Source organism: Pseudophaeobacter flagellatus, assembly GCF_021228235.1.
Taxonomy (GTDB): domain Bacteria; phylum Pseudomonadota; class Alphaproteobacteria; order Rhodobacterales; family Rhodobacteraceae; genus Pseudophaeobacter; species Pseudophaeobacter flagellatus.
In genome coordinates, this window is sequence record NZ_JAJQRG010000004.1 from 167,162 (window position 1) to 276,981 (window position 109,820).

Annotated in this window: 115 protein-coding genes, 1 other RNA gene and 1 riboswitch (1 of these 117 cut by a window edge); of the genes, 69 read left to right on the forward strand and 47 right to left on the reverse strand. The window is 60.4% G+C overall.

The features are described from left to right. A protein-coding gene (locus LRK71_RS09710; RefSeq protein WP_232402951.1) for a ribonuclease T2 family protein crosses the window boundary here: on the reverse strand, positions 1–115 show its beginning. Its footprint begins 533 nt before the window's first position; only the first 115 of its 648 coding nucleotides appear in the window; its start codon is at positions 113–115; its stop codon lies off the left edge, out of view. Positions 116–262: 147 nt separating this feature from the next. On the opposite strand from LRK71_RS09710, the gene LRK71_RS09715 reads away from it, so the two are divergent. Next, on the forward strand, positions 263–1,030 hold the full coding sequence (locus tag LRK71_RS09715) for a DUF1013 domain-containing protein (protein ID WP_232402953.1): 768 nt from the start codon (positions 263–265) through the stop codon (positions 1,028–1,030). A 112-nt stretch (positions 1,031–1,142) separates the two neighbouring features. Here the strand turns inward: LRK71_RS09715 and recR are convergent, their stop codons facing one another. Next, positions 1,143–1,742 carry a recombination mediator RecR gene (gene recR, locus LRK71_RS09720; protein WP_232402954.1) on the reverse strand — a complete coding sequence of 200 codons (600 nt, stop codon included), beginning with the start codon at positions 1,740–1,742 and terminating at the stop codon, positions 1,143–1,145. A gap of 322 nt (positions 1,743–2,064) precedes the next feature. Between recR and LRK71_RS09725 the strand changes: the two genes are divergently transcribed. Continuing rightward, entirely contained in the window at positions 2,065–2,271 is a 207-nt protein-coding gene (locus LRK71_RS09725) for a cold-shock protein (RefSeq protein ID WP_009809887.1), read from the forward strand. A gap of 157 nt (positions 2,272–2,428) precedes the next feature. On the opposite strand, the gene LRK71_RS09730 is transcribed toward LRK71_RS09725, so the two are convergent. Together LRK71_RS09730 and LRK71_RS09735 are read right to left on the reverse strand one after the other, a co-directional pair. Then, complete coding sequence (locus tag LRK71_RS09730; RefSeq protein ID WP_232402955.1) at positions 2,429–2,773, reverse strand: YbaB/EbfC family nucleoid-associated protein; 345 nt, start codon at positions 2,771–2,773, stop codon at positions 2,429–2,431. A 110-nt stretch (positions 2,774–2,883) separates the two neighbouring features. Next, positions 2,884–4,692, reverse strand: a complete 1,809-nt coding sequence (locus LRK71_RS09735) for a DNA polymerase III subunit gamma/tau (protein WP_232402956.1) — start codon at positions 4,690–4,692, stop codon at positions 2,884–2,886. 157 nt (positions 4,693–4,849) lie between these two features. On the opposite strand from LRK71_RS09735, the gene LRK71_RS09740 reads away from it, so the two are divergent. Beyond that, complete coding sequence (locus tag LRK71_RS09740; protein WP_232402957.1) at positions 4,850–5,368, forward strand: protein-tyrosine phosphatase family protein; 519 nt, start codon at positions 4,850–4,852, stop codon at positions 5,366–5,368. Here LRK71_RS09740 and LRK71_RS09745 read toward each other — a convergent pair. The 3 genes from LRK71_RS09745 to nudC all read right to left on the reverse strand — a co-directional run bounded on the left by LRK71_RS09745 (position 5,365) and on the right by nudC (position 7,814). Then, positions 5,365–5,814, reverse strand: coding sequence for a hypothetical protein (locus LRK71_RS09745; protein ID WP_232402958.1), 450 nt, complete (start codon positions 5,812–5,814; stop codon positions 5,365–5,367). The genes LRK71_RS09740 and LRK71_RS09745 overlap by 4 nt on opposite strands. Positions 5,815–5,920: 106 nt before the next feature. After that, positions 5,921–6,149: riboswitch (cobalamin riboswitch) on the reverse strand. A gap of 142 nt (positions 6,150–6,291) precedes the next feature. Next, complete coding sequence (locus LRK71_RS09750; RefSeq protein ID WP_232402959.1) at positions 6,292–6,759, reverse strand: SRPBCC family protein; 468 nt, start codon at positions 6,757–6,759, stop codon at positions 6,292–6,294. Positions 6,760–6,827: 68 nt separating this feature from the next. Continuing rightward, positions 6,828–7,814, reverse strand: coding sequence for an NAD(+) diphosphatase (gene nudC, locus LRK71_RS09755; protein ID WP_232402960.1), 987 nt, complete (start codon positions 7,812–7,814; stop codon positions 6,828–6,830). A gap of 343 nt (positions 7,815–8,157) precedes the next feature. Between nudC and LRK71_RS09760 the strand changes: the two genes are divergently transcribed. Next, positions 8,158–10,029 (forward strand): 5'-nucleotidase C-terminal domain-containing protein, encoded by a 1,872-nt coding sequence (locus tag LRK71_RS09760; protein ID WP_490363246.1) that lies wholly within the window; start codon positions 8,158–8,160, stop codon positions 10,027–10,029. Between the two features lie 46 nt (positions 10,030–10,075). Next, an RNA gene (gene ffs / locus LRK71_RS09765) (signal recognition particle sRNA small type) lies at positions 10,076–10,174 on the forward strand. Between the two features lie 74 nt (positions 10,175–10,248). Here ffs and LRK71_RS09770 read toward each other — a convergent pair. After that, the gene (locus tag LRK71_RS09770) at positions 10,249–11,250 is read right to left on the reverse strand and encodes an AraC family transcriptional regulator (protein WP_232402964.1); all 1,002 of its coding nucleotides are present in this window, start codon (positions 11,248–11,250) and stop codon (positions 10,249–10,251) included. Between LRK71_RS09770 and LRK71_RS09775 the strand changes: the two genes are divergently transcribed. After that, a complete protein-coding gene (locus LRK71_RS09775) occupies positions 11,186–11,542 on the forward strand; it encodes a cupin domain-containing protein (RefSeq protein WP_232402966.1) in 357 nt (118 codons plus the stop codon). The two genes, LRK71_RS09770 and LRK71_RS09775, sit on opposite strands and share 65 nt — an antisense overlap. Positions 11,543–11,794: 252 nt before the next feature. Next, positions 11,795–12,457, forward strand: a complete 663-nt coding sequence (locus tag LRK71_RS09780) for a peptidoglycan-binding domain-containing protein (RefSeq protein ID WP_232402969.1) — start codon at positions 11,795–11,797, stop codon at positions 12,455–12,457. Between the two features lie 31 nt (positions 12,458–12,488). Here the strand turns inward: LRK71_RS09780 and trhA are convergent, their stop codons facing one another. After that, positions 12,489–13,211, reverse strand: a complete 723-nt coding sequence (gene trhA, locus LRK71_RS09785) for a PAQR family membrane homeostasis protein TrhA (RefSeq protein ID WP_332460257.1) — start codon at positions 13,209–13,211, stop codon at positions 12,489–12,491. Between the two features lie 208 nt (positions 13,212–13,419). After that, positions 13,420–14,253: a prephenate dehydratase gene (locus LRK71_RS09790; protein ID WP_232402971.1), complete on the reverse strand. Its 834-nt coding sequence runs from the start codon at positions 14,251–14,253 to the stop codon at positions 13,420–13,422. A gap of 120 nt (positions 14,254–14,373) precedes the next feature. Here LRK71_RS09790 and LRK71_RS09795 point away from each other — a divergent pair, with 120 nt between their 5' ends. The 5 genes from LRK71_RS09795 (at position 14,374) to LRK71_RS09815 (ending at position 21,027) form a co-directional block, all read left to right on the forward strand. Then, positions 14,374–14,877, forward strand: a complete 504-nt coding sequence (locus LRK71_RS09795; RefSeq protein ID WP_232402973.1) for a c-type cytochrome — start codon at positions 14,374–14,376, stop codon at positions 14,875–14,877. 263 nt (positions 14,878–15,140) lie between these two features. Continuing rightward, positions 15,141–17,102 carry an extracellular solute-binding protein gene (locus LRK71_RS09800; RefSeq protein ID WP_232402976.1) on the forward strand — a complete coding sequence of 654 codons (1,962 nt, stop codon included), beginning with the start codon at positions 15,141–15,143 and terminating at the stop codon, positions 17,100–17,102. A 9-nt stretch (positions 17,103–17,111) separates the two neighbouring features. Continuing rightward, complete coding sequence (locus LRK71_RS09805) at positions 17,112–18,200, forward strand: microcin C ABC transporter permease YejB (protein ID WP_232402978.1); 1,089 nt, start codon at positions 17,112–17,114, stop codon at positions 18,198–18,200. A 3-nt stretch (positions 18,201–18,203) separates the two neighbouring features. Next, entirely contained in the window at positions 18,204–19,310 is a 1,107-nt protein-coding gene (locus tag LRK71_RS09810; protein WP_232402981.1) for an ABC transporter permease, read from the forward strand. Positions 19,311–19,440: 130 nt separating this feature from the next. Further along, positions 19,441–21,027 carry an ABC transporter ATP-binding protein gene (locus LRK71_RS09815; RefSeq protein WP_232402983.1) on the forward strand — a complete coding sequence of 529 codons (1,587 nt, stop codon included), beginning with the start codon at positions 19,441–19,443 and terminating at the stop codon, positions 21,025–21,027. A 136-nt stretch (positions 21,028–21,163) separates the two neighbouring features. Here the strand turns inward: LRK71_RS09815 and LRK71_RS09820 are convergent, their stop codons facing one another. Next, positions 21,164–22,519: a radical SAM protein gene (locus LRK71_RS09820; protein WP_232402985.1), complete on the reverse strand. Its 1,356-nt coding sequence runs from the start codon at positions 22,517–22,519 to the stop codon at positions 21,164–21,166. A gap of 60 nt (positions 22,520–22,579) precedes the next feature. Here LRK71_RS09820 and fnrL point away from each other — a divergent pair, with 60 nt between their 5' ends. Next, entirely contained in the window at positions 22,580–23,320 is a 741-nt protein-coding gene (fnrL, locus tag LRK71_RS09825; protein WP_232402987.1) for a transcriptional regulator FnrL, read from the forward strand. Between the two features lie 66 nt (positions 23,321–23,386). On the opposite strand, the gene LRK71_RS09830 is transcribed toward fnrL, so the two are convergent. After that, on the reverse strand, positions 23,387–24,262 hold the full coding sequence (locus LRK71_RS09830; protein WP_232402989.1) for a LysR family transcriptional regulator: 876 nt from the start codon (positions 24,260–24,262) through the stop codon (positions 23,387–23,389). 124 nt (positions 24,263–24,386) lie between these two features. Between LRK71_RS09830 and glyA the strand changes: the two genes are divergently transcribed. Next, complete coding sequence (gene glyA, locus LRK71_RS09835; protein ID WP_232402991.1) at positions 24,387–25,721, forward strand: serine hydroxymethyltransferase; 1,335 nt, start codon at positions 24,387–24,389, stop codon at positions 25,719–25,721. An 86-nt stretch (positions 25,722–25,807) separates the two neighbouring features. Here glyA and LRK71_RS09840 read toward each other — a convergent pair whose 3' ends face one another. Then, complete coding sequence (locus LRK71_RS09840) at positions 25,808–26,647, reverse strand: universal stress protein (protein ID WP_232402993.1); 840 nt, start codon at positions 26,645–26,647, stop codon at positions 25,808–25,810. A 202-nt stretch (positions 26,648–26,849) separates the two neighbouring features. Between LRK71_RS09840 and ccoN the strand changes: the two genes are divergently transcribed. From ccoN to ccoP, 4 genes are read left to right on the forward strand one after another with little or no spacing between them, the layout of a single operon-like run. Beyond that, entirely contained in the window at positions 26,850–28,460 is a 1,611-nt protein-coding gene (gene ccoN / locus LRK71_RS09845) for a cytochrome-c oxidase, cbb3-type subunit I (RefSeq protein ID WP_232402996.1), read from the forward strand. 13 nt (positions 28,461–28,473) lie between these two features. Continuing rightward, positions 28,474–29,202: a cytochrome-c oxidase, cbb3-type subunit II gene (gene ccoO / locus LRK71_RS09850; RefSeq protein WP_232402998.1), complete on the forward strand. Its 729-nt coding sequence runs from the start codon at positions 28,474–28,476 to the stop codon at positions 29,200–29,202. Between the two features lie 12 nt (positions 29,203–29,214). Further along, positions 29,215–29,427 carry a cbb3-type cytochrome c oxidase subunit 3 gene (locus LRK71_RS09855; protein WP_232402999.1) on the forward strand — a complete coding sequence of 71 codons (213 nt, stop codon included), beginning with the start codon at positions 29,215–29,217 and terminating at the stop codon, positions 29,425–29,427. Further along, the gene (gene ccoP / locus LRK71_RS09860) at positions 29,424–30,293 is read left to right on the forward strand and encodes a cytochrome-c oxidase, cbb3-type subunit III (RefSeq protein ID WP_232403001.1); all 870 of its coding nucleotides are present in this window, start codon (positions 29,424–29,426) and stop codon (positions 30,291–30,293) included. The genes LRK71_RS09855 and ccoP overlap by 4 nt, the downstream gene beginning before the upstream one ends. Positions 30,294–30,669: 376 nt before the next feature. Here ccoP and LRK71_RS09865 read toward each other — a convergent pair whose 3' ends face one another. Then, complete coding sequence (locus tag LRK71_RS09865; protein ID WP_232403004.1) at positions 30,670–30,873, reverse strand: hypothetical protein; 204 nt, start codon at positions 30,871–30,873, stop codon at positions 30,670–30,672. A 100-nt stretch (positions 30,874–30,973) separates the two neighbouring features. Between LRK71_RS09865 and LRK71_RS09870 the strand changes: the two genes are divergently transcribed. The 5 genes from LRK71_RS09870 to ccoS all read left to right on the forward strand — a co-directional run bounded on the left by LRK71_RS09870 (position 30,974) and on the right by ccoS (position 36,273). Next, a complete protein-coding gene (locus tag LRK71_RS09870) occupies positions 30,974–31,858 on the forward strand; it encodes a LysR family transcriptional regulator (RefSeq protein WP_232403005.1) in 885 nt (294 codons plus the stop codon). A 123-nt stretch (positions 31,859–31,981) separates the two neighbouring features. Then, the gene (ccoG, locus tag LRK71_RS09875) at positions 31,982–33,427 is read left to right on the forward strand and encodes a cytochrome c oxidase accessory protein CcoG (protein WP_232403007.1); all 1,446 of its coding nucleotides are present in this window, start codon (positions 31,982–31,984) and stop codon (positions 33,425–33,427) included. 4 nt (positions 33,428–33,431) lie between these two features. Beyond that, positions 33,432–33,896, forward strand: a complete 465-nt coding sequence (locus tag LRK71_RS09880) for a FixH family protein (protein WP_232403008.1) — start codon at positions 33,432–33,434, stop codon at positions 33,894–33,896. 7 nt (positions 33,897–33,903) lie between these two features. Further along, positions 33,904–36,084: a heavy metal translocating P-type ATPase gene (locus tag LRK71_RS09885; protein ID WP_232403009.1), complete on the forward strand. Its 2,181-nt coding sequence runs from the start codon at positions 33,904–33,906 to the stop codon at positions 36,082–36,084. 30 nt (positions 36,085–36,114) lie between these two features. Then, positions 36,115–36,273 (forward strand): cbb3-type cytochrome oxidase assembly protein CcoS, encoded by a 159-nt coding sequence (gene ccoS, locus LRK71_RS09890; protein ID WP_232403010.1) that lies wholly within the window; start codon positions 36,115–36,117, stop codon positions 36,271–36,273. 130 nt (positions 36,274–36,403) lie between these two features. Here the strand turns inward: ccoS and LRK71_RS09895 are convergent, their stop codons facing one another. From LRK71_RS09895 to LRK71_RS09905, 3 genes are all read right to left on the reverse strand, one after another. Beyond that, a complete protein-coding gene (locus tag LRK71_RS09895; protein ID WP_232403011.1) occupies positions 36,404–38,047 on the reverse strand; it encodes a D-alanyl-D-alanine carboxypeptidase family protein in 1,644 nt (547 codons plus the stop codon). A gap of 361 nt (positions 38,048–38,408) precedes the next feature. Next, entirely contained in the window at positions 38,409–38,735 is a 327-nt protein-coding gene (locus LRK71_RS09900) for a hypothetical protein (protein WP_232403012.1), read from the reverse strand. A 67-nt stretch (positions 38,736–38,802) separates the two neighbouring features. After that, positions 38,803–39,522 (reverse strand): HAD family hydrolase, encoded by a 720-nt coding sequence (locus tag LRK71_RS09905; RefSeq protein ID WP_232403014.1) that lies wholly within the window; start codon positions 39,520–39,522, stop codon positions 38,803–38,805. Positions 39,523–39,630: 108 nt separating this feature from the next. Between LRK71_RS09905 and clpS the strand changes: the two genes are divergently transcribed. From clpS to LRK71_RS09930, 5 genes are all read left to right on the forward strand, one after another. After that, positions 39,631–39,954, forward strand: coding sequence for an ATP-dependent Clp protease adapter ClpS (gene clpS / locus LRK71_RS09910; RefSeq protein ID WP_408635993.1), 324 nt, complete (start codon positions 39,631–39,633; stop codon positions 39,952–39,954). A 25-nt stretch (positions 39,955–39,979) separates the two neighbouring features. Next, entirely contained in the window at positions 39,980–40,981 is a 1,002-nt protein-coding gene (locus LRK71_RS09915; protein ID WP_232403018.1) for a class I SAM-dependent methyltransferase, read from the forward strand. 138 nt (positions 40,982–41,119) lie between these two features. Next, a complete protein-coding gene (locus LRK71_RS09920; protein ID WP_232403020.1) occupies positions 41,120–41,923 on the forward strand; it encodes an SDR family NAD(P)-dependent oxidoreductase in 804 nt (267 codons plus the stop codon). A gap of 73 nt (positions 41,924–41,996) precedes the next feature. Next, positions 41,997–42,908: an oxygen-dependent coproporphyrinogen oxidase gene (gene hemF / locus LRK71_RS09925; protein ID WP_232403022.1), complete on the forward strand. Its 912-nt coding sequence runs from the start codon at positions 41,997–41,999 to the stop codon at positions 42,906–42,908. Positions 42,909–43,049: 141 nt separating this feature from the next. Further along, positions 43,050–43,874, forward strand: coding sequence for a glycoside hydrolase family 25 protein (locus LRK71_RS09930; protein WP_232403024.1), 825 nt, complete (start codon positions 43,050–43,052; stop codon positions 43,872–43,874). A gap of 37 nt (positions 43,875–43,911) precedes the next feature. Here LRK71_RS09930 and LRK71_RS09935 read toward each other — a convergent pair whose 3' ends face one another. Then, positions 43,912–44,856, reverse strand: a complete 945-nt coding sequence (locus tag LRK71_RS09935) for a fatty acid desaturase family protein (RefSeq protein ID WP_232403026.1) — start codon at positions 44,854–44,856, stop codon at positions 43,912–43,914. Positions 44,857–44,971: 115 nt separating this feature from the next. Further along, a complete protein-coding gene (hemC, locus tag LRK71_RS09940) occupies positions 44,972–45,931 on the reverse strand; it encodes a hydroxymethylbilane synthase (RefSeq protein ID WP_232403036.1) in 960 nt (319 codons plus the stop codon). A 178-nt stretch (positions 45,932–46,109) separates the two neighbouring features. Here hemC and hemE point away from each other — a divergent pair, with 178 nt between their 5' ends. From hemE to LRK71_RS09955, 3 genes are all read left to right on the forward strand, one after another. After that, positions 46,110–47,144, forward strand: a complete 1,035-nt coding sequence (gene hemE, locus LRK71_RS09945; RefSeq protein WP_232403039.1) for a uroporphyrinogen decarboxylase — start codon at positions 46,110–46,112, stop codon at positions 47,142–47,144. Continuing rightward, complete coding sequence (locus tag LRK71_RS09950; RefSeq protein ID WP_232403041.1) at positions 47,134–47,676, forward strand: GNAT family N-acetyltransferase; 543 nt, start codon at positions 47,134–47,136, stop codon at positions 47,674–47,676. The genes hemE and LRK71_RS09950 overlap by 11 nt, the downstream gene beginning before the upstream one ends. A gap of 166 nt (positions 47,677–47,842) precedes the next feature. Beyond that, on the forward strand, positions 47,843–48,007 hold the full coding sequence (locus LRK71_RS09955) for a hypothetical protein (protein WP_232403043.1): 165 nt from the start codon (positions 47,843–47,845) through the stop codon (positions 48,005–48,007). Between the two features lie 161 nt (positions 48,008–48,168). Here the strand turns inward: LRK71_RS09955 and LRK71_RS09960 are convergent, their stop codons facing one another. The 6 genes from LRK71_RS09960 to LRK71_RS09985 form a co-directional block, all read right to left on the reverse strand. Beyond that, the gene (locus LRK71_RS09960; RefSeq protein WP_232403045.1) at positions 48,169–49,326 is read right to left on the reverse strand and encodes an acyl-CoA dehydrogenase family protein; all 1,158 of its coding nucleotides are present in this window, start codon (positions 49,324–49,326) and stop codon (positions 48,169–48,171) included. Continuing rightward, positions 49,323–50,423, reverse strand: a complete 1,101-nt coding sequence (locus LRK71_RS09965; RefSeq protein ID WP_232403048.1) for a CaiB/BaiF CoA transferase family protein — start codon at positions 50,421–50,423, stop codon at positions 49,323–49,325. Before LRK71_RS09965 ends, LRK71_RS09960 begins: the two co-directional genes overlap by 4 nt. Positions 50,424–50,486: 63 nt before the next feature. Continuing rightward, a complete protein-coding gene (locus LRK71_RS09970) occupies positions 50,487–51,314 on the reverse strand; it encodes an SDR family NAD(P)-dependent oxidoreductase (RefSeq protein WP_232403049.1) in 828 nt (275 codons plus the stop codon). 117 nt (positions 51,315–51,431) lie between these two features. Further along, entirely contained in the window at positions 51,432–51,854 is a 423-nt protein-coding gene (locus tag LRK71_RS09975; protein ID WP_232403050.1) for a MaoC family dehydratase, read from the reverse strand. Further along, the gene (locus LRK71_RS09980; protein WP_232403051.1) at positions 51,851–52,297 is read right to left on the reverse strand and encodes a MaoC family dehydratase N-terminal domain-containing protein; all 447 of its coding nucleotides are present in this window, start codon (positions 52,295–52,297) and stop codon (positions 51,851–51,853) included. The genes LRK71_RS09975 and LRK71_RS09980 overlap by 4 nt, the downstream gene beginning before the upstream one ends. Positions 52,298–52,307: 10 nt before the next feature. After that, entirely contained in the window at positions 52,308–53,492 is a 1,185-nt protein-coding gene (locus tag LRK71_RS09985) for a lipid-transfer protein (RefSeq protein ID WP_232403053.1), read from the reverse strand. A 202-nt stretch (positions 53,493–53,694) separates the two neighbouring features. Here LRK71_RS09985 and LRK71_RS09990 point away from each other — a divergent pair, with 202 nt between their 5' ends. Further along, on the forward strand, positions 53,695–54,360 hold the full coding sequence (locus tag LRK71_RS09990) for a TetR/AcrR family transcriptional regulator (RefSeq protein ID WP_232403054.1): 666 nt from the start codon (positions 53,695–53,697) through the stop codon (positions 54,358–54,360). A 34-nt stretch (positions 54,361–54,394) separates the two neighbouring features. Here the strand turns inward: LRK71_RS09990 and LRK71_RS09995 are convergent, their stop codons facing one another. Then, on the reverse strand, positions 54,395–55,255 hold the full coding sequence (locus LRK71_RS09995; RefSeq protein WP_232403055.1) for a helix-turn-helix domain-containing protein: 861 nt from the start codon (positions 55,253–55,255) through the stop codon (positions 54,395–54,397). Between the two features lie 144 nt (positions 55,256–55,399). Here LRK71_RS09995 and pobA point away from each other — a divergent pair, with 144 nt between their 5' ends. Beyond that, positions 55,400–56,581: a 4-hydroxybenzoate 3-monooxygenase gene (gene pobA, locus LRK71_RS10000; protein WP_232403056.1), complete on the forward strand. Its 1,182-nt coding sequence runs from the start codon at positions 55,400–55,402 to the stop codon at positions 56,579–56,581. A 58-nt stretch (positions 56,582–56,639) separates the two neighbouring features. On the opposite strand, the gene LRK71_RS10005 is transcribed toward pobA, so the two are convergent. After that, positions 56,640–57,161 carry a winged helix-turn-helix transcriptional regulator gene (locus LRK71_RS10005; RefSeq protein ID WP_232403057.1) on the reverse strand — a complete coding sequence of 174 codons (522 nt, stop codon included), beginning with the start codon at positions 57,159–57,161 and terminating at the stop codon, positions 56,640–56,642. 94 nt (positions 57,162–57,255) lie between these two features. On the opposite strand from LRK71_RS10005, the gene LRK71_RS10010 reads away from it, so the two are divergent. The 11 genes from LRK71_RS10010 (at position 57,256) to LRK71_RS10060 (ending at position 67,378) form a co-directional block, all read left to right on the forward strand. Then, positions 57,256–58,188 (forward strand): alpha/beta fold hydrolase, encoded by a 933-nt coding sequence (locus tag LRK71_RS10010; RefSeq protein ID WP_232403059.1) that lies wholly within the window; start codon positions 57,256–57,258, stop codon positions 58,186–58,188. Between the two features lie 148 nt (positions 58,189–58,336). Further along, the gene (locus LRK71_RS10015; RefSeq protein WP_232403061.1) at positions 58,337–58,873 is read left to right on the forward strand and encodes an SRPBCC family protein; all 537 of its coding nucleotides are present in this window, start codon (positions 58,337–58,339) and stop codon (positions 58,871–58,873) included. Positions 58,874–59,047: 174 nt separating this feature from the next. Next, positions 59,048–59,977 carry an ABC transporter ATP-binding protein gene (locus LRK71_RS10020; RefSeq protein ID WP_232403435.1) on the forward strand — a complete coding sequence of 310 codons (930 nt, stop codon included), beginning with the start codon at positions 59,048–59,050 and terminating at the stop codon, positions 59,975–59,977. Continuing rightward, positions 59,974–60,735: an ABC transporter permease gene (locus LRK71_RS10025; protein ID WP_232403063.1), complete on the forward strand. Its 762-nt coding sequence runs from the start codon at positions 59,974–59,976 to the stop codon at positions 60,733–60,735. The genes LRK71_RS10020 and LRK71_RS10025 overlap by 4 nt, the downstream gene beginning before the upstream one ends. A 151-nt stretch (positions 60,736–60,886) precedes the next feature. Then, positions 60,887–61,684, forward strand: coding sequence for a S49 family peptidase (locus tag LRK71_RS10030; RefSeq protein WP_232403065.1), 798 nt, complete (start codon positions 60,887–60,889; stop codon positions 61,682–61,684). Between the two features lie 171 nt (positions 61,685–61,855). Then, the gene (locus LRK71_RS10035) at positions 61,856–62,812 is read left to right on the forward strand and encodes a calcium/sodium antiporter (RefSeq protein ID WP_232403068.1); all 957 of its coding nucleotides are present in this window, start codon (positions 61,856–61,858) and stop codon (positions 62,810–62,812) included. Positions 62,813–62,892: 80 nt separating this feature from the next. Then, positions 62,893–63,639, forward strand: coding sequence for an SDR family oxidoreductase (locus tag LRK71_RS10040; protein ID WP_232403070.1), 747 nt, complete (start codon positions 62,893–62,895; stop codon positions 63,637–63,639). A gap of 345 nt (positions 63,640–63,984) precedes the next feature. After that, a complete protein-coding gene (uvrC, locus tag LRK71_RS10045) occupies positions 63,985–65,862 on the forward strand; it encodes an excinuclease ABC subunit UvrC (RefSeq protein ID WP_408635994.1) in 1,878 nt (625 codons plus the stop codon). A gap of 148 nt (positions 65,863–66,010) precedes the next feature. After that, positions 66,011–66,682, forward strand: a complete 672-nt coding sequence (pgsA, locus tag LRK71_RS10050; RefSeq protein WP_232403073.1) for a CDP-diacylglycerol--glycerol-3-phosphate 3-phosphatidyltransferase — start codon at positions 66,011–66,013, stop codon at positions 66,680–66,682. After that, the gene (gene moaD, locus LRK71_RS10055) at positions 66,682–66,927 is read left to right on the forward strand and encodes a molybdopterin converting factor subunit 1 (protein WP_232403075.1); all 246 of its coding nucleotides are present in this window, start codon (positions 66,682–66,684) and stop codon (positions 66,925–66,927) included. Before pgsA ends, moaD begins: the two co-directional genes overlap by 1 nt. A 4-nt stretch (positions 66,928–66,931) precedes the next feature. Beyond that, on the forward strand, positions 66,932–67,378 hold the full coding sequence (locus LRK71_RS10060; protein ID WP_232403076.1) for a molybdenum cofactor biosynthesis protein MoaE: 447 nt from the start codon (positions 66,932–66,934) through the stop codon (positions 67,376–67,378). Positions 67,379–67,717: 339 nt separating this feature from the next. Here the strand turns inward: LRK71_RS10060 and LRK71_RS10065 are convergent, their stop codons facing one another. Genes LRK71_RS10065 through ubiA form a run of 3 tightly spaced genes read right to left on the reverse strand, consistent with a single transcriptional unit; the run spans position 67,718 to position 71,016 of the window. Continuing rightward, positions 67,718–68,035, reverse strand: coding sequence for a hypothetical protein (locus LRK71_RS10065; RefSeq protein ID WP_232403077.1), 318 nt, complete (start codon positions 68,033–68,035; stop codon positions 67,718–67,720). Continuing rightward, on the reverse strand, positions 68,032–69,993 hold the full coding sequence (locus LRK71_RS10070) for an OmpA family protein (protein WP_232403078.1): 1,962 nt from the start codon (positions 69,991–69,993) through the stop codon (positions 68,032–68,034). Before LRK71_RS10070 ends, LRK71_RS10065 begins: the two co-directional genes overlap by 4 nt. A 60-nt stretch (positions 69,994–70,053) precedes the next feature. Further along, positions 70,054–71,016: a 4-hydroxybenzoate octaprenyltransferase gene (ubiA, locus tag LRK71_RS10075; protein WP_232403079.1), complete on the reverse strand. Its 963-nt coding sequence runs from the start codon at positions 71,014–71,016 to the stop codon at positions 70,054–70,056. Between the two features lie 11 nt (positions 71,017–71,027). Here ubiA and LRK71_RS10080 point away from each other — a divergent pair, with 11 nt between their 5' ends. From LRK71_RS10080 to LRK71_RS10090, 3 genes are all read left to right on the forward strand, one after another. Next, complete coding sequence (locus tag LRK71_RS10080; protein ID WP_232403080.1) at positions 71,028–71,753, forward strand: 16S rRNA (uracil(1498)-N(3))-methyltransferase; 726 nt, start codon at positions 71,028–71,030, stop codon at positions 71,751–71,753. A gap of 102 nt (positions 71,754–71,855) precedes the next feature. Continuing rightward, positions 71,856–72,383, forward strand: a complete 528-nt coding sequence (locus tag LRK71_RS10085; protein ID WP_232403081.1) for a hypothetical protein — start codon at positions 71,856–71,858, stop codon at positions 72,381–72,383. 64 nt (positions 72,384–72,447) lie between these two features. Next, positions 72,448–73,818, forward strand: coding sequence for a glutamate--cysteine ligase (locus LRK71_RS10090; protein ID WP_232403083.1), 1,371 nt, complete (start codon positions 72,448–72,450; stop codon positions 73,816–73,818). Positions 73,819–73,933: 115 nt separating this feature from the next. Here the strand turns inward: LRK71_RS10090 and LRK71_RS10095 are convergent, their stop codons facing one another. Next, entirely contained in the window at positions 73,934–74,749 is an 816-nt protein-coding gene (locus LRK71_RS10095; protein WP_269751696.1) for a fatty acid desaturase, read from the reverse strand. A gap of 138 nt (positions 74,750–74,887) precedes the next feature. Next, positions 74,888–75,424: a GbsR/MarR family transcriptional regulator gene (locus tag LRK71_RS10100; RefSeq protein WP_232403086.1), complete on the reverse strand. Its 537-nt coding sequence runs from the start codon at positions 75,422–75,424 to the stop codon at positions 74,888–74,890. 124 nt (positions 75,425–75,548) lie between these two features. Here LRK71_RS10100 and LRK71_RS10105 point away from each other — a divergent pair, with 124 nt between their 5' ends. Further along, positions 75,549–75,806, forward strand: coding sequence for a hypothetical protein (locus LRK71_RS10105; RefSeq protein WP_232403090.1), 258 nt, complete (start codon positions 75,549–75,551; stop codon positions 75,804–75,806). A 102-nt stretch (positions 75,807–75,908) separates the two neighbouring features. Here LRK71_RS10105 and LRK71_RS10110 read toward each other — a convergent pair whose 3' ends face one another. Further along, positions 75,909–76,382 (reverse strand): YHS domain-containing (seleno)protein, encoded by a 474-nt coding sequence (locus LRK71_RS10110; protein ID WP_232403091.1) that lies wholly within the window; start codon positions 76,380–76,382, stop codon positions 75,909–75,911. A gap of 425 nt (positions 76,383–76,807) precedes the next feature. Between LRK71_RS10110 and lfb1 the strand changes: the two genes are divergently transcribed. After that, positions 76,808–77,170 (forward strand): LIC10280 family protein, encoded by a 363-nt coding sequence (lfb1, locus tag LRK71_RS10115; RefSeq protein WP_232403093.1) that lies wholly within the window; start codon positions 76,808–76,810, stop codon positions 77,168–77,170. An 86-nt stretch (positions 77,171–77,256) separates the two neighbouring features. On the opposite strand, the gene plsY is transcribed toward lfb1, so the two are convergent. Genes plsY through LRK71_RS10140 form a run of 5 tightly spaced genes read right to left on the reverse strand, consistent with a single transcriptional unit; the run spans position 77,257 to position 81,111 of the window. Beyond that, the gene (gene plsY / locus LRK71_RS10120) at positions 77,257–77,862 is read right to left on the reverse strand and encodes a glycerol-3-phosphate 1-O-acyltransferase PlsY (protein WP_232403104.1); all 606 of its coding nucleotides are present in this window, start codon (positions 77,860–77,862) and stop codon (positions 77,257–77,259) included. Next, positions 77,862–79,172: a dihydroorotase gene (pyrC, locus tag LRK71_RS10125; protein ID WP_232403106.1), complete on the reverse strand. Its 1,311-nt coding sequence runs from the start codon at positions 79,170–79,172 to the stop codon at positions 77,862–77,864. Before pyrC ends, plsY begins: the two co-directional genes overlap by 1 nt. Further along, entirely contained in the window at positions 79,169–79,564 is a 396-nt protein-coding gene (locus tag LRK71_RS10130; RefSeq protein WP_232403108.1) for a hypothetical protein, read from the reverse strand. Before LRK71_RS10130 ends, pyrC begins: the two co-directional genes overlap by 4 nt. Before the next feature lies 1 nt (position 79,565). Further along, positions 79,566–80,102, reverse strand: coding sequence for a hypothetical protein (locus LRK71_RS10135; RefSeq protein WP_232403110.1), 537 nt, complete (start codon positions 80,100–80,102; stop codon positions 79,566–79,568). Positions 80,103–80,106: 4 nt separating this feature from the next. Continuing rightward, positions 80,107–81,111, reverse strand: coding sequence for an aspartate carbamoyltransferase catalytic subunit (locus tag LRK71_RS10140; protein ID WP_232403111.1), 1,005 nt, complete (start codon positions 81,109–81,111; stop codon positions 80,107–80,109). 200 nt (positions 81,112–81,311) lie between these two features. Here LRK71_RS10140 and LRK71_RS10145 point away from each other — a divergent pair, with 200 nt between their 5' ends. The 4 genes from LRK71_RS10145 to LRK71_RS10160 all read left to right on the forward strand — a co-directional run bounded on the left by LRK71_RS10145 (position 81,312) and on the right by LRK71_RS10160 (position 87,699). After that, on the forward strand, positions 81,312–82,112 hold the full coding sequence (locus LRK71_RS10145) for a uracil-DNA glycosylase (RefSeq protein ID WP_232403112.1): 801 nt from the start codon (positions 81,312–81,314) through the stop codon (positions 82,110–82,112). A 47-nt stretch (positions 82,113–82,159) separates the two neighbouring features. After that, positions 82,160–82,702: a molybdenum cofactor biosynthesis protein B gene (gene moaB / locus LRK71_RS10150; protein ID WP_232403114.1), complete on the forward strand. Its 543-nt coding sequence runs from the start codon at positions 82,160–82,162 to the stop codon at positions 82,700–82,702. 116 nt (positions 82,703–82,818) lie between these two features. Beyond that, positions 82,819–84,291 carry an efflux RND transporter periplasmic adaptor subunit gene (locus tag LRK71_RS10155; protein WP_232403115.1) on the forward strand — a complete coding sequence of 491 codons (1,473 nt, stop codon included), beginning with the start codon at positions 82,819–82,821 and terminating at the stop codon, positions 84,289–84,291. Positions 84,292–84,294: 3 nt separating this feature from the next. Next, positions 84,295–87,699 (forward strand): efflux RND transporter permease subunit, encoded by a 3,405-nt coding sequence (locus LRK71_RS10160; RefSeq protein ID WP_232403117.1) that lies wholly within the window; start codon positions 84,295–84,297, stop codon positions 87,697–87,699. Between the two features lie 43 nt (positions 87,700–87,742). Here LRK71_RS10160 and LRK71_RS10165 read toward each other — a convergent pair whose 3' ends face one another. Next, positions 87,743–88,207, reverse strand: coding sequence for an NUDIX domain-containing protein (locus LRK71_RS10165; RefSeq protein ID WP_232403119.1), 465 nt, complete (start codon positions 88,205–88,207; stop codon positions 87,743–87,745). A gap of 10 nt (positions 88,208–88,217) precedes the next feature. After that, positions 88,218–89,027: a protein-disulfide reductase DsbD domain-containing protein gene (locus LRK71_RS10170; RefSeq protein WP_408635995.1), complete on the reverse strand. Its 810-nt coding sequence runs from the start codon at positions 89,025–89,027 to the stop codon at positions 88,218–88,220. 272 nt (positions 89,028–89,299) lie between these two features. Here LRK71_RS10170 and LRK71_RS10175 point away from each other — a divergent pair, with 272 nt between their 5' ends. After that, positions 89,300–89,857 carry a YqgE/AlgH family protein gene (locus LRK71_RS10175; RefSeq protein ID WP_232403121.1) on the forward strand — a complete coding sequence of 186 codons (558 nt, stop codon included), beginning with the start codon at positions 89,300–89,302 and terminating at the stop codon, positions 89,855–89,857. Between the two features lie 20 nt (positions 89,858–89,877). On the opposite strand, the gene LRK71_RS10180 is transcribed toward LRK71_RS10175, so the two are convergent. After that, positions 89,878–90,852 (reverse strand): L-threonylcarbamoyladenylate synthase, encoded by a 975-nt coding sequence (locus LRK71_RS10180; RefSeq protein ID WP_232403123.1) that lies wholly within the window; start codon positions 90,850–90,852, stop codon positions 89,878–89,880. Positions 90,853–91,033: 181 nt separating this feature from the next. Here LRK71_RS10180 and LRK71_RS10185 point away from each other — a divergent pair, with 181 nt between their 5' ends. The 5 genes from LRK71_RS10185 to LRK71_RS10205 all read left to right on the forward strand — a co-directional run bounded on the left by LRK71_RS10185 (position 91,034) and on the right by LRK71_RS10205 (position 95,356). Beyond that, complete coding sequence (locus tag LRK71_RS10185) at positions 91,034–92,737, forward strand: acyl-CoA dehydrogenase (RefSeq protein WP_232403126.1); 1,704 nt, start codon at positions 91,034–91,036, stop codon at positions 92,735–92,737. A 2-nt stretch (positions 92,738–92,739) separates the two neighbouring features. After that, complete coding sequence (locus LRK71_RS10190) at positions 92,740–93,786, forward strand: MBL fold metallo-hydrolase (protein WP_232403127.1); 1,047 nt, start codon at positions 92,740–92,742, stop codon at positions 93,784–93,786. A 35-nt stretch (positions 93,787–93,821) separates the two neighbouring features. Further along, positions 93,822–94,322, forward strand: coding sequence for a DUF6173 family protein (locus LRK71_RS10195; RefSeq protein WP_232403129.1), 501 nt, complete (start codon positions 93,822–93,824; stop codon positions 94,320–94,322). A gap of 233 nt (positions 94,323–94,555) precedes the next feature. Next, positions 94,556–94,690, forward strand: a complete 135-nt coding sequence (locus LRK71_RS10200) for an aa3-type cytochrome c oxidase subunit IV (RefSeq protein WP_232403131.1) — start codon at positions 94,556–94,558, stop codon at positions 94,688–94,690. A gap of 9 nt (positions 94,691–94,699) precedes the next feature. Then, positions 94,700–95,356, forward strand: coding sequence for a hypothetical protein (locus LRK71_RS10205; RefSeq protein WP_232403133.1), 657 nt, complete (start codon positions 94,700–94,702; stop codon positions 95,354–95,356). A gap of 81 nt (positions 95,357–95,437) precedes the next feature. On the opposite strand, the gene LRK71_RS10210 is transcribed toward LRK71_RS10205, so the two are convergent. Both LRK71_RS10210 and LRK71_RS10215 read right to left on the reverse strand, forming a co-directional pair. Next, a complete protein-coding gene (locus LRK71_RS10210) occupies positions 95,438–95,770 on the reverse strand; it encodes an AzlD domain-containing protein (RefSeq protein ID WP_232403135.1) in 333 nt (110 codons plus the stop codon). Continuing rightward, the gene (locus tag LRK71_RS10215; RefSeq protein ID WP_232403137.1) at positions 95,767–96,522 is read right to left on the reverse strand and encodes an AzlC family ABC transporter permease; all 756 of its coding nucleotides are present in this window, start codon (positions 96,520–96,522) and stop codon (positions 95,767–95,769) included. Before LRK71_RS10215 ends, LRK71_RS10210 begins: the two co-directional genes overlap by 4 nt. Before the next feature lie 82 nt (positions 96,523–96,604). On the opposite strand from LRK71_RS10215, the gene fdhD reads away from it, so the two are divergent. The 4 genes from fdhD (at position 96,605) to LRK71_RS10235 (ending at position 100,064) form a co-directional block, all read left to right on the forward strand. Beyond that, positions 96,605–97,471, forward strand: coding sequence for a formate dehydrogenase accessory sulfurtransferase FdhD (gene fdhD / locus LRK71_RS10220; protein WP_408635998.1), 867 nt, complete (start codon positions 96,605–96,607; stop codon positions 97,469–97,471). A 145-nt stretch (positions 97,472–97,616) separates the two neighbouring features. Continuing rightward, positions 97,617–98,252, forward strand: a complete 636-nt coding sequence (gene mobA / locus LRK71_RS10225) for a molybdenum cofactor guanylyltransferase MobA (RefSeq protein ID WP_232403140.1) — start codon at positions 97,617–97,619, stop codon at positions 98,250–98,252. Then, a complete protein-coding gene (mobB, locus tag LRK71_RS10230) occupies positions 98,249–98,740 on the forward strand; it encodes a molybdopterin-guanine dinucleotide biosynthesis protein B (protein ID WP_232403141.1) in 492 nt (163 codons plus the stop codon). The genes mobA and mobB overlap by 4 nt, the downstream gene beginning before the upstream one ends. 67 nt (positions 98,741–98,807) lie before the next feature. Beyond that, positions 98,808–100,064 carry a molybdopterin-binding protein gene (locus LRK71_RS10235; RefSeq protein ID WP_232403142.1) on the forward strand — a complete coding sequence of 419 codons (1,257 nt, stop codon included), beginning with the start codon at positions 98,808–98,810 and terminating at the stop codon, positions 100,062–100,064. 150 nt (positions 100,065–100,214) lie between these two features. Here the strand turns inward: LRK71_RS10235 and LRK71_RS10240 are convergent, their stop codons facing one another. The 3 genes from LRK71_RS10240 to LRK71_RS10250 all read right to left on the reverse strand — a co-directional run bounded on the left by LRK71_RS10240 (position 100,215) and on the right by LRK71_RS10250 (position 102,538). Further along, positions 100,215–101,294: a hypothetical protein gene (locus LRK71_RS10240; RefSeq protein WP_232403144.1), complete on the reverse strand. Its 1,080-nt coding sequence runs from the start codon at positions 101,292–101,294 to the stop codon at positions 100,215–100,217. A gap of 129 nt (positions 101,295–101,423) precedes the next feature. Beyond that, complete coding sequence (gene greA / locus LRK71_RS10245; protein WP_232403146.1) at positions 101,424–101,894, reverse strand: transcription elongation factor GreA; 471 nt, start codon at positions 101,892–101,894, stop codon at positions 101,424–101,426. A gap of 260 nt (positions 101,895–102,154) precedes the next feature. Next, positions 102,155–102,538 (reverse strand): VOC family protein, encoded by a 384-nt coding sequence (locus LRK71_RS10250; RefSeq protein WP_232403153.1) that lies wholly within the window; start codon positions 102,536–102,538, stop codon positions 102,155–102,157. Positions 102,539–102,647: 109 nt separating this feature from the next. Here LRK71_RS10250 and soxR point away from each other — a divergent pair, with 109 nt between their 5' ends. The 4 genes from soxR to LRK71_RS10270 all read left to right on the forward strand — a co-directional run bounded on the left by soxR (position 102,648) and on the right by LRK71_RS10270 (position 107,703). Further along, a complete protein-coding gene (gene soxR / locus LRK71_RS10255; RefSeq protein WP_232403154.1) occupies positions 102,648–103,127 on the forward strand; it encodes a redox-sensitive transcriptional activator SoxR in 480 nt (159 codons plus the stop codon). 173 nt (positions 103,128–103,300) lie between these two features. After that, positions 103,301–104,950 (forward strand): electron transfer flavoprotein-ubiquinone oxidoreductase, encoded by a 1,650-nt coding sequence (locus tag LRK71_RS10260; protein ID WP_232403155.1) that lies wholly within the window; start codon positions 103,301–103,303, stop codon positions 104,948–104,950. Between the two features lie 181 nt (positions 104,951–105,131). Continuing rightward, positions 105,132–106,892: a tetratricopeptide repeat protein gene (locus LRK71_RS10265; protein ID WP_408635996.1), complete on the forward strand. Its 1,761-nt coding sequence runs from the start codon at positions 105,132–105,134 to the stop codon at positions 106,890–106,892. Next, complete coding sequence (locus LRK71_RS10270) at positions 106,882–107,703, forward strand: 4-(cytidine 5'-diphospho)-2-C-methyl-D-erythritol kinase (RefSeq protein WP_232403156.1); 822 nt, start codon at positions 106,882–106,884, stop codon at positions 107,701–107,703. The genes LRK71_RS10265 and LRK71_RS10270 overlap by 11 nt, the downstream gene beginning before the upstream one ends. Before the next feature lie 10 nt (positions 107,704–107,713). Here LRK71_RS10270 and LRK71_RS10275 read toward each other — a convergent pair whose 3' ends face one another. Next, entirely contained in the window at positions 107,714–108,712 is a 999-nt protein-coding gene (locus LRK71_RS10275; RefSeq protein ID WP_232403157.1) for a polyprenyl synthetase family protein, read from the reverse strand. Positions 108,713–108,769: 57 nt separating this feature from the next. Between LRK71_RS10275 and LRK71_RS10280 the strand changes: the two genes are divergently transcribed. Next, positions 108,770–108,991, forward strand: a complete 222-nt coding sequence (locus LRK71_RS10280; protein WP_232403158.1) for a putative signal transducing protein — start codon at positions 108,770–108,772, stop codon at positions 108,989–108,991. Further along, positions 108,988–109,794, forward strand: a complete 807-nt coding sequence (locus LRK71_RS10285; RefSeq protein WP_232403160.1) for a tRNA1(Val) (adenine(37)-N6)-methyltransferase — start codon at positions 108,988–108,990, stop codon at positions 109,792–109,794. The genes LRK71_RS10280 and LRK71_RS10285 overlap by 4 nt, the downstream gene beginning before the upstream one ends. Positions 109,795–109,820 lie beyond the last annotated feature (26 nt).

Here is a 109,820-nt window from a genome sequence, read left to right on the forward strand (position 1 = left end):
AGCTGAGCGCCAGAACGTAATAGTCAAATTTACCGGCGACCTCGCCATCTGCCAAGGCGGCAAGAGTGAAAGGCCCGGTCAGGGCCAGGAATGCTGCTAAAAAGAACCTGCGCATCGCCTCTTTCCTTATGAAATCAGCACGACTATATAGAATGGAAGTTCCCCGACAATGGATACCGACCCCAAATGACCGGGGCAGCCTAATTCAGGCGACGGGAAAGTTGTATGTCGGGATAGGACACTAGGTTTAGGAGATGAGCACATGGCAAAACCATTGATGACCAAAGCTACCGCCGTGTGGCTGGTGGACAATACAACGATCAGCTTCAAGCAGATCGCGGATTTCGTCGGCATGCACGAGCTGGAAATTCAGGGCATTGCTGATGGCGATGTGGCGACCGGCGTCAAAGGTTTTGATCCGGTGACCAACAATCAGCTGACCCAGGATGAAATTGACAAGGCCGAAGCCAACCCCTTGTACAAGCTGAAGCTCAAATTCAACGCGGCAGCGGCCGGCGAGGAAAAGCGCCGTGGCCCGCGCTACACGCCGCTGTCCAAACGTCAGGACCGGCCCAATTCGATTCTCTGGCTGGTCAAGTTCCACCCCGAGCTGTCGGATGGCCAGATCGCCAAGTTGGTCGGCACCACCAAGCCAACAATCCAGTCGATCCGCGAACGCACCCACTGGAATATTTCCAACATGCAGCCGATCGATCCGGTTGCTCTGGGTCTGTGCAAGCAGTCCGAACTGGACGCGATCGTGCAGAAGGCCGCAGCCAAGAAAGCGGCTGAAGGCGGCGTGATGAGCGATGATGAACGGCGCAAGCTAGTCTCGACCGAGCAATCGTTGGAAATGGAGCCCGAATCCAAGATCCCAGCCGGGATCGAAGGCTTGGAGAGCTTTACTCTTGGCGGTGGCAGCAGGCGCCCCTCGGCCAATCCGGTTGCCGACGCGGATAGCTTTTTCAACCTGCCCGATGCAGAGGATGACGACGAGGATGAAGAGGGCGGCGACGACTCGCGCAGCTGATCTTTTCGCGGGCGGCGTTGTTGCTCCCCGCGCAGGAAAATTTTCAGACCATGCTCTTGCGGGCATGGTCTTTTTCTTTGTGCTGCGCGGCGGTCTCTCCGCCCCCCGTGTCCTATAGCTGTTTACGGGCCTTGAGGGCTGCGCTGATGGTGCCATCGTCCAGGTAATCCAGTTCGCCGCCGATGGGGACCCCCTGGGCCAGGGTGGTAATCTGCACCTGATCTTCCAGCTGGTCGGCAATGTAATGGGCCGTGGTTTGTCCATCTATGGTGGCGTTCAGCGCCAGAATCACCTCGCGGAGGCCCTCGCTTGCGACCCGGTCCACCAGGCGCGGAATGCGCAAATCGTCCGGCCCGATGGCATCCAGTGCCGACAATGTGCCTCCAAGCACGTGATACCGTCCCTTGAAAACCCGCGCCCGTTCCATCGCCCAAAGGTCGGAAACGGTTTCCACCACGCAGATTTCGCCGTTGGCGCGCCGCTCGTCGGTGCAAATGCCGCAGATATCGCTGGTGCCGACATTGCCACAGTTAAGACATTCGCGCGCCGTGGCGGCCACCGCTCCAAGGCTATCGGCCAGCGGCGTCAGCAGCAGTGCGCGTTTGCGAATCAGATGTAGCACCGCCCGGCGGGCAGAGCGTGGCCCCATGCCTGGAAGTTTCGCCATAAGGGCAATCAGGTGCTCGATCTCGCTGAGGCTGTCGTCGGTCATATAGGGTCCTTTGCGCTTGTCCGCATATAGGCGCAAAGCGGCGGGGTGCTGCAAGGCCCATGGGCAGGACAGGCGGGCTTTGTTTCTGGCTGCGGGTTTTTGCCTGGCTACGGTGCGCGTGACTTTGCCTTGCTTTGACGTCTTATGCCGTGTGAGTGATATTGCCTCTTGAAAAATAATCTTACCCCGCGCATATAGGCAGGGCTAACGTTTTTCTTTTTCGACCCACTGTCTCCCGTTTACGGCGTTCAGTCTTCGATCCAGACCTACCACGCCGGGCTGCCGCACCAACGCGGGCAGCAAAATTTAGGAGACTACGGACATGGCTTCAGGCACCGTAAAATGGTTTAACTCGACCAAAGGCTTCGGCTTCATCGCACCCGATGGCGGCAGCAAAGACGTATTTGTTCACATTTCTGCTGTTGAGCGTTCCGGTCTGACCGGTCTGGCCGACAACCAGAAAGTAACATTCGACATCGAACCCGGCCGCGACGGTCGTGAGTCCGCTGTGAACCTCGAACTGGCGTAAGCCTTTTCCGAGCCAGAATTTGAAACGCGGTCTCCCCAGTGGAGGCCGCGTTTTTCTTTGACCTATGCGCCCTGTCGGGATCTGTGATTCGCCCGAGCTGGCCATAAAAAAGGCGACCCCTAAGGGCCGCCTTTGCTGTTTTGCTCCGCAGGCCCGCTTAGAAGGGCAGCTTGATATCCTTGGGCAGGCCCATGCTTTCGGTCAGGCGGGTCATTTCTTCCTGCGCCTTCACGGTGGCCTTGGCCTGGGCATCCTTGATGGCGGCCAGGATCAGATCCTCGACAACTTCCTTGTCATCGCCAGAAAAGATCGAGGGATCAATATCGAGCTCTTTTAGCTCTCCCTTGGCAGAGGCGGTGGCTTTCACCAGGCCGGCACCGGCCTCGCCAACCACCATGACATTGTGCAGCTCTTCCTGCATCTCTGCCATTTTGGTTTGTAGTTCCTGTGCCGATTTCATCATCTTGGCCATGTCGCCAAGACCACCAAGGCCTTTGAGCATCTGTCTTCTCCTGAAGTGTTCTGTTGTGCCTTAAATACGGGCGGCGCGCCTGTGGTACAAGGGGCAGCACAGGATCAATATCCGGCCCTGCGATGCATATCAGGGCGGGGTCAGTCTTCCTCGAAGGGGTCCCATTCGTCTTCCACTTCCGGCAGGGCTTCGGCCTCGACCTCGGCGGCCATCTCTTCGGCGGTGCGAATGCGGGTGATCTTCGCCTTGGGAAAGCTCTCCATCACGGCCTGCACCAGCGGGTGTTCGCTGGCCTTGGCACGCAGGGCGTTGTCGGCGGCGTTTTCACGCTCTGTGATGGTTTCGCCACCGCCGTCATTTTCCAACGAGATGATCCAGCGGGCCTGGGTCCAGGTTTGCAACTGTTGTCCCAGCCGGGCGGCAAGGTCCTTGGGGGCGTCCCGGGTTGGCTGGATGGTGATCCGGCCCGGCTGATAGGCCACAAGGCGCAGGTAGGTTTTTACATATTCCAGCAGCAGCCCATCGCGGCGCATCCGAATCAAATCAACCACATGTTCAAAGCTGGGGTACTGGGCCAGCGCCTGGGCTGTTTCTGGTGCCAGCGCAGTGGCCGGGCCGCTGCCGCCCCGGGTATGCGAGACCGCCGCTGATGCCATGGGAGCGTTGCCAGAGGTCGTATTGCCCCCAGCCATGTGACCGCCCATGGCCTGCACCGGAGCCCCCCCCGTACCACTGACATTTGCCCCGCCACCGGGGCCATTGGGCGGCGCTGGGGTGTCTTGCAGCTTGCGGATCAGCTCTTCCGGGCTGGGCAGGTCGGCCACATGGGTCAGGCGGATCACCGCCATTTCAGCCGCCATCATGGCGTTTGGCGCGGCGGCGACCTCTTCCAGGGCCTTCAGCAGCATCTGCCACATGCGGGTCAGCACCCGCATTGCCAGGGCCTCGGCCATCTGTTGGCCACGGGCGCGTTCATCCGGGCTGACGGTGGGGTCTTCGGCGGCATCGGGGGTGATCTTCACCACCGATACCCAATGGGTGATTTCGGCCAGATCGCGCAGCACCGCCAGGGGATCGGCACCCTCGGCATATTGCGCACTCAGCTCGGTCAGTGCGGCCGCGGCATCGCCGCGCAGGATCATATCCATCAGATCCAGCACTCGGCCGCGATCGGCGAGACCCAGCATGGCGCGCACCTGATCGGCGGTGGTTTCGCCAGCCCCGTGGGAAATGGCCTGATCCAGCAATGAGGTTGCGTCTCGGGCCGACCCTTCGGCGGCGCGGGTGATCAGGGCCAGGGCGTCTTCGCTGATCTCGGCACCTTCGGCTGATGCGATCCTGCGCATCAGCGCAATCATCACTTCGGGTTCGATCCGGCGCAGGTCAAAGCGCTGACAGCGTGACAGGACCGTCACCGGCACCTTGCGGATTTCGGTGGTGGCAAAGATGAATTTCACATGTGCTGGCGGTTCCTCCAGCGTCTTCAGCAGCGCGTTGAAGGCGCTGGTGGACAGCATGTGAACCTCATCAATTATATAGATCTTATAGCGGGCCGAGGCGGCGCGGTATTGGACCGAATCAATGATTTCGCGAATATCGCCAACCCCGGTACGGCTTGCGGCATCCATTTCCATCACATCGACGTGGCGGCCTTCCATGATGGCGGTGCAGTGTTCGCATGCGCCGCAGGGGTCGGTGGTGGGCTGGCCGGTGCCATCGGGGCCGATGCAGTTCATGCCCTTGGCAATGATGCGCGCGGTGGTTGTTTTGCCGGTGCCGCGAATGCCCGTCATAATAAAGGCTTGGGCGATCCGGTTGGTTTCAAACGCATTTTTCAGCGTTCTGACCATGGCATCCTGGCCGACCAGATCGGTAAAGGTCTCGGGGCGGTATTTGCGGGCCAAGACTTGATACTGGGATTGGCTGCTGTCGCTTGTGCTATCGTTCATAGGTCTCTTGCCGGATTCGGATGGGCGGGATCGCGCGTGGGGCAAGGTACGCGGGCAGAGGGGCTTCGTCCACCGCTGTTGACCAATGCCGGGGCGCAGGCCAGTCTTTTGGTTCTGATCTGTTTTCGTAGCAGCCCGCCCGACAGGAGACCCGGCCATGGATGACAATATCGGTTGCCGTGATGTAACGCCCTTGACCCTGCACGCGCTCAGCGTGGGTGAGGGTATTCTTGCGCTCTGTCCTTTGCCGGGGGCGGGTGGGGATTTTCAGGGTGATATGGCGCATCTACATGACTGGCAGCCGGGGCTGGTGATTTCGATGACCACCGATGTGGAACATCTTGGCGCCGGAGCGGCCAGCCTGGGACAGGATCTTCAGGCCATCGGCTGTCGCTGGTATCATTTGCCAGTGCCGGACTATGCGCCACCAACGCCGGAAATGCTGGAGCAGTGGCCCGAGGTCAGCGCCCTGGCGCGACAGGCACTGCGCGGCGGGGGGCGGGTGCTGGTGCATTGCCGGGGCGGCTGTGGTCGCTCGGGCATGGTGGTCTTGCGGCTGATGATCGAGGCAGGGGAGTCGCCGGATCAGGCGTTGCAGCGGTTGCGCGCGGTGCGGCCCTGCGCCGTCGAGACAGAGCCGCAAATGCATTGGGCCGTGACCGGCGCTGGCCTCTAGGCCTGCTTGGGATCCAAAGGTTTTGTCAGCACTTGGGCAAGGGCGCAGGGGCGGTGTGGCAGGGTGCTTGCAACAAGGGGAAATGCCTCTTGGGACGGCACCAGCAAGGCATCGGCAAATCTGTCCAGCGCCGAGGTTTCTGCCGCAGGGGGCACGTCACAAAAGACGCGAATGCGGTGATGACTGGCGACAAAACGTGCGGCGCAGGTCCGGGGGCAGCCCTCTAGCTTGCTTTCACCGCAGAGCTCAAAATCAGGTGTGGTTACCGGGCGGGCCTTGTCCAACGCCCCGGTGAGAGCGGTGACCATACGTGCCAGGGCCGGGCAGGAGGTCCCTGTGTGCAGGCAAAGGCTCTGGCTGATGCGATGGACGTGGCTCTGGCCGATATCGCCGGGTGTTTCGCTGCGGGCCGGTTGCATGGCCCCTTTGGTTGATGTTGCTGTCATAATGCGCCCTCCGCGCGGGGCAGGGAGGCGCAAGAGGGCCAGCGTTTTACCCTGAGCGATGATCGCCCAGCCAACGCTGGCACCCGCCCGGACTCCCCGTCCAGTTTCGAGTTTCCATGCGATGGCAGGTCTCCTGACTTGCGGGTCGTTGCGGGTTCGGTCCTTCCCGGCTGGGGCGCGCCCTGTGCCAGTGGTTTATCCGAAGCGCTCACCGCCTACAGTTGCGGGGGCAGTCGTGGAATTGGCAAAGGTGTAAAACCCAGGCCGCACCACGTTCCCTTTTCATCCCGGACCCAAAATTATGCGCCGCGAGAACCATCACCTCATCGCTAACGCCGTCGGGGATGAGTCGTCAATCGCCATTTGCAGAGGGGCAGGAGTTGGCGCGAACAGATTCGCGGCATGGGGCGCGCCTCGCCCCAGAATGCGCCGGATTTGGCGGCGCTGACAGGGTGGCAGAGCTGATGGGCTTGAGGCCTAGGCTGTATGGTTCAGCCGGTCTTCGGTAAGGCTGGCAAATTCCGCCACCCGGTGGCGAAAGCGGCGATTGACCTTGGCGCGGGCCAGTTTCAGAGATTGCAGCAGCAGCCGTCCTGACAGGGTCTTGGCCTTTAGCTTCACCTTGACAGAAATGCGGGTGCGCTTTGGTGACAGCGCCAAAAGTTCGATCTGCCCCTGACCTATCAGGCTGTTGCTGTCACCGTTCAGGCCAATCAGTGTTGATGGCTCATAGGTGGCAAGTTCCAGGTGGACTTCGCGTGGCTTGCCGCGAAAATCTGCCCGCAGATCCCAGGCCAGACCAACCTGCGGAGTGCTGTCGTTGCTCAGTCGCTGGACTTCGATGCCACGCCGGATCGCCGAACGTTCAAAGTTGGCAAAGTCAGAAAGTGCGTCAAAGACGTCAGAGAGGGGCGCATTGACGTCCTCTTTGCTTGATAATTCCATGCTATGCCTTCTGGCGCTTGGCCAGCCCTCAGGGTGTATCGTCGAATTTTGATTGTAGAATGATCTTCTTAATCCAAGGTATCTGCAAGCCAGTTTTCCAGAAGAAAATGTGCAATTGAACCTTTTCTTGCGGCATGCATCTTTGGGTGGTCGCCAGCAAAAACCGTCATCATCTCTTGGCGGCTGACCCAGAACGCATCTTCGATTTCTTTGGGGTCGATGGTGATGTCGCGGCTGGTGGCACGTCCCTGGCAGCCGAACATCAGGGACATGGGAAAGGGCCAGGGCTGGCTGGACAGATAACCAACCTCGGCCACGGTGATGCCGGTTTCCTCCAGGACTTCGCGCCGCACGGCGGCCTCTAGCGTTTCGCCAGGTTCGACAAACCCGGCCAGCAGCGAATACATCCCGGCAGGCCAGCCCGGAGAACGGCCCATCAGCACGTCATCGCCCTGGGTGATTAACATGATGACAACCGGGTCGGTGCGGGGGAAATGTAGCGCCTTGCAGTCCGGACATTGGCGTTGCCAGCCACTCTGGGTGATCTGGGTCTTGCTGCCGCAGCGGGCGCAGAAGGGGTGCGATTGATGCCAGGACAGCAGCGCCTTGGCAGTGGCGGCCAGCTCGGCCTCCAGCGGGGTGAGTCGGGCCATGATCCGGCGCAGCTCGGCAAAGACATGGCCGGTTGGCAGGTCGGGATGCTGCTGCTCGCTGAGATCGGCAAAACTGGCCAGTGCCATTTCGTCCAGTGCATCAGGATGCCAGTTGCCCAGATCGCAGGCAAATAGATCAGCGCCGCTGGGATCCGCCCCAAGGTAAAGAGCGCTGTCTTGGCAGGCCGCAGCAACGGGGTGGTCTGTTCCAATCCAGGCCAAGCCGTCCGGACCGCGCGCCGGATCCGAACGCTGGCTAAGCACCTTGCCACGCCAGGTTAACAGAACCCGCGTGGCCGCAGCACCCCAGGCCTGGGCCAACGCGGTGGGGTCTTCGCGCAGCAGTGCCTTGCGATCTAACCCGCCGCCGCCGCCAAAGGTTACCTGTTCTGCACGTTTCATTCCTTGCTCCCTGTGCTGGCCTGTTGTGTAATGTGATGCCCCCTTGCGGCGCGAAAGGCCAGCCGATCTGACAGGAAATCCGCGCAGGCTCTGCGTTTTGGGTGGTTCTTGCCGTTCCGGCCTGTCTTGACTTTGGGTGTTTGGCGGCTAGCTGACCTGCAACCTGGTTACATTTTATCAAAGACGGGGCATTTGGTGGCTTTGCAAACCAGGGAAACGCTGATTCAAAGGTGAGGTCTCTCAGTAGGGGGCAGATAAATCAAGGATTGGAGCGGGCAGTGGCAGCTGCGAATTCGGCGGGATGACGGTGTTTACAGCATCTACATCGGTAGGCTCTGACCTCTTGGATGAGGGGGCAGAGGAAGGCTCTGGCCTATTGCGCATCCTTGCGACAACCGATTTGCACTGCAATCTGCTGAGCCATGACTATTTTTCTGATCGCCCTGATCCCGGAGTTGGCCTGTCCCGGATTTCCAGCCTGGTTGGCGAGGCGCGCCACGATGCAGAAGCCTGCGGCGGGGTCTCGTTACTGCTGGACAACGGCGATGCCTTGCAGGGCTCTCCGCTGGGTGAGGCGGCGATGCCGGGGGCGGATGGCACCCCAGGGGACGCAACCACTGGCCCCCACCCTTTGATGGCGGCATTTGCTGCGCTGGAGTACGATGTACTTGGTCTGGGCAACCATGATTTCAACTTTGGCCTACCTGTCTTGGAGGCCATCTTGCGCGATGCCCCCTGTGCGGTGGTCTGCTCCAACATGCACCCGGTTGTGCCGGGCCGAGACCTGCCTTTTGTCAAGACATGTATTCTGGAGCGCCGGTTTGCGGCCCTGCCGGATGCGCCGCCGGTGCGGGTTGGCGTATTGTCGGTGCTGCCGCCCCAGACGATGGTCTGGGATGCGCATCTGCTGCAGGGGCAGGTTCAGGTGCAGGATATGGTCCAGGCTGCCGCCGTAAGCGCGGCGGAGCTGCGCGCGCAGGGCTGTGATCTGGTCGTTGCCCTGGCCCATACCGGGGTGGGGGGGGCGGATGCGGTGCCACAGATGGAAAACGCCCTGTGCCCCATTGTCGCCACCGCAGGCATTGATGCAGTAATCGGCGGGCATACCCATCTGATTCTGCCGGACCCGGCGCATGCCTTTGCCAAGCCGGTGGTGATGCCGGGGGCGCATGGCTCGCATCTGGGGCAGATTGATCTGCAGCTGACCCATGGGCGGGATGGGTGGAAGATCAAGACCTGGAGCGCCTGCGCCAAGCCGATTTCACGCCGCGATGCCTGGGGCAAGCTGACGCCGAAGGTGCCCGAGGACGCAGAGTTTGTCGCGGCCCTGGCCGAGGTCCATGCCCAGACACAGGCCCGCATGAAAGAGCCGGTTGGCCATAGCGCCGAAGCCTTGCATTCCTATTTCACCTTCTTTGCCAAGGATCATGGGCTGGCGTTGTCGTCCTGCGCCCAGATGGCGGCGGTGCGACCAATGTTGCAGGGCACTCCGGCGGGTGAATTTCCGCTGTTGTCAGCGGTGGCTCCGGGCAAATTTGGCGGCCGTTCGGGGCCGGAAAGCTATACCGATATTGCTGCCGGGGATCTGTGTATGCGTAATGTCGCGGATTTGCAGGTGTTTCACAATGCCATCTGGGTGGTGCAGGTTAGTGGCGATCAGCTGCGCGACTGGTTGGAGATGTCGGCCGGTTTGTTCAATCAGATCGCTCAGGGGGCGCGCAATGTGGACTTGGTCAATCGCGACCGGGCGGGGCACAATTTTGATGTGATCTTTGGCCTGGAATATGAAATCGACCTGTCGCAGCCGCCTCGCTTTTCGTCGTCCGGGGTGCTGATCAACCCGGAAGCGCACCGCATTCGCAGGCTGCGGTGGAATGGTGAACCTGTCACAGACGCGCAACAATTTGTAGTTGCCACAAGTAGTTATCGGGTCAGCGGCGGTGGAAATTACAAGATGGTGCAGGACGCACAGCAGCTGCATCTGCCCACGGTCAAGATCCGCGATGCCATCTGTGATTATGTGTCGGGCCGCCTGCCCACAGACCCGCTGGCGCAGGCCCCCTATCCCTGGCGGCTGGCACCGATGCCGGGGGCGCGGGTGATTGTCTTCACAGGGCCGGTGGCCCGTAACCATCTGGCAGAGCTGCCTGCCGATCAGGTTGAAGATCAGGGTGTGACGCCAAATGGTTTTCTGAAATTGCGCCTCAAGCTTTAGCGTCAGTCCCCTTGTCATTGCAGGGATCTCCGCCTATATCGGGATTCGAGAGGTTGGCGCGGGCGAGCGCCTCGCCAACCTGGTCAGGTCCGGAAGGAAGCAGCCACAACGAGCCCCGCTTGGGTCGATGTCCAACCTCTCACCTTATTCCCCTTTAAGCTATTGATGTTAAATAAACGCCTTGCAAGCAAGGCCGTATGCCTGTTTTGGGCGTTCCGGCTATTGCTGCCGTACCAATTTTTGCCACTGCCCTGGTGAAATTCCAAAATTTGCTTTGAAGCGCCGGGACATATGGGCTTGATCACTGAAACCAGCGTCGCACGCTGCTTCAGCTAGTGTCGTCCCTGCCGCGATATCCGCGCGAACTCGATCAAGCCTCCGCATCATCAAATACCGATAAGGGCTTGTTCCAAAGGCACTTCGAAACTGTCGAGACAGCGCATACCGATCCATCCCTGTCGCATTCTCCAAATCATCCGAACTCACGATCTGGTCGAGGTTCGCATCTAGATACTCCCGCGCGCAGCAGGTGGCTTGATGATCTATAAACGAACCTGTCAGCAGGCGGGTGGACTGGTCATTCGAGATGAGGCCATCTGCAAGCAGGACAGCGACTTCATCAAGTGCCACCGGCTCAAGAGTTTCCGTCAAATCCGAAAATGCAGCATGTATCGCCCTTATCAGCCGAGGATCGTTCAGCACTGCCTGTCGGACGAAAGGCAACGCGCGCGCCGAGGAACCGAGTGCAGCGCGTACCAAGGACGGTTCAACGTACATCATGCGGTAATGGAAACCCTCGTCGGTCCCGGCCTCGCCGGTGTGTATCTCATCAGGGTGCAAGATGATGACTTGCCCAGGAAGGCTGTCAGACCTTTCCCCGCGATAATCAAAGCTTTGAACACCCCTGATCGTGTAACCGATCGAGTATGTGTCATGGCGGTGCGGTGCGTATGCCTCTCCAGAAAAGTAAGCCTCGATCCTCTGGATGCCGACCTGCCAAGGCGACGCGACTACCCAGTCACGCGCGCAAGATCGTTCAAGACCTGGCGTCAGATCATGTGATCTTACTTCGGAGGGTATTTCTTCGTGTGAGATAGCGCGTCTCCAGATGCACTCCACGATGGTCGCCAGAACAAGTTGATGAAGGAAACCAACAATGAAATCAATAAATCTCGCTGAAAAGCTGGCGCAGTTCTCTAGCCACTGGGATCCACATGTCATCGGGGACTACAATGAAAACGAGGTGATGGTTGTTAAGCTTCTGGGAGAATACGATTTTCACAAGCATGACACCACTGATGACTTCTTTTACGTTCTCGAAGGTGAATTGCAGATGGACATCGAGGGCGCAGCCTCGCACACGATCAGGGCTGGTGAGCTCTTCATCGTCCCCCGGGGTGTCGTTCACCGGCCGAGGGCGGAGAGTGAAGTTAAAGTGCTGCTGATTGAACCAAAAGGTGAGCCAAACTCCGGTGACGCCGATCGCGAAGCGGCACCAAAGACGCGTATCTGAGATGCATTTGCGGCGGGATAGCAGGCTTTCGATTCTGGCGCAGCACCTTTCAATCTGGGCTGGGAGCGGACTTGCGGCGTCGCAGCGGGGTAGCGTGAGGTCAACCTCGGGCGCGGGTCGCTCCCGGCGCATGGACGAAGCCGCTCACGCGGCAATGGCGCTTTTGGTTGATCTTCTGCCCCGCCCGTAACTGCCGCGACTTTAGGGGGCAATCGTGCTAGTCTGTTGTTTTAAACGGTGAGGTGCAAACAGATGGCGATATTAAAAAAGGGCACAACGGGTAAAGACGTCAAAGAGGTGCAGAAACTCCTGAACAGGGGCGGCGCGAAGCTGAAGGAAGATGGAATATTCGGCCCCTTGACGGAAGCCGCCACCCGGAAGTTCCAGAAAAAGGTGAAGCTGAAATCAGATGGCCAGGTCGGAGCTCTAACGCTGGCAGCGCTGAAATATGGCAAGCCGCTTCCGGAAATGAACACGATGGATTACGCGAAGTTCATGACGAAGATGAGGGTCGATTGGGACGACAATGCCGATATCCTTTCAATTGTCAGAACAGCAACAAAAGCGCTGTCTGAGACCTCGGCCAATGCCACCAAGGAAATCGCGGCAGCCTTTGATTTTATCAATGCCAACTATGCGTCCATGAAGGATGTCGTAAAGATGGGCGACGAGGTGATTGCCAAGCAGAAAGAGTTTGAAGTGCTGCTGTTAAAAAACCCGGCTGCAGCGGAGAAACTTTCCAAAGACTGCGCCGCATTGGACACCAAGATTAAGGCAATAGGGAAAAAGACGGTATCGCCCAATCGCGCCAAGGCCGCAGATGCCTTGAAACGTGCGGACAAGGCAATGGACATGGCAGTTGCGGCTGTGAAGGAGTGTCGCAAATCAATAAAGGCCGAGAGAGCAACCTGGTAGCTCTGGCATGGTATCAGGGGTGTGGCGGATGCTAAAATAGGGCGAGCCAAATGCCGATGAACATCAAAATGCCGCCGATATTCACCCAGCCGTGCCAGATGGCATAGCGAAATGGCAGGCGCTTGCGGGCGTAAAAGCCGGTGCCGATCACATAGCTGGTAGCTCCGGCGACAACGCACCACAGGGCAGAGCTTGGCAGTCCCTGTAAATCTGGCAGCGCTGACATGCCCAGGGTCCCCAAGGCCAGATAAGAGGCGGTGGACCAGCGGGTTTTAATGGTTTCATTGGTGATCTTGTTCCAGATCGCCACGGCGGTCAGCCCCCAGCACAGCCAAAGCAGGGTAATGGTCCAGAGGGTGCCAGCCTGTAAAAAGAAGGGCGTGAAGGTGGCGGTGATGCTGGGATAAATCGCTGCATGGTCGATCCGGCGCAGTAAAAGGCGTCGATGGTGCCAGGGCGAAAAGTGATAGCAGCTGGAGGCGATATTCGAGGCCAGCGCACAGAGCACATAGACCGCCAGGGCCAGAATCAGGGTGGGGTCTAGCCCGGCATTGGCCCTGAGCGCGAGAACTGTGCCGGCGGTGAGGATTAGCGCCAGACCAAAGATGTGCACCGCGATATCCGCGCGCCGCTGCAGTGGAACCGGGGTGGGGTAGTTTGACACGGTGGCGCTGTCAGTCATGGGGTCAGGCAGAGTGCCAGACTTGGGCTCAAACATCGGTTCCGAAATTGGCTCAGACGTTGGTTCAGACATTGGCAGGCCTCGCTGTGCTCTGGTTTAGGCGCTGGTTGTTTGGTTCAGCGATAGGCGCGGGATCCGCCGCTGTCCAGATTTCCGGGGCGTCAGGTTACCGGGGGCGACAGGATTGCCTGAAAAGCACCTGTCCCCATAGCACATGCCCTAAAGGTGTGCCGCCATTTCCTGGCAGGCGGTAATGGCGGGCCGGGTGCAAAACTGCGCCCTAGTAGCGGCCGTTATCAGCCGGATAAACGCCCAGAATTTCGACATTGGTGGTGAAATACGCCAATTCATCCATCGCAAGTTGCACATTGGCATCATCCGGGTGGCCTTCGATATCCGCATAAAACTGCGTCGCGGTGAAGGAACCATCGACCATATAGCTCTCAAGCTTGGTCATGTTGATACCATTGGTGGCAAACCCGCCCAGCCCTTTGTAGAGCGCGGCCGGGATGTTGCGGACCTGAAAGACAAAGCTGGTGATCATCCCGTGCGCGCCACGGCGGCTGGTGTCGGCGTCGCGTGACATGATAAGGAAGCGGGTCGTGTTGTCGCCGTTATCCTCGATCTTTTTCTCTAGGATATCCAGCCCGTAGATCTCTCCGGCCAATTCGCTGGCCAGCGCCGCTGTATGGATGTCGCCTGCCGCTGCAACATCGCGCGCCGCCCGCGCATTATCGGGGCTGACGCGGCCCATAATGTTGTTTTTACGTAGAAATTCACCGCATTGTGGCAGCAGGACCAGATGCGATTTTGCCTCGCGGATGTCTTCCAGTTTGGCACCGGGCACCACCAGCAGGTTTATATGAACCCGCACAAAGGCTTCGTCGATGATGTGCAGCCCGCTATGGGGCAGCAGGCGGTGGCTGTCGGCGACCCGGCCATAGGTCGAATTCTCGACCGGCAGCATCGCCTGCTCTGCCTCGCCTGAGCGTACAGCATCGATGACATCCTCGAATGTGGCACAGGGAAGTACCTCCATCGTGTGGCGCGCATTGCGACAGGCCTCATGGCTGTAAGAGCCGAGCTCTCCCTGAATGGCGATTTTTCCGGTCATGAGTGCGACTTTCCTGCAAAACTTCAGCAAACGGGCATTTCGTCGCGTTGTCTATACCTTGCCACTGACGAGTGGAAGCCTTAGACAACGACGCAGACAGCTAAAACGGACACGCGATTCATGTTTGACACGATGACCCTAACCAAAGCGACCGCAGGTGTCTGCGGATCGTTCCTGGTACTTCTTCTGGGCCAGTGGGCCGCGGATGTGCTCTACTCGGCAGAAGCACACGGTGAGCAATCTTATACGATTGAGGTCGCCAGCGCAGAAGCGGCACCCGAGGTCGAAGAGGTCAGCTTTGAAGAGCTGATGGCCTCGGCTGATGTTGGCAAAGGTGCCAAGGTCTTTAAGAAATGCGCAGCCTGCCATAAGATTGAGGAGGGCGTGAATTCCACCGGTCCTTCGCTTTATGGCGTTGTGGACCGCGCTCAGGCGGGCATGGATGGCTTTGGCTATTCCGACGCTTTGACAGCGCTGGGCGGGACCTGGACAGCAGAACAGCTGGATGCCTTCCTGACCAAGCCATCTGGCTATGCCTCTGGCACCACTATGTCGTTCTCTGGCCTGCGCAAACCAAAAGACCGGGTGAACCTCATTGCCTATCTGGACAGTCTCGACAACTGATCCCAACCGGGATCCGGACGAACAGATTGTTCTATCTTTCGGATTACCAAGGGTCGCGGCATGTGCTGCGGCCCTTTTCATGTTCTGCGCGGCGTTCTCGGGTTTGAAATCGCACCTGATCACGCGCTTGCGATCTGCACAGGCCTGTGTGGGTGCAATCTCAACTTGAATGTTACCGCCTGCCAGCTTTAGCTTGAGGCACAGGAAAAAAGTCGGGCCATTGCAAGGCCGGACAATGGAGGTTGTGGCGAATGACATCCCGTATGGCAAAGAAACAAACAGGCTATCAGCAGGGGCGGCGCCCGCAGATCCGCGCCGATCAGGCCAATCCAGCGGCAAAAGCGGTGGAGGCATCACCTGCGTCAATCCGCGTCGTCTTGCTGCTGATCCTGGGCTTTGCTCTTGCGCTGATCCATGCCTTGCCGCTGCGGGCCGAGGGAGCGAATATCAAAAGTCACGGCTTTGCCGAATTCGGCTCGCTGAAATACCCCGAAGGCTTTGCCCATTTTGATTATGTGAACCCTGAGGCCCCCAAGGGGGGCGAGCTGTCGATTTCAGCGGTGGGTACCTTTGACAGTATGAACCCTTATACCCGCAATGGTCGCGCCGGGGCTTTGGCCTCAAACCATTTTGAGAGCCTTCTGGTGGAATCCTATGATGAGCCGGGGGCTTATTACGGGTTGATCGCCGAAAGCCTGGAATACCCGCCGAGCCAGGATTGGGTGATTTTCAACCTACGCCCCGAGGCGCGTTTTTCCGATGGCAGCCCGGTCACGGCGGATGATGTGGTGTTTTCCCACAATATTTTACTGGATCAGGGCTTGCAGTCCTATGCCGAAGCCGTGCGCAAGCGGATCCCCAAGGCGGAAGCGCTGGGCCCGCATCAGGTTAAGTTTTACTTCTCTCCCGATTTCCCGCGTCGCGCCATGATTAGCCAGGTGGCAGGCACCCCGGTGTTTTCCAAGGCCTGGTTTGAGGCCGACCCCGAAAACCGTCGCCTGGACGAACCGCGCCTGGATCCCGGTATCGGATCAGGCCCCTATATTCTGGACAAGGCTGAAATCAATCAGCGCATCACCTATCGCCGCAATCCCGACTATTGGGGCAAGGATCTGAACGTCAATATTGGCCGCCACAACTATGATACCATCCGGGTAGAGTATTTTGGCGACAGCATTGCCGCGATGGAGGGCTTTAAGGCCGGCGTTTATACCCTGCGCCCGGAGAACAGCTCCAAAAGCTGGGCCACGTCTTATGATTTTGAGGCTGTTGCCAATGGCAATGTGATCAAGGATGAAATCCCCGATGGCAATGTGCCCGCCGCCAATGGGTTTGTGATGAACCTGCTGCGGCCCAAATTTCAGGATATTCGCGTCCGTGAAGCCGTGCAGCTGGCCTTCAACTTTGAATGGACCAATGAGAGCCTGCAATACGGGCTGTTTCGTCATCGCAGTTCTTTCTGGCAGGATAGCGCGCTAGAGGCCAAAGGCGTACCGCAGGGTCGCGAGCTGGAGGTTCTGAAAGCGTTGGGCGACCAGATTAATCCTGCCATCCTTACTTCGGAACCGGTGATGGCCCATAGCTCCAAACCCAAACGGCCCAATGATCGCCGCAACCTGCGCCGCGCCATGCAGCTGCTGGATGAGGCCGGCTGGGCAGTCAACGGTGAAGGGGTGCGCGAGAACGCAGAAGGGGAGGTGCTGAAGATCGAATTCCTGCTCGATAGTCCAACGTTGGAACGCATTGTTGGCCCCTATGTGTCAAACCTGCGCGCCATGGGCATTGATGCGGTGCAGAACCGGGTGGATTACGCGCAATATACCAGCCGCCGCCGAGAGAAGGAGTTCGATATGATCTCGACGGCTTATCCCATGTCGCTAGAGCCTTCGACCGGCCTTTATCAGTATTTTGGTTCGGCAGCGCATGAGTTTTCGGTCTTCAACCCGGCGGGGCTGGCGGATCCTGCGGTCGATACGCTGATTGACAATATTGTTGATGCCAAAACACCAGAAGAGCTGCACGCAAATGCGCAGGCGCTGGACCGGGTACTGCGGGCCAAACGGTTCATGGTGCCAACCTGGTATCTGGATGTCAGCTGGGTGGCCTATTGGAAGCAATATGCATACCCTGAAAACCTGCCGCCCTATGACACCGGTCTTCTGGATCTGTGGTGGGTGGATGCGGATCGCGAGGCTGAATTGAAAGCCTCGGGCGCTTTGCGGTAAGGGCGGGACATGGCAGCCTATATCCTGCGCCGGCTGTTGCTGGTGATCCCAACCTTGTTTGGCATCATGGTGGTGAACTTTACTCTGGTGCAATTTGTTCCCGGCGGCCCGGTGGAACAGATCATCGCCCAGTTGCAGGGCGGCGGCGACGTGTTCGAAGGCTTTGCGGGCGGCGGTGGTGATGCTGAAGGTTCCAGCGTCATTGAGGCCAATGACAGCTATGCGGGCCGTCAGGGTCTGCCGCCCGAACTGATCGCCGAACTGCAAGAGCAGTTTGGCCTGGATAAGCCACCGCTGGAGCGCTTTGGCCTGATGCTGTGGAATTACATGCAGTTCGATTTTGGCGAGAGCTATTTTCGCAAGATCGACGTGACCGAGCTGGTGTTGGAAAAGATGCCGGTCTCGATCTCGCTGGGGCTGTGGTCGACTTTGATCGCCTATATGATCTCGATCCCCATGGGCATCCGCAAGGCGCTGCGCGATGGCTCGCGGTTCGACACTTGGACCAGCGGCGTGATCATTGCGGCCTATGCGATCCCGTCGTTTTTGTTCGCCATCATGCTGTTGGTGTTGTTCGCCGGCGGCTCTTACTGGCAGATCTTTCCGCTGCGCGGCCTGACTTCCGACAACTGGGAGAGCCTGAGCCTGTTTGGCAAGATCGCAGACTACGCCTGGCACATCGCGCTGCCGGTGATTGCCTCGACCATTGGCGCCTTTGCGACGCTGACGCTGCTGACCAAGAATTCATTCCTGGATGAGATCAAAAAGCAATATGTCATCACCGCTCGCGCCAAGGGGTTGAGCGAGCACCGGGTGCTTTATGGTCATGTGTTTCGAAACGCCATGTTGATTGTCATTGCCGGCTTCCCTGCCGTGTTCATCGGCGTGTTCTTTTCCGGCAGCCTGATTATCGAGACGATTTTCTCATTGGATGGTCTGGGGCGTCTTGGGTTTGAGGCCGCCGTGGCGCGGGATTACCCGGTGATTTTTGGCACCCTATTCATCTTTGGTTTGATGAGCCTGGTTGTCGGCATCCTGTCGGACATCATGTATGTGCTGGTTGATCCGCGCATCGACTTTGAAAAGCGGGAGGGCTGATCCATGGCACTATCTCCGCTCAACCAGCGCCGCTGGAACACCTTTCGCCGCAACAAACGGGCCTATTGGTCGATGTGGATCTTTGCGGTGCTTTTTGGCCTGTCGCTCTTTGCCGAGTTTCTGGCCAATGACAAACCCATCCTGGTGAGCTATCGCGGCGAGATCTACACGCCGATTTTCAAGTTCTATCCCGAGACCAGTTTTGGCGGTGATTTCAGGACCGAAGCGATCTACCGCGATCCCGAAGTACAATGCCTGATCCGCTCTGGCGGGGTGGAAGACTGTTTTGACGAACCGGAAGAGATTCTCGACCAGATCAGCGCCGAGACGTTCGATCATGCGGAGTTCCATAAGGGGTGGAGCCTCTGGCCGCTAATACCTTATTCCTTCAACACCACCGTGGATCGCCCCGGCGCGGCACCATTGCCGCCCAATAGGCAGAACCTGCTGGGCACCGATGATACCAAACGCGATGTATTGGCACGGGTTATCCATGGCTTTCGTCTGTCGATCCTGTTCACGTTGATGGTGACTGGCGCGGCCGCGGTGATTGGCATTCTGGCCGGTGCGGTGCAGGGCTATTTCGGGGGCTGGCTCGATCTGGTGTTCCAGCGGGTGATAGAGATCTGGAGTTCGACGCCAACGCTCTATGTGATCATCATCATGTTTGCCATTCTGGGCCGCAGTTTCTGGCTGCTGGTGGGATTGATGATCCTGTTCAGCTGGACCTCGCTGGTGGGCGTGGTGCGGGCAGAATTCCTGAGGGCGCGCAATCTGGAATATGTTCGTGCGGCCAAGGCCCTAGGGGTGGGCAATATGACCATCATGCTGCGCCACATGCTGCCCAATGCCATGGTGGCGACGCTGACCATGCTGCCGTTCATCATCACCGGCACCATCAGCGCGCTGGCGGGGCTGGATTTTCTGGGCTTTGGCCTGCCGTCCTCGGCCCCCTCCTTGGGAGAGCTGACCTTGCAGGCAAAACAAAACCTTGAGGCCCCCTGGCTGGCCTTTACCGCCTTTTTTACCTTTGCTCTGATGCTGTCGCTGCTGATCTTCATCTTTGAAGGCATCCGTGACGCCTTTGATCCCAGAAAGACCTTTTCATGATCAGGAAAGGGGCTTTTCACAGCGGCCCGCCGGTCGGCCGGGCAGTGCCCGCCTGCCCCGATGGGGGGGCACGTCGTTTCCGCCCGCGGTCAGGCACCGCCCTCTTTGTTGCTGCAGGCAAGAGACAGACATGACAGAAAATCCTATCCTTCAGGTCAAAGACCTGCGTGTGTCCTTTCGTCAGGATGGCGCGATCAGCCAGGCCGTCAAAGGCGTATCCTTTTCCGTAGGGCGCGGTGAAACCGTGGCCCTGGTGGGCGAGTCCGGATCTGGCAAATCCGTCTCGGCCTTGTCAACGGTTTCGCTGTTGGGGGATAGCGCCATTGTCAGCGGCTCTGTCACCTATGACGGGGTTGAAATGGTCGGCGCCTCGGAAAAGCACCTGATGCAGGTGCGCGGCAATGACATCAGTTTTATCTTCCAAGAGCCGATGACTTCGCTCAACCCGCTGCACACCATTGAAAAACAGCTGGAGGAATCGCTGGCGCTGCATCAGGGGTTACAGGGTGCCCCGGCGCGGGCACGCATTCTGGAACTGATGCAAAAGGTGGGTATTCGCGACGCTGAAAGCCGCCTTGGGGCCTATCCGCACGAGCTGTCGGGTGGGCAGCGTCAGCGGGTGATGATCGCCATGGCCCTAGCCAATAAGCCAGAGGTGCTGATCGCGGATGAACCGACCACGGCGCTGGATGTGACCATTCAGGCGCAGATCCTGGAACTGCTGGCCGAGTTGAAGAAAAGTGAAGGCATGGGCTTGTTGTTCATCACCCACGATCTGAACGTGGTGCGCCGCATTGCTGATCGCGTCTGCGTGATGAAGGGCGGCGAAATCGTCGAGGAAGGCCCGGCGAACGAGGTCTTTGATAACCCGCAACATGCCTATACCCGGAAACTCTTGGCGGCAGAGCCGTCGGGCCAGCCGGCGCCTGTTTCATCAGATGCGGCCGAGCTGATCGAGACCCGCGATCTGAAGGTCTGGTTTCCGATCAAAAAGGGATTGCTGAAGCGCACCGTTGGCCATGTGAAGGCGGTGAACCCATGTTCCATTTCGGTACGGGCTGGAGAAACTCTTGGCATCGTTGGCGAATCGGGATCGGGCAAAACCACCATGGCGCTGGCGATCATGCGGCTGATCGCATCCGAGGGCGCTGTGCGGTTTTGCGGTGATGACCTGCGCCAATGGTCGACGCGCGATCTGCGAAGTCTGCGCAAGGATATGCAGATCGTGTTTCAAGATCCCTTTGGCTCGCTCAGCCCGCGGATGACCTGCGCCCAGATCATTGCCGAAGGGCTGGCCATTCACAAGGTCGATCAGCACCGCGCCCCGCGCGATCTGGTGGCGGAGGTGATGGTCGAGGTTGGATTGGATCCGGCGACGATGGATCGCTACCCGCATGAGTTTTCCGGCGGCCAGCGTCAGCGTATCGCCATTGCCCGTGCCATGGTGCTGCGCCCCAAACTGGTGGTGCTGGATGAACCAACCTCAGCGCTGGATATGACCGTGCAGGTGCAGATCGTCGAACTGCTGCGCGATCTGCAAACACGTTATGGGCTGGCCTATCTCTTCATCAGTCACGATCTGAACGTGGTGCGCGCCATGTCGCATCAGGTTGTGGTGATGAAGCAGGGCGATATCGTCGAAGCGGGGACGGCCGACGCGCTGTTTGAAAACCCACAGCAGGGCTACACCCGGCAGTTGCTGGCCGCGACCCGCTAGAGATTGTTGCCTTCACTTGCAGTCACGCGATGGGCTCTGCTTATTTGATTACGCATCTATTGGATGCGCAAAACCGGCCCCCACGTTTGCGCTGCTGGCTCTGACAGGCTGGGGACGATGCCAGGGGCACCATCGTCTAGGCTGCTGGTATGCGCTGCGGTGGGGTGTCGGTGTAGGCGTCAAAGGCGCGTGCGACCACCCGTGCCAGAGGGCGCGCACCAGGCGGCAGATCAGCGCCTTCGGCGGTGCGGATCAATACCTCGGGAAACGCTGCGCAGGCTGAGTCTAGCAGGGCATTGACCTGTGGCGCAGACCCTGGGAAATCGGCCACCAGATCGGCGCTACGAATTGTGAAATGACACAACAGCGTCTCGATCATGCGCCCCCGCAGGCGATCGTCACCCTGAAAGGCATGCCCCCGCGCCGAGGCCAAGGCACCGCGATCAACCGCGTCCATATAGTGCGCGGTGCCGGGGGAGTTTTGCACATATCCCTGCGGCAGTCGCGATATGGCCGAGGCACCAAGACCAATCAAGATATCCGTCGGCGCGTCGCTATAATCTTGAAACTCCCGGTGCAGATGCCCGCTGTCGCGGGCGCGGATCAGGCTGTCGCCGGGACGCACGAAACTCTCAAGCCCGATCTGCTGATAGCCTGCCTGCAGACAGCATCGTCTGGCACTCTCAAACAGGGCCAGCCGGGCCTCTGGTGTGGGTAGGGTTTCTGAGGGAATCATCGCTTGGCGACGGATCCGAGCCGGAAGATGCTTGTACCCATAAAGGGCAACGCGGTCGGGCGAGAGCGACAGCAGGTCTGTGATGTCTTGGGTGATCTGAGTCTGGCTTTGATGCGGCAGGCCAAACAGCAGATCGGTGCTGAGCGCGCGAATCCCACCACGCCGCAGCATTTCGATGCAGTCTTGCAGCGTTTCAAACTTCAGATTCCGCCCAATTGCCTGCTGTGTCTTTGCGCCAAAGCCCTGAACCCCAATCGAGGCCCGCGTCAACCCGGCCTTTATCAGGGCATCGCAGCGGGGCTGGTCGAAATCATTCGGGTCTATTTCAACAGAAAACTCGGCCTCTGGTGCCAGCGGGGCAAGCCCGGCGATAGCGGTTGACAGTGCAGCGATTAATTCAGGTGGCAAGATAGTCGGTGTGCCGCCGCCCCAGTGTAGCCGGGCCAGGTGAACTCCACGTGGCAGATGCGGTTTTAGCAGCGCGATTTCCTGTTCCAATGCTGCGACATAGGCCTCAACCTGCGCCACAGAGCGCGCCCCTTGGGTGCGGCACATGCAAAACCAACAAAGATTCTGGCAGTAGGGTATATGAAGATACAGCCCGATCTGACTGCCCTCGGGAATCTGCCCCAGCCAGGATGCAAAGTGTTCGGGACCGACGGTGGGGCTGAAATTCTCTGGTATTGGATAGCTGGTGTATCGCGGCACTTTGGCGCGAAACAATCCGAGCTTGGCCAATTGTGATTCCTGAGACATATCCCTATTCTAGGCGGCAATGGCACGACTGAAATTGACCTGGATCAAATGGGATTACTTATGACCGTCGAGACCCTGGCCCATGTCGGCTGCGCTGATTGTCCGATTCGCCACCGCGCCGTTTGCGCCCGCTGCGAAGAAGATGAATTGGCTGCGCTGGATGGTATCAAATATTATCGTAGCTATGAGGCTGGGCAGCTGATCATCTGGTCTGGAGACGTGATGAACTTTGTTGGTTCTGTGGTCTCTGGCATCGCGACGCTGACCCAGACAATGGAGGATGGCCGCACCCAGATGGTGGGGCTGTTGTTGCCAAGCGATTTTGTCGGCCGTCCGGGGCGCAGTGGTGCCGCCTATAATGTGGTGGCCACCACTGATCTGGTGATGTGCTGTTTCCGCAAGAAACCCTTTGAAGACCTGATGGCGCGGACGCCGCATATTGCGCAACGCTTGCTTGAAATGACCCTGGATGAGCTGGACGCTGCGCGTGAATGGATGCTGGTGCTGGGCCGGAAAACCGCGCGGGAAAAAATCGCCAGCCTGCTGACGATCATTGCTCGCCGAGATGCCTCGCTGACGCCGCAAGGGGTGGTCAATACGCTTACCTTTGATCTGCCGCTCACTCGCGAGGCCATGGCAGATTATCTGGGGCTCACACTGGAAACGGTCAGCCGTCAGATGTCTGCGCTGAAAAAGGACGGGGTAATTACCCTGGAAGGCAAGCGCCGTATCCATGTGCCGAATATGGCCCGCCTGTTTGAAGAAGCCGGCGATGACAGCGATGGCGGTTTCCTCAGCTGATAGTCTCTGGTTCGGCTTATCCGGACCAGACAGATAGCCCGCCGGACAGATAGCCCATGTGACTATCTAGCCAGGGTTTTTGCACAGCCAATCGGCAACCTGGCGACTAGCAGAATCGGCGCTTCGGCCGGACATGTGCCACAGGCGCAGGGCGCGTGTCAGGCGCGCGCGATGGGCAAAGGGGGCAACCAGGCGACCGCTGGCCAGATGCGGTGCCAACAAGGCTTGGTGCCCGATCAAGATCCCGGCTCCGTTCAGCGCCTCTTCCACCGCCAGCGCATAGAGCGAATATAGCGGCCCACGCGGGGTGATCTGGTGCTGCGGCGCGGCGGTGGCAAGCCAGTGATGCCAGTCGCCCTCCCAGGTGGTGTCAAACAGGCAGGGGTGATCTGTTAGATCCTGCGGGCTGTGCAGTCGGGCTGCCAACTGCGGCGTGCAGACCGGAAAGATCACATCCTCGGCCAGCACATCCCCGCGATCCGCGTCAAAGAACAGGCACAGATCATAGGGCGTGCGCTTGAGATTCGGCGGCTGCTCCAGCGCAGTGATAGAGATTTCGGTACTGGGGAGGGCAGCGCGCAGCTGCGGCAGGCGTGGCGACAGCCAGAATTGCGCAATCGCGGGCAGGGTGGCGATATGCACCACCCGCGGCGCAGCCTTGTCGCGCATCATTTGCACGGCCTGCCCCAGTTGGTCAAAGGCCTGGCTGAACCCCGGCAGCGCCTGCGCCCCCAGCGGGGTAAGCACCACCCCCTTGGCGCTGCGTTGAAACAGCGGCGCACCCAGGGCGCTTTCCAATGCCTTGATCTGGGCCGAAATTGCGCCGGGGGTAACGCCGAGTTCATCCGCCGCAGCAGAAAATCCGCCCAGTCGCGCGGCGGCTTCAAAGGCCCGCAGGGAGGTCATGGCAAAGGATTTGAGTCGGGGAGGGGAGACGGGCATGGATTAGCCTTAATTTTTCTGACCCTAGATTTTCAGAAAACTGATTTGCGCACAAGCCCGCCCTGGGGCCAACTGATGCAAAGCGCCCCCTGCGGCGGGCGCTGCCCTATTTGGAGACCATGAAATGACAAGACTCGGCAACCGCCCCTGGGTGCCCGCTCAATGTGAGGCCCGCGTTCAGGCAATTGATGCTGCCACTGATGGCTTGCCCAGCAGTGCCGTTGCCGCGCGCATAGAGGCTCTGATCCAGCGTAACAGTCAGATCCACGATCATGACTGTTTCAACCTCAACCCAGCAACCAATGTGATGAACCCCGCCGCCGAGGCGGTTTTGGCGCGGGGCTTAGGCAGCCGTCCTTCCCTGGGCTATCCCGGTGACAAATACGAAATGGGGCTGGAGGCGATCGAAGAGATAGAGGTCATGGCGGCGGCTCTGGCCGCACAGGTCTTTGGTGCAAAATATGCCGAAATCCGGGTGGGTTCCGGGGCGCTGGCCAATCTCTATGGCTTTATGGCGCTGACCAGTCCCGGCGATATCATCATTGCGCCGCCTGCGACTGTGGGTGGCCATGTGACCCATCACAGCGATGGCTGTGCCGGACTCTATGGGCTGGTGCCACATTCTGCGCCGGTCAATGCCGATGGCTACACGGTGGATCTGGCGGGGCTGCGCGACCAGGTGCAGCAGTTGCGGCCCCGGCTGATTACCATCGGCGGCAGTCTCAACCTCTTTGCGCATCCGGTGGCCGAGATCCGTGCCATTGCCGATGAGGTCGGTGCCAAGGTGCTGTTTGATGCGGCGCATCAATGCGGCATGATCGCGGGGGGCGTATGGGCCAACCCCCTGGAGCAGGGCGCGCATCTGATGACCATGAGCACCTACAAAAGCCTCGGTGGTCCGGCTGGCGGGCTGATTGTTACCAATGACAGCGCGATCGCCGAGCGACTGGATGCCATCGCCTTTCCAGGCATGACGGCAAATTTTGATGCGGCGAAATCTGCCTCTCTGGCATTGAGCCTGCTGGACTGGGTTGATCACGGGGCGTCTTATGCTGAGGCGATGGTCGCGTTGGCTCAGGCCCTGGCGACAGAGTTGGAAATGTTGGGGATGCCGGTCTACAAGCCGGGCGGCGGCAGGCATGCGCAGGCCACCAGTTCGCATCAGTTTGCGCTGGAGGCGGCGCGATTTGGTGGCGGGCAGGTGGCGTCAAAGCGGCTGCGCCAGGCTGGGTTCCTGGCCTGCGGGATTGGCCTGCCGATTGATCCGGTAGAGGGCGATATGAACGGGCTGCGCATTGGCACCCCGGAATTGGTGCGCCGTGGCGTCACCCCGCAGGATGCCCCGGCCTTGGCCCGTCTGATTGCGGCGGGGTTGACTGGAAATGACCCGGCTGCGGTGGCCCAATCCGTGCAGCAGATGCGGGCGCATTTCCAAGGTCTGCACTTTATGCGTCGCTGAGCAGCCGTCATGGCGCCTGGTGCCATCTGGATCGTAAAAAGGCCTGCCAGATTTGGCAGGCCTTTTGTGTTGTGGATGGGAAAAGCTTAATGCGCCATGAGCACCGGAACTGTCGCTTTTTCCAGCATGTTGCGGGTGGCACCACCCAGGATTGCCTCGCGAAAGCGCGAATGGCCATAGGCCCCCATCACGATCAATTCGGCCTGGGTGTCGCTCGCGTGCCGGATCAGCACATCCGAGACCCGTGGCAGTGTTTTGCTAAGCACATCAATTTCACAAGCCACCCCATGGCGCGCCAGCATCTGTGCCAGCAAGCCGCCAGGGTCGGAGCGATCAGGTCCGTGTTGCGGCGGGTCGATCACCACAATGCGTACCAAATCCGCGCCGGCCAAAAACGGCAGCGATTTGCGAATGGCGGCCATGGCTTCGGTACTTTCATTCCAGGCGACCAGCACGGTTTTGGGCTGGCCGATCTGCGGCGCATCATCCGGCACGACGAGTACCGGCGCGCGCCCTTCAAACAGTGCGGATTCGACCACTGGCTCGGCCTCTACCCCCTTGTCTTTGCCGTAGGGTTGCCCAAGAACCACCAGATCCGAGAACCGCGCCTGCTGTGCAACATGGCGGCCCATATCGGCAATCTGCGCGATGCCGGCATCGCTGGAAAACGGAATACCAGCCTTTTGCAATTCTGCGTCGGCATAGGCCTGCAGGTTTGCTGCATCTGTCTTGGCGCGGGTCATGGTTTCTTGCAGGATCATCGCATTGGTTCCGGCGTAGTAATAGCCGGTCTGGGTGTGATCGACCCCAAGACAGAGCGCCTCAACATGGCTGTTAAAGGTCGTGGCCAGTGCCGTCGCCTGTGCCAGAGGTGTCGCTGCGGTGTCCTGTGACGTCAGAACTGTGAGAATGGTTTTATAGGTCATGTTTCCCCTCATCTGGCTATAGGTTTCACCCCTCAAAGGTGAGGGTTGTGGTGGTTGATCGCTTTCTGATGTGTCACAATTGAAATGGGATTGTCTTGATGCAGATCAATGTATTCGCGGCATATGTTTTGCATTTAGAGTGTTGAATAGATGGGTTTCACGCGACTGCAAGAATCGCGGAAACATGGTGAAGGGACGTAATATGTCTAATTATATCAAGCTGATAGCGCTTGGTCTGGTCACGCTTTTTGCGATGATCGGGACCAATTATGCGCGGGACTTAGCCTATCAGGTGCATGCGATTATCGTTATGCTCGTGGCGGGTGGTCTGTTTTTGTATACGCTGCGCCGTACGGGGGAAGCCAAGCCTGCCGGAGAAGGTGCGCAAAACGAATATTTTGACAGCGTCGTCCGGGCTGGTGTGATCGCCACCGCCTTCTGGGGGGTTGTTGGCTTTATGGCTGGGACCTTTATCGCCTTTCAGCTGGCCTTTCCGGGGCTGAACTTTGAATGGGCGCAGGGCTTTGCCAATTTTGGCAGACTGCGTCCTCTGCATACCTCGGCGGTGATTTTTGCCTTTGGTGGCAACGCGCTGATTGCGACCTCTTTCTACGTCGTGCAGCGCACCAGCGCCGCGCGCCTCTGGGGCGGCAACCTGGCTTGGTTTGTGTTCTGGGGCTATCAGCTGTTTATCGTTCTGGCGGCAACCGGTTACCTGTTTGGCGGCACCCAGTCGAAAGAATACGCCGAGCCGGAGTGGCATGTTGACCTGTGGTTGACCATTGTCTGGGTTGCCTATCTGGCAGTTTTCCTTGGCACCGTGATCAAACGTAAAGAGCCGCATATCTATGTGGCCAACTGGTTCTACCTGGCCTTTATCGTCACTGTAGCGATGCTGCACCTGGTCAATAACCTGACCGTACCTGTCTCGATCTGGGGCTCCAAATCGGTCATCGTCTGGTCCGGTGTGCAGGATGCCATGGTGCAGTGGTGGTACGGCCACAACGCTGTGGGCTTCTTCCTGACGGCGGGTTTCCTTGGCATGATGTATTACTTTGTACCAAAGCAGGCTGAACGCCCTGTCTTTAGCTACAAGCTGTCGATCATCCACTTCTGGGCGCTGATTTTCCTGTACATCTGGGCGGGTCCGCACCATCTGCATTACACCGCGCTGCCGGACTGGGCTTCGACCCTTGGCATGGTGTTCTCGATTGTTCTGTGGATGCCCAGCTGGGGTGGCATGATCAACGGTCTGATGACGCTGTCTGGCGCCTGGGACAAGCTGCGCACCGATCCGGTTATCCGGATGATGGTAATCTCGATCGGCTTTTACGGCATGTCGACCTTTGAAGGTCCGATGATGTCGATCCGCGCGGTGAATTCGCTGTCGCACTACACCGACTGGACCATTGGCCACGTGCACTCTGGTGCGCTGGGTTGGAACGGCATGATCACCTTTGGCGCGCTGTACTTCCTGGTTCCGGTTCTGTGGAAGCGCGAAGGGCTTTATAGCCTGAAACTGGTGTCCTGGCATTTCTGGCTGGCGACGATTGGTATCATTCTCTACGCCGCATCCATGTGGGTGACCGGGATCATGGAAGGCCTGATGTGGCGCGAAGTTGATGCCAATGGTTTCCTTGTGAACTCTTTCGCGGATACCGTTGCTGCCAAGAAACCGATGAACATCGTGCGCGGTCTGGGTGGGGTCATGTTCCTCTCTGGTGCCATCATCATGTGCTATAACCTGTGGATGACAGTCCGTCGTTCCCCCGCCAAAGAAGCGAGCCTCACCGTCTCGGTTCCGGCAGAATAAGGAGGGATAGCAAATGTCCATTCTCGACAAACACAAAATCCTCGAGACCAACGCGACCCTGCTGCTGGTCTGCAGCTTTCTGGTCGTGACCATTGGCGGGCTGGTGCAGATCGCACCCCTGTTCTGGCTGGAAAACACCATCGAAGAGGTCGAGGGCATGCGTCCTTACACGCCTCTCGAATTGGCAGGGCGTGACATCTATATCCGCGAAGGCTGTTACACCTGTCACAGTCAGATGATCCGCCCGATGCGGGATGAGGTCGAACGCTACGGCCACTACTCGCTGGCGGCAGAGTCGATGTATGACCACCCCTTCCAGTGGGGGTCAAAACGCACCGGGCCGGATCTGGCCCGTGTGGGTGGTCGCTATTCGGATGAATGGCATGTTGACCACCTGCGCAACCCGCAGGCGGTGGTGCCGGAATCAGTCATGCCTAAATATGGCTTTCTGGAACGGGCCCACGTCGATGGTAAATACATCGGGGATCTTATGGCGGCCAATGCTTTGGTCGGCACGCCCTATAGCGATGAAATGATCGCCAGCGCCCAGGCCGACTTTAAGGCCCAGGCCGATCCGGATGCCGATTACGATGGCCTACTTGAACGCTATGGCGACAAGGTCAGCGTGCGCAACTTTGATGGCCAACCCGGTCTGTCAGAGGCTGATGCCCTGATCGCCTATCTGCAAATGCTGGGGACTTTGGTTGACTTCTCGACCTTCACCCCCGACGCAAGCCGCTAAGGAGACATACAGATGGAAATCTACACCCTCCTGCGGGAATTCGCAGATAGTTGGATGCTCTTGTTTCTGTTCTCGTTTTTCACCCTGGTTGTAATCTGGGCTTTCCGCCCTGGCAGCTCAGCGGTCTATGAGGACACAGCCAGCATTCCCTTTCGCCACGTAGACGCTCCGGCCCCCGACGAGGCCGAGGTGACACCCGCCGCACATAAGGAGGCGCGGACATGAGCAAACCCGTCAAAAAATACGATGATGATCCCAACACCACTGGTCACAGCTGGGACGGGATTGAGGAATTCGACAATCCAATGCCGCGCTGGTGGCTTTGGACCCTCTATGCAACCATTGTCTGGGCGATTGGCTACACCATTCTGTACCCGGCCTGGCCAATGGTGAACTCGGCCACCTCTGGGTTGTTGGGCTGGTCGACGCGGGCGGATGTTGCCGATGAAATCGCGGCGGTCGAAGAGGCCAACGCGCCGATGAACGCCAAACTGGAAGCGGCTGATCTGACCGCCATTTCCGGGGATGCCGATATGGGGCCCTATGCGGTTTCGGCGGGGTCTGCCGTGTTCAAGACTTGGTGCGCCCAGTGCCATGGATCTGGTGCGGCTGGGGCCAAGGGCTATCCTAACCTGTTGGACGATGATTGGCTGTGGGGCGGCTCGATTGAGGAGATCCATACAACCGTTTCACACGGGATCCGGAATGAAGAAAGCGACGATGCGCGCTATTCCGAAATGCCTGCCTTTGGCCGTGATGAACTGCTGGAGAAAGACGAAATCCACCAGGTGGTGAACTTTGTCATGTCGCTTTCGGGTGAGCCGCAGGATGCATCGGCGGTTGCCGCTGGGGCCGTGGTCTTTGAAGACAACTGTTCTGCCTGCCACATGGAAGACGGTAGCGGTGATCGCGGCCAGGGCGCGCCCAATCTTGGGGATGCGATCTGGCTCTATGGGGGCGATTACGCCACCCTGACCGAGACGGTGACAAATTCCCGCTATGGGGTGATGCCGCCTTGGAACACCCGCCTGACCGAGGCAGAAATTCGCGCGGTTTCGGCCTATGTGCATCAGCTGGGTGGCGGCGAATAATCGCAGCCCGGCACGGATGCCCTGATGACAGTTTGGGCCGCCCCAGGGGGCGGCCCTTTTTCGTGTGAATGATCCGGCGGGGCGGCTATATTTCTGGCCCCATTTGACAGAGGTCAAATCGCCACGCAACAAAACCGGCTTTATTGAAACGCAGGAGGACGCAGGCTGAGACAGCGCGCTGGGGGAATGGCGGGCCGGTCAGCCGGAGATCCCAAAGATCCCCTGTAGGATCCTTGGGCGGCGGCGTCGGCTTTTCGATCTGTTCGCGCGTTTCCTGAAAAGCCGACGCCCTTTCCTTCTCTCACACGACCGCGACCCAACACCGGACCCTAACCTGAAGCTGCTAGCCGAGTGGTCAGGGATTCTGCCATAGGGGTCATAGGCTTTTGACCTCACCGCAGCAGGCAGGCTGGCAGACCGGTTGCGCCGGGATGCGGGCTGTGCCCCAGAGCCTGAGGGCGCGCAGCAGCGTGGCGATTCTGCGCCGGGGCGGGGTGGTGGTCTTGGGAAGATCCCGCAGGGGCACCTGGCTGTGCCGGGTCGCGGTCAACAAGGAGCGGGCGTAGATATCAGTCAGCATCTTGAAACCTCCTATGCTGGTGTTCTGTGTCTGCACTCTGGTCAAATAGCGCGCGACATGCGACTCAGGAAGAATGTAGTTATGTAAGTCGAGGTTACATATGGACTGGCTATCCCTGCCGCCACTTGCGGCCCTTCGGGCCTTTTGTGCCTACGCAGAACATGGAAATATCGCAAAGGCTGGCATGGCCCTGAATGTCAGCCATGCTGCCATCAGCCAACAGCTGCGCAGCCTGGAGGACCACCTGGGTACGCCGCTGTTGGATCGCAGTCACCGCAGTCTGGAGCTGACACAAGAGGGCGCGCATCTGGCTCAGGCGCTGTTGCTGGGCTTTGGTGCCGTTCAATCGGCGGTGCAGGATATCAGCACCCAGGGGGCCGCCCGCCCCTTGCATATCAGCTGTACCCCGATGTTTGCCGCCAATTGGTTGATGCCGCGCTTGGCCGAATTTCGCCTGAAACACCCCGAGATCGACCTGGTTATCGACCCGCGTGGTGAACTGGTCGAATTGCAGCCTGGTGGCATTGATATTGCCCTGCGCTATGGCGCTGGCCAGTGGCCGGGCCTTGAGTGCGAGCCGCTGCTGCCGACGCCCATGGTGGTGGTGGCCAATCCCAGCCTGTTGCGGGGGCGGCAGGTGCACTGCCCCGAGGATTTGCTCGACTATCCCTGGCTTGAAGAACTGGGCACCACCGAGTCGGATCTCTGGCTGCGCTCGCGCGGGGTGGCAAAGGCGGTCCGGGGGGCCAGCATCAAATTGCCGGGCAATCTGTTGATGCAGGCCGTTCGCGACGGCCAGGGCGTCGCGGTGGGGGTGAAGGCCTTTGTCGCAGAGGATTTACAGGCGGGGCGGCTGGTTGAATTGTTCACCGAACACCAGGACCGGGGCTACCATATCGTGACCCGCCCCGGGGTGCAGCGGCGCCAGCTGCGCCTGTTCATTTCCTGGCTGCGGCGGCATAAAAATTCAGGCACAATCACCTAGGGCATAAGCGGGCAGGCTATAAAGATGCTTATCCGATGTGCTTTTTTTGATCCACGTCAAAGAGCCGCCTCGGAAGATTTGAAAGAACCGCAAGACAAGACACAAATTCAGTGGAGTGAGTCCGTGAGTGATTCCGATCCCGCCCCCAGCCTCTATGCCGCCAGAGAACCAGTTTTTCCACGGCGCGTCTCTGGGGCTTTTCGCAACCTGAAATGGTATATCTTGGTGATTACCCTTGGGATTTATTACATAACCCCTTGGATACGCTGGGATCGAGGCACGTCTTTGCCGGATCAGGCGGTGCTGCTGGATCTGGCCAACCGTCGCTTTTACTTCTTCTGGATCGAAATCTGGCCGCATGAATTCTATTTTGTCGCCGGTCTGCTAATCATGGCGGGGCTGGGGCTGTTCCTGTTCACCTCGGCGCTGGGGCGGGTCTGGTGCGGCTATGCCTGCCCGCAGACCGTCTGGACCGATCTGTTCATTCTGGTTGAACGTTGGATCGAAGGCGATCGCAACGCCCGCCTGCGGCTGCACCGGCAGAAAAAGATGGATCTGCGCAAGGCGCGTCTGCGGTTGACCAAATGGCTGTCCTGGCTGCTGATTGGCCTGGCAACAGGCGGTGCCTGGGTGTTCTATTTTGCCGATGCGCCAACGCTGTTTGTTGATCTGGTGACCGGTCAGGCGCATCCCATTGCCTATACCACCATGCTGGTTCTGACCGCGACGACCTTCTTCTTTGGCGGTATCGCCCGCGAACAGATCTGCATCTATGCCTGCCCCTGGCCGCGCATTCAGGCGGCGATGATGGACGAAGACACCCTGGTCGTGGGCTACCGCGACTGGCGTGGCGAACCACGTGGCAAGCTGCACAAGAGCAAGGGCAAGGCTGAAATCGCGGAACCGCCCCAGGGCGACTGCATCGACTGCATGGCCTGTGTCAACGTCTGCCCGGTGGGGATTGATATCCGTGATGGTCAGCAGCTGGAATGTATCACCTGCGCGCTGTGCATTGATGCCTGCGATGATGTGATGGAAAAGATTGGTAAACCACGCGGGTTGATCGACTATATGGCGCTCTCGGATGAGGCGCATGAACGCGCAGGCCAGCCGCCCAAGAATATCTGGAAACACATCCTGCGCCCGCGTACCATCCTCTATACCAGCCTATGGAGCTTCGTTGGCCTGGGGCTGATCTTTGCCTTGTTCATCCGATCTGATATTGATTTGACTGTGGCACCGGTGCGCAACCCCACCTTTGTGACCCTGTCGGATGGCTCGGTGCGCAATACCTACGATGTGCGCCTGCGTAACAAACACGGCGAACCACGGCCCTTTGAATTGTCGCTGAAGGGGGATCCAAGCATGCGGATCCAGCTGGAAGGCACGCCCTATGCCTCGGTTGAGGTTCCGGCGGATACTGCCTACCTTCAACGGGTCTATATCGTAACGCCCAAAGGCGCAGAGCCCTCTAGTGCGGAGGCTACGCCCGTGCGGATCTGGGTCGAAGATCTGATCACCGGGGATCGGGCCTATAAGGACACCACCTTCAATGGCAGAGGAAACTGACCAGATGGCAAAAACGACACGAGAATTTACCGGTCGACATGCGCTAATGATCTTTTGCGGTGCCTTTACGGTCATCATCGGTGTCAATCTGGCGCTGGCCTATAATGCGATCAATACCTTTCCGGGGCTGGAGGTGAAAAACTCTTATGTTGCCAGCCAGGAATTTGACGTGCGGCGCTCGGCGCAACAATCCTTGGGCTGGTCGGTCTACGCCTCGGCGCAGGAGGATCAGGTCACGCTGGAAATCACCGATGCCGAAGGACAGCCGGTTGAGGTCGCCAAGCTCAGCGCGACGCTGGGGCGGGCAACCCATGTCAAGGACGACCAGGAACCGGATTTTCAGTTCAATGGCACCGCCTATGTGGCCCCGGCAGATCTGGGGCCGGGTAACTGGAATATCCGTATGGTGGCACGGGCCAAGAATGGCGTCGAATTCACCCAGCGGGTGATCCTGCATGTAAAGGGATAGGCCCGATATGACTGCTCAGATGCGCCCCGCGATGGCCGTATGCCCCGGCTGTGTCGCCGCCCCGTCAGAGATGCCGGAACAGGCCCCAAGCGAGGTGCGTCTGGCCCTGTCGCTGCCAACGATCCATTGTCAGGCCTGTATCTCGACGGTGGAACGGGGGCTGAACGCCCATCCCGGCATTCATTCGGCGCGGGTCAACCTGACGCTAAAGCGCGCCCTGATCGAGGCAGATCCGGATCTGCGCGCTGCCGATCTGATCCCGGTGCTGGCAGGCCTGGGGTTTGAGGCGCATGAGCTGGATCTGGCCAGTCTTGCCGCCACCCAGAGCGACCGCGCCGGGCGTGATCTTTTGATGCGACTGGCGGTGGCGGGCTTTGCCTCGATGAATGTGATGCTCTTGTCGATCTCGGTCTGGTCCGGTGCCAGCGATGCGACCCGCGACATGTTCCACTGGATTTCGGCGGCCATTGCCTTTCCGGCGGTGATCTTTGCCGGGCAGCCCTTCTTCAAGAACGCCTGGAGCGCCCTGCGGGTAGGGCGGCTCAATATGGATGTGCCGATTGTTCTGGCGCTGGTGCTCGCCTTGCTGACCTCTCTTTGGGAGACCAGCCTTTCGGGAGAGCACGCCTATTTTGATGCGGCTCTGACACTGACCTTCTTTCTGCTGGCGGGGCGCTATCTGGACTATCGCACCCGCGCGGTGGCGCGGTCCGCAGCAGAGGAGCTGGCGGCGCTAGAGGTGCCGCGCGCCCTGTGTATGCAGGATGGCGCGCCGGTCGAAGTGCCGGTGGCGGATCTGGCCTTGAATGATCTGATCCTGGTGCGCCCCGGTGGGCGGATGCCGGTGGATGGTTGCATCACCGAGGGTCAGTCCGAGCTTGACCGCTCTTTGCTGACCGGCGAGACGCTGCCGGCTTTTGTTGAACCTGGCGCCCAGGTTTCTGCTGGCGAGGTCAATCTGACCGGGCCGCTGGTGGTCCGGGCTGAAGCGGTGGGCGAGGATACCTCGCTGCACCGGATGGCGGAACTTGTTGCCATCGCGGAATCGGGGCGATCGCGCTATACATCGCTGGCGGACCGGGCGGCGAAACTTTATGCGCCGGGGGTGCATATTCTGTCGGCCTTGGCCTTTGTCGGCTGGTATCTTTATACATTCGATCTGCGTATGGCGTTGAATATCGCAGCGGCGGTGCTGATTATCACTTGCCCCTGTGCGCTGGGGTTGGCAGTGCCGGCGGTGACCACGGCGGCCTCGGGACGGCTGTTCAAACGCGGTATGTTGATCAAGGATGCCACTGCGCTGGAACGGCTGGCCGAGGTCGATACCGTGGTTTTTGACAAGACGGGCACCCTGACAGCAGGCACACCGCAGTTGGAAAACCCAGATGATTTTTCGCAGGCCGATCTGGCGCTGGCGCTGGCGCTCGCGCAGGGGTCGGCCCATCCCCTGTCGCAGGCGCTGACCAGGGCGGCGCAGGCTGCAGGCGTCGATCCGGCTGCGGTCAGCACCCTGCAAGAGCATCCAGGCTATGGCACCGAAGGTCTGTTTCAGGGGCGTCGGGTACGCCTTGGCCGTGCGGCCTGGCTTGGCGCAGAGCAGGGCGGGCAGACGGCAGCCTGGCTCGACAGGGGCGATGGCACAGCACCGCGGGCCTTTCTGTTTCACGATGCGCTGCGCCCCGGCGCCGCACAGGCGGTGGCGCAGTTGCAGGCGGCAGGCAAAGAGGTGCTGCTGATTTCTGGCGATACCAGCGCCGCAGTGGCGGATCTGGCCACCCGTCTCGGGATCAAGACTTGGCAGGGAGAGGCCCTGCCCAAGGATAAGGCGACGCGGATACAGGCGCTGTCTGATCAGGGGCATCGGGTTTTGATGGTGGGGGATGGGTTGAATGACACGGCGGCGCTGACGGCGGCACATGTGTCGATCTCGCCGGCCTCGGCGCTGGATGCGGCGCGGGTGGCTTCGGATATCGTGTTGCTGGGGCAAGACCTCGAACCGATTGCCGAGGCCTGCGTTCTGGCCCGCAAGGCAACCAGACGCATCCGAGAAAACTTCCGCATTGCAACCCTTTACAACGTGGTGGCTGTGCCGCTTGCCATCGCCGGTTTTGCAACGCCCTTGATTGCGGCGCTGGCGATGTCTACCTCTTCCATTACCGTATCCTTGAATGCCCTGCGCCTGAAATAGGATGGCAGGGCCCGACCGACAGGACAGACCATGAGCGTTCTTGCCTATCTTATTCCCATATCCCTGCTGCTGGGTGGCGGCGCATTGGTGGCCTTTATCTATACGGTGCGGTCCAATCAGTATGATGACCCGGAAGGCGATTCACGCCGCATCCTAAGTGAAGAATGGGATGATCACCCCAAGCCCTGATGACGACCAGCCGGAATGGAACTGGCCCCGCCTGGGCGGGGCAAAAAAGGCCCCTTCGCTAAAAAGGGGCCTTTGTTCTTGTGCGTCACGCGCTAAAGCGGTGGCGGTGGTATTTCCGTTTGTCGGGCGGTTAGGACGCTGGGCCCAGCGTGTCACAGCTGATGTTGCGGGCGCGCAGGCGGCGACAGGCCAGCTCGGCGCCTTCTTTGCTCATTCCCAGGAAATTGGCGTCAAAGCCCAGTCGCGACTGGGCCACCTTGCGCAGGGTACCATCGAGGGTCTCCATTTCCGACAGGGCGGTGCGAAGAAGTACTTTTTCCGCCTGATAGCGGCTGGTGTAGCGCCCTACATTGATCCCCCAATAGCGCCCGCCAGAGGTGGACAAGCGGGTGATCACGATAGGTTCAGCCGCCGCCGCAGTGGCAGATTCTGCACGGGCCAACTGGGTTGGGCGGGCCATTGGCCGCAACCCGGTAAAGGGGCGCACCTGCACGGCGGGTGTTGCGACCTGTGTCTCAGCCTGTTCTCCGGCCAGTGCAAGGGCCAGGGTTGCGGTAGCTTCGCCAGCGGCAGAGGCGGTAGAGGCGGATGATCCGGTTGCGGAGGGCAGAACCTCGGCCTCGGCCATCGCGGCCGAGATGCTGGCCTGCAGCACTTCGGGGTCAAGCGTGGTTGTGTCCTCTGTTGCGGTTTCCGCCTCGTTTGTGGTTTCGGCGCTGGCGACCAATACCGGGGTTTCGTCTTCTATGACACTTGCGGGACGGCCCTGGGGGCGCAGGCTGGTGGAAACCAGGCCATTGACGCGCACGGTCTTGCCCGCCGTGCCATTGCTGGCCACCTGGGTAGAGACATTCAGCCCCCTGTTGCCCACATAGGCCGGCAGGGCAGGGGCGCGCACACGGGCCCGGGATGGGGCACGGCGAAAGCCCAGGTCCAGCAGCTCGGCGACCTTGGCGTTGCGCGAGGTGGAGGATTTGCCACCAAAGACGGTTGCAATGACGCGTTCATTGCCCCGTTTGGCCGAGGCCACAAGGTTGGAGCCAGCCGCGCGGGTATAGCCGGTCTTGATACCATCGGCCCCCCGGTAAGAGGCGAGCAGGCGGCGGTTGGTATTGGGCACGGTCCGCACTCCGGCATCCGCTGTCTTGCGCGAGAACAGGTTATAATATTCTGGATAGTCGTACAGAATGTGACGGCCCATGGTGGTCATGTCACGGGCGGTGGACAGATGACCAGATTCGGTCAGCCCATGAGCGTTTTTGAAGGTGGTGCGCGACATGCCTAGCGCCTTGGCGGTACGGGTCATGCGCCGGGCAAACGCAGCCTCCGAGCCAGAAATAGCCTCGCCGATTGCGGTGGCTGCATCATTGGCGGATTTCACGGCGGCAGCACGGATCAGATAGCGAAAGGCGATGTGCTGACCGGATTTCAGCCCCAGCTTGGAGGGGGGTTCAGCGGCGGCATTGCGGCTGATGCGTACTTTTTGATCCAGAGAGATTTCACCATTCCGCACCGCTTCAAAGGCAATGTAGAGCGTCATCATCTTGGTCAGGGAGGCAGGGTGCAGGCGGGTATCGGCGTTGCGCGAATGCAAGACCTCGCCGGTCCGGGCATCCACGACCATGGCCGCATAGGGGGCTGCCTGGGTCGGGCTCGGAGGCAGCAGAACCACCCCTAGAGTGAGAAAAACACTCACGATCCACAGCACAAGCCGGGCACGTACCCGCTGTCCGCGAATCAGGTAAGCACACCTGATCTGCTCAAAAACTGCCATTTTTCTGCCTCTATGCCGCCGGTTTTCCGGCTGACGATTTTGCCTGCTATCCGTAAATGCTAGCATATGATGCGGTTGGAATAAACCGCAGAGATCCGGCTGGCGGCGCCCGGTATCGCTACATGTAGTAAGACCGGAAGGCGGTGCTTCTAGATCGGCGTTACCTTAATAAAGTGTGAATAAAATTCCGGCGATATGTGGTGGTTTATTGGCGGATGCAGGGGCGATTTTTAACAAGCTGGTGCCGATTGGCCACGCATTTTTCCTCGTACCGGCCTTGATTCGTCCAACCGGCTGCGGGATCAGCCATGTATCGCAGGCTGTTCCAGCCGCAGCGCATGCGGACCGGACGGGGGCGGGGTTATGCCGTCAAGCGGCGGGTCACGTAAAACGGGGTGGAATACTGTAGCCCGAGCGAAAATTCGCATGGCCGTGGCAGCATTGCGCCGATTTCCTGGTTCAGCTGGCTGAGCAGTGCGTTTGAAAAGGCGCTGTCTCGGTGCGCTTTGACCAGCAGAGTCACGCTGATGGCGACATGGCTGTGATGGTATTGCGCGAGGGGATAGGCGCGACCCTTGCAGAGCCCGGCGCTGGCATCATGGTCCTGGATGATCGTCTCGATCCTCGCCAGAATGGCGGCGCTGTCGATCTTCAGATCGTCAGAATATTTGAGCTCGGCATGGGGCATTGGGCCTGTCCTGTCTTATGGGGGGGGGCGTGTCGGGCCAGCGCAATGGGGCATTGGCGTATCGCGCTCAGAGGGCTTTGATCCTGGCAACCAGGTCCGGCAGCTGGCCCAGATGCTCTATCGCGTGATAGCGGGGGCTTTCGCTGGGGGGCTCGGCGTGCTCAACCTCCCAGATCTGGCCATGCGGGACATAGATGCCCCAGCCGCCTGCTGTGATCAGGGGGACCACATCCGAGCGCATGGAATTGCCTACCATCATGGCGCACTCTGGCCCCTCGGCGTGGCGGGTAAAAATCTCATGGTAGATTTGCGGCGTTTTCTCAGAGACAATTTCAACCGCGTCAAACAGATCGCCCAGGCCAGACTGGGCCAGCTTGCGCTCCTGATCCAGTAGATCGCCCTTGGTGATCAGGATCAACCGGTGGTGATTGGCCAGCTGTTCGACAGCGGCGCGGGCATGGGGCAGCAGCTCTATCGGATAAGTCAGCATCATCTGCCCCGCCACAATCAGCTCCTGGATCACCGCAGCAGGCACCCGCTGGTTGGTCACCTCAATGGCGGTTTCGATCATAGACAGGGTGAAGCCTTTGACGCCGTAGCCATAGCGCCCGAGGTTGCGCCTTTCCGCAGCAAGCAGGCGGCGTTCCAGCCCGGTGCGATCCAGCGACGCCGGGGTGTGATCAAGCAAAAGCGTGGCAAAGCGGTCCTGGGTGACCCGGAAAAATCGCTCGTTGTGCCAAAGGGTATCGTCGGCATCAAAGCCAATGGTTGTCAAATTGCTTGTCACAGTGCTGCGTCAATCCCTTTTCCTGCGCTGTCTTTACGCTATATAAGCAGTGAATAGAATTCCACTCATGACTGGAACCAAAAGCCGATGCCGTTGCTGCCTGTTAGGATGTCCAAATTTTCGGATGACGATGAGACCGATCTTGGCCTGCTGACCAAGACGCGTCCCAAAACCCAGCGCCCGCCGCGCTATAAGGTGCTGTTGCTGAATGATGATTACACGCCAATGGAATTCGTCGTGTTGGTGCTGGAGCGGTTTTTTGGCATGACCCATGCGCAATCCTTCGAGATCATGCTGACCGTGCACAAAAAGGGGCTTGCAGTGGTGGGGGTCTTTACCCATGAAATTGCCGAGACCAAGGTTGGTCAGGTGATGGATTTTGCCAGCCGTCATCAGCATCCTCTGCAATGCACGATGGAAAAAGAAGAATAATATCAAACTGAAAGAGGCACCTGTTATGTCCCTGCGCCTGTCCCTTGCCCTTGAGACGGGTGGCTGCGTCGTGCCCGATGAGGGCCGCATCGCCGTCTTTTCCCCGCATGCTGATCTGGATCTGTCTGCCCTGCCAAAGGAGCGGGTGCTGATCCTTCACCCAAGACGCCCTGAGTATGAAAGCCATGAGGCAGCCGGTTTTGCCTGCCTGCCCGGACTGGCAGATCTGCCAGAGGCCGAGCACTTTGCCGCTGCGGTGGTTTTTCTGCCCCGCGCCAAGGCCGAGGCCCGTCTTCTGGTGGCCCAGGCCGCGGCCGTGACTGCAGGCCCGGTGCTGGTGGATGGTGCCAAGACGGATGGTATCGATTCGATTCTGAAAAACCTGCGTAAACTTACCGAGACCTCTGCACCGATATCAAAGGCGCATGGCAAGATCTTCTGGTTCCAGGGCGGCAACAATGCCTTGGCAGACTGGGGCTGCGAAGCGGCGGCAGAGGTGGCAGGTTTCACCACCGCGCCGGGGGTGTTTTCTGCCGACGGCATTGATCCGGCTTCGGCGCTGCTGGCAGAGTGCCTGCCGCAAAAGCTGGGGCGTTCGGTTGTCGATCTTGGGGCTGGTTGGGGTTATCTGTCATCGCAAATTCTGGCTCGCGCCGGGGTAGAGCAGCTGCATCTGGTAGAGGCCGATTATACGGCCCTGGGCTGTGCCCGGCAGAATATCAGCGATAGCCGCGCCCGGTTCTACTGGGCGGATGCCCGCAAGTGGAAACCCGCAGAAGCGGTGAACACCGTGGTGATGAACCCTCCCTTCCATAGCGGACGCAGCGCTGAGCCAGAATTGGGGCAGGCCTTTATTGCGGCGGCGGCGGATATGCTGGTGGCCTCGGGGCATCTGTGGATGGTTGCCAACCGCCACCTGCCCTATGAAACTGTTCTTGGGGTCCGGTTCGCAGCGGTCAGCGAAGTGGCTGGCAATACGCGGTTCAAGGTGCTGCACGCGCAGCGCCCGCGCCGGATCAAGGCCTAGGTCGCGCCGCCGCGCGCGGTTTTACCTGCGCGGCCTGTTTCAGATAGACCCGCTTTGCGGCCAACACTTCTCCGTTTCCAAACCGGGCATCGGGGGCTAGGCTCGCAACCAAAATCAAACCCAGGGAGTATGCCGCGCATGTCCTTTTCCATTTCCGGCAAGACAGCCATCGTCACAGGGTCCTCGACCGGTATTGGGCTGGCCATTGGCCGCCAGTTTGTTGCAGCGGGTGCCAATGTGATGTTCGCCGACACCAACGAGGCCGCATTGGTGAACGAACTTGGCCCCAAAGTTGAGGATAGCAATATCCGCTATTTCGCCGGGGATCTGCGTGAACGGCTGACCATTGCTAACCTGCTTTCGGCCACTATTGATGCCTTTGATGACATCGACATCCTGGTCAATGGCGCTCGCCAGGTGGTGCAAAGCGATCCGCTGGACCCCGAGGATGACTCGCTGGAGCTCTTGCTCACAGAGAACCTGTTGCCGACCCTGCGCCTGTCACAGCAGGTGGCGCGGCGGATGATCAAACAGGGCGAAAGGCGGGATGATCTTGCCCCCCTGGGCGCGATCATCAACCTGTCGTCCATTGCTGCCCGGCGTACCCACCCCGAGCTTCTGGCCTATTCTGTCGCCTCGGCGGCGCTGGATCAGCTGACCCGCTCGCTCTCGGTGTCTTTGGCGCCGCATCGGATCCGGGTGAATTCCATCGCCTTTGGCTCAGTCATGAGCGCCTCAATGCGGTCGACCCTGAAGGACAACCGCAGCTACCGCGCAGATATCGAAGAGCACACGCCGCTGTGTCGTATTGCCTCTCCGACCGAATTGACCGAAGCGGCGCAGTTTCTCGCCTCCGAGGCCTCGGGCTTTATGACCGGACAGATCATGACGCTGGATGGTGGCCGCACCCTGCTGGACCCGGTCGCAGCGCCGGTACACTAATTTTCCAGACGACATCACATCCCTGTTCTGGGCCTAGCCTGCCCAGTTGTCCGTATCGCAGAAAGATCCCATGATGCCCGCCGAAACCCCAACCCACGCCGATATGACGCAGGAAAAGGCCCAGGCCGCCGCCTGGTTCCGCCAGTTGCGTGATGAAATCACTGCCGCCTTTGAAGGGCTGGAAGACAGCCATACCCAGGGTCCCTTTGCCGAACTGGAGCCGGGCCGCTTCGAGGTTAGCGAAACAAGTCGCGCCGCAGCCGATGGCATCGACGCGGGCGGTGGTTTGATGAGCGTGATGCGCGGTGGCCGGGTGTTTGAAAAGGTCGGCGTCAATATTTCCGAGGTCTATGGCACTCTGGGCGAGAAGGCACAAAACGCTATGGCCGCGCGCAAGGGGCTACCGGGGATGAAAGAGGATCCGCGCTTCTGGGCCTCGGGGATTTCCCTGGTGGCGCATATGCGCAACCCGCATGCGCCTGCGGTTCATATGAACACCCGGATGTTCTGGACGCCGCATGCCTGGTGGTTTGGCGGTGGCTCTGACCTGAATCCCTGCTTGGAATACGCCGAGGACACGGCGCATTTTCATGCCACCCAGCAGAAATACCTCGATCCACATGGCGCGGATCTCTACCCGCGTCTGAAGGAATGGGCGGATGAGTATTTCTATATTCCGCATCGCAATCGGGCGCGGGGCGTTGGCGGCATTTTCATGGATGATCACAACACCGGCGACTGGGCTGCGGATTTTGCCCTGACCCAGGACATTGGCCGCGCCTTTCTGCCGGCCTATCTGCCCCTGGTGGAAAAACGCCGCAGCCAGCCGTTTGACGCGGCCGACAAGGACGCGCAGCTGGTGCATCGCGGGCTCTATGCCGAATACAACCTTGTCTATGATCGCGGCACCAAATTTGGTCTCGAAACCGGCCATGATGCCAATGCGGTCCTGATGAGCCTGCCGCCAATGGCAAAATGGGTCTGACCCGGGCGCCTATCTTGCGGGAACACGCCCAAAAGCCTTTGCCGACGGTTTGGCCCTATGCAAGGCAGTGTCTTCGATAGAGATTAACAGAACCAGTGCTATCTGCGCTGGTTCTTTTGATTTCAGTCGTTGGGTTTTTGCATGCATAATAAGGTATTGAGCATTCTGATGGTGGCGGCGCTTGCCAGTTGCGGCCAAAAGGCACCGCCCCCGCCTGACATCGCAACAGCCCAGTCCGCGCCGTCGCAGCGCCCGACCCAGGCGCAGTTGTCGCAGTTGGTCCGCTATCCGCATTTTGACGATACCGATCCGCATGAATGGCAGGGTCGGGGGCCGCGCAGCTATCCGATCCACGGTATTGATGTCTCGCGCTATCAGGGGGATATCGACTGGGGACAGGTGCACCGTTCCGGCGTGTCCTTTGCCTATCTCAAGGCGACTGAAGGTGGCGATGTGGCTGATCCTGCCTTTGCTGCGAACTGGCGTGGCGCAGCGCGCGCCGGGGTGCCACGCGGGGCCTATCATTATTATTACTTCTGCCGCAGCGCGGCAGAGCAGGCCCGCTGGTTCATCAAACATGTGCCGCGCGATGCCAATGCGCTGCCGCCGGTGCTGGATATGGAATGGAACCCGCGTTCGCGCACCTGCACCAAACGCCCTGATGGCCAGGTGGTGCGGGCCGAGGCGCGCAAATTTCTCGCGCTGCTAGAGGCGCATTACGGCCAACGTCCGATGGTCTACACCACTGTGGATTTCTTTGCCGATACCGGTATTGGCCGCCTGCGCGATACCGAGTTCTGGCTGCGCTCTGTCGCGGGCCATCCGCGTCAGATCTATCCCGGTGCCCATTGGCGGTTCTGGCAATATACTGGCACTGGGGGGGTGCCGGGGATCAAGGGGAATGTGGACCTGAATGTGTTTCACGACAGCCCCGAAACCTGGCTGCGCTGGTCCGGACAGCTTTAGGCAGTGCGCGGGGCATGGGGCGTAGCGGGGTGTGGGCTCAGCTGCGTTTCCAACCCGCCTCTGCCAGGGCCTGACCATAGCCAGACGCAATCCGCATATCCGGACCTATTCCCTTGTCCAGCAGGGCCTTGTGCATGTTTTTCAACTGCCAGCAGGGCACATGCATGACCATATGGTGCTCTAGATGGTAGTTGACCCAATAGGGCGCCACAAACAGCCGCGCGATGGGGCCGGCCTTGGTGGTGCGCACATTCTGCAGCGGATTGTCGGATTGCTCGGTGGCCCCGTGTTCCGCAATATTGCGCACCCGCAGCACAAACTGAAACCAGGTCAGATAGGGCAGCACCCAAAAGGCCAGCCCCCACCACCAGTCGCCAACCAGGCTCATGCCCAGTGCGATGCCGATAAACACCGGCAGGGCGTGCCACAGATGTGATGCCTTGAAACTCTGGGCAAAATCAGAGGCTGCGGCCTCCATCGCGTCATCGTCCCCTGCCAGGCGAAAGCTCATGAGGATCTGGCCAATCAGCTGCTTGGTCCCGGTCTGTCCGGTCAGGTCACGGGTGAATTTTCGCTTCAACGATGCCTTTGTGGTGGGGAATTTGGAGCTGAGCACCAGATCGGGGTCTTTTTCGGACTGGGTAAACCGGTGATGCGTCAGGTGATAGTGGCGATAGGCCGCGAGCTCGGCCAGAATGGGCCGCCCACAGAGCCACTCGCCTATGCGATCATTCCATTTGCGGTTTTTGAAAAGCGCATTATGGGCCGCTTCATGCATCAGGATCGCCAAACCCAACTGGCGTGAACCGATAATCATGATTGCCAGTACAAACGTCAGCGGGTTGTGCCAGAGCGCAAACAGGGTCAATGCGCAGGCAATTGTCCCCCAGCAGTGCAGCACCAGCCAGGCCCCCATGGCATTCGAACGTGCCGCCAAGGGGCGGATTTCTTCCGTGCTGAGATAGGATTTTCCGGGTGTCATTTTGCGCTCCTCCTGTGACAGAGGGTCGCCTGCATTGGCGCAGCGGTCAAATGGGGCGTCGCGTCATACCCTTGGGTATGTTGTGCTATCTGGGCCGGTCTGTCGGCTGGTGGGGCTATCGACGCCAGTCAAAAAAGCCGGGTCCGGCAGCGGCCAGCAATTTTTCCGCCATCTCGCGTCCCAGGTCGGCGCCATCCGCAATGGTGCAAGTCTGGTCTTCGGAAATGGATTCGGATCCATCCGGGCGCAGCACTTCGCCGCGCAGCCGCAGGGTTGTGCCATCCAGTTCCGCCAGCCCCGCAATGGGGGTTTCGCAGGATCCATCCAACGCCGCCAGAAAGGCCCGCTCTGCCGCCAGCCGCTGGCCGGTGGTCTTGTCGTGGATCGCTTCCAGCATCGTTGCCACGCGGGTGTCATCGCCGCGGCGTTCAATACCAATTGCCCCCTGCGCCACCGCAGGCAGCATATCCGTGGTCTCGATTGCGCTTGCCGGTACCTCGGCCATGGCCAGCCGGTTCAGCCCCGCCATCGCCAGGAAGGTGCAGTCAGCAACGCCAGCGTTCAGCTTTTTCAGCCGGGTCTGCACATTGCCGCGAAACTCCACCACTTGCAGATCGGGGCGACGGTTCATCAACTGGGCGCGCCGTCGCAGCGAAGAGGTGCCAACCACGGCCCCCGCCGCCAGATCCTGCAAGCGCGACACCCGGGGCGACACAAAGGCATCCCGCACGTCTTCGCGCGGCAGATAGCAATCCAGCACCAATCCCGCAGGCTGCGCCACTGGCATGTCCTTCATCGAATGCACCGCAATGTCGATGGCTCCTGACAAAAGGTCCTCTTCGATCTCCTTGGTGAACAACCCTTTGCCCCCCAGCTCTTTCAGTGGCTTATCCGCTGCGATCAGCGCCTGATTGTCACCGGTGGTCTTGATCACCACAATTTCGAACGCCTCTGGCGGCAGATCAAAGGCGGCAGCCAGACGGCGGCGCGTCTCATAGGCCTGGGCCAGCGCCAGCGGTGATCCACGGGTGCCGATTTTCAGCGGAGAAGCGGGGGAGGGCAGGTTCTGTGTCATGCACAAACCACTAGTGCATTTTTCGCAGAAGTGGAAAGCAGTTTTGCGCCAGAAAAGGCTCAATTTGCCAGGCCAGCGGCGATTTGCCGTTGCAGCTGCGGCGTGGCTGCCCTTGACAATTCGCTGCTTTGGGTCGACCTGATGGGGCAAGAAAACGTAAGACAAGCTTGAGGATGATATGGCCGAACAGAAGAAACTGCTGCGCGCATTGGCAGGCGAAACACAGGATGTACCGCCGATCTGGATGATGCGTCAGGCTGGTCGCTACCTGCCAGAATATCGCGCCACGCGGGCCCAGGCCGGGGATTTTCTGTCGTTGTGCTACAATCCGGAACTGGCCGCCGAAGTCACCCTGCAACCGATCCGGCGCTACGGATTTGATGCGGCCATCCTGTTTGCCGATATCCTGCTGATCCCCCAGGCGCTGGGGGCCGATCTGTGGTTTGTCACCGGCGAAGGCCCTAGGCTGTCGACCATCACGACAGAGGCGGATTTTGCCAAACTCGGTCGGGCGACAGATATCCATGAGACCCTGAACCCGATCTACGAGACGGTGAAAATCCTGGCGGGCGCGCTGCCAAAAGAGACCACATTGATTGGTTTTGCTGGGGCGCCATGGACCGTGGCAACCTATATGATTGCCGGGCGCGGCACCCCGGATCAAGGTCCGGCGCATGCGCTGCGGCAGGAAAACACACCTCTGTTCGAGGCGCTGCTGGCGCGCATCACCGAGGCGACAATCGATTACCTCTCCAAACAGATCGAGGCCGGCGCCGAGGTGGTCAAGATCTTCGACAGCTGGGCTGGTTCGCTGAAAGGGGATGATTTCCGCAAATACGCGTTGCAGCCCTGTCTGCAGATCACTGCCGCCCTGAAAGAACGTCATCCTGGCATTCCTGTCATCGGCTTCCCCCGTGAGGCGGGTGAAAACTACCTCGGCTTTGCCAAAGAGACTGGTATTGATTGCCTGGCGCTGGACAATTCGGTTGATCCGGTCTGGGCTGCACAGCATCTGCAGGTCGATGGCTGTGTGCAGGGCAATCTCGCCTCGCGCCACATGGTCACCGGCGGACAGGATCTGGTCGACGAAACCCGCGCCATCGTGAAGGCCTTCAAAAATGGCCCGCATATCTTCAACCTTGGCCATGGGATTACCCCGGATGCGGATCCGGATAATGTGCAGGTGATGATCGACACGGTGCGTGGTGGCTGACAGCGCGGCAGCAAAGATCACGCTGCGGCCCGGCTGCCAGACCGATGCCGCCAGCCTGGCCGCCCTCTCGATCGAGGTCTGGCTGGGCACCTATCTGCGCCATTGCATCAGTAAGCGCTTTGCTGATTATGTCTTTGAAACGCTGACGCCAGATCGGTTTGCGCAGCACCTGCAAACCTCAAGCGAGATATTCATCCTGTCGCAGAACCAAGAGGGCATCGACGGTTTCCTGCGCCTGTCACAGGGGGTAGAACCGCCGACAGGCCCTGGCTCGGCGCTTGAAATTGCCACGCTCTACGTGCAGCCCCGCCACCAGGGGCGTGGCATTGGCCAGTCATTGCTGCAGGCCGCAGTGCAGCGCGCGCAGGACCTTGGCGCGCCAAGGCCGTGGCTGACCACAAATGCGCAAAACACCAAGGCCATAGGTTTTTATCAGCGCCAGGGCTTTGCAATCACTGGCGAGACCGCCTTTTGCCTCGGCGCCGAGAGCTACCCCAACACGTTGCTGACCTATTCCCCGGCGCTGGTGTAACCACCGGCCTTCGCCCTTCATCTTACTCGAAATACCGCGGGGTGAATTGGCCTTTGGGCCAAGAGGGGCAGCGCCCCTCTCTTGTTGCATCCACAGCGACACCCCCTTGCTGAAATGCGCAAACTGTATCATCACCCTTGCAGTCCCTAACCCAAAGGCCACCGACATGGATTACAGCAAAAAAGGCGGCCCGCGTATGGGCCGCAACAGCCCCCGGCACGCCGAGCACAATGCCAAAGGCAGCCAGAAAAACCCCTACGACAAGCGCGATGATAAATCCGCCCTGTTGGGACGGATGAAGGTCGCAGCGGAAAAAGCAAAAGAATCCTGAAGCTTGTCGTGTTCATGTGCAGTGACGCGACTGGCGCTACTTGTTGATTTTTCATGTTGCGCAATACCGGTACCCACTTTGCGCAACATGCGCGTGGCGCGGGGGCAGCGCACCCCTGCGGCGTGGTAGCCCTGTCGCGGGCCAAAGGGGGGAGCGGTGGGTCAGTCGGTCAGGCTGCGGGCGATCAACTCTTTCATGATCTCATTTGCACCACCATAGATTTTTTGCACTCGCGCGTCGGCATACATGGTCGAAATCGGATAGTCCGACATATAGCCATAGCCACCAAAGAGCTGCAGGCACTCATCCATGGTGTCGCATTGCATCTGCGTCACCCACCATTTTGCCATGGATGCCGTGGTGGCATCCAGTTCACCGCGCAGATGTTTGGCAATACAGTCATCCAGAAAGACCCGCGCGATATGGGCCACGGTCTTGACTTCGGCCAGTTTGAACCGGGTGTTTTGCATCTCCAGCAGCGGCTTGCCAAAGGCGTGGCGCTCTGCGGTGTAGGCGACAGTTTCCTCCAGCGCCTTGTCCATCGCAGCGGCGCCGCCCAGGGCCACCACCAGGCGTTCCTGTGGCAGGGATTTCATCAGTTGATAAAATCCCTGTCCCTCGCGGCCACCCAGCAGGTTTTCCGGTGGTACCCGCACAGTGTCAAAGAACAACTCGGAGGTATCCTGACTTTTGAGGCCGAGCTTCTCCAGTTTCCGCCCGCGGGCAAAACCGGGAGCCTCGGCGGTCTCCACCACAATCAGTGAAATACCTTTGGATCCCAGGCTCGGGTCTGTCTTGGCAACAACAATGACCAGATCGGCCTGCTGGCCATTGGTGATAAAGGTCTTTGAACCATTGAGGACATATTCATTGCCGTCCAGCTTGGCGGTGGTCTTGATGTTCTGCAGATCGGATCCAGTGCCGGGTTCTGTCATGGCGATGGCGCAGACCATTTCGCCACTGGCCATCTTGGGCAGCCAGCGCCGTTTCTGCTCTTCAGAGCCATAGTCGAGGATATAGCCCGCACAGATCTGGCTGTGCACCGAATTGCCAAAGCCGGAAAATCCGGCGGCGCGGTACTGCTCGGTGGCAATCACTGCCTCGTGGCGAAAATCGCCCCCCATGCCGCCGTATTCTTCTGGTACCGAAGCGCAGAGAATGCCAAATTCGCCCGCCTTGTTCCAGAAATCCCGGTCGATATGGCCCTGTTCCTGCCAGCGTTTTTCATGCGGGACCATTTCCTTGGCATAAAAATCGCGCAAGGACTCCTGCAGCATGGTCAGCTCGTCATCCATCCAGGGAGAAATATGAGGGGTCATCGTGGGTCTTCCTTGATAAGGCCGAGTTCGGCCAGGATGTTGTTGCTGTCTTGGCCGCGCTCGGGGGGGGCTGTGGGCTGCCACGCCGGGCTGTGATCAAAACGCGGGGCGGGGGCCGCCTGCAACACGCCGTCCTGTTCAACCCAGGTGCCTCGGGCATTCATCGGATGTGCCAGGGCCTCATCGGGGCTCAGTACCGGGGCAACACAGGCATCGGTGCCGTCAAACAGCGCCGCCCAATGGGCGCGGGGCTGAGCGGCAAATATCCCGGCCAGCCGCGCGGTCAGGACGGGCCAAGTGCTGGTGTCGAACTGATGTTTGAACTCCGCATCCTCCGCTAGCCCCATCAGCGACAGAAACTGTGCGTAGAATTTGGGCTCCAGGCATTGCACCGTCATGTAGCCGCCATCGGCGCAGGCGTAGGAGCGGCTCCAATGGGGGCCATCCAACAGGTTCTGCCCGCGCGTCTCGCCAAAGCCACCGGCCTGGCGGATGCTCATCAGCAGGTTCATCATATGGGCCGATCCGTCATAGATCGCGGCGTCGACCACAGTGCCGACACCGCTGGTTTTTGCCCGCAGCAACCCGGCCAGCATACCTGCCACCAGATACATCGCACCGCCGCCAATATCACCGACCAGCGTGGCGGGTGTCAGGGGCGCATCGCCCGGATTGGACGCATACCAAAGCGCGCCGGAGAGCGAGATATAATTCAGATCATGGCCGGCAGTCTGCGCCAGCGCACTGTCCTGACCCCAGCCGGTCATCCGGCCAAAGACCAGCGCAGGGTTCACCGCCTGGCAGGCCTCGGGGCCGATGCCCAACCGCTCCATCACGCCGGGGCGAAAGCCTTCGATCAGCCCATCCGCCGTGGCGACCAGTGCCAGGAAGGTTTTGATGTCATTCGGGTCTTTCAGATCCAACTCGATCGAGCGTTTGCCTCGATCCAGTATTGAACGTTCTGGCATTCCGGGGGTGACGCCACCGCCCTTGCGATGGACGCAGATCACATCAGCGCCCATATCCGCGAGTGTCATGGCGGCAAAGGGGCCGGGGCCGAGGCCTTCCACTTCGATAATGCGTGTCCCTTGGAGCATCCTGCCCTCCCTGTTGTGAACGTCTTGCGGGGTGGGCCCGCTGTCGGCCCCGCCCCGGTTGCCTCAGGAGCCGCCGAAACCACCGCCGACGATCAGCGTCTGTCCCGAGACATAGTTGCTTTCGGGAATGCAGAAGAGATAGACGCCACCGGCGGCTTCTTCGGCGGTGCCTGCACGGCCCAGCGGGATCATCATCTCCATGCCCTGTACCAGTTTCTTGGGGATGCCAATCGCGACCTTGTTGCCTTCCACCTCGATGGATTTCTTTTCATCTGTGGCTTCGGTCAGGCGGGTGGAGATCATGCCAAAGGCAACCGCGTTGACGTTGACCTTAAAGCGTCCCCATTCTTTGGCCATGGTTTTGGTCAATCCGATGACGCCGGATTTGGCGGCAGAGTAATTGGCCTGGCCTGCATTGCCGCCGGTGCCCGAGATAGAGGAGATATTCACCACTTTGCGAAACACCTCGCGCCCCTCGGCGGTCTCGATGGCCACCTGTTCGGCGATAAAGGGGGCTGCTGCACGCATGATCTGAAACGGCGCTTTCAGGTGCACGTCGATCATGGCGTCAAACTGTTCGTCGCTCATCTTGCCGATGAAGCCATCCCAGGTGTAGCCGGCATTGTTGACGATAATGTCGACGCCACCAAACCTGTCGATGCCCGCCTGGATGAAGTCATTGGCAAAACCGGGGGCGGTGACCGAACCGGCAACGGCCAGGGCCTTGCCGCCCATGGCTTCGATCTCTGCCACCACCTGCTGCGCGGGGTCTGCGTCCAGATCGTTCAGCACCACATTGGCGCCATCCCCGGCCAGTTTCAGCGCAATTGAGCGGCCAATGCCGCGCCCGGCGCCGGTGACATAGGCGGTTTTGCCTGTAAGTTTTGTCATGGTTCAAGTTCCGTTTCATTCTCAGTTGAAGGCCCACCCGGCCTTTGGCCGAGTAGCGCCCGTCCGCCCCCATGGGTGGGCGCTTCGCTTCCGCCCACGGACGGGCTGCTGTTATCGCTAGGGCAGTTCCACCACGGCTTTACCTGCCAGTTTTACGTCACCATTCTGATCTGAGGCCTCGATCTCCAGCGCCACCAGATTGCCCTCGCGTTTCTCCACCACGCGGCCGGTGCAGGTTACCACCGCATGCACCTGGGTGATGGAAACAAACCTGGTCGAGAATTCCCGTACCGCGCGCTGTGGTACCCAGGCAGTCAGCAGGTGGCCCAGATAGGCCATGCCCAGCATGCCATGGGCAAAGACATCCGGCATGCCGGCGGCCTTGGCAAAATCAATGTCGATATGAATTGGATTGTGATCGCCCGAGGCGCCGGCAAACAGCGCCAGCGTGGTGCGGCTGATGGGTTTTGAGGTCACGGCGGGCAGGCTGTCGCCCACGTCTACCCCGGCAAAGGTCACGTCATGTGCAAAGGTGCTCATTTTGGATCCCTCACGACGATGGTGCCGGTCATGCCGCCCAGATCTTCACCCAGCTGATTTGTGGCTTGGGTTTTCAGGATTACAAACTCCATGGCGCCGCCCTTTTTGTCGTAGATGTCCATGCAGGTGCAGGTAAGGGTCACGCGGTCCCCGGCGCAGATCGGCACACCATAGGTAAAGGCCTGTTCGCCATGCAGCACATGGCCCAGCTCAATGCCCATGGCGTTGATGAAATAGAACCGGTCCTCGCGCTCCTGATCCAGTGTGAACAGAAAAGTCAGCGGCGCGGGCACGGCGCGATAGCCTGCGGCCTTTGCTGCGTCCTCGTCCCAGTAGATCGGATCACGCTGGCCGGTGGCGCGGGCAAAGGCGCGCAGCTGGCCGGATTCTACATCTACATGCAGCGGTGGAAAACTGCGGCCAATGAAAGCTCGGTCAATCATGTGGCTCTCCTCAGGCTGCCTGGTACAGGGTGATGACGCAGGCTCCGCCCAGACCAAGGTTATGCTGCAGTGCGGTGCGCGCGCCCGCGACCTGGGTGGGGCCGGCAGTGCCGCGCAATTGCCGCGTCAGCTCATAGCACTGCGCCAGGCCGGTGGCCCCCAGGGGATGGCCCTTGGACAGTAGCCCGCCCGAGGGGTTGGTGACATATTTGCCGCCATAGGTGTTGTCGCCATCCGCGATGAACTTGCTGGCGCCGCCTTCGGGGCACAGACCTAGGCCTTCGTAGGTGATCATTTCGTTATGGGCGAAACAGTCGTGCAGTTCGACCACATCAACGTCGTCGATACTGATGCCGGTCTGTTCCTGCACCTGTTTGGCGGCGGCTGCGGTCATGTCATAGCCGACCAATTGCATCATGTCGTGGGCCTCAAAGGTGGAGGCATAGTCGGTGGTCATCGCCTGGCCTTTGATGCGCACGGCCTGATTTAGCCCGTGTTTCTTGGCGTAATCTTCGCTGACCACAATTGCCGCTGCCGCTCCGCAGGTGGGGGGGCAGGCCATCAAACGGGTCATCACGCCTTCCCAGATCATCGGGCTGTCCAGCACGTCCTGAGGCGACAATTCCTGCCGGAACAGCGCCAGCGGGTTGTTCACCGCATGGCGGCTGGCCTTGGCGCGGATTCGGGCCAGATCGGTGAGAGAGGAGCCGTGTTTCTCCATGTGGGATTTGCCGGCGCCGCCAAAATAGCGCAGCGCCAGCGGAATCTCTGGGTGGCCGACCAGATCGTCGGTCTCGGCGTCAAAGGCATCAAAGGGGCTGGGCCGATCGTCCCAATGCGAAGTCAGCGCGCCGGGCTGCATGTGTTCAAAGCCAAGGGCCAGCGCCACATCCACCGCGCCGGACTGCACCGCCTGGCGCGCCATGAACAGCGCAGTCGAGCCGGTCGAGCAGTTGTTGTTCACATTCATCACCGGAATGCCGGTCATGCCCACCTTATAGAGCACCGCCTGCCCGCAGGTGCTGTCGCCATAGACATAGCCCGCATAGGCCTGCTGCACCGCGTCATAGGGCAGGCCCGCATCCGCCAGAGCATCGCGCAGGGCTGCGGCCCCCATCTCGGTATAGGGGGCGTTTTGACCGGGTTTGGCAAATTTGGTCATGCCCACTCCGGCGACCAGTACATCTGATGTCATTGGTGTTCTCCTTGGTGCAGCTTTGCGTCGGGATGAAATTACACTTGCGGGTTACTATTGTGCCGGCTGGCAAAAAGGTCAATCTTGATGTAACTGGCAGGTGTAATTACTGGACGTCACAAGCAGAGCGGCCTCGGCCTGTTTTGGCTGTGACAGGCAAAACTGTGATGGGCAAAACTGTGACGGGGCAAAGGGGGCTGTGGTGAGCGACGGTAAAAAGAACGTAGGGCAATCCTGCTGGACCACGCCCGATGCCAGCGCGGCACCTGACCCGGGTGCCAGCCGCGACGCCAAGCGAGAGGCCAAGCGGCGTGCGGTCTTGCAGGCGGGAGCGCGGCTGTTCAATGATCACGGCTATGAGCAGACGTCGCTGGAAGACATAGCAGCAGCCCTGAAAATCACCAAGCGAACAATCTATTACTACGTTGAAAGTAAAGAAGATATTCTCTTTGGATGTCACCTGTTGGGGTTGGATTTTCTGGGGCAGACCATGGCGCAAAGTCAGGATGAAAGCCTGCCGGTGGTGGATCGCATTGCGCTGTTGGTGCGGGGCTATTGTTTCTGGGTGTCCACCGATCTTGGTGCCACGATTGCCATGGTGCGCGAGCAAAGCCTGTCGCCAGCGCGCCGCGCGGCGCTGCGGGCCAGCAAGGCCGAGGTTGATTTTCTGCTGCGGGATTTGATCAGCCAGGGTGTTGCCGAGGGCAGTCTGCAGCCCTGCGACCCACGGCTGGTGGCGGCGGCGGTCTTTGGCGCGCTGAACTGGATCCCCCATTGGAATCGGGTTGCAGACCCGGTGCCGCCCGAAGCCATCGCGGCGCAGTATCTGCAGCTGATCTTCACTGGGATGGCGGCCCCTTTGCCCTAGTGGCATATGGTTCGGACTGCGCGCTCTGAGACGGCTATCTGGTCTCGCTGACTGTTTGGCGAAACACTTTGGGCGGCAGGCCGGTACCCTTGGCAAACACCCGGCTGAAATGCGCCGGATCGGAAAACCCCAGATCATAGGCGATCTGCGCCGCTGTCAGGTTGGTGTAGATCAGCATCCGGCGCGCCTCTCGCAGCATGCGCTCGTTGATCAACCGCGAGGCCGATTGCCCGGCAGAACGGTGAGAAATGCGGTTCAGATGGGTTGGTGAGATCGCCAACTCGCGGGCATACTCGGCCAGCGGGCGGCGGCTGCGGAAATCACGTTCGATCATCGCCTCGAATCGGTTGAACAACGGGCTGCCGGCCAGCGGTTGATTGGCGCTGTCGGCCTCAAATATGGCCCGTGCCGCCAGGGCGATTAGGGCCCCGGCCAGCGACCGAAGCACCTGGGCGCGGGCAAAATCCTGGCGGTGATATTCGTCAAACAGATGCTCTGCCAGATTCCGCAACGCTGCGGGCAGGGGCAGCACGGCAGCCTGTTCCAACGGCGCGCGCAGTCCCTCGCCGGGATGGATGCAATGGTCCAGCAGATCCGAGGTCAGCGTCACCACCCAGCCCCGTGTCTGTGGTGCAAAGTCATAGCCATGTACCACGCCGCGCGGAATATTGACAAAACTGCCCTGCGGGATCGGTTCGGCCCGCCCGTCTATCTCTGCTTCGCCGCTGCCACTGGTCAGGAACAGCAGCTGATGCAGCCGCGTGTGGCGATGCGCCTTCAGCTGCCAGTCATGCAGTGCCGAGCGCGAGCGAATGGTTTCGACATGTAAAACATCGGCAAGTTCGGCAGTTTCGCCAAACAGATTGTAGCTACGGATATGAGAGGCGCTGGACATGTGCGAAATATACAAGGGCCTGCGCGCTCAGTCCATTCGCAAAGTGGTTTTTTTGCTGCACATTAAGGAACGCTCATTGGCCCACGCCGGGTCGTCGCGCGTTTGTGAGGGGCCAATCGGGCCAAAGTGCAGGGAGACGCGAACATGTCGCATATTACCACCCAAGTTGCCATCATTGGTGGCGGCCCGTCCGGTCTTTTGTTGTCGCAGCTGCTGCATCGGCAGGGGATCGAAACCGTGGTGCTAGAGCGCCAGACCCGTGCCTATGTGCTGGGGCGCATTCGCGCCGGAGTGTTGGAACGCGGCTTTGTCGAGCTGATGCGCGAGGCCGACTGTGCGGCGCGGATGGAGGCCGAGGGCGAAGAGCACCATGGCGTCTATTTGGCACATCAGGGGCGGATGGACCGGATCGATCTGGCAGCTTCGGCCGATGGGGCAACCGTCATGGTCTATGGCCAGACCGAGGTAACCCGCGATCTGTACGAGGCCCGTGATGCCATGGGCGGAACGGTCATCCATAAGGCGCAGGATGTGCAACCGCATAATTTAAAATCAGAAAAACCCTATGTAACCTATGAGATCGACGGCACAGAGCATCGTGTAGATTGTGATTTTATCGTCGGTGCCGATGGCTTTCACGGGGTCAGCCGCAAGTCTATCCCTTCGGATGTGCTGCGCGAATATGAAAAGGTCTATCCCTTTGGCTGGCTGGGGGTTCTGTCAGAAACCAAACCTGCCTCGCCCGAGCTGGTCTATGCCCGTCATGAACGTGGCTTTGCGCTGTGTTCGATGCGCAGCCAGGTGCTGAGCCGCTATTACATTCAGGTGCCGCTGACCGACAAGGCTGAAGACTGGAGCGACGCAGATTTCTGGAAAGAGCTGAAGGCGCGGCTGCCGCAGGAGGTGGCCGAGGGGCTGCAAACCGGCGACTCGATCGAGAAATCCATCGCGCCGCTGCGCAGTTTTGTCGCCGAGCCGATGCGCTACGGGCAGTTGTTCCTGGCTGGAGATGCGGCGCATATCGTGCCGCCAACCGGGGCCAAGGGGCTGAATTCGGCGGCGTCCGATATCTACTATCTCTATCATGGCTTTAAGGATCACTACCAGCGCGGCGACAGTGCCGGGTTGGATCAGTATTCTGAAAAAGCCCTGGCGCGGGTCTGGAAAGCAGAACGCTTCAGCTGGTGGATGACCAACCTGCTGCATCGCTTTCCAGATATGGATGAGGTTGATCTGCGGCTGCAATGCGCCGATCTAGACTATCTGTTTTCCTCCAAGGCGGCGCAGGCCTCTATGGCGGAAAACTATGTGGGCCTGCCCTACTAGCAGGGGGGGGCGGTCTGCCGGGTGGCTGGCCGTCGTCGTCGAAATCTAATCTTTGACCTTACTTTGCCGTGGGTCTGGCAAGAGCTGCATCCTCGGCCCTATCTGTTGTGGGCAGATCTGCCGCGCTTTGGCCGGTGGCAGGCTTGGGCACCATCAAAACGGTGCGATGGGTCAGTTCTTGCCCGCTCTTGCGGTCGGTCACGACCGGTTCGACCTCCTCGCCGCCATCGCGGGTGACAAAGGCAAAGGGCGTTGGGGTGGGGCTGGGCAGGTTGTGCTCGGCCCAGTCTTGCATCGCCAGCAACACCGGCGCAAAGCTCTTGCCGCTGGGGGTGAGACGGTATTCATGCCGCAGCGGTCGCTGTTGATAGGGGTGGCGTTCCAGTACCCCCATTGTTTCCAGCCGTTTTAGTCGCTCTGCCAGCAGGTGGCGGGTGACGCCAAGGCGTTTCTGAAAACCGTCAAACCGGCGCACCCCAAGGAAACATTCCCGCAGGATAAGTAGGGTCCAGCGGTCGCCAACCACGCCCATGGCGCGGGCCAGGGGGCAGGCGTCCGCGTTGAGATCATGCCATTTCATGGGCTGATTCCTATCATGGATTGACAGAGTTCTCAAATGGAACTGATAATGAGTTCTAAAATAGAACCGACTCAGTCCTGAAGGAGGACCCCCGATGGTCACTGCCATATCTGCCTGCCCTACCGCTGTCCGCCGCTCCGGTTCTGCGCCCCGTCGGCAAGCGCCCAAATGGATGCAGCGGATCACGCGGACGCTCAGCTTCTGCGCCCCCTCTGTCGCGGCCCAGCTCTTAGCCTATCTGTTCACCCGACCAAGACGGCAGAAACTACCGCGGCACGAACGCGCCTGGCTGCTGGCAGCGCGGGCGCGGCCTATGCGGCTGAGCACCGGAGAGCTGGTGCCGCTTTATGAGTGGCGCGACCAGACCCCGGGGCAGGGCGTTCTGGATGAAGCCCCGCTGCCGACAGTGCTTTTAGTGCATGGCTTTGGCGGGCGCGCCGGGCAGATGGGGGGCTTTGTCGCGCCACTGGTGGCAGCAGGCTACCGGGTGGTGGCCTTTGATGCGCCAGCACATGGTGCGGCGGCGGGTCACCGCAGCTCGCTGCCCGAAATGCGCCTGGCGGTGCAAGAGGTGGCGGCGGCGCTGGGGCCGCTGGCCGGAGTTGTGGCCCATTCCAATGGCGCGGCGGCAGTGCTTGTCGCGCTCAGCCGTGGCATGCAGGCGCAGCGTCTGGCGTTTCTGGCACCAATGCCCGATGTCGAAGGCTTCTTGCAGCGGCTGGCCGCGCAGCTCGGGTTTTCGCAGCGGGTGGCCAAGGCAACGCAACAGCGGATTGAGGCCCGCTATGGCCTGCCTTTTGCAGCGTTGAAGGCGGTGCAATTGCTGCCACAGCTGTCCCAAACAGCGCTGATCGTGCAGGACCGCGATGACCCGATTGTCCCCCTGGCAGAGGTCGAAGAACTGGCACAGCACTGGCCCGGCGCCAGGTTGCAGGTGACAACGGGTCTGGGGCACAATCGCCTGCTGCGCGATGCCACCAGCATTGCCGGTGTGGTTTCCTATCTGGGCGCGCCGCAACAGCCCTAGGGGCAGCGGCGGGTGCTGCTGCGCTCTGCCCCTTACGCCTTGGCAGAGCCGGTGCCTGTCGGTTAGATCTAGAGATGAGAGAGCTAACAGGTTTACAACAGGGCCCAGAGGTCGCGTTCTGCGCCAATCCCCCGACAGGAGAGCCACCATGCAGATGAGTGATAGCAAAGAAATCGCCGCCCCCCCGGCAGAGGTCTATGCCGCCTTGTTGAATCCAGAGGTGCTGAAGGCCTGCGTGCCCGGCGCCCAAGAGGTCAGCGGTAGCGTAGAGGACGGCTTTGAGGCCTCGGTGACGCAGAAGGTTGGCCCGGTGAAGGCGACGTTCAAAGGCCAGGTCACCCTGTCGGATTTGATCGAGAATGAAAAACTGACCATCACCGGAGAAGGCAAGGGCGGCGCGGCGGGCTTTGCCAAGGGCGGCGCGGTTGTCAGCCTGACCCCCAGCGAGACTGGGACGCTGCTGTCCTATGAGGTTGAGGCCAAGGTCGGTGGCAAGCTGGCGCAGCTGGGCAGCCGCATCATCGACGGCTTTGCCAAAAAGATGGCTGATCAGTTCTTTGTCAATCTGCAGACCTATCTGGCCCCTGCGGATCCCCCCGAGACTGCCGCCAGTGACGACGTGGCGGGCGAAGATGCGCCACAGGCAGGCAAAAAGGGCTGGTTCAAAAAGATCACCGGTAACTAACCGGCACGCGATCCGCCTGGGTCCGTCTGGGTCCAGCCGTCGGGTCAGGCCGCGCAACCCTCCGACATTGGATCCCTGCGCAGGCGCACATGTCCCTGCGCATCCTGTCTCTGGTGGCTGGCCTGCTGCCCCGGTAGGTTGTGCGAAATGAACTCTCAGTCTAGTGGAGGCTCCATGGCGGCGATCCTATCCATTTCCGATCTGCGCAAATCCTATGAAGGTGGCTTTGAGGCGCTGAAAGGGGTCTCTCTCGAGATCGAAGAGGGGGAAATCCTGGCCCTTCTGGGCCCCAATGGTGCCGGAAAGACCACTCTGATTTCAACTGTTTGCGGTATTATCACTCCCAGCTCTGGCAAGGTGCTGGTGGGCGGCCACTGCATCTTGGACGATTTTCGCGCCGCGCGCTCGCTGATCGGCTTGGTGCCGCAGGAAATCAACCTGGAACCCTTTGAAAAGGTCATCAACTCGGTTCGGTTCTCGCGCGGGTTGTTTGGCAAGCCCAAAAACGATGTGCTGATCGAAGAGATCCTGAAGAAACTGTCGCTTTGGGATAAGCGCAACAGTCAGGTCAAGGAGCTGTCCGGTGGCATGAAGCGCCGGGTGCTGATCGCCAAGGCGCTGGCCCATGAACCGCGCGTGCTGTTTCTGGATGAACCCACTGCGGGCGTGGATGTCGAGCTGCGCAAAGACATGTGGGATGTGGTGCGAGAGCTGAAAGCGAACGGCGTTACCATCATCCTGACCACCCATTATATCGAAGAAGCCGAGGCCATCGCCGACCGTGTCGGGGTGATTGCCGACGGTCAGATTCTGCTGGTCAAGGATAAGGACGACCTGATGGCGCAGCTGGGACAAAAGCAGCTCTGCGTGCATCTCAGCACTGCCATCGACACAGTGCCAGAGGCGCTGGCACCACATGGGCTGGCGCTGAATGGGGCAGGGGACGCCCTGATCTACACCTATGACACCAAGGCAGAGCGCACCGGCATCACCGCCCTGTTGAACGATGTTGCTGCGGCGGGGCTGGTCTTGTCGGATGTCTCGACCCGGCAATCCAGTCTGGAAGATATTTTTGTGGGTCTCGTGTCAGGAGATAAATCATGAACTGGATGGCAATCTGGTCTATCTACCGTTTTGAAATGACTCGGTTCTTTCGAACACTATTTCAAAGCTTTCTCTCGCCTGTCCTGTCAACCTCGCTGTACTTTGTGGTCTTTGGCGCCGCCATCGGCAGCCGTATCGACCAGGTGGATGGCATCGATTACGGTGCCTTTATCGTGCCGGGGCTGATCATGCTCAGCGTGATGACGCAGAGCATTTCAAACGCGTCTTTTGGCATCTATTTCCCCAAATTCATCGGCACCATCTATGAGCTGCTGTCGGCACCGGTGAATTTTCTTGAGATCGTGCTGGGCTATGTCGGCGCGGCGGCCACGAAGGCGCTGTTCATTGGCTTTGTCATCCTGGCCACAGCAACCCTGTTTGTTGATCTGACCATCGCCCACCCGCTGGCCATGGTGTTGTTTTTGCTGCTGACCTGCCTCAGTTTTGCGCTGATGGGCTTTATCATCGGGATCTGGGCCAAGAACTTTGAACAGCTGCAACTGGTGCCGCTGCTGGTGGTGACGCCACTGGTGTTTCTGGGCGGCTCTTTCTATTCAATATCCATGCTGCCGCCGATCTGGCAGAAGATCACCCTGTTCAATCCGGTGGTCTATCTGATTTCGGGCTTTCGCTGGTCTTTCTTTGGCACCTCGGATGTGCCGGTAGGGATAAGCCTGCTGGCCATTGGAGGCTTTACGGCGCTGTGCCTTGCGGTGATCTGGTGGATTTTCAAGTCCGGCTGGCGCATCCGGTCCTGATCCGGCACTGCGGTAGGGGATTGCGCAGATAGCGCGCACCCTGTCGTGGAGCGTTGCAAATATACACAGGCCCCCCCTCAGTTTTGGCTGGAACGGGTTTTGTGAGGGCGGTTCCCTTGTTTCACCTCCGGTGGGCATCTACATCGGCGCCATGATGCTGCGCATACCCTTTGTGAAAAACCCGCCCCTCGTTTCTGTTGTGCGTCTCTCCGGAGCCATTGGCATGTCAGGCCGTGGTGCCTTAAACGATGTCTCCCTGGCACCGGTGCTGGAGGCTGCCTTTACCAAGGGCAAGCCTGTCGCCGTTGCGCTTGAAATAAATTCCCCTGGGGGATCGCCGGTGCAAAGCGCCCTGATCGGCGCGCGCATCCGGCGTCTGGCCGAGGAAAAGAACATTCCTGTGCTGGCCTTTGTCGAAGATGTTGCTGCCTCGGGGGGCTATTGGCTGGCGGCCTCGGCGGATGAAATCTGGGCCGACGCCAGCTCTATTCTGGGCTCTATCGGGGTGATTTCGGCCGGCTTTGGTGCCCAAGAGTTGTTGATCCGGCACGGGGTCGAACGCCGCGTTTATACGGCTGGCAAAAGCAAATCCATGCTGGATCCGTTTCAGGCGGAAAACCCCGAAGATGTGGCCCGGCTGAAAACTCTGCTGGGCGAGATCCACACCAATTTCATTGACTATGTCACCCAGCGGCGCGGCGATAAGCTGGACAGCAGCCAGGATCTGTTCACCGGCGAAATCTGGCTGGCCAAACGCGCCAGCGAGTTGGGCCTGATTGACGGGCTTGGCCATCTTAAACCGCAGTTGGTGGCGCGGTTCGGCGACAAGGTAAAGCTGCGGCGCTATGGCGTCAAAAAGCCTTTCCTCAGCCGGTTTGGCCTGCAACTGGCGCAGGATGCCCTGGCCGGGATAGAGGAGCGGGCAGAGTTTGCCCGCTTTGGGCTCTGACGTGATTTTTAAGATTGTTACCCTGTTCTTGGTGGTCATAGCGGTGCTGGCGATGTTCGGGAAATTTACCTTTCCTGGACAAAAACGCCTGCAGTCTGCGCGCTGTCCGTCTTGTGGGCGGTTCAAAATTGGAAAAAGCCCCTGTGGGTGCAAACTAAAAGGACCGCGTAAATGATTCCGTGGCTGCTGTGTGGTTTGGGTCTTGTGATCCTGCTTTTGGCTGGGGATGCCTTGGTACGCGGAGCGGTGAACCTGTCGCTGCGCCTGGGCGTGCCTGCACTGATCGTCAGCCTGACCATTGTTGCCTTTGGCACCTCTGCGCCAGAGCTGCTGATCGCGATCAATGCAGTGGCGGTTGATGCCGACGGGATTGCCCTGGGCAATGTGGTGGGGTCCAACACTGCCAATATCTTGATGGTTCTGGGTATTCCGGCGCTGATTGCCACCCTGCATACCAGCCAATGTGACACCCGCAAAAGCTATGTCTTTATGCTGGTGGCGTCACTGCTGTTTATTGGTCTGGCCATGTGCGGCACCCTGACCATCTGGTCTGGGCTGATCCTGTTGGCGGCGCTCACCTTCTTTCTTGGGGATGCCTTCCGCGAGGCTCGCGCCCATCGCAAGATCTGTTGCGGCGATGCCGACGACGACCTGCTGGAGGGCCTGGAAGAAGCGGATCCCGATATGCCCTATTGGCGCGTTGGTATCTATCTTGTCCTCGGGCTGATCGGTTTGCCTCTGGGGGCGGATCTCTTGGTGGATAACGCCACAATCATTGCCCGGATGTATCATGTCAGCGAAACGGTTATTGGCCTCACACTGGTGGCAATTGGCACCTCGTTGCCAGAGCTATCGACCACGGTGATGGCAACCCTGCGGCGGCAGGCAGATGTCGCGCTTGGTAATGTCATCGGCTCTAACATGTTTAACCTGCTGGCCATTATCGGTATCGCCACCTTGGTTGGGCCGATCTCGGTTGATCCTGAATTCCTGCGTTTTGATCTTTGGGTTATGTTGGCAGCCTCGCTCCTGATCTTTCCGTTTGTCTTCCTGAAAAAAGATATCACGCGGGCCTGGGGGATCGGTCTGACCGGGCTTTACATCACCTATCTGGTGGTGCTGTTCTGATCCTGTTTTGAGACCGCCCCCAGCGATCAAACCGGGCAGAACGCAGCCGGGGCCAGCCAAACCCTGAGGGAGGGCATGATATGCGCGCATTGGTAACCGGGGCGGGCAAGCGGCTTGGTCGCGCCATGGCGCTCAAACTTGCCACCGAGGGTTATGACGTGGCGGTGCATTACAACCGCTCTGCCGCCGCCGCTGAAGAGGTGGCGGCGCAGATCCGCGCCATGGGGCGTCAGGCGGTGACCCTAGAGGCCGATCTGTTGTCAGAGGCGGCCAGCGCTGATCTGCTGCCCCGCGCCGCAGCTGCGCTTGGCGGGGCGGTGACCTGCCTGGTGAACAATGCTTCTATCTTTGAACCGGACCTGCTGGAGAACGCCACTGCTCGCAGCTGGAACCGGCATTTTGGCAGCAATCTGCGCGCGCCCTTTGTGCTGATCCAGGCGCTGGCGCAGCAACGTGTCGCGCCGCGATACGACAGCAAGGGCGAATCCCTGGCCTGGGGGCTGGTGGTCAATATGGTTGATCAGCGGGTCCGCAACCTGGCCCCGGATTACATGAGCTACACCCTGGCGAAATCGGCGCTCTGGACCCTGACCCAAACCGCGTCACAGGCGTTGGCGCCGGGGATCCGTGTCAACGCGATCGGGCCGGGACCAACCCTTGCCAATATCCACCAAAGCCCGGCGGAATTTGCTCAGGAGCGCGCTGCCACCCCGCTGCAACGGGGGGTACACCCCGAGGATATCACCGCTGCGCTTGGCTATCTGCTTGCCGCGCCTGCAGTGACTGGCCAGTTGATCTGCGTCGATGGCGGTGAACATCTGGGTTGATCGCCTCGCACTGGTGCCTGGGTAAAGCTTTGCCCGATTTAGCTGTTATTTGCGTTGACCCCAGAAAAGTTGTGCACCTACGTTGCCGCCGTCACAGATTCGTTACAAAAGAGTCTTTAAATTCAAAAACTTGAAAGAGCTTATAAAATTTATCCTTACATTACAGTGACTTAATAATTTGCCCAAATATTAAGCATCCGTCAAAATCTGGCCTGAAATAAGGGAAAAGCGCGGATAGCCCAAAGATATCTTCAGCCTTATCCACAGGTACCGTGGATTTGTTCAGCCCTTGAAATTGTCGGGCAGTCATTGCAGCGCGGCGCTGGGAATCATATGACTAACAGCATGACAGACGACAGATCAGAGCTCGCTGCCGAACAGCCCAGAACCGGCTACGGTGTCATCCAGGACTATGTCAAAATGCTGGATGCCTCTCCGGGGGTTTATCGTATGCTGGATAGCGAAAGCCGGGTGCTTTATGTCGGCAAGGCGCGCAATCTCAGGGCGCGAGTGTCGAACTATACCCGGCCGGGGAATTCGCCTCGGATTGAACGGATGATCGCGCTGACTGCGACCATGATGTTTCTTACCACCCGGACGGAAACCGAGGCGCTGCTGCTGGAGCAGAACCTGATCAAGCAGCTGAAGCCCAAATACAACGTGCTGCTGCGCGATGACAAAAGCTTCCCCAATATTCTGGTGGCCAAGGATCACCCCTTTGCTCAGCTCAAGAAACATCGCGGAGCGCGCAAACAGAAGGGCAGCTATTTTGGCCCCTTTGCCAGTGCTGGCGCGGTGAACCGGACGCTCAACCAGCTGCAAAAGGCGTTTTTGTTGCGCGATTGTTCCAATGCGATGTTTGAAAGCCGCACCCGCCCCTGCCTGCAATATCAGATCAAACGCTGTTCAGCCCCCTGCACTGGCGAGATCTCGCAGGAAGACTATGCTCTGGCAGTGCGCGATGCCGAACGCTTCCTCGCCGGGCGCTCGACCAAGATTCAGGAAGAGCTGGGCGCTGAGATGATGAAGGCCTCTGAGGCGATGGAGTTTGAACGCGCGGCAGCGCTGCGCGATCGCATCAAGGCCCTGACCCAGGTGCAATCGGTGCAGGGCATCAACCCGCGCGGCGTTGCCGAGGCCGATATCATCGGCCTGCATATGGAGGGTGGCCAAGCCTGTGTGCAGGTGTTCTTCATTCGCGCCAACCAGAACTGGGGCAATCAGGATTTTTATCCCCGCGTTGAGGCCGATATGTCGGCAGCCGAGGTCATGGAGGCCTTTCTCGGTCAGTTCTATGACAACAAAGAACCGCCCCGGCAGTTGATCCTGTCGGATGCCATTGAAAACACCGATCTGATGGAGGACGCGCTGAGCGGGAAGGCCGGACGCCGGGTTGAACTTTTGGTGCCGCTGCGCGGTGAAAAGACCGAGCTGGTCGCCGGGGCTGTGCGCAATGCCCGCGAAAGCCTGGCCCGGCGCATGGCCGAAAGCGCGACGCAAACCCGGCTGCTGAAAGGTCTGGCCGATGCCTTTGGCCTGAAGGCACCGCCGCAGCGGATCGAGGTCTACGACAACTCGCATATTCAGGGCACCAATGCGGTGGGTGGCATGATTGTTGCCGGGCCCGAGGGCTTTATGAAAAACGCCTATCGCAAATTCAACATTCGCGGTGATGATCTGGTGCCGGGGGATGACTTTGGCATGATGAAAGAGGTGCTGAACCGGCGGTTTTCGCGCCTGAAAAAGGAAGACCCTGACCGCGAAAAGGGAATGTGGCCGGATCTATTGCTGATCGACGGTGGCGCGGGGCAGGTTTCGGCGGTGGCAGAGATCATGGCCGAACACGGGGTGCAGGATATTCCCATGGTTGGGGTCGCCAAGGGGGTTGATCGCGATCACGGCAAAGAGGAATTCCACCGCCTGGGCGAGGCTGCCTTTGCGCTGCAGCGCAATGACCCGGTTTTGTATTTTGTCCAGCGGATGCGCGATGAGGCGCACCGCTTTGCCATCGGCACCCATCGGGCCAAACGCGCCAAGGCCGTTGGCGCCACGCCCCTGGATGAGATCCCCGGCGTTGGTGCCAGCCGCAAGCGCGCCCTGCTGGCGCATTTTGGCAGTGCCAAGGCTGTCAGCCGTGCCGATTTGCCAGATCTGAAAGCGGTCGACGGTATTTCCCTTGCCCTGGCAGAACGGATCTATGATCATTTCCACAGTGGGAAATAGGAAGCGCGCCCCAGGCTAGGAACGGGCGCCCCCCTGGTTGCCCTTGGCCCCGGTGCGTTGCACATATGCGCTGGAGTCACAGCATTCTGAAACCGAAAGTGTCTTATGCGTCTTTTATGTTTGCAGGGCGCATTGTAGGGTCCGCCGCATGAAATGGACCCTGCCCAATATCCTGACCCTGGTGCGCCTGCTGGCGGCCCCCGGTCTCGCCGTTATGTTTCTCTACTTTTCCCGCCCTCTGGCGGATTGGTTTGCCCTGATCCTGTTTGTGGGGGCAGCCATCACCGATTGGTTTGATGGCTATCTGGCCCGCGCCTGGAAACAGGAAACCAAGATGGGCGCAATGCTGGATCCCATCGCCGACAAGGCCATGGTGGTGATCGCATTGATGATCCTGGTGGGCTATGCTGACGAACACTGGACCCCCTGGCTGGTACTGCCGGCGACCGTGATTCTGTTCCGCGAGGTCTTTGTGTCTGGCCTGCGAGAATTCTTGGGCGATACGGCGGGAACGCTGAAGGTCACCCAGCTGGCCAAGTGGAAAACAACGGCGCAGATGGTGGCGATTGCCACGCTGTTCTCGCAGGGGGTTTTTGAACATTATCTGGTGATGTCCTCCATTGGGATGGATGAGACCTTGATCGAACAGATCCTGAACGGTCAGGTCGAAGACGTGAACGGGCTGCGCTGGAAGCTGGATGGTATGGTCTGGACCGGGCGGATCGGGCTGTGGCTCTTGTGGATTGCGGCGGCTTTGACCCTGATCACCGGTGCGGATTACATGCGCAAGGCGCTGCCGCATCTGAAGGAGAGCCGCTAATGGATATCGTTTATTTTGCCTGGGTACGTGAGCGAATCGGCCTGGCCCGCGAAGAAGTTGAAACCAGCGCTGCAACGGTTGCCGATCTGGTGACAGAGCTGAGCGGCCGCGAAGAGCGCTACGCCGCCGCCTTTGCCGATCTGTCGGCACTGCGGGTGGCGCTGGATCAAGAGCTGTCCGATTTTGACGCGCCGCTTGCCGGCGTGCGCGAAGTGGCCTTCTTTCCTCCGATGACGGGGGGGTGATCGGATGCAGGTGCGGGTGCAGGAGGCCGGGTTTGATCTGGGCGCGCAGAGCGATGCATTTGCCGCAGGCTGTTCTGGTGCCGGGGCCATTGTGACCTTTACCGGGGTGGTCCGCGATGCCGAGGGCGGAGGCCTGGTTGCGATGGAGATCGAGCACTATCCGGGAATGACGCAAAAGGCATTGGAAAAGATCGCCGCAGAGGCCGAGGCCCGCTGGTCCCTGGCGGATGTGCTGGTGATTCACCGCTATGGACGCCTGAAGCCGGGGGCGCGGATCATGATGGTGGCCACCGCAGCCCGTCACCGCAGAGATGCCTTTGAGGCGGCGGAATATATGATGGACTACCTGAAATCGCGCGCGCCGTTCTGGAAGAAGGAAATCCTGCAGGATGGGGCATCTGAATGGGTCTCGGCCAAGGCTGATGACGAAGATGCCCTGACGCGCTGGTAAGCAGCGGGCCTGGCATCCGGCGATCTGTTCACTGGGGCGGCTAACTGGTCACACAGGCTGGTGATACTGGCCAGGCACCTGGTGCGCGGTGCCGAAACTCTTTCAGACAGTCTAGTTGCCCTGGAGCGGGCATGCCTTGAGCAGAGCATCCTAGGCTGCGGGGGCAGGGGGCTCCCGCCTGTTGCGCCACATTCATAGAATATGGCTGCTCAGTTGGGTCCGGCTCTGCGCGAGGCGCAGAGCCGTCGCGTGCGGTGGCACCTGGTGTCCGCCTGTTTGCCGGGCGGTCTACCTGATTGGCCTGACAGGGACTGGCCGGTTTGTCGCAGCCTGCCCCTGTCAGTCCCGGTGCAACTGGCTGCGTATTTCCTCGGCCTCGCGGCGGGCATCGCGCAGGCCATCCATGGCGGCGCGCAGTTCCGCTTCGGTTTGGGTCAGCTGGTTGGTCAGCTCTGCCTCGCGCTGTTGCAGATAGGTGATCGCCTGATCGCGGGTTTCCTCGGCCTCGTGCAGTTCTTGGCTCATCCGGTCCAGATCGGCGACGTCGCTTTGGCGCACGCGGGTAAAGCGGTGGACCAGCCAGTTTGCAAACCAGCCCAGGGCAAAGGCGGCAAACAGGATGATTGCGGTGGTGAGGATGAACTCTGCTCTGTTCATTGTCCTGAGGTCTCCTGTTCGGTGTTGCTGGTGGTGTTGCTGTCCTGATCGGCGGGGGGATCTTGGGCGTCGTCGGTGTCAGCCTGGTCTTCGGTGGCGGCGGTGGCGGCTGCCCCTTCGAGGGTGGTTTCCCCTTCGGCATTGGTTTCCGGCAGGATCAGGCGGAATTCGATGCGGCGGTTGGCCTCGCGGCCCTCTTCGGTGTCGTTAGAGGCAATGGGTCGGCTTTCACCATAGCCGCTGGCAACGTAGGCAGAGGTACGAATACGCCGGGCACGCAGTTCGTTGAGAATTGACTGCGCCCGCGCCTGGCTTAGCGTCTGGTTCATGCCCTCACGGCCCTGACTGTCGGTATGGCCTTGAATTTCCAGCCGCACGGGACCGCAGCGTTCCAGAATGGTAGAGATATGATCCAGCACGACACTACTGCCGGCGGCAACGGTGGCAGAGCCGGGTTCAAAGCCGATCTTGCCAGAGCTGGCCTGCGCCCCGGCCAGCTGTGCGGCGCAGAGTTCGGCTGGCAGCGGCTGGTCTTCGGGGATGGGCGGTTCTTCATAGGTGAGGGCCAGCTCATAACTTTCGGCCTCTCCCAGTTTTTCCGCCAGAAACCCCGATACTACGGCGAGGGTGTCTTCCCGGTGGCTCATACCGCGCAGTTGCAGGTTGTCAGGGGTGACAGTGACCGCGCCGCGCTCCAGATGTGACAGGGCCTCTAGCCCGGCAAGAACCCGCACCGGCCAGTCGCGGGGCAAATCCGTCACCACGCGGGTGGCGGTATGCACCGCATCAGAGCCAAAGCGCGCCTGGGCATAGCTGCTTGCGATGTCGCGGGATATCTCATCATTGATACGCCCCCGCAGCTGGACCTGCCCCTCGGGACTAAGGGTTGCGGTGAATTCGGGCGGTCCGGCGCTGGCATCGCTGCTGGGCGTTGGCAGCACCGCATGTAGGGCAAAGACCTCGGGAAGGGCGTTTTCCAGCTCTCCGACCACCTTGTCGAACAGGGCAGGTGGGGTGGCTTCGGCGGCGACCAGGGTGATATCGGCATTGGCGATTGTTACGGTGCCCTGGCCCAGGGCGGCCAGGCTGGCGATACTAAGAGCGCTGGCGCGCGACCAGTTGGGTGAAGGCACGCCCATGCCGATGACGCAGTCCGCCCGCCCCTCTAACCCAGCGGCGCGGGCCGCATTCAGGATATAGGCGCGGCTCTCGGCGCTTTCGGCAGAGCAGGCGTCAAAATGGGCGCCGCCCTCGTCGATCAAAAAGCGCAGGGTAAAGGGTGTGATGACCGGCCGGGCGGCGGTGATGTCCAGCACCAGATGCAGCTCTGGTGGGGCCAGCCGGGTAAGCTGGTCCCGCAGAATGTCTTTGGCGGCGGCAGATTCCGCCATGGTGGTGATCTTGATGCGTTCTGCATCAACCGAAATCTTTGCTCGTGGCAGCAGCTCCAGCGCGGCAATGGCATAGCGCAGCGCAGCCTCCCAGCCCTTGGGCACCGGGTATTCGGCGGTTTCAAGCAGATCAGCAACCTGGCCTGCCTCGCGCAGCCCGTTCAGCTGTTTCACCAGATCGGCGCGGGAGGAGGAGGTCGGGATCAGCCCGATTATGGATATGCCACTATGATTGCGCAGAATTTCCGCAGAAAAACGTGGTGGCGCGATCCCCTTTGAGGGGGGGACGGACATCTCGTCGATCACCCGTGAGGCATCAACAATGCCCCCCGCCAGCGACAGCGCCGCAAAGCGCGTGGCCTCGTCCGGGGCGGTGCCTTGCAGGCGAACCCGCAATCCGTCAGAGGTGACCTCGGCCCAGCCCATATCTCTGTCATCCAGGGCACGACGCAGGTTGGTTTCGCTGTTCTGTTCTACTGCGGTCACGGCAAAACTGGCGGCAACAAGGCTGATACCAGCTGCTGCGGCAAAGGTCAGAGTCGGGATCAAAAGCGATGACAGGCGCATAAATTGGCTATTCCCCGGAAAAACTGCCTCTTGTGTATAGCCCCAAGCCCGGCGGTTCAATCAGGTGAACATGGCAAGGATAAAGAAAATAAGCGGAATCAAGCCGGTATCGCGGTTGAGTCGAAACAGTTGCAACAGGCGCTGGTTGTTAGAGGCGTCAAAAACCCGTAATTGCCAGGTCATATGCCAGCCCATGGCCCAGGGGCCAACCAGGGCCAACCCCAGGGTCCAGTAGTGCTGCTCCAGATCAAGGGCGAGAATGATCGCCAGTGCCATCAGGCTGACAGTGGCGACAATAAAGCGGCGCAGCCAGGCTGGGGTGTCGTCGCCAAACAGCCGGGCGGTGGATTTCACCCCGATCAGCGCGTCATCCTCGGTGTCCTGATGGGCATAGATGGTGTCGTAAAACAGGGTCCAGCTGATCCCGGCAAGATAAAGAAACACCGCAGGCCAGTGCAGAGCGCCTGTATGCGCCGTCCAGGCCAAAAGCGCGCCCCAGTTGAAGGCCAGCCCCAAAAACACCTGCGGCCACCAGGTAAAGCGTTTGGCAAAGGGATAGATGGCCACTGGCAGCAGGGCCAGAATCCCCATCGAGATGGCCATCTGGTTGAAGGTCAGCAGAATGCCAAAGGACAGCAAGGCCTGCACCACCATCCAGATGACCGCGCCGCGCAGCGTTACCTGCCCCGATGGGATCGGGCGCGAACGGGTGCGTTCTACTGCGCCGTCGATATTGCGATCAGTGATGTCATTCCAGGTGCAGCCCGCCCCGCGCATCAGCCAGGCCCCAAGGGCGCAGGCCAGGGCGATCCAGGCGTCTTCCCAGCGCGGCGCGCCATCCCAGAGGATCGCCAGCGCCAGCCCCCACCAGCAGGGGATCAGCAAAAGCCAGGTGCCAATGGGTCTGTCCGCCCGGCTCAGCCGCAGGTAGGGGCGGCTCCAGGCTGGTGCAATTTGATCAACCCAGTTGTCTTTGACCGCATCTGCGACCTGCCCATCTGGTTTTGGCGCGTCACCTTGCATATGTAGGCCTCATGAGTGCAAAAATCAGACTGTATGTAGAGCACCCCTTGGGGGCAGGGCAATCCATTCCTCTGGAGAAGGAACAGGCGCATTACCTCTTTGGGGTGATGCGACTGCGTCTGGGCGGGGCTGTGGCGCTGTTCAACGGCCGCGATGGCGAATGGCAGGCCGAAGTGACAGAGGCGGGGAAACGCACCGGCGTGCTGACCTGTCTTGAACAAAGCAAACCGTTGCAGATGCCGCCGGATCTGTGGCTGATCTTTGCCCCGATCAAAAAGGTGCGTACCGATTTTATCGTGGAAAAGGCGGCCGAGATGGGGGCCGCGCGCATCCTGCCGGTGGGGACTGATTACACCAATTCGGAACGTATCCGTCAGGACCGGCTGCAGGCCCATGCGGTTGAGGCCGCCGAGCAATGCGGCGGCACCTATGTGCCCGAGGTCGGCGAGTTGCAGAAACTGTCGCGCCTGTTGGATGACTGGCCCGCCGATCGCCAGCTGATGTTCTGCGATGAGGCCGAGGTGGGCAATGCGCTGCAGCTTGCCGCGCAGGATCACAAAGATGCGCCTTGGGCGATTGTGATCGGCCCCGAGGGCGGCTTTTCCGACAAGGAACGCAGCCGCCTGCACGCGATGGAACAGGCGCATGTTGTCAGCCTTGGCCCGCGCATCCTGCGGGCGGATACCGCCGCCGTGGCGGCCATGACCCTGTGGCAGCAAACACTTGGGGATTGGTGATAACTCGAAGACAGGCCTGGCCCTTCCCCAAGGCAGCCCCCAAGGCAGCGCCGCACTAACTAATATGAGCTTGCAATCAATGCCCCTGATGGGAGAAAGCAGATGAGTTTCATTCGGCCCGAGGCCCGCGAAGCGCTTTGGCGCTGGCGTGAATTGATCGTGGCGGCGTTGATGCTGCTGGTGGGGCTGAAATGGGCCTTTACCTCCTATGGTGTGACCGAAGTCACCGGCTGGGCCTTGGTGGCGGTCGGCCTGGTGATTGCCGTGATTGGCGCGCAGCGGCTGCGCTTTCGTATAGGGGCTGGTGGCCCCGGTGTGGTGCGGGTGGACGAGGGGCAGATCGCCTATTTTGGTCCGCTTACCGGGGGGGCGGTTGCCACCTCTGAACTGCAGCGGTTGCGGCTGGACCATACTGCCAAACCGCCGCATTGGGTGTTGGAACAAGAGGGACAGGAGCCTTTGGAAATTCCGGTCAATGCCGAAGGGAACGAGGCCCTGTTCGACGTTTTTGCCGCCCTTCCGGGCCTGCGCACCGAACGGATGCTCAGCGAGCTGCGCCGCAATGGTTCTCACCAGGTCGTGATCTGGGAGCGCAGCCCATCGCGCCCTGCGCACCAAAGGCTGCATTGACACCAGCATTGATTCCGCTCACCACTGTTTTCCCAAGATAACCCTACAGGACGGAGTGCCCGGCATGTCCATTCCCCAGTCCGGCGGCGGACCCATTGAGCGCCACGAACAATTGGCCGAATATCTGGCCAGCGGCTGCAAACCCCGCGATGCCTGGCGCATCGGGACCGAGCATGAAAAGTTCGGCTATTGCAAGGATACGCTCAAACCGCTGCCCTTTGAGGGAGAGCGCTCTATCGTGGCGGTGCTGCAGGGGCTGCGCGACAGCTATGGCTGGTCCGAGGTGACCGAGGGCGGCAAGCTGATCGGGTTGGAAAAGGACGGTGCCAATGTCAGCCTGGAACCTGGCGGCGCGCTGGAACTGTCTGGCGCCCCACTGGAAACCATTCATGAGACTTGCGACGAGGTGAACACCCACCTGCGCGAGGTCAAGGACATCTCTGACAAGATCGGCGTCGGTTTTATCGGTCTGGGCGCCGCCCCCATCTGGACCCACGATGAAATGCCGCTGATGCCCAAGGGACGTTATCGGCTGATGAACGACTACATGGCCAAGGTTGGCACCATGGGGCGCGACATGATGCGCCGTACCACCACGGTGCAGGTCAATATCGACTTTGGGTCTGAGGCAGACATGGTGCAGAAATTGCGCGTCGCTCTGGCGCTGCAGCCAGTGGCCACGGCGCTGTTTGCCAATTCGCCCTTCTTTGAGGGCAAGCCCAATGGCCACAAATCCTGGCGCAGCAAGATCTGGCGGCATCTGGACGACAGCCGCACCGGCATGTTGCCCTTTGTCTTTGACGAAGGCTTTGGCTTTGAAGCCTATGTGCAATATGCGCTGGATGTGCCGATGTATTTTGTCTACCGCGACGGCGAATACATCAATGCGCTTGGCATGTCTTTCCGCGATTTCCTGCAGGGGAAACTACCGGCCCTGCCCGGTGAAACCCCCAGCCTGTCGGATTGGGCGGATCACCTGACCACAGCCTTCCCCGAAGCGCGGATCAAGAAATACATGGAAATGCGTGGGGCTGATGGTGGCCCTTGGCGGCGTCTTTGCGCGCTGCCTGCCTTCTGGGTGGGGCTCACCTATGATCAGAGTGCACTGGATGCGGCCTGGGATCTGGTCAAACACTGGGACGCCGAGACCCGCGAAGGGCTGCGCGTTGCGGCCTCGCGCGATGGGCTGCAGGCTGAGGTCAATGGCATCAAGATGCACGACCTGGCACGTGAAGTGGTGGCGATCTCGGAGTCGGGACTGAAAAATCGCGCCTGTCCCGGTGCCGGCGGGTTGGTGCCGGATGAGACCCATTTCCTGAATGCGCTGAAAGACAGCCTCGACAGCGGCAAGGTGCCGGCGGATGAGCTGCTGGAGCGCTATCACGGGGACTGGGGCGGCGATCTGACCCGGATCTACGCTGATTACAGCTATTAAAGACCAAGAGACAAACAGATATAAAGGGGGCGCCGCTGAGACGCCCCTTTTTCTTGCTGCTGTTGGTCTTAGGCGGCGCCTGCCAGTGGATCGGGTGTGGCGACGACGCCAGTCCTTAGAGGGTGGGGCGATCCAGCAACTGGAAAACCGGAAGGCGGCTTGCGGCATAGCCCGGGACACCGGCGTCCAGACGGTTGGCCAGATCTGGCAAGCGAATGACGGGGACCCTTGGAAACAGGTGGTGTTCGCGGTGATAGAACATCAGATAGGCAAGTTTTGCCAGTACCCCGCGCTGGCTACGCCCTGCCAGACCAGATTGTGCAGTGCCCTGATGGGTAATCCAGACCGCAAAAAACGCGGTTAGGCATTGCGCGACGATCATGGCCACCATGTGGAGCAGCAAAAAACGATAGCCACTCCAGAGGCAGAGCCCAACAAAGAGGGCGACAAATGCCCCGTCTCTCAGGATCCGCCACCGCCACTTTTGTGCAGCAAGACGCCAGCATGCGCGGATCAAATCGATGGGAAAGCGTGGCCCGTAGATCAGCACCTGTGTCGCAGTCATGCGCCCGCAACGACCTTCGTGGTCATTTGGCCCCATGGCGTGGCGGTGATGTTGCATGTGGCTCCAGGCGATGGAGGTATTACAGCCAAGCATCACGGCGCTAAGCAGGTGCAAAAGCGCGATGTCCCATTTTCTGGAAATCCCGAGATTCCCGTGAATCGCTTCATGGTTCAGCCGTAGGGCGCAGAGAAAGAACATGAAGCTCGCCACTGCCCCAAATGGCCAAAGAGGCGAGACATACAGCCCCCAAGAGAGTATGAGCCAGGGCAGAGGGAGGCTGACTTCGAGCCAGAGTTGATACTTTGGCAGCTGCACCAGGTCTTTCCAGCGGACATTTTGTGGGGCGTGTTCACAGGGGGCGCACATTGGTACTTCCGTTCTTTCGCGAGGGTTTGGCAAAGAGGTTCAGGTCTTTCTTAGGTGGTCTTGATTTTCTATTATTTCTGCGCTGGTAGTCATTTCTGTCATTTGAGAAAGCTCTAGGTAAATTTTTTTGCGACTGGTTTAGTCCTTGGGTTTGCCGCCTGGCAGAAAGCGCACCAGCCTGGCGCCCAGCTTCAGCACTGCCAGATGCACGGATCGGGGCAGGCGGGCGAAATCGACATACCAGTCGTCAAACATCTGCATTACCCGCAGGGTCTCCCCCATGCGCTCCTTGACCACGGCGGGCGTCTTATCGGTCTCGGCCTCTTGCATCCCCGCGTCCAGCGCCCGCAGGGTGGGGGCAAATTCGCGCTCGCGCCGGGCTGCGATCACCGCATCCACCAGATCAAACATGTCGCGGATCGAGGTGAAGTGATCGCGCCGATCCCCCAATTGCCGCGAAGCTTTAACCAGCCCTTGGGATTGCAGCTCTTTCAGCCCGTTGGAGACATTGGAGCGTGCCAGATTCAGCGTCTCGCAGATTTCATCCGCCGTCATGGCATCGGGGGAGATATGCAGCAGCGCGTGGATCTGCGCCACCGACCGGTTCACCCCCCATTTGGAGCCCATCTCCCCCCAGTGGAGGATAAAGTTCTGCATTGCAGGGGTGAGGTTCATTTCGTAAGTCCTGTTATTTCTGTAATGACAGAAATGCATGAAATCAGTGCGGCGTCAAGATAATTTCCTTGTCAGGATACAGCAGGGGCGCGACAAATGTGGCCGTTGAACCTAGGAGGATAAAATGCGCGATACATTTATTGGTCTGTTTGAAAAACTGGTTGGGGTCTTTGTAATCCTGCTCTGTGTCGGTGTCCTGGTCGGCACTGTCGCGGCCTTTCTGGCCCCTGCGCCAAACGGAGGCCTATTGCCAGCCCTGGGCATCCTGGTGGTGGGATCCATCTACGCCATTTTTATGGGGGGGATGATGTATCTCTTTCTGGGCGTATATCACAACACAAAGCGCACGGCTGAGGCTATTGAAGAGCTGGCAAATCGCTAACCGCGTCTAAGGAAATGACCAACCGGCGAGGCTCAATTGCTCCGCCGGTTGTGAGCGGTGCAAGTTAGGATGGCCAAAGTAAAGCCGCCCTGACTGCCTGACTTACTGCTGCAAGGCTGCTGGCTCTACGTCGGCAATGGTTTCCCAATGGCCATTGGCGTCTTCCACGAAACCTGGGATATTGCCTTCCCAACGGGTCTGAATGTCCTTGGACAGGTTCAGGTACAGTGTGTTGTCGACGATCTTCCAGTAGGTTGGGTCGCCATCAAACTTGAATCCCATGGCGGTGCCAAAGGCGCAGTAGCCGCCATAGGCGGGCAGATATGCTTCGGGGTTGGCCTCAAACTGGGCTTTGTGCTCTTCCGAGGCAAAGCGGTATGTCGCGTCGTCAAATACAGTTGTGATTTTATAGCTGCCCTTGGCGGGGGCGCCGTCGGTGAAATAGGCGACGGGGTCATAGCCCTGCAGCGCAAGCCCGGTCGAGGAGGCGTTGATTTCGACGCCAGCGGCCAGGGCAGAAGTGGCCAATGCAACCGAAAGGGCCACGCCGCCCAGCAGGGTTTTGAATGTGTTCATGGGTCTTTTCCTTTCCATATCGTGCCGGGGCTGTCATCCTGCCCAGGACCGATGTTTCATTAATATCTGTGCTGACCAGTCTGCTGTGGACTTTGCGTTCTGGCTGTCACAACACCGATGTGGCGCGGGCCGTGTTCACGTTCAATCAAACTGTTTTTGATTGCGCGCCTGCCCAAAGGGGATGTTCGTATATGCACGCAAATATCGATCACGATGTGATGAGGTGCAGTAATGCAAATGTTCTGGCGCGGGCTAACCTAGTGAAGATATTGTGTATTAATTAATTTTTACAAATAGTTAGGTGAAGTGTGGCGCGTGACGACCACTCCGGTTAGGTCGGCGTGGGCAGGATCTTAACCCTCGGCAGTAGGACAGGCAAAACCGGCCCTTGCAGGCGAAGACACATCCAAACAGGAGCACGAAGCATGGCAAATCTATTTTCCCGACGCAGAGCGATGGGCGGCCTGACCGCGCTATTGACGCTTTCTCTGGTGTTTCTGGCCGATTTGGCGAGCGCCCAAAGCGTTACAGGCAGCTACCGCGTCGAGGGGCGCAATCCCGATGGCAGCGCCTATAGCGGCAGGGTGCAGATAAGCGGCACTGCCAAGGCGCTGGTTGTGGAATGGCAGGTGGCCAATCAGCGGTATACGGGCAAGGGCAGTCGCAACGGCGATGTGGTCTGGATCGATTGGGGGCAGAGATACCCGGTGGTCTATCTGCGCATGCCCAGTGGCGAGTTGCACGGCACCTGGGCTAATGGTCGCGGGTTGGAGCGGCTTATCCCGTGACGCCCGCGCCCGCCCCCATCGGGCTGGTACGCGCCGGTTTTCCGCCAGCGGCCTGTGCCCGTTTCAGGGGCGGGCATAGGCCTCAGTCACTTTTGGCCAATGCGGGGTTCCATGCCTGTGCGCAGCCGGGTGATATTGGCGCTATGGCGCCAAAAGACGATCACCGCCAGCAGCACTGCCAGTGCCATGCTGGATTGATAGTGCAACAGGTAGGCCCAGATCGGAGCAGCCAGTGCTGCGGTCAGGGCGCTGAGCGATGAAATCCGGCTGACTGCCGCTGCCGCAACCCAGCTCAGGCAGCAGGCAATGCCCACCGGCCAGGCTAGGGCAAGCATTAATCCGAGAAAGGTTGCGACCCCCTTGCCACCTTTGAATTTTAACCAGACCGGGAAACAATGTCCGACAAAGGCCATCAGCCCAGCCAGCTGCGCCGCATCCTCGCCGGCCAAAGCGCGGGTCAATAGCACCGCCGCCGCGCCCTTGCCGCCATCCAGGATCAATGTCGCCGCCGCGGCGGCCTTGCTGCCGGTGCGCAGCACATTGGTGGTGCCGATATTGCCCGAACCGATCTCGCGCAGATTGCCCAGCCCCATGGCGCGCGTCAGCACCAGCCCAAAGGGGATCGACCCCAAGAAATAGCCAATCACGGCCCAGAGCAGTAAGAGGGGAAGGGCGGTCTCAAATACGGGCATCAGTCTCTCCGGTATACCGGCGCGCCGGTGACATAGGTTGCCAGCACCCTGCCCTGCATGCGCTGGCCATCATAGGGGGTATTTTGCGATTTTGACTTCAATTGGAACCGATCCATCACAAAGGGTTGGTCAGGGTCAAACAGTACTAGATCGGCCGGAGCCCCGGTCGCCAGCCGCCCAGAGGCCAAGCCAAGCCGTTTGGCCGGGTTCAGGGCAAGGGCCCGGAACAGGGTGGGCAGGTCCAAAAGATCCGCATGATATAGACGCATCGCGGCCGCCAGCAATGTCTCCAGCGCCACGGCCCCGGCGGCGGCCTCTTCAAAGGGCAGGCGCTTGCTTTCTTCATCCTGCGGCGTGTGCATCGAGGAAATCGTGTCGATCAGCCCGGTGCGCACCGCTTCGGCGACCGCCAGCCGGTCGTCCTCGCTGCGCAGTGGCGGCTTTACCTTGAAGAAGGTGCGATAGTCCGCCACGTCCAGTTCGTTCAGGGTCAGATGGTGGATCGAGGTGCCAGCGGTGATGTCCAGGCCATTGGCCTTGGCCCGTTCCAGCGCGGGCAGGGCGCGGGCGGTGGTGATCTGGTCGGCATGGTATTTGGCCCCGGTCATTTCCAGCAGCGCAATGTCGCGATCCAGCCCCATTCGTTCCGCCATCGGCGATACGGCAGGCAATCCGCGAAGCGCCGCAAACTTGCCCGATGTCGCCGCAGCCCCGGCGCTGAGCAGCGGTTCCTGCGGATGGGCAATCACCAGCGCCCCGCAAGAGCGCGCATAGGTCAGCGCGCGGGAAAACACCTTGGTGTTGCTGACCACATGGTCACAGTCGGAAAAGGCCACCGCACCGGCATCCATCAGAAAACCGATTTCCGTCATCTCGCATCCCTCGCGCCCCTTGGTCAGTGCGGCCATGGGCAGCACATGCACCGGCGCATCTGCCTGGGCGCGCCGGGTGACAAATTCCAGGGTTTCCGGGCTGTCGATGCTCGGCGTGGTATCAGGCCGGGTGACAATGGTGGTTACACCGCCAGCGGCAGCGGCGAGGCCAGCAGTCTTATAGCTCTCCTTGTGGCGCTCGCCCGGTTCGCAGACCTTGACGCCAATATCGACAATGCCGGGGGCCAGACATTTGCCACCACAGTCGAAGACCTCGGCGCTGTTTTCGTCAATGTTTCGCGCACGAAACAGTTGCCCAGGCTCCGTTCCCTCGGGCAAGACCTCGGTAATCTTGCCATCCTGAACCAGTAAGGCCCCCAGACTATCGGTGTCGGCTTCGGGGTCAATCAGGCGGGCGTTGATAAAAAGAAGGGTCATGCAACGGGCCTTTCGATGGCGTGATTTAGGGCAGCGACGGTGGTGCTGGGCGACGATTGATATTTGATCAGGTGCTTGTCACCGCCTTTGGTGATCACCTGCACATAGGATCCCATGGTCTTGACCGCCTCGATCTGATCCAGCGGCACCCGGCGCTCGGCAGGGCCGGTCAGCACACCATCAGAAATACGCCAGACCACGGCCAGCTCTTCGCTCATCATGTACCAGCCACGCAGGCCGATGGCCCCCAGCCCGCCAATGGCTCCGGTCCAGACATAGGGGTTTCCAATTGCCCAGAGGATCACCATGCCCGCCACCATGGCAATCGCGGCCATCCAGGCATGGGCGGTGATATAGGCGCTGCGGTTTGGGTTGAATTCGATCACATTCATTTCAGAACACCAGAACATAGAGGATCAACGCAATCAGGCCCATCACCACGGCAAAAAAGCTGGCCCCAATGCGCCGGGCCTGATCGCGGGTGGCCCGGGGGGGCGGTTTGGCGGCAGAATAGGGCTTGCTGCTGTCGGGCGCGGGCATGGGGGGGGCGCTCCATTGGGTTTCCGGCTCGCCGTAGCTGGCCACAAGGCGGATTTGATCCGCTGGGGTCAGCCGGGTGGCCGTGCCGCCAAAGGCCCGCGAGCGCAGCAGCAGTACATAGCCGGACAGTGTCCGCAGCGCCGCCAGATCCGGCGCGATCTCGGCCTGCGGCACGCCGCAGCCCTGGGTCAGATAGCCGGGCAGGCCCAGCTCTTCGAGATCAGAGACCGGGAAGATTTCCACATGCGTCAGGTCAATTTCGGCAATCCCCAGCACCTGCGCCAGAGCACCGGGTTCGCGCAAGAATTGTGCCTGTTCGGGGGGCATCTGCAGGTCAAAGACCCGGATCACGCCGCGCTCGGAGGCGGGAATATGGAGTGTAGTTTGCATGGCTTTAGCCAGCGGTGGCGCTGCGCTCGGCGCGCAGGTTCTGGGCCAGAAGATCCATTGCGGCCATGCGTACGGCAACGCCCATTTCCACCTGTTCCTGAATGACCGAGCGGTTGATGTCATCGGCCAGGGTGCCGTCGATTTCAACGCCGCGGTTCATCGGGCCGGGATGCATGACAATGGCATCGGATTTGGCATGCGACAATTTTTCGGCATCCAGCCCGTAGCGGTGGAAATATTCGCGCTCTGAGGGGATGAACCCGCCGTCCATCCGCTCTTTTTGCAGGCGCAGCATCATCACCACATCGACGTCTTTCAGACCTTCGCGCATGTCGTCGTAAATTTCAGCGCCAAATTCGGCGAACTGACTAGGCACCAGGGTTGGCGGGCCAATCAGGCGAATGCGGTTTTCCATCTTGCCAAGCAAGATCAGGTTCGACCGGGCCACGCGGGAATGGGCAACATCGCCGCAGATTGCAATGTTCAGCCGATGCAGCCGCCCCTTGGCGCGGCGGATGGTCAGGGCGTCCAGCAGCGCCTGGGTCGGGTGCTCGTGCTTGCCATCGCCGGCATTCAACACCGCGCAGTTGACCTTTTGCGCCAAGAGATCCACGGCCCCGGAATGCGGGTGGCGCACCACCAACAGATCGGGGTGCATGGCGTTCAGGGTCATGGCAGTATCAATCAGGGTTTCGCCCTTTTTGATCGACGAGGCCTGCATCGCCATGTTCATCACATCAGCGCCCAGACGCTTGCCCGCGATTTCAAAGCTTGCCTGGGTGCGGGTGGAGTTCTCGAAGAACATATTGATCTGGGTCAGGCCGACCAGCGCATTGGCGTGTTTCTCCGGGCGGCGGTTCAGCTCGGCATAGCTGTCAGCCAGATCCAGGATTGCGGTGATCTCATGCGGTTTCAGCGGCTCTATGCCCAGCAGATGCCGATGGCCAAAGACGGGCTGGACCGGCGGCTGGGGGGCTGTGGAGGAGGGCGATGACACAGGAGTAGACATAGGGGGCAGGCTCCGCTCTGTTTGTCGCACCTTATAGGCAGGCTCTGGCCTATGGGCAAGGCGGCTGGCGGCTTTGTGCCCTGCGGGGCAGGGCGGTAAACCGGGGCGTGTCTTCCGCCTGGCTTTGGTTGTGCGGGGCCAGGTGCATAAGGCCAAATTAGGGGTGTTCCGCTTGCCGCCGTGGCAGGGTAGCTTGTGCTATGGAATCGGCATTGGATTATTGGAGCGCAAAAGCGCTGTTGGAATGGCAGGTGGAGCTTGGTGCCACCGAGGCGCTGTGCGAGGCGCCCATCAACCGCTATGAGCTGGCCGCCGCTGCCGCCAAGGCCCCAGTCGCCGGCCGCGCAGGTGAGACGCAAAAGCCCGGCAGCCCGCCGCCGCTGCCGCCCAAGCCCAAACCGGTGGACCCGGTTGTGGTGGCGCGCAGCTGCGCCCAGGCCGCGCCGGACCTGGCGGCGTTGCGCGCGGCGCTGGCGGATTTCCCCCACTGTGATTTGAAGCGCGGCGCCCGCAATCTGGTCTTTGCCGATGGCCAGCCCGGCGCGCGGGTGATGATCATTGCCGAGGCGCCCGATCGAGAGGAAGACCGCGCCGGTCGGCCCTTTGCGGGTCCGGCGGGCGATTTGCTGGATCGGATGCTGGCGGCCATTGATCTGGGACGCGACAAGACGGTCTATCTGGCCAATGTGCTGCCCTGGCGGCCACCGCAGGGGCGGGATCCCTCTGGTGATGAGATAGCGATGATGGTGCCGTTTCTGCAGCGTCATGTAGAATTGGCGCAGCCCGAGATTCTGCTGCTGATGGGCAATACCAGCTGCCAGGCGGTTCTGGGGAAACGCGGCATCTCTCGGCTGCGGGGGCAATGGGGACACGCCTGGGGCAGGATGGTGCTGCCGATGCAGCACCCAACCGCCCTGCTGGGCCAGTCGGCATTGAAATCCAGCGCCTGGGCAGATCTATTGGAGCTGAAGGCGCGTCTGGCCAGTGCAGAACAAGGCTAGCCGCTGCGCATCGCATGACGCGTGTCGCAACACACAAGAGGGCCGAGATGTCACGTATCGATGAAACCCTGGACTTTATTCCGGTCCGCATAGCCGTTCTGACCGTCTCGGACAGTCGCAGCCTGGCCGAGGATCGTTCTGGTCAGGTGCTGGTAGATCGGCTGCAGGCGGCGGGGCATCTGTTGGCGGACCGCAAGATCCTGGCCGATGAACGCAGCGAAATCGCCACCCAGCTGCGCGCCTGGATCGCCGATCCCGATGTTGATGTGGTGATCTCTACCGGCGGCACTGGGCTGACCGGCCGCGATGTCACGGTAGAGGCGCACAGGGATGTCTATGAAAAAGAGATCGAGGCCTTCGGCACTGTCTTTACCATTGTGTCGATGAAAAAGATCGGCACCTCTGCGGTACAGTCGCGCGCCACGGGCGGTGTCGCGGGTGGGACCTACCTGTTTGCGCTGCCGGGCAGCCCCGGTGCCTGCAAGGATGGTTGGGATGAAATTTTGGCGTTTCAGTTGGATTATCGCCACCGGCCCTGCAATTTTGTGGAAATAATGCCCCGTTTGAGCGAAACCCAACGACGGAAATAGCGCGCTGCTGCGTTTGGTCATAGGCACCTCATGTGGCCAGCGATACGGCATGCGCCCGATCAGGTAGAATGAAAACGGTAGCCAGAGCGATCTGCCGCCACCAAGGGGAAATAGGCATGCGCTTTTTGCGGCATAGTTTGATGGGTTTGTTTCTGACGGCGGTGACGGCGGCATTGGTGCTTTATGCCGGGCATATGGTGGTCTCTGCGGTGCAAGAGCGAATGGGTGCCGAGCCGCATACCCCCCCGGCGCGTGAACGGATCTTTGCGGTGAACCTGGTTACGGCAGAGCTGCAAGAGGTCACCCCCGAGCTGACCGCTTTTGGCCGTATCGACAGCCGCCGCCGTCTAGAGCTGCGCAGCGCCCAGGGCGGGCGGGTCATCCAACTGTCAGAACGCTTTGTCGAAGGGGGCCGGGTGCGCGCTGGTGAGGTGCTGATACAGATTGATCCCTCGGATGCGCAGGCGGCACTGGATCAGGCCAAGACCGATCTGCTGGATGCGCGCGCCGAGGAGCGTGATGCGGGGCGTGATCTGATCCTCGCCAATGATGAGCTTGAAGCCACCCAGGACCAGGCGCAGTTGCGTGCCCGCGCCCACCAGCGGCAGCTAGATCTGCAGGACCGCGGCGTCGGCACTACAGCCGCGGTAGAGGCCGCCGAACTGACCGCAGTTCAGGCCCGTCAGACGGTGATTTCGCGTCGCCAGGCCGTCAGCCAGGCTGAGGCGCGCGTTGATCAGGCTGCCACCCGTGTGGCACGCGCCCAGATCGCCCTGGATACTGCCCAACGCGATCTGGCCGACACCACCCTGCGGGCGGGTTTCGATGGTATTTTGCAGGCGGTCACGCTGGTCGAGGGGCGGCTGGTCACGGTGAATGAAAAATTGGCAGAGCTGGTCGATGCGGATCTGCTGGAGGTCTCTTTTCGGGTTTCAACCCTGCAATATGCCCGGCTACTGGACGCCGAGGGGGCGCTGTTGCCAGCCCCGGTGCGCGTCACGCTGGATGCGGCGGGGGCGGGGCTAGAGGCCATGGGCCAGTTGTCACGCGCCAGTGGCGCGGCGGGGGATGGGCAGACCGGGCGTTTGCTCTATGCCAGCCTGGCCAACGCGCCGGGGTTCAAGCCGGGGGATTTTGTAACTGTAAAGGTTAGCGAACCGCCCATCGCCGCGGTGGCGCGGGTGCCCTCTTCGGCGCTGGGGGCGGATGGCACCGTCCTGGTGCTGGGGCCCGAGGATCGGCTGGAAGCGCTGCCGGTTGAATTGCTGCGCCGTCAGGGCGACGATGTGTTGATCCAGGGCGCGGGCCTTGCCGGGCGTCAGGTGGTGGTCGGGCGCACGCCGCTTTTGGGGGCCGGCATTCGGGTGCGGCCCCTGCGCCAGGGGGCGGCGCTTGAAACCAGCCAGGCGCCTCGTCAGGCGCCCGACATGATTGAGCTTTCTGATGAACGCCGCGCCGCGCTGGTCCTGGCGATTGAAGGCAGCGCCCAGCTGCCCGCTGCCGATAAGCAACGGATGCTGGCGGCGCTGGCCAAGGAGCAGGTGCCAAGCGAGCTGGTCAACAGGATCGAATCGCGGATGGGGGGCTGATCCATGCGTGATCTGTCGCGCCCTGCTGGCGGCCTGCTTAGCTATTTCACCCGCCACCGCACTGCGGCCAATCTGTTTCTGGTGGTGCTGTTGCTGCTGGGGGCGGCCGCCATCCCCAATATGCGGGCGCAGTTTTTTCCCGATGTAATTGTTGAAAATGTCACCGTCGGTGTCATCTGGGAGGGGGCCGGTCCAGAGGATGTGGATGGTGCCATCGTGCAGGCGCTGGAACCGGCGCTTCTGGCGGTGGACGGTGTCGAGGAAAGCACCGCGACCTCGCGCGAGGGATCTGCCTCTATCCTCCTGGATTTTGAGCCAGGCTGGGATATGGCGCGGGCGGCGGATGATGTGCAATCGGCAGTGGATGCCATCACCACCCTGCCAGAGGACGCCGAAGACCCCACCGTGCGGCGTGGCGCCTGGCGCGACCGGGTGACAGATGTGGTGATCTCGGGGCCGCTAGCGGCGGGTCAGCTGGGGCTCTTCGCGGATGAACTGGTGGTGCGCCTGTTTGAGGTTGGCGTTACCCGGACAACCATTCGCGGCCTGGCCGCGCCCCGTACCCTGGTCGAGGTGCCCTCGGCCAACCTGATCACCCATGACATCACCATGAGAGAGATTGCCAATGCCATCGCCGCTGAGGTCGACGCTGATCCGGCGGGCGATGTCACAGGCGCCAATACGCGGGTGCGCACTGGCCGCGAAAAACGCAGCCCCGAAGAAATAGAAGGCATCGTGCTGCGCAACAATGCGGATGGATCGGTGCTGACCATCGGCGATTTGGCACAGATCACCCGCGAAGGGGTGGATCGCAAGCGATCCTATTTTGTTGGTGACAATCCCGCGATGTCGATCCGGGTGGACCGCGCCGACATGGGCAATGCCATCGCTATTCAGGCCCAGGTGCAACAGGTGGTGGATGCGCTGCAACGCACTCTGCCGCAGGGGGTCACGGCAGAGCTGATCCGCACCCGCGCAGAACGGATTTCCGACCGGCTGGATATTCTGATCGATAATGGCTTGATGGGGTTGGGGCTGGTGGTGGCTCTGCTGTTCCTGTTCCTGAACAGCCGTATTGCCTTTTGGGTGGCCGCAGGCATCCCGGCGGCGATGTTTGCCGCCGTGGCCCTGATGTATGCCGCGGGCATCACCATCAATATGATCAGCCTGTTTGGCCTGATCATCACCCTTGGGATTGTGGTGGATGATGCCATCGTGGTGGGCGAACACGCCGATTTTCGCGTGCGCCGTCTGGGCGAAAGCCCAATGCAGGCGGCAGAAAACGCCGCCCGACGCATGGCCATGCCGGTCTTTGCTGCGACGCTGACCACCATCATTGCGTTCTTTGGGCTGACCGCGATTGGCGGCCGTTTTGGCGATTTGATCCGCGATATTCCTTTTACGGTGATTGCGGTTCTGGCGGCGTCATTGGCGGAATGCTTTTTGATTCTGCCGCATCATATGGCCCATGCGCTGACCCATGCGCAAAAGCAACATTGGTACGACTGGCCCAACCGGATCGTCAATCGCGGCTTTCGCTGGGCACGCGATCATCTGTTCCGTCGGCTGATGGCCCTGGTGGTCCGCGCGCGCTATGTGGTGCTGGCCGGAGCGGTGACCATTCTGGCCAGCCAGATGGCGCTGTTCATCAGCAACGAGGTGCAGTGGCGGTTTTTTAACGCGCCAGAGCGTGGGTCTGTCACCGGCAACTTTGCCATGGTCGAGGGCGCAACCCGTGCCGACACCTTGGCGATGATGCAGGAAATGCAGCGCGCGGCGGCGGCCACCGGCGCTGCGTTTTCCAGCCGATATGGCGGCGTTGATCCGGTAAGTTTTGTCATTGCAGAGATTGGCGGCAATGCTGGGCGCGGCCTTTCGGGGGTTGAGGCCAAGGATACAGATCTTCTGGGCGGCCTCTCGATCGAACTGATCGACGCGGATCTGCGCCCCGAGTATTCCAGCTTTGCCTATGTAGCGGCGTTGCAGGAAGAGGTGGTGCATCACCCGCTGGTGGAAACGGTCTCCTTCCGTAGCTGGCGGTCAGGGCCGGGGGGCGATGCGCTGGATGTGCAGTTCTACGGCGCCGATGTACAGGTGCTCAAGAGTGCCTCGCAGGATCTGAAGACCGCCCTGTTGCGCTATCCAGAGGTCTCGGCGGTTGAAGACAACCTTGCCTATGACAAGGAAGAGGTGGTGCTGGAGCTGACGCCGCAGGGGCAGGCGCTGAACTTTACCATCGACAGCCTGGGCCGGGCGCTGCGGGCGCGGTTGAACGGGATCGAGGCGGCGACCTATCCGGAAGGGCCGCGCAGCGCTGAAATCCGGGTCGAATTGCCCCGCGATGAGCTGTCGGCGGATTTTCTGGAACGCAGCCTGATGCGCACCCCTAGTGGCATCTATGTGCCGCTGGCCGATATCGTCTCGGTGACGCAGCGCACCGGGTTTTCCACCGTGCGGCGGGAAAACGGCATTCGGGTGATCAGTGTAACCGGCGATATTTCCGAAGACGACCCGACCCGCGCCGCCGAGATCACCAAGGCGCTGGAGGAAGAAATCCTGCCAGATATCGCCAGCCGCCGACAGGTGGAATGGCGGCTCAGCGGGCTGAGCGAGCAGGAAAGCAATTTTCTCAGCGATGCCCGCACCGGGCTGGTTCTGTGCCTGGCGGGGATCTATCTGGTGCTGGCCTGGATCTTTGCCAGCTGGACCCGACCGCTGGTGGTGATGGCAATCATCCCGTTTGGTCTTGTGGGCACCATCTGGGGCCACTACGTCTGGGATGTGCCGCTAAGCATGTTCACCGTGATTGGCCTGCTGGGCATGACCGGGATTATCATCAATGATTCCATCGTTCTGGTCACCACGATCGACGAATACGCCGAAACCCGCGGCTTGGTGCCGTCGATCGTTGACGGGGCGGCGGACCGCTTGCGGCCGGTGATGCTGACGACCTTGACAACGGTGCTAGGGCTGGCGCCTTTGATGTATGAAAGCTCGCAGCAGGCACAGTTCCTGAAGCCAACGGTGATCACCCTGGTCTATGGCTTGGGCTTTGGCATGTTTCTGGTTCTGTTGGTGGTGCCGGCTCTGGTGGCAATCCAGCAGGATGCGGTGCGCCCCCTGACGGCGTTGCGCCGGGCGCTGCATGGCGGCAAGCAGGCGGGGTTGCACTGGTTGGTGCTTGCTGTTGGCTTTGTTCAGGTGGGCTGGCTGGCGGCGACGCTGGGCTGGACCATGGCCCGGGGAACAATACTGCCGCTTCTGCGGGATCTGTTGCCGGGGCTGGCGGCCTTTGATCCGCTGCGGGCTGCGCTGTTGCTGGCCCTTGGCGGCATCGCAGTGCTGACATTGCTGGCCTATCTGATTGCGGCGCTGGGCTATGGGCTGCGCCTGCGTCGCCAAGCCTAGGCGCTGCGGGCCAGGCAAGACGCCCCCAAGGCCGGGGGTGGGGTCAAAGAGACCTGGCGCGGGCCAGACGGGCAACTGCGGCGACCTGTTCGATCAGCGCTAGGCCTTGTTGTTCGATACTGTCAACTGCGAGCCAGCGGGCGTCGAGCGCATCATCCGCGGCCTGCGCCGTGCCGCCTTCATAGGCGCAGAGCACCGCTGTCAGAAGATATTGCTTTTGCACCTGCCCCTGCGCATCGCGCAGCATGACATCAATATTGGTGAGATATTCCAGCGGACGGGCATGGATGCCGGTTTCCTCGGCGAGTTCGCGCCGGGCAGCCGCGAGCGCAGTTTCGCCCAGTTCTACATGGCCACCGGGAAAGCCCCAGGCACCTGCATTGGGCGGGTTCTTACGCTGGATTAGCAACACCTGACCCTGATGGTAGACCACCGCAATGGCACCCAGAATCGGTATTTGCGGCGCGACGGGCAGCGCAAGCGGAGGGGGAGCGCCTGCCTGGGTCATCCTGTCTTGGTCATCCTGCGGTGCAGCCTGTAATATCTACAGCATGTTTGGACCCTAAAACAGTGATGCGCAGGCGCGAGCGATCCACTGCAGGCAGGGTGCCGGTCTTTGCCGCCATCAGTTCTGCCGTGGCGATCAGGGTATTGCCGCTGCGCCGGGTCTGGGTGCCCCCGGAATAGAGATGCGCAGAGCCGGGTTCGATCACCGCAATTTCTGTCCCGCCAGCGCTGGGCATGGTAATTCGGGCCTCAACCTTGATCCCGTATTTGGAGGGCTTTAGCTGGCAGGTCGTTGCCACAACCCCGGCTTCGCTGGCGGAATAGGGGCGACTGGCAAGCGCGGCAACAATGGCGGTATTGCGCCCGGCCTTGGCATCCAGCTGGTGATCAAAGCTGAGTTCGGAGGGCACGCAGACATCCTTGCAGATCCCTAATTCCATCCGCCCTTTCAGGCGTACGGGGCGGCCTGCGCGTTCTGGGGTGATTTCAATTGGTAGCACCAGCTGGTCGTGATAGCCGATGGTCTGGTAGCCAGAGGTTGAAAACACCTGCGGTGCGGGCCAGGTCATCGACATTTCGCCGACGTTGCGCGAACCACGCCAGGTAAAGCGCGGCGGGATACCGGCCTCGCCGGGGCTGCGCCAATAGGTTTTCCAGCCCTCGCGCAGGGTAAGCCGCAGGGCGCCGGTATAGCGGCCATCCGCTGTAAGCCCACCATCCAGCACCTCTATCTGTACCAGATCCGAGGTGTTGCTCGCCAGCGCGCTTTGGGCCGTCGCGGGTTGCAGGGGCAGACCCGCCCCAAGCAAAAGCGCCACCAAGGCAAGGGGGGCGGCCAGAGGCCACGCCCAAGAACGGCGGTATGGTTGATCAGGGTCGACTAGATCAGGCGGGGACGATGGCTTTGGGCGATGCGGTTTTGTCATGCGGTATAGATGGGCCTTTGGCGATCAAAAGCCAAGTCACGATCCGGTCATTCATAGGTGACGGCAGGCGCAGGCGGGCGGGTAGAAATCGCGCTGCCCCTTGCACCCGGCGCGCCCGGGCGGCATGCTGGTGTGGCGCTATTTTGGAATATGAGAAAGGGCGGAGCATGAATCTTACCGGGAAACTCTTGATTGCAATGCCGGGCATTGGTGATCCACGGTTTGAACATTCGGTGATCTTCCTGTGTTCCCATAGTGATGAGGGTGCCATGGGGCTGATCATCAACAAGGTGGCCCCTGATGTTCAACTGAAAAATCTGCTGGCCCAATTGGAAATCCCGGTTACCGATGCGGCACAGGGTGCCCAGGCGATCCGGTTTGGCGGCCCGGTAGAGACACAGCGTGGCTTTGTGCTGCACTCGCAGGAGTATGAGTCGCGGATAAAATCGCTGCGGGTGCCGCCCAGATACGGGATGACGGCGACGCTGGACGTGCTGGAAGATATTGCCCAGGGCAACGGGCCAGAACAACTGTTGATCATGCTGGGCTATGCCGGCTGGGGTCCGGGGCAGCTGGAGGCCGAGATCATCGCCAATGGCTGGCTGACCACCGAGAGCACGGATGCGCTGATTTTTGACACCGAAGATGGAGAAAAATGGGGCGCGGCGCTGGGGTCTCTGGGGATAGATCCCCTGTCGCTCTCGGCCAGTGCGGGCACCGCCTGAGAGGAGCCAGCGTCAGGCCATCAGTCACGCGGCGCGGCGGCGCGGCGCAACCGGTCATTGATCGCCGCGCCCAGCCCGGTTTCCGGAATCGGGGCCACGGCGATGGGCTGCCCCAGGGTATCCAGCTGATGCAGGTGACCAAAGAGATTGGCGGCGGCCTCGACCAGATCACCCGTTGGCGAGAGCGACAGATCGCAGGCGCGGGCGCCGCTGTAGTGGCCAAATCCAAGGTAGCATTCGCCCGCGCGGGGGGCTGAGGCGTTCAGCCGCACCCGCTCTTGTGGCGCGTAGTGTGACAACAACTGCCCGGGCGCTGTCAGGGGATCGTGCAGGTCACGTGTGGCCAGGGGCTGGCCCAGAGCGGCCTCGATATCCTCGGCGGCCAGACCACCCGGGCGCAGCAGAACGGGCGTGTCACCGGCCAGGCCCAGGATGGTCGATTCCAGCCCAACGCCGCAGGCTCCGTCCGCGACCACGGCGGCGATCCGCCCGGAGAGACCGGCCATGACGTGATCGGCAGTGGTGGGGCTGATGCGTCCCGAAGGATTGGCCGAAGGTGCGGCCAGCGGACCGTCCAGTTCTGACAGTAGCCTCTGTGCGGTCGGGTGGGCCGGAACACGTACCGCCAGTGTATCAAGCCCTGCAGTAACCAGATCGGAGATCCCATGATCCGGCGCCAGCGGCAGCACCAGGGTCAGCGGTCCCGGCCAGAAGGCGCGGGCGAGGGTTTCCGCCCAGGCGTTCCAGATGACGTAACGTTTTGCGGCCTCGGCCGAGGCCACATGGGCAATCAGCGGATTGAAACTGGGGCGTCCCTTGGCGGCATAAATCGCCGCAACCGCGTTGCCCTGGCGGGCGTCTGCCCCTAGCCCATAGACTGTTTCTGTTGGGAAAGAGACCAGTTCACCAGCGCGCAACAGATCTGCAGCATGGGTTATGCCAACCGCTGTCGCAGGCAGGATTTCGGTTGCTTTTGGGGCAGTGTTTTCTGGCATTTTTGGTGACGCGGCGTTTTGGTTGATTGCAAAGGGGCTGCAGTTAGGTAATCGAGCAGCTAAACAGACATACCGGGCGGCTGTGGCAATGCCAAGCCTTGCGCCCGGTATTCCCCGTGAACGGCCATTTTGGTCGATAAATTCAGGCCGACGAGAGTTTCAGGCCGACAAGAGGACGCCCATGACCTTCCGTGCCCCCGTATCCGAGTATGAATTCCTGCTGAACACCGTGATCGGTTTTGACCAGATCGCCCAGACTGAGCGGTTCAGCGAGGCCAGCGCAGATTTGGTTTCGGCCATCCTTGGCGAGGCGGGCAAGCTGTGCGACGAGGCGATGGCGCCGTTGCAACGCGGGGGCGACCTACAGCCAGCAGTGTTGAAAGATAACGTGGTGCAGACATCTCCGGGGTTTGGCGTGGGGTTTCGCGCCATCGCCGAGGGCGGTTGGATCGGCATGAGCGCAGCCCCCGAACATGGCGGCATGGGGCTACCGATGACCCTGACTAGCGCGGTGAACGAGATGATGAGCGGCGCCTGCCTGTCGCTGCAACTGGCCCCCTTGATGAGCCAGGGCCAAATCGAAGCGCTGGAACATCACGCCAGCGATGATTTGAAGGCGCTTTACCTGCCAAAGCTGATTTCCGGCGAATGGACCGGCACCATGAACCTGACGGAACCGCAGGCGGGATCCGATGTGGGGGCGCTCAGCTCCAAGGCGGAACCAAATGGCGATGGCTCTTATGCGGTGACGGGCCAGAAGATCTTTATCTCCTGGGGGGATAATGACTTTGCAGAAAACGTCTGCCACCTGGTGTTGGCGCGGCTGCCCGATGGCGCGCCGGGGACCAAGGGGATTTCGCTGTTCCTGGTGCCAAAATTCCTGCCAGAAGCAGATGGCTCTTTGGGGGCGGCCAATACGCTGGGCGTGGTCAGCCTGGAACACAAGATGGGCCTGCACGGCAGCCCGACCTGCGTAATGCAGTTTGACGGTGCCAGGGGCTGGCTGGTGGGGCCGGAACATGGCGGCATGGCGGCGATGTTCACCATGATGAACAATGCGCGCCTTGGCGTTGGGGGGCAGGGGGCTGGCATCGCCGAGGCCGCCACGCAGCAGGCGCTGGAATACGCGCTGGAACGTAAACAGGGCAAATCTGCCTCGGGGGTGATTGCGGATCACGCCGATGTGCGCCGGATGCTGATGGAGATGAAGGCCGATACCTATGCCGCCCGCGCCATCCTGCTGGCCTGCGCCCACGCCACCGACATGCACAGCGCCACCGGGGGCGCCGATTGGAAGGCGCGGGCCGCCTTCCTTACCCCGATTGCCAAGGCCTTTGGCACCGATACCGGCATTCGCGTTGCAGATATGGGTGTTCAGGTGCATGGCGGCATGGGCTTTATTGAAGAAACCGGTGCGGCGCAGTTCCTGCGGGATGTGCGGGTGACCTCGATCTATGAGGGCACCAATGGCATCCAGGCAATGGATCTGGTGGCGCGCAAGATGATGGATGGCGGCGATATGGCCTGCCGGATCATCGACGAGATCGAGGCCCAGGCCGAAGGGGCCCGCGCCACCCATCCCAATATGGGCGAAGCGCTATGGCAGGCCTGCGAATCCCTGCGTGAAACCACCGAATGGCTGGTGGAACAAAGTGACCTGCAGGATCGCTTTGCCGGTGCGGTGCCCTATCTGCGGGCCTTTGCGCGGGTGCTGGGCGGGCATTACCACCTTGCAGCGGCGATTGCCGACAAGGGCGGCCCACGGGAAAAACTGGCCCGCTTCTACATCAAGCGGATGCTGCCAGAGCATCTGGGCCTGCTGACCCATGTGCAGGAAGGCGCCGCTGGCACCATGGCGCTCTCTCTTGAAGAATTGGCAGGTTGATCATGGCAAGTGTTCCCGAAGTTGGCCCGCGTACGCCCTGGACAGAACCACCCGCCTTAGGCGAGGTGATCGAAGTTGCTGAAGGCGTGCTGTGGCTGCGCCAACCGCTGCCGATGAAGCTGGACCATGTGAATATCTATGCCTTGGATGAGGGCGACAGCTGGACGGTAATAGACACCGGGTTCAACACCCGTAAAAGCCGCGAGATCTGGGAGACCTTGATGGCAGGCCCCTTGAAGGGCAAGCCGATCAGCCGGGTGGTGGGCACCCATCACCATCCCGATCACATCGGACTTGCAGGCTGGTTCCAGTCGGAACATGGGGCCGAGTTGGTCACCAGCCGCACCGCCTGGCTGTTTGCCCGGATGCTGACGCTGGATGTGCAGGAAACCTGGCCCGAAGAAACCCTGGCTTATTATCGCAGCGCTGGCATGGCGTCTGAAATCTACGACAAACGGGTGGCCGACCGGCCCTTTAACTTTGCCGATATGGTCTATCCACTGCCGCTGGGCTTTACCCGGGTGCAGCAGGGCGATGTCTTTCGCATGGGCGGGCGTGACTGGGATGTGCACATGGGCAATGGCCATGCACCGGAACATGTCACCTTCTGGAGCCGTGATGACAATCTGGTGATCAGTGGCGATCAGATTCTGTCCTCTATCAGCCCCAATATCGGGGTCTATGCCACCGAACCGATGGCAGATCCTTTGGGTGAATGGCTGGAGGCCTGCGAACGTCTGGCGCTGCTGGCACGCCCCGATCATCTGGCGCTGGGCGGGCACAAGCTGCCCTTTACCCGACTGCCGCTGCGGATGCGACAGTTGATCGACAACCATCACGGCGGGCTGGATCGTCTGGTCGATTACCTGGACAGCCCCAAGACAGCAGCCGATTGTTTTGCACCGCTGTTCAAGCGCAAGATTGGCGAGGGCGAGTATGGGCTTGCACTGGTCGAGGCAGTGGCCCATGTCAATCACCTGTATCACACCGGGCGCGTCAGCCGTGTTAAACGGGCCGATGGTGCCTGGCTGTACCAGAGCAAGGAATAAATCGGGGGCAACCCCGGAAAGGGGAGTAACGCGCCATGGACAACAAGATTTCAACCAGTGCTGAGGCGGTCGAGGCGGCGGTGCTGCCCTGCGTGCATGAGGTCCATACCGACCCAGAGGCCTGCCAGGGATTGGGCGCGGTGCCAGAAAAGCTGCAGCAAAAAGACGCCGCCAAAAGCGAGGCCCGCTGGGCCTATGAGCGGCTGATCCTTTATATCCAGAACTTTGAGAAACAGCTGGATGCTGAGCATGAGGTTGCCATGGGCTTTGTCGGTGGCGACGCCGGGGTGCTGCGGATTGAGGGCATGGGCTATTATGACCCTGATATCATCACCTTTTATGGCAGCGATGGTAGCGGTGCCAAGACCCAGCTGGTGCAGCATGTCAGCCAGATGAATGTGATGCTGCGGGCGTTGCCAAAACCGCGCAAGGAAGTGCCGGCCAACCGCATCGGCTTTCGTCTGGCCAGCGATCTGGGCGCAGAACCTGCCGCAGCAGAGCTGCCCGAGGCTATCGATCCGGCAGCACCTGTCTGATCGAAACACCGCCGTCCTTTGGTGTTGCCTGCGGTGTCGCCAAGGGGACGATTCGAAGGGCGGCGGCCTGAATGGGGCTGCCCCAAAAGGTGGCTGGCGGTCCTGGCGGTCAAAAGCCGCGCTCTGCAGGCCGCAGGCCAAGGTTTTCACGCCCCTGCGCGCCAATGACGTGGTGACAGGCGATTTGAAATCCAGTATCCAGCAGAAAACATAGACGAATAGGAAGATCTGTCATGGCTGAACACAAACACGGCACCATGGACTGCAAAGTACAAGAGCAGACCTACCAAGGCTTCATCACATTCACCACGCGCTTTGGCATCTTTCTGGTGCTGCTGACGCTGTTCCTTGCTGTCTTTGCAACCTGATTATTGCAGATGACATCAGCTTCTGTGCTGTGGCACCAGGCACCACCGGGCCGTGTCGCGCTGCGGGCGGCTCTTTTGGCGGGCTGCGTTGCCCTTGCGGGCTGTGCGGCGCAAAAGAAACCCAATGCCGATGCGGCAACCCTGGCGGCGGCGACCCATGTGCATAACGGCCCGCCGGCGCTGACGCTGTTCACCATGGTGAACAACCGCACCGGGGCTGGGGGACATACATCATTGATGATCAATGCCTCCGAGCGGGTGATCTTTGATCCCGCCGGTTCCTTCTATGCGGATGTGGTGCCGGAACGAAACGATGTGCTTTATGGTATCACGCCATCTGTGGTGCTGGCCTATCGCGGTGCCCATGCGCGCAGTACCCACCATGTGGTGATGCAACGGCTGGAAGTCACACCTGCCCAGGCGCAGCGGGCCTATGAACTGGCGGTCAGCAATGGCCGGGTGCCGGGGGCCTATTGCGCCAATTCCACCGCCTCCATTCTGCGCCAGCTGCCCGGGTTTGAAGACATGAAGGTGACCTTCTATCCGGTGAAACTGTCTGAGCAGTTTGGTGCCAGGCCCGGTGTCGTCACGACAAAATACTACGAAGATGACGATCCAGACCTGCAAAAGGCCCTGGCCGAAGGTAACGTGACCCTGAGCCAGTGATCTGCATCACTGACCCCTAGACCATCGCGAAGATCGATAGCGGCTGAACGGTACTCCGTTCAGCCGTTTTTCTTGGCCGTCCTAGGCAGCTAGGTAGAACAACAGCAAAAACCCACTGACTCCGCTAAGCAGGGCCCAGAGCACATTGCGGGTCAGATAACCGACCACAAAGGTCAGCGCTGCCACCGCCAGATGCGGCAGGCTGGGCGCGCCGCCGGTGGTTGAGGGCCAGACCACAAGTGGTGCTACAAGGGCAGGAATGATCGCCACCGCCGTATAGCGTAGATGCCGCATCAGCCAGTCCGGCATGGGCCGCCCGCCCATGAAGCCGATAAAGGCAAAGCGCAGGCCAAAGCTGCCAAGGGCCAGCCCGATGATGACAAACCACAGCTCGCCCGGGGTGAATCCATTCATGACGGGGTCTCCTGTTTGTTGGCCTGTTGGGTGCCAGCCTGGACTGCCAGCCTGCGCTCAAACCACAGCTCGGCCTGGGCACCAGCCATCATGCCTGCCAGCCCGGCGACAATGAGCCCCAGATTATAAGGCATCAAGATGGCCGGCAGCGAGACCACGATGGCGGTAAAGCAGGCCACAAGATGCGCCGGGGTGCGCAGCATCGGTCCAATCATCGCCAGAAAGGCCAGTGGGAGGACAAAATCCAATCCCCAGCTTGCGGGGATCTGGGCACCCACCAGCGCCCCGGTCAGGGTGGCAATCATCCAGCCCGGTGCCACCAACCCATTGGTGCCAAAGAAATAGGCCATGCGCTGGGGCACGGTCATCTCAGGTTCGGTTTCGAATTTCACCACCGAGAGCGCATAGGACTGATCCACCACCAGATAGGCGGCGCAGGCCCGCTGCCACAGAGGCGCATCCCCCAGATAAGGCGTGAGTGAGGCGGAATACATCGCCACCCGCAGGTTGACTGCTAGCGCCGAGATCAGCACGATCATTATCGGCGTATTCTCTTGCAGCAGTTGCAGCGCGGTGAACTGGGCAGATCCGGCAAAAACCGCCAGCGAAAAGGCCAGGGCGTCAGCGACATTTAGTCCCGCCTCACCTGCCAGAACCCCAAACAACAGGCCAAAAGGGCCCGAGACCAGAAGAAAGGGCGCGCTGTCCCGCATGCCTTTCCAAAAAGCCGATTTCGTGGTGGTGAAAGCCATGCGCCCGTCCTAAGTTCAATGTGAACTTGGTAGGCAGCTTTGCGAGGCTCTGCAATTGGGAAATAATTCTGACCTGGCTAAGATTTTGGCAGACTATCTGATTGCGCCCAATCCCGGCGGAGCTGGCCTGACTCGCGCTGTCACTGGCCGCAATGAACACGGAGAACCTGTCGCGCTGTCGGTGGTCGAGGAACGACCGCTGACCATCTATCTGAATCGGCAGGAAATTGTCACCGCCATGACCATTGGCGACTACCCGGAATATCTGGCGCTTGGGTTCCTGCGCAATCAGGGGATGCTGTCGCCGGACGAAGATATCCTGCGCGTCGATTATGACGAAGAGCTGGAGACCGTGGTGGTGCGCACGGCGTCAGAGACCTCCTATGAGGAAAAGCTGCAGAAAAAGACCCGCACCTCGGGCTGCGCGGTGGGCACCGTCTTTGGCGATATGATGGAGGGGCTGGAGGGCGTGCAACTGCCCGCGACCCCAGTGAAATCCTCCTGGCTTTATACGCTGGCGCATAAGATCAACCGCACGCCTTCGCTGTACCTGGAGGCCGGCGCCATCCATGGCACGGTGCTGTGCCAAGAGGATCGCCCGCTGGTCTATATGGAGGACGTGGGCCGCCATAACGCGGTGGATAAAATCGCGGGCTGGATGCTGTCAGAAGGCGTCGAGGCCTCCGACAAGATCATGTATACCACCGGGCGGATGACATCTGAAATGGTGATCAAGACCGCGATGATGGGTATTCCGGTGCTGGCCTCGCGCTCGGGCTTTACTGCCTGGGGGGTTGAGATCGCCCAGCAGGTCGGCCTGACGCTGATTGGCCGTATGCGGGGCCAGCGGTTTACCTGCCTTTCGGGGGATGAACGATTGGAACGCGACATGGATCCCAAAGACGCGCCGGTTGAGGCAAAGAAACACCGCCGGAAGAGCGCGGGATGAGGCCAGAGGGGAGGGCCTGTTCGCGGGCGCAAGCAAAGCGCCCAGGCATCACGGCGGGCGAGCGGTACGGCGTGGGTGGGGCCTTTGGGCGCCAGAGCCAAGAGTCGCTGATGGTAAAACCTTCTAACGGGGCGGAGAATTGATGATGAGCAAACCTCTTGGTGTGATCCTCGCAGGCGGGCTTGCCACCCGGATGGGCGGCGGCGACAAGGGGCTGTTGCAGATCGGCGGTCAAAGCCTGCTGAACCGCGTGCGGGACCGGCTGGCACCGCAGGTCTCTGGCCTGGCGCTGAACGCTAATGGCGATGCTGCGCGCTTTGATGACATGGGTCTGCCCGTGGTGGCCGACAGCATTGAAGGCTTTGCGGGCCCCCTCGCGGGTGTGCTGGCCGGGCTCGACTGGGCGGCAACCCAGGGTGCAGAAGCAATTGTTACCGCCGCTGCGGATACGCCCTTTTTCCCAACCGATCTGGTGGTGCGGTTGGTTGCGGCCTCTGAAGGGCAGGCGCATCCGCTGGTGCTGGCAACAACGCCGCGCACCGGGGACGAGCTGAAATCCGGTGGGCGCAGCAAGGTGAATCGCCACCCGACCTTTGGCCTCTGGCCGGTGGCATTGCGCGATGATCTGCGCGCGGCGCTGAAGGATGGGCTGCGCAAGGTGGTGATCTGGACGGACCAGCACCAGGGACGTGAAGCCCGGTTTGACGCGACCCCCTTTGATCCCTTTTTCAACGTCAACACGCCTGCGGATCTGGCCCGGGCCGAGGAGCTGCTGCAATGAAACTCTACGGTGTCACCGGTTGGAAGAACTGCGGCAAGACCGGGCTGATGGAACGGCTGGTGAGCGAGTTCACCGATCGCGGTCTCAAGGTCTCCACCATCAAACACGCGCATCACAGTACCGATGTCGACCAGCCCGGCACCGACAGCCACCGCCACCGCATGGCCGGCGCCTCTGAGGTGGTGCTGGCCTCGGCCCACCGGGTTGCCGTGATGCAGGAATTGCGCGGCGCAGAGGAGCCGACGTTGCAAGAGCTTTTGGCGCGTATGTCACCGGTTGATCTGGTGTTGGTCGAGGGCTACAAACATGCGCCCCATCCCAAGATCGAAGCCCACCGGGCGGCGGCCGGGCAGCCCTTGATTGCGCCGGGGGATGGTACTATCCGGGCTCTGGCCAGCGATGTGCCGCTGGAAAGCGACCGGGTGGTGTTCAACCTGGATGACACTAGCGGTATTGCGGATTTCATCGCCGCAGACCTGGCGCTCTGAGTTTGCGCGCCGATAACCACGCTTATGGCCCGGCCCATAGAGACGCCGATAGACTGCGAGCTACCTGATGACCCTGAAACCACCACCGCTGCGCAATGATTGTTTTTCCCTGCCCGCCGGGGTCAACTGGACGCCGGTCGACGAGGCGCTGTCGCTCTTGCGGGCGCGGTTACGCCCGGTGGTCGGACAAGAGGTTTTGCCGCTCTCTGCTGCGGTCGGGCGGGTGCTGGCTGCGGATGTGATCGCGCAGCGTGCCAACCCACCGCAGCCCAATACGGCGGTTGATGGCTATGGTTTTGCCGGTGCGGTGCCTGAAGGTACCCATGTGATGCCGCTGGTGGCGGGGCGGGCGGCCGCCGGGCTGGCCTATACAGGTGTGGTGCCTGCGGGGCAGGCGATCCGCATTCTGACCGGCGCGGCGCTGCCTGCGGGGGTAGAGACGGTCATTCTGGAGGAAGACGTTACCCTTGGGACGGGTGAAATCGCCTTTCGCGGCCCGCTGAAACTTGGGGCCAATACCCGTAAGGCGGGCGAAGATGTGGCAGCGGGCGATGTGATCCTACCGGCGGGCCGAGTGGTCACCCCGGCGGATCTGGCCCTGGCAGCTGCGGCCGGCATCTCGGATCTCTTGGTCTATCTGCCGCTGCGCGTGGGGGTGCTGTCGACCGGGGATGAACTGCGCGAGGCGGGTGAAGCGGCCGCACCGGGGCAGATCTATGATGCCAATCGCCCCATGTTGCTGGCACTGCTGGGCCAGATGGGGGTGAGGCCAGTGGATCTGGGGCGGGTGCAGGATGACCGCGCCGCCCTGCGCGACCGGTTTGACAGCGCCAGTGCCGAGGTGGATGTCATCCTGACCAGCGGCGGTGCCTCGGCGGGGGATGAAGATCATGTTTCGGCCCTGCTGCGCGAAAGCGGCGCGCTGCAGGAATGGCGCATCGCGTTGAAACCGGGCCGCCCGCTGGCGCTGGCCATGTGGGATGGGGTTCCGGTCTTTGGCCTGCCGGGGAACCCGGTGGCGGCGCTGATCTGTACCCTGATCTTTGCCCGCCCGGCGATCGGCCTGATGGCGGGCAGCGGCTGGCACAGTCCGCAGGGTTTTGATCTGCCTGCCGGTTTTGCCAAGCGCAAAAAGCCAGGCCGACGCGAATACCTGCGCGCCCGCGTGCGCGACGGGCAGGTCGAGGTGTTCAAATCCGAAGGTTCGGGCCGGATTTCAGGGCTGAGCTGGGCCGAGGGGCTGGTCGAGCTGGGCGACGCGGCTGCCGATATTCAGCCGGGCGATCTGGTGCGCTTTATTCCCTATGGCAGCTTCACGCTTTGAACCTGGCCCTGTTTGGGGCGCGGTGAAGTGCCCCATGTGCAGCGTTCCCGAGAACATGTTGCGCAAGACTGGGTGCGGTTTTGTGGATCTAAACCATGCGATATCAGATAAGTAGAGCGTGTCGCGTGATGGTGATGAACGCGACACTTTCTAGTCGAAGGTGCCTGCAACCCGGCCCACCAGCATAAAGGCGCGGGCGGTGCGGGTATCGCCAAGTGCGGTAATTTCGCTATCGCTTGCGCGGGCTTCGAACTCGGTGAACATGCGATCAAAACGGCGCAGGAAGTGATGCGCGGCATCGCGAAAGATCGGATCCTGTTTCATCCGCGCCGAGGTCAGCGCCAAAGAGGTCCGATCGCGCACCCCGCCAAGCGCGGCGACGGCGCGGCCTCGGGTTCCCTGAGCAAACTGCCGCCAGATCTCGGGGCGGGCCATGTCGGGGCGCAGGTCATCCATATAGATGCCATCCTGACTGAGCAGGGTCAGCACATCCTGCGCCGCCTGCACCACCTGGGCGGCCTTGCGATCCTTGAGCGCGGCGCGCAGGGCGGTAAAGCCTTCTTCGTCCTCGGCGGTTTCGGGGAAATTCAGGGCCCGGACGAATTGCTCTGCCGCCAGCGGCGGGGCGATGTCTTCGGCAGAAGTGCCAAGTGCCAGGCTGCCCTGATCCTCGGTGGTGAGACGCGTGGCTTCTGGCGGGACAGCCGGGCGGCCGGTTGCGGTGCGGCTGCTTTGGAAGGTGGCCAGCGCGGTTTCGGTCTTGCGCGCGGTTTCCGCAATTTCTGTCAGCTTTTGGCTGACGGTTGAGCCGTCCGTGGCATCCGACTGCTGCGCATGGCTCAGATAGCTGTGGCGCAGGCCGTCAATGGCGGCCTGCAGGCGCTGGCATTCGCTGCGCATTTGCCTGGCCGAACGCAGGCCGCAGGCGGTGACCCAGATCAGCACCAGTGGCAGGGTCACTGCCAGTGCCGTCAACAGGGTTGGGGTCCAGTGGGCCAGGCCCTGATCCGCCGGTGCCAGCAGGTAGAGTGTAAGTACCAGCAAGAGCCAGAACACCGACAGCAGAATTGCCACCACTTCGGCGCCGCCCAGACTGTTGCTGTCCTGGTCGTTGCCGGAGAGCAGTGATCCCGGTAGCCCCTTGCCCGCAGAGTTTGGACCTGAAAGGCCAGTGTCAGCACCGTGCCCGGCAAAGGGAGAGGGGCGTTTTGAGGCATCCTGGGCAGTCATGTGCGGGCTCGCAATGCGGAGGTTGGGTCAGTTGAAATCAGGGTTAGCACAGACAAGGCTAGTGGTTTTGTGGGCGCTGGCAAGACACACGGTGCGGGCCGCCAGCGCCTGTATCAGTCAGTTGGCGCGTCAGCCGTAGGCGATGGCCAAAATTTCGTACCCGCGCACGCCGCCCGGTGTGCGGACCTCGACGCTGTCGCCTTCGTCTTTGCCGATCAGGGCGCGGGCAATGGGGGATTTGATGTTCAGCAAACCTGCCTCCACGTTGGCCTCATGTTCGCCGACGATCTGCCAGGTTTTTTCTTCGTCGGTGTCTTCATCGACCAGGGTGACCTTGGCGCCAAATTTGACAGAGCCGGATAGCTTGGCCGGATCAATGACATCGGCAAGACTCAGGATGCCCTCAAGCTCTTTGACGCGACCTTCGATGAAGGACTGCTTTTCGCGCGCCGAATGGTACTCGGCGTTTTCTGACAGATCGCCCAGCTCGCGTGCTTCTGCGATTGCCTTGATAATCGTGGGGCGCTCCACCGATTTCAGATTCTTGAGCTCAGCTTCGAGTGCGGTGTGACCCGCAGAGGTCATTGGGATCTTTTCCATATCTTGGGTCCAGGTCATTTGGGCTAGGGCACTAGCTGTTGTTGCTTTTACCAAAGGCAGAGCCCCGCTACAGAGTGCAGCGGGGCCGATTTTGGTGTTAGCAATTACCTGACCCAATCCGGCCGCAAATTTCAAGAGGCGGCAGTAGGCTGTCCACAGGCAAATCCGCTCAATCGGTGGATTTCGCTGTTTTTATGCCCGGACTGCGCGGAAAAATGCCGTGATCGGGCAGGTGTGGTAGTTGGGCCTGCCACAAGAGATCAATCATCGTATTGCACCACTTCGTATTCAATGTCGTCCTGATCGAGAAAGTAAAACCGCCGCCCCGGTTCGTAATCTGCATGGTTTTGCGGGGTGAAACCGGCGGCGATCACCGCCTTTTCGGTGGCGTCCAGGTCGTTGACAGTAACCGCGAGGTGATTCAGCCCGCCGCGCATACCATAGCTGCGCGGCCCCGCGCTGGGTGGTGTTGCCGGGGTATAGAGCGCGATGTAACTGTCATCGCCGCCTATATGGATGGTAAAGCCATCCTCTTTGGCCGCCCCAGACCAGCGGATGTGCCAGCCAAAGACCGCTTGCATCCACTGGGCCGTGGTCTTGGGGTCGGTGACGGTAATATTGGCATGTTCCAAAATGGCGCTCATCGGTTTTCTCCTTAAATTCAGTAGCGTTTTGACCTGAGTCGCCTTACGGTAATTTCTAAACCTAACTTTAGCTCAAGCATTTTTTCAGGAAATGAGAGGTATCCGAGAAATGGTAAGATCAGCAGGGGTGGCCATTGGCTATCTGTCCGAACGCACCGGCCTGGCGGTTTCGGCGATTCGTTACTACGAGGCGCAGGGCCTGTTGGAACCCTGGCGCAATGCCGGTGGCCAGCGGCGGTTTCATCGCGCCGATATTCGCCGTCTCAGTTTCATCATGATTGCCCAGAAGTTTGGATTTTCGCTGCCGGAAATCCGCGGGCTGTTGAAGGATCTGCCGGGCGGACGCACCCCGACGCCGCAGGATTGGGCGCGTATTTCAACCGGGTTTCGGGCCCATCTGGATGCACGAATCGACACGCTGCAAAAGCTGCGCGACAATCTGGACGGCTGCATTGGCTGTGGCTGTCTGTCACTGCCCAACTGTGCATTGTACAACCCGCAGGATCTGGCGGCACAAAAGGGCAAGGGGCCGCGCTATCTCATGGGGGACAGCCCAGAACCGGCTGTGCCACCGGAAAATGGGACCTGAGCAAGAAAAACAGCTGTTGCCCCTGCGGCAAAGCGCGGATCTGATGCAACTAACGCAGAGTTTGGATTGACCTGGCATGTTGCCAAACGCTAAGCAACCGCGAAAGAAAATTACGCCCAGCTCGCCCCCAGCGATGGGACCGGTAGCGAATACAATAGCCAAGGAGCACCTCTATGGCCGAGATCGAACGCGAAACGATGGAATATGACGTGGTGATCGTAGGGGCTGGCCCCGCTGGTCTTTCAGCCGCGATCCGCCTGAAACAGTTGGACAGCGACCTAGAGGTCGTGGTGCTGGAAAAGGGCTCTGAAGTGGGGGCGCATATCCTGTCTGGCGCGGTGCTGGACCCCTGCGGTCTGGATGCGCTGATCCCGGACTGGAAAGAAAAAGGCGCACCTCTGAACGTGCCGGTAAAGGAAGACAATTTCTACATGCTGGGCGAGGCGGGCGGAATCCGCGTGCCCAACTTCCCGATGCCACCGCTGATGAACAACCACGGCAATTACATCGTCTCGATGGGCAATGTCTGCCGCTGGATGGCCGAGCAGGCCGAAGAGCTGGGCGTTGAAATCTTTCCCGGCATGTCCTGTTCCGAACTGGTTTACGGTGACAAGGGCGAAGTCAAAGGCGTGGTTGCCGGTGTCTTTGGCCTGGAAGAAGACGGGTCCTATGGACCCAACACCGAGCCAGGCATGGAACTGCATGGCAAATATGTCTTCCTTGGCGAAGGTGTGCGCGGGTCGCTGTCGAAAGAGGTCATTGCCAAATATGATCTTGGCGCGGGCAAGGACGTGCAGAAATATGGCGTTGGCATGAAAGAGATCTGGGAAATTGATCCTGCCAAGCACAAGGAAGGCACCGTCACCCACACCATGGGCTGGCCGCTGAACTCCAATGCTGGTGGTGGCTCTTTCATCTATCACCTGGACAACAACCAAGTTTACGTCGGTTTTGTGGTGCACCTGAACTACAAAAACCCGCATCTCTATCCCTACATGGAATTCCAGCGCTTCAAGCATCACCCGATGGTCGCGGATCTGCTGAAGGGGGGCAAGCGTGTCGCGTATGGGGCCCGTGCCATCACTGAAGGCGGCTATCAGTCGATGCCCAAGCTTGTCGCGCCTGGTGTGGCGCTGCTGGGCTGCTCGGCCGGTATGGTCAACGTGCCGCGCATCAAGGGCAACCACAACGCCATGCTGTCAGGGAAAGCCGCTGCCGAGGCCGCCTACGCGGCGATCAAGGCCGATCGCTCCGGCGATGAGCTACCCGACTACGAGGCCGTCGTGCGCGATGGCGCCATCGGCAAGGATCTCAAGATGGTGCGCAACGTCAAGCCGATGTGGTCCAAATGGGGGCTGATGGCCTCGTTGATGCTGGGCGGTCTGGACATGTGGACCAACAACATCCTGGGCCTGTCGCTCTTTGGTACGCTCAAGCATGGCAAAAACGATGCCGAGGCGACCGAGGAAGCCTCCAAGCACAAAAAAATCGACTACCCCAAACCTGACGGGGTGCTGTCCTTTGACCGCCTGACCAATGTGTCCTTTGCCGCCACCAACCACGAGGAAAGCCAGCCCTGTCACCTGCGTCTGGCTGATCCAAGCCTGCCGATCGCAACCAACCTGCCTAAATTCGACGAACCGGCGCAGCGGTACTGCCCGGCTGGCGTTTACGAGGTGGTGGAAAAAGACGGCAAGCCGGAGTTCGTGATCAACTTCCAGAACTGCGTGCACTGCAAGACCTGCGACATCAAAGACCCAAGCCAGAACATCACCTGGACCACGCCCCAGGGCGGCGATGGCCCGAACTATCCCAATATGTAACGACACAGGCCCGCAGTGGGCGCCTCTGTGCGCCAAGTTAGCGACTAATAGCCTGTAGCGCGGCAAAACGGCGGAAATTACGCAAAATTGGGGCGGCCTTCGGGTCGCCCCATTGCGTGTCGGGGCCTGCCGCACTACGCTTTCTCTCCAAGCGACGCGCACACGTACAGGAGGCCCCCAGGTGCCGGCATCATTTCTTCGCAACCTGCCTATTTTGACCCCAACGTTCTGTTTCCGCCCCTTCGTTTCCCTGGCCGTCTTGGCCGCCACAGGGGCGCTGGCGGCGCAGTCCGCAGTGGCCGAAGGGCTGGCCGGGGCCTATCTGGCGGGCCGGGCAGCCACCTATGAAAGCGATTTTTCCGCCGCAGCAGATTATTATACCCGTGCATTGGTGCGGGATCCGTCCAATCCGCTGCTGATGGAAAACGTGGTCTTTGCCCATTTGGCCCAGGGTCAGATGAAACAGGCAATCCCGGTGGCCGAACGGCTTTGGCAAAGTGGCGCGCGCAGCCAGGCGGCCAATATCGTCATGGTTGGTGGTTTTGCCCTGGCCGAGGATTTTCAAACCATTCTGGAGCGCGACGAAGAGAGCCGACAAATTCACCCGCTGGTGGATGGGCTGGTCGAAGCCTGGGCACATATGGGGACCGGCTCTGTTGATAAGGCGCTGGCGGTGTTTGATCGCATTGCCGAGGAAGAGGCCCTGCGCCCCTTTGCCCTTTACCACAAGGCGCTGGCACTGGCTTCTGCTGGCAATTATGGTGGCGCAGAGGCGCTGTTTGCAGCCGATGAAGGCCAGCTGGCGCGGCTGTCGCGTCGCGCGGCCCTGGCGCGGATCGAAATCCTGTCGCAGCTGGGTGAAAACGAACAGGCGCTGGCAACGCTAGAGGCCAGCTTTGGCAGTGCCACGGACCCAGCTCTGGATGACATTCGCGCCCGGCTTGCCGCTGGCGAAGCGCTGGGCTTTTCGATTGCCAGCACCGCCCGTGATGGCATCGCCGAGGTGTTCTTTACCCTCGCCGCCGTGATGAGCGGTGAAGCCGCCAGCGATTTTGTCTTGATGTATGCCCGCGTCGCCGCCGCGCTTAGCCCGCAGCATATTGATGCGGTTCTGCTCAGTGCCGATTTGCTGGATCAGCTGGGCCGCTATGAACTGTCGATTGCCACCTACAAGCAGGTGCCCAACACCCATCCCGAATACTACGCCGCTGAAATGGGCCGGGCCGAGGCAATGCGCCGGGCCGCCAAACCGGATGCCGCCGCCGAGGTGCTGGAACAGCTAGTGCAGGATTTCCCCACCCTGCCGCAGATCTCGATCAGCCTGGGCGATTTGCTGCGCCAGCAAGAGGACTATGCCGGCGCCGTTGCGGCCTATGACACTGCTCTGTCTCTTCTGGCCGAGGATGCCGGCAGTCGCTGGTTCCTGTATTACGCCCGTGGCATTGCCCATGAACGGCTAAAGGAATGGCCCAAGGCCGAGGCTGATTTCCGCGCGTCCCTGGCGCTGCGCCCCGATAGCCCGCAGGTGCTGAACTACCTTGGCTATTCGTTGATCGAAAAAGATGACAAGCTGGATGAAGCCCTGGGCATGATCGAACAGGCCGTCGCGGCGCGCCCGGATTCGGGCTATATCGTCGACAGCCTGGGCTGGGTGTTCTATCGGCTTGGCCGCTACGAAGAGGCCGTTGCCCATATGGAGCGCGCGGTCGAGCTGATGCCGGTGGATCCAGTGGTCAATGATCATCTGGGCGATGTTTACTGGGCGGTGGGCCGCCAGCGCGAAGCCGAATTTCAGTGGAAGCGCGCCCTCTCCTTCATTCGCAGTGGCAAGGGCGATGGCGAGGCTGATCCCGACCGGATCCGCAGCAAGTTGGAAATTGGGCTGGATCAAGTGCTTGAGCAAGAAGGCGCAGCCCCTCTGCAGGTCGCCAATGAAGGCTGATATCTTTGCCCCGGCAAAGATCAACCTGACCCTGCATGTCACCGGCCAGCGCGCCGATGGCTATCATCTGCTGGATTCCCTGGTGGTCTTTGCCGATCTGGGCGATCAGCTGCAGCTGGAACCGGCACCGCAGATGGCACTTAGCCTGTCTGGCCCCTTTGCCGATGGCGTGCCGAATGATCAGCGCAATCTTGTCTGGCAGGCTGCGCGTGGTGTGGGCTGGCAGGGGCATATTCATCTGAGAAAAGAGCTGCCGCATGGTGCTGGTATCGGCGGTGGGTCCTGCGATGCAGCGGCCCTGCTGGCGGCGCTGGCGGCACAGGGGCGGGTAGTTCCGCCTGGCTTGGCGCTGTCACTGGGGGCGGATGTACCGGTCTGCGGTCTTGCGCGGGCCGCCCGTATGCGTGGCATTGGCGAGGACATCACCAAGGTTGATCTGCCAGAGCTGCAGGCGCTTTTGGTCAATCCCGGCTGCCATGTTCCGACAGGGGCGGTGTTTTCGGGACTGCAAAGCCGCGACAATCCGCCAATGCCAGAGGCGATCCCCGCCTTTTCCAGCCCATCGGACTGTGCCGCCTGGCTGGCAGAGCAGCGCAATGATCTGGAGCCAGCAGCCCGGCGCATTGCCCCTGAAATTGATCGGGTGCTGGGGGATCTGGGCACCAGCTCTGGCGCGCTGCTTGCCCGCATGTCCGGGTCCGGAGCCACCTGCTTTGCGCTTTATACCAGCAAAAAGGCGGCCCACAAGGCCGCCTATCAGATCGGCACCGAACATCCCGACTGGTGGCTTCGGGCTGTCAGCCTGACCTGAAGAAGCCGGGCTAGTTCAGGCGTGACACTACATAATCGGCCAGATCATGCAGCATTTTGCGAATGGGATGATCCGGCAGCACGGTCAGGGCCTGGGTCGCAGCTTCCGCCCAACGCAGCGCGTCCTGACGGGTGGCCTCTAGGGTGTCGTATTTTGCCATCAAGGCAAGGGCCTGTTCCAGATCGCCCTCGGCTTGCTTACCCTTTTCGATGGTCCGCTGCCAGAACTGGCGCTCTTCCTCGGTGGCTTGGGCCACCGCCTTGATCACCGGCAGGGTCAGTTTGCGTTCGCGAAAATCATCACCGACATTCTTGCCGGTTGCATTGCTGTCTCCTTGATAATCCAGCAGGTCATCCGCAATTTGGAAGGCAATGCCCAGGGCGTCGCCATAGTCATAGAGCGCCTTGATCTGATCGGCAGGGGCCTCGGCGATCACACCGCCCACCTCGGTTGCGGCAGAAAATAGCGCGGCGGTCTTGCCCCGCACCACCTGCAGATAGATCGCTTCATCGGTAGAGAGATTCGAGGCGGCAGTCATTTGCAAGACCTCGCCCTCGGCGATGGTGGCAGAGGCATTGGCAAGAATGTCCAAGACCTGCAGCGAGCCAGTTTCCACCATCAGCTGGAAGCTGCGCGAAAACAGGTAATCGCCAACCAGAACCGAGCTTTTGTTATCCCACAACAGATTTGCCGTGGGGCGGCCACGGCGCTGGCCGCTTTCGTCAACCACATCATCATGCAGCAGGGTGGCGGTGTGGATGAATTCGACGGTGGCCGCCAGTTTGATATGATGCGCCCCCTCATAGCCACAGAGCTGAGCGGCGGCGAGGGTCAGCATCGGCCGCAGACGCTTGCCGCCGGCCTCGACCAGATGGGCAGTCACCTCGGGGATCCGGGGGGCGTGTTTCGACGCCATTCTGGTCTGGATCAATGTGTTGACCGCGTCCATCTCTGAGCTCAGGGTCGCGGCGAGCAAGTCATGTGGTTTCTGCGTTGTGATTTGGTTCATTGCTTCCCCGGCTTTCAGGCTCGACAAGGTCAGTGCCTTGCCCTTAGATCCATCCCCATGAAAGAACTTTTGCGCAGCACCGATCCGACTGTCCTGGCCTTTGCATCCGCCCTTCTTGAGGGAGAGGATATAGACTGCTTTCAGATGGACGTAAATATGAGCATCCTTGAAGGTGGCATCGGAATTTTCCCGCGCCGCCTGATGGTGCGCGCAGCGGATTACGACCTGGCGCTGCGTGCGATGCGGGACAATGACATCCCGCTTGGCCAGGCGACATGAGTGGCACGGGCAAAGCCGAGCCTGTGGCAGGGCTTAGTTTTGCCGATGAGGCGCTGTCCCTGAATGATTTCCTTGGCGGTCGGGTCAAGCTGTGGCAGCCGCGAGAGGGCTATCGCGCCGGGGTGGACCCGGTGCTTTTGGCGGCAGCTCTGCCTGCGCACGCGGGCGAACAGGTGCTAGAGCTGGGCTGCGGTGGCGGGCAGGCCCTGTTGTGCCTCGGCGCGCGGGTCCCTGGCCTGGGGTTGACGGGGGTAGAGCTTCAGCCTGATTACGCCAATCTTGCGCGGCGCAACGGCCGCCAGAATGGTCAGGTGCTGGAAGTGGTCGAGGCCAACCTGGCGAATCTGCCGAAACAGCTGCGCCAACGCCAGTTTGATCACGTGCTGGCCAACCCGCCCTATTACCGCACAGGCGCCCATAGTCCGGCGCTGGATGCGGGGCGGCAGATCGCCCTGGGTGGCGACACCCCGCTGTCGGTCTGGATTGAAACCGCGGCGCGGCGGCTGGTCTATAAGGGCTATCTGCATATGATCCAGCGGGCTGATCGTCTGCCGGAAATGCTCAGCGCCTGTCAGGCCTGTCTTGGCTCGCTTGAAATTTTGCCGCTGGCGCCGCGGCAGGGTCGCCCGGCCGAGCTGGTTTTGCTGCGCGCGCGCAAGGGCGGACGGGCTGATTTCCGGCTGCATGCGCCGCTGATCTTGCATGAAGGTCTGCGTCACACGGCTGACGCAGAGAGCTATCGCCCCGAAGTGCGGGCCATCCTGCGCGAGGGCGCGCCGCTGATCTGGCCCGCGCCAAAATAAGTATCTAGCGCCCACTTTGCAATCAA

Coding starts and splice junctions, on each gene's coding strand:
- LRK71_RS09995 (WP_232403055.1), bottom strand. CDS start 55,255: ATGTCCAGCGCCTCTCATATCCGTAGCTACAATCTGTTTGGCGAAACT.
- LRK71_RS09870 (WP_232403005.1), top strand. CDS start 30,974: ATGGACTGGCTATCCCTGCCGCCACTTGCGGCCCTTCGGGCCTTTTGT.
- soxR (WP_232403154.1), top strand. CDS start 102,648: ATGGTAAGATCAGCAGGGGTGGCCATTGGCTATCTGTCCGAACGCACC.
- recR (WP_232402954.1), bottom strand. CDS start 1,742: ATGACCGACGACAGCCTCAGCGAGATCGAGCACCTGATTGCCCTTATG.
- LRK71_RS09805 (WP_232402978.1), top strand. CDS start 17,112: ATGGCAGCCTATATCCTGCGCCGGCTGTTGCTGGTGATCCCAACCTTG.
- LRK71_RS10140 (WP_232403111.1), bottom strand. CDS start 81,111: ATGTCTACTCCTGTGTCATCGCCCTCCTCCACAGCCCCCCAGCCGCCG.
- pyrC (WP_232403106.1), bottom strand. CDS start 79,172: ATGACCCTTCTTTTTATCAACGCCCGCCTGATTGACCCCGAAGCCGAC.
- mobB (WP_232403141.1), top strand. CDS start 98,249: ATGAAACTCTACGGTGTCACCGGTTGGAAGAACTGCGGCAAGACCGGG.
- LRK71_RS09815 (WP_232402983.1), top strand. CDS start 19,441: ATGACAGAAAATCCTATCCTTCAGGTCAAAGACCTGCGTGTGTCCTTT.
- LRK71_RS09730 (WP_232402955.1), bottom strand. CDS start 2,773: ATGCTCAAAGGCCTTGGTGGTCTTGGCGACATGGCCAAGATGATGAAA.
- moaB (WP_232403114.1), top strand. CDS start 82,160: ATGTCACGTATCGATGAAACCCTGGACTTTATTCCGGTCCGCATAGCC.
- LRK71_RS10280 (WP_232403158.1), top strand. CDS start 108,770: ATGAAAGAACTTTTGCGCAGCACCGATCCGACTGTCCTGGCCTTTGCA.
- pobA (WP_232403056.1), top strand. CDS start 55,400: ATGTCGCATATTACCACCCAAGTTGCCATCATTGGTGGCGGCCCGTCC.
- LRK71_RS09715 (WP_232402953.1), top strand. CDS start 263: ATGGCAAAACCATTGATGACCAAAGCTACCGCCGTGTGGCTGGTGGAC.
- ccoS (WP_232403010.1), top strand. CDS start 36,115: ATGAGCGTTCTTGCCTATCTTATTCCCATATCCCTGCTGCTGGGTGGC.
- LRK71_RS10160 (WP_232403117.1), top strand. CDS start 84,295: ATGCGTGATCTGTCGCGCCCTGCTGGCGGCCTGCTTAGCTATTTCACC.
- LRK71_RS10020 (WP_232403435.1), top strand. CDS start 59,048: ATGGCGGCGATCCTATCCATTTCCGATCTGCGCAAATCCTATGAAGGT.
- LRK71_RS09980 (WP_232403051.1), bottom strand. CDS start 52,297: ATGATTGACCGAGCTTTCATTGGCCGCAGTTTTCCACCGCTGCATGTA.
- LRK71_RS10275 (WP_232403157.1), bottom strand. CDS start 108,712: ATGAACCAAATCACAACGCAGAAACCACATGACTTGCTCGCCGCGACC.
- LRK71_RS09770 (WP_232402964.1), bottom strand. CDS start 11,250: ATGACATGTGGATCCCAGTGGCTAGAGAACTGCGCCAGCTTTTCAGCG.
- greA (WP_232403146.1), bottom strand. CDS start 101,894: ATGGAAAAGATCCCAATGACCTCTGCGGGTCACACCGCACTCGAAGCT.
- LRK71_RS10065 (WP_232403077.1), bottom strand. CDS start 68,035: ATGAACAGAGCAGAGTTCATCCTCACCACCGCAATCATCCTGTTTGCC.
- LRK71_RS10090 (WP_232403083.1), top strand. CDS start 72,448: ATGTCCATTCCCCAGTCCGGCGGCGGACCCATTGAGCGCCACGAACAA.
- LRK71_RS10200 (WP_232403131.1), top strand. CDS start 94,556: ATGGCTGAACACAAACACGGCACCATGGACTGCAAAGTACAAGAGCAG.
- LRK71_RS09790 (WP_232402971.1), bottom strand. CDS start 14,253: ATGACCGGAAAAATCGCCATTCAGGGAGAGCTCGGCTCTTACAGCCAT.
- trhA (WP_332460257.1), bottom strand. CDS start 13,211: ATGTCTGAACCAACGTCTGAGCCAATTTCGGAACCGATGTTTGAGCCC.
- LRK71_RS09780 (WP_232402969.1), top strand. CDS start 11,795: ATGGCGATATTAAAAAAGGGCACAACGGGTAAAGACGTCAAAGAGGTG.
- fnrL (WP_232402987.1), top strand. CDS start 22,580: ATGACCGTCGAGACCCTGGCCCATGTCGGCTGCGCTGATTGTCCGATT.
- moaD (WP_232403075.1), top strand. CDS start 66,682: ATGGATATCGTTTATTTTGCCTGGGTACGTGAGCGAATCGGCCTGGCC.
- LRK71_RS10175 (WP_232403121.1), top strand. CDS start 89,300: ATGAATCTTACCGGGAAACTCTTGATTGCAATGCCGGGCATTGGTGAT.
- LRK71_RS09810 (WP_232402981.1), top strand. CDS start 18,204: ATGGCACTATCTCCGCTCAACCAGCGCCGCTGGAACACCTTTCGCCGC.
- LRK71_RS09865 (WP_232403004.1), bottom strand. CDS start 30,873: ATGCTGACTGATATCTACGCCCGCTCCTTGTTGACCGCGACCCGGCAC.
- ccoO (WP_232402998.1), top strand. CDS start 28,474: ATGTCCATTCTCGACAAACACAAAATCCTCGAGACCAACGCGACCCTG.
- LRK71_RS10015 (WP_232403061.1), top strand. CDS start 58,337: ATGCAGATGAGTGATAGCAAAGAAATCGCCGCCCCCCCGGCAGAGGTC.
- LRK71_RS09920 (WP_232403020.1), top strand. CDS start 41,120: ATGTCCTTTTCCATTTCCGGCAAGACAGCCATCGTCACAGGGTCCTCG.
- nudC (WP_232402960.1), bottom strand. CDS start 7,814: ATGAAACGTGCAGAACAGGTAACCTTTGGCGGCGGCGGCGGGTTAGAT.
- ubiA (WP_232403079.1), bottom strand. CDS start 71,016: ATGCAAGGTGACGCGCCAAAACCAGATGGGCAGGTCGCAGATGCGGTC.
- LRK71_RS10235 (WP_232403142.1), top strand. CDS start 98,808: ATGACCCTGAAACCACCACCGCTGCGCAATGATTGTTTTTCCCTGCCC.
- LRK71_RS09975 (WP_232403050.1), bottom strand. CDS start 51,854: ATGAGCACCTTTGCACATGACGTGACCTTTGCCGGGGTAGACGTGGGC.
- LRK71_RS09935 (WP_232403026.1), bottom strand. CDS start 44,856: ATGACACCCGGAAAATCCTATCTCAGCACGGAAGAAATCCGCCCCTTG.
- pgsA (WP_232403073.1), top strand. CDS start 66,011: ATGAAATGGACCCTGCCCAATATCCTGACCCTGGTGCGCCTGCTGGCG.
- LRK71_RS10185 (WP_232403126.1), top strand. CDS start 91,034: ATGACCTTCCGTGCCCCCGTATCCGAGTATGAATTCCTGCTGAACACC.
- ccoP (WP_232403001.1), top strand. CDS start 29,424: ATGAGCAAACCCGTCAAAAAATACGATGATGATCCCAACACCACTGGT.
- LRK71_RS10070 (WP_232403078.1), bottom strand. CDS start 69,993: ATGCGCCTGTCATCGCTTTTGATCCCGACTCTGACCTTTGCCGCAGCA.
- LRK71_RS09840 (WP_232402993.1), bottom strand. CDS start 26,647: ATGACCTATAAAACCATTCTCACAGTTCTGACGTCACAGGACACCGCA.
- LRK71_RS10155 (WP_232403115.1), top strand. CDS start 82,819: ATGCGCTTTTTGCGGCATAGTTTGATGGGTTTGTTTCTGACGGCGGTG.
- LRK71_RS10205 (WP_232403133.1), top strand. CDS start 94,700: ATGACATCAGCTTCTGTGCTGTGGCACCAGGCACCACCGGGCCGTGTC.
- hemE (WP_232403039.1), top strand. CDS start 46,110: ATGGCCGAACAGAAGAAACTGCTGCGCGCATTGGCAGGCGAAACACAG.
- LRK71_RS10040 (WP_232403070.1), top strand. CDS start 62,893: ATGCGCGCATTGGTAACCGGGGCGGGCAAGCGGCTTGGTCGCGCCATG.
- LRK71_RS10180 (WP_232403123.1), bottom strand. CDS start 90,852: ATGCCAGAAAACACTGCCCCAAAAGCAACCGAAATCCTGCCTGCGACA.
- LRK71_RS09775 (WP_232402966.1), top strand. CDS start 11,186: ATGAAATCAATAAATCTCGCTGAAAAGCTGGCGCAGTTCTCTAGCCAC.
- LRK71_RS10145 (WP_232403112.1), top strand. CDS start 81,312: ATGGAATCGGCATTGGATTATTGGAGCGCAAAAGCGCTGTTGGAATGG.
- LRK71_RS10080 (WP_232403080.1), top strand. CDS start 71,028: ATGAGTGCAAAAATCAGACTGTATGTAGAGCACCCCTTGGGGGCAGGG.
- LRK71_RS10110 (WP_232403091.1), bottom strand. CDS start 76,382: ATGAACACATTCAAAACCCTGCTGGGCGGCGTGGCCCTTTCGGTTGCA.
- LRK71_RS10095 (WP_269751696.1), bottom strand. CDS start 74,749: ATGTGCGCCCCCTGTGAACACGCCCCACAAAATGTCCGCTGGAAAGAC.
- LRK71_RS09985 (WP_232403053.1), bottom strand. CDS start 53,492: ATGACATCAGATGTACTGGTCGCCGGAGTGGGCATGACCAAATTTGCC.
- LRK71_RS10025 (WP_232403063.1), top strand. CDS start 59,974: ATGAACTGGATGGCAATCTGGTCTATCTACCGTTTTGAAATGACTCGG.
- uvrC (WP_408635994.1), top strand. CDS start 63,985: ATGACAGACGACAGATCAGAGCTCGCTGCCGAACAGCCCAGAACCGGC.
- LRK71_RS09855 (WP_232402999.1), top strand. CDS start 29,215: ATGGAAATCTACACCCTCCTGCGGGAATTCGCAGATAGTTGGATGCTC.
- LRK71_RS10010 (WP_232403059.1), top strand. CDS start 57,256: ATGGTCACTGCCATATCTGCCTGCCCTACCGCTGTCCGCCGCTCCGGT.
- LRK71_RS10215 (WP_232403137.1), bottom strand. CDS start 96,522: ATGGCTTTCACCACCACGAAATCGGCTTTTTGGAAAGGCATGCGGGAC.
- LRK71_RS09795 (WP_232402973.1), top strand. CDS start 14,374: ATGTTTGACACGATGACCCTAACCAAAGCGACCGCAGGTGTCTGCGGA.
- LRK71_RS10100 (WP_232403086.1), bottom strand. CDS start 75,424: ATGAACCTCACCCCTGCAATGCAGAACTTTATCCTCCACTGGGGGGAG.
- LRK71_RS10190 (WP_232403127.1), top strand. CDS start 92,740: ATGGCAAGTGTTCCCGAAGTTGGCCCGCGTACGCCCTGGACAGAACCA.
- LRK71_RS10195 (WP_232403129.1), top strand. CDS start 93,822: ATGGACAACAAGATTTCAACCAGTGCTGAGGCGGTCGAGGCGGCGGTG.
- LRK71_RS09740 (WP_232402957.1), top strand. CDS start 4,850: ATGGATGACAATATCGGTTGCCGTGATGTAACGCCCTTGACCCTGCAC.
- LRK71_RS09955 (WP_232403043.1), top strand. CDS start 47,843: ATGGATTACAGCAAAAAAGGCGGCCCGCGTATGGGCCGCAACAGCCCC.
- LRK71_RS09885 (WP_232403009.1), top strand. CDS start 33,904: ATGACTGCTCAGATGCGCCCCGCGATGGCCGTATGCCCCGGCTGTGTC.
- LRK71_RS09970 (WP_232403049.1), bottom strand. CDS start 51,314: ATGACAAAACTTACAGGCAAAACCGCCTATGTCACCGGCGCCGGGCGC.
- LRK71_RS09900 (WP_232403012.1), bottom strand. CDS start 38,735: ATGCCCCATGCCGAGCTCAAATATTCTGACGATCTGAAGATCGACAGC.
- LRK71_RS10130 (WP_232403108.1), bottom strand. CDS start 79,564: ATGAATGTGATCGAATTCAACCCAAACCGCAGCGCCTATATCACCGCC.
- LRK71_RS10005 (WP_232403057.1), bottom strand. CDS start 57,161: ATGAAATGGCATGATCTCAACGCGGACGCCTGCCCCCTGGCCCGCGCC.
- lfb1 (WP_232403093.1), top strand. CDS start 76,808: ATGGCAAATCTATTTTCCCGACGCAGAGCGATGGGCGGCCTGACCGCG.
- LRK71_RS10240 (WP_232403144.1), bottom strand. CDS start 101,294: ATGACTGCCCAGGATGCCTCAAAACGCCCCTCTCCCTTTGCCGGGCAC.
- LRK71_RS10035 (WP_232403068.1), top strand. CDS start 61,856: ATGATTCCGTGGCTGCTGTGTGGTTTGGGTCTTGTGATCCTGCTTTTG.
- LRK71_RS09960 (WP_232403045.1), bottom strand. CDS start 49,326: ATGACCCCTCATATTTCTCCCTGGATGGATGACGAGCTGACCATGCTG.
- LRK71_RS10270 (WP_232403156.1), top strand. CDS start 106,882: ATGAAGGCTGATATCTTTGCCCCGGCAAAGATCAACCTGACCCTGCAT.
- mobA (WP_232403140.1), top strand. CDS start 97,617: ATGAGCAAACCTCTTGGTGTGATCCTCGCAGGCGGGCTTGCCACCCGG.
- LRK71_RS09830 (WP_232402989.1), bottom strand. CDS start 24,262: ATGCCCGTCTCCCCTCCCCGACTCAAATCCTTTGCCATGACCTCCCTG.
- hemC (WP_232403036.1), bottom strand. CDS start 45,931: ATGACACAGAACCTGCCCTCCCCCGCTTCTCCGCTGAAAATCGGCACC.
- LRK71_RS10260 (WP_232403155.1), top strand. CDS start 103,301: ATGGCCGAGATCGAACGCGAAACGATGGAATATGACGTGGTGATCGTA.
- LRK71_RS09735 (WP_232402956.1), bottom strand. CDS start 4,692: ATGAACGATAGCACAAGCGACAGCAGCCAATCCCAGTATCAAGTCTTG.
- ccoN (WP_232402996.1), top strand. CDS start 26,850: ATGTCTAATTATATCAAGCTGATAGCGCTTGGTCTGGTCACGCTTTTT.
- LRK71_RS10285 (WP_232403160.1), top strand. CDS start 108,988: ATGAGTGGCACGGGCAAAGCCGAGCCTGTGGCAGGGCTTAGTTTTGCC.
- LRK71_RS09800 (WP_232402976.1), top strand. CDS start 15,141: ATGGCAAAGAAACAAACAGGCTATCAGCAGGGGCGGCGCCCGCAGATC.
- LRK71_RS09930 (WP_232403024.1), top strand. CDS start 43,050: ATGCATAATAAGGTATTGAGCATTCTGATGGTGGCGGCGCTTGCCAGT.
- LRK71_RS10105 (WP_232403090.1), top strand. CDS start 75,549: ATGCGCGATACATTTATTGGTCTGTTTGAAAAACTGGTTGGGGTCTTT.
- hemF (WP_232403022.1), top strand. CDS start 41,997: ATGCCCGCCGAAACCCCAACCCACGCCGATATGACGCAGGAAAAGGCC.
- LRK71_RS09725 (WP_009809887.1), top strand. CDS start 2,065: ATGGCTTCAGGCACCGTAAAATGGTTTAACTCGACCAAAGGCTTCGGC.
- clpS (WP_408635993.1), top strand. CDS start 39,631: ATGTCCAAATTTTCGGATGACGATGAGACCGATCTTGGCCTGCTGACC.
- LRK71_RS10250 (WP_232403153.1), bottom strand. CDS start 102,538: ATGAGCGCCATTTTGGAACATGCCAATATTACCGTCACCGACCCCAAG.
- LRK71_RS09895 (WP_232403011.1), bottom strand. CDS start 38,047: ATGGCAGTTTTTGAGCAGATCAGGTGTGCTTACCTGATTCGCGGACAG.
- glyA (WP_232402991.1), top strand. CDS start 24,387: ATGACAAGACTCGGCAACCGCCCCTGGGTGCCCGCTCAATGTGAGGCC.
- LRK71_RS09965 (WP_232403048.1), bottom strand. CDS start 50,423: ATGCTCCAAGGGACACGCATTATCGAAGTGGAAGGCCTCGGCCCCGGC.
- plsY (WP_232403104.1), bottom strand. CDS start 77,862: ATGCCCGTATTTGAGACCGCCCTTCCCCTCTTACTGCTCTGGGCCGTG.
- LRK71_RS10210 (WP_232403135.1), bottom strand. CDS start 95,770: ATGAATGGATTCACCCCGGGCGAGCTGTGGTTTGTCATCATCGGGCTG.
- LRK71_RS09750 (WP_232402959.1), bottom strand. CDS start 6,759: ATGGAATTATCAAGCAAAGAGGACGTCAATGCGCCCCTCTCTGACGTC.
- LRK71_RS10135 (WP_232403110.1), bottom strand. CDS start 80,102: ATGCAAACTACACTCCATATTCCCGCCTCCGAGCGCGGCGTGATCCGG.
- LRK71_RS09880 (WP_232403008.1), top strand. CDS start 33,432: ATGGCAAAAACGACACGAGAATTTACCGGTCGACATGCGCTAATGATC.
- LRK71_RS10030 (WP_232403065.1), top strand. CDS start 60,887: ATGATGCTGCGCATACCCTTTGTGAAAAACCCGCCCCTCGTTTCTGTT.
- LRK71_RS10165 (WP_232403119.1), bottom strand. CDS start 88,207: ATGACCCAGGCAGGCGCTCCCCCTCCGCTTGCGCTGCCCGTCGCGCCG.
- LRK71_RS10085 (WP_232403081.1), top strand. CDS start 71,856: ATGAGTTTCATTCGGCCCGAGGCCCGCGAAGCGCTTTGGCGCTGGCGT.
- LRK71_RS09745 (WP_232402958.1), bottom strand. CDS start 5,814: ATGACAGCAACATCAACCAAAGGGGCCATGCAACCGGCCCGCAGCGAA.
- LRK71_RS09915 (WP_232403018.1), top strand. CDS start 39,980: ATGTCCCTGCGCCTGTCCCTTGCCCTTGAGACGGGTGGCTGCGTCGTG.
- LRK71_RS10060 (WP_232403076.1), top strand. CDS start 66,932: ATGCAGGTGCGGGTGCAGGAGGCCGGGTTTGATCTGGGCGCGCAGAGC.
- LRK71_RS09820 (WP_232402985.1), bottom strand. CDS start 22,519: ATGTCTCAGGAATCACAATTGGCCAAGCTCGGATTGTTTCGCGCCAAA.